Origin of the sequence: Streptomyces sp. NPDC051136, assembly GCF_044455745.1 — a bacterium.
In the GTDB taxonomy this organism is placed as follows: Bacteria; Actinomycetota; Actinomycetes; order Streptomycetales; family Streptomycetaceae; genus Streptomyces.
The window spans coordinates 163,919-277,510 of sequence record NZ_JBITFE010000005.1 but is presented as its reverse complement, the minus strand read 5'-3'; the positions used below and the strand labels follow the sequence as shown (position 1 = coordinate 277,510).

The 113,592-nt window shown below is 72.4% G+C and carries 102 protein-coding genes and 2 riboswitches (2 of these 104 only partly in view); of the genes, 33 read left to right on the top strand and 69 right to left on the bottom strand.

Annotation, left to right across the window (positions count from 1 at the left end):
* On the top strand, positions 1 to 245 hold the end of the coding sequence (locus ACIBCJ_RS16515; RefSeq protein ID WP_362102164.1) for a mechanosensitive ion channel domain-containing protein. Its footprint begins 904 nt before the window's first position; 245 of the gene's 1,149 nt are visible here — the last part of the coding sequence; the start codon falls outside the window, past its left edge; its stop codon occupies positions 243 to 245.
* 60 nt (positions 246 to 305) lie between these two features.
* Here ACIBCJ_RS16515 and ACIBCJ_RS16510 read toward each other — a convergent pair whose 3' ends face one another.
* From ACIBCJ_RS16510 to ACIBCJ_RS16490, 5 genes are all read right to left on the bottom strand, one after another.
* Positions 306 to 1,892, bottom strand: a complete 1,587-nt coding sequence (locus tag ACIBCJ_RS16510) for a Na+/H+ antiporter (protein WP_362102162.1) — start codon at positions 1,890 to 1,892, stop codon at positions 306 to 308.
* A gap of 104 nt (positions 1,893 to 1,996) precedes the next feature.
* On the bottom strand, positions 1,997 to 2,470 hold the full coding sequence (locus ACIBCJ_RS16505; RefSeq protein WP_365980177.1) for a GNAT family N-acetyltransferase: 474 nt from the start codon (positions 2,468 to 2,470) through the stop codon (positions 1,997 to 1,999).
* The gene (locus tag ACIBCJ_RS16500; protein WP_365980176.1) at positions 2,467 to 3,411 is read right to left on the bottom strand and encodes an RluA family pseudouridine synthase; all 945 of its coding nucleotides are present in this window, start codon (positions 3,409 to 3,411) and stop codon (positions 2,467 to 2,469) included. The genes ACIBCJ_RS16505 and ACIBCJ_RS16500 overlap by 4 nt, the downstream gene beginning before the upstream one ends.
* Positions 3,412 to 3,546: 135 nt before the next feature.
* Complete coding sequence (gene lspA / locus ACIBCJ_RS16495; protein ID WP_362102153.1) at positions 3,547 to 4,155, bottom strand: signal peptidase II; 609 nt, start codon at positions 4,153 to 4,155, stop codon at positions 3,547 to 3,549.
* A 79-nt stretch (positions 4,156 to 4,234) separates the two neighbouring features.
* Complete coding sequence (locus tag ACIBCJ_RS16490) at positions 4,235 to 4,963, bottom strand: TraR/DksA family transcriptional regulator (protein ID WP_365980175.1); 729 nt, start codon at positions 4,961 to 4,963, stop codon at positions 4,235 to 4,237.
* Positions 4,964 to 5,512: 549 nt separating this feature from the next.
* Here ACIBCJ_RS16490 and ileS point away from each other — a divergent pair.
* The gene (gene ileS / locus ACIBCJ_RS16485; protein ID WP_365980174.1) at positions 5,513 to 8,659 is read left to right on the top strand and encodes an isoleucine--tRNA ligase; all 3,147 of its coding nucleotides are present in this window, start codon (positions 5,513 to 5,515) and stop codon (positions 8,657 to 8,659) included.
* A gap of 339 nt (positions 8,660 to 8,998) precedes the next feature.
* Here the strand turns inward: ileS and divIVA are convergent, their stop codons facing one another.
* From divIVA to rsmH, 16 genes are all read right to left on the bottom strand, one after another.
* A complete protein-coding gene (divIVA, locus tag ACIBCJ_RS16480) occupies positions 8,999 to 10,180 on the bottom strand; it encodes an apical growth/hyphal branching protein DivIVA (RefSeq protein ID WP_362102144.1) in 1,182 nt (393 codons plus the stop codon).
* Between the two features lie 55 nt (positions 10,181 to 10,235).
* On the bottom strand, positions 10,236 to 10,520 hold the full coding sequence (locus ACIBCJ_RS16475) for a YggT family protein (RefSeq protein WP_007448661.1): 285 nt from the start codon (positions 10,518 to 10,520) through the stop codon (positions 10,236 to 10,238).
* Positions 10,521 to 10,601: 81 nt separating this feature from the next.
* Positions 10,602 to 11,243 carry a cell division protein SepF gene (locus ACIBCJ_RS16470; protein ID WP_007448662.1) on the bottom strand — a complete coding sequence of 214 codons (642 nt, stop codon included), beginning with the start codon at positions 11,241 to 11,243 and terminating at the stop codon, positions 10,602 to 10,604.
* A gap of 129 nt (positions 11,244 to 11,372) precedes the next feature.
* A complete protein-coding gene (locus ACIBCJ_RS16465) occupies positions 11,373 to 12,092 on the bottom strand; it encodes a YggS family pyridoxal phosphate-dependent enzyme (RefSeq protein WP_362102140.1) in 720 nt (239 codons plus the stop codon).
* A gap of 6 nt (positions 12,093 to 12,098) precedes the next feature.
* Positions 12,099 to 12,827, bottom strand: coding sequence for a peptidoglycan editing factor PgeF (pgeF, locus tag ACIBCJ_RS16460; RefSeq protein ID WP_365980172.1), 729 nt, complete (start codon positions 12,825 to 12,827; stop codon positions 12,099 to 12,101).
* Positions 12,824 to 14,026 (bottom strand): cell division protein FtsZ, encoded by a 1,203-nt coding sequence (gene ftsZ, locus ACIBCJ_RS16455; RefSeq protein WP_133888423.1) that lies wholly within the window; start codon positions 14,024 to 14,026, stop codon positions 12,824 to 12,826. Before ftsZ ends, pgeF begins: the two co-directional genes overlap by 4 nt.
* Before the next feature lie 288 nt (positions 14,027 to 14,314).
* Positions 14,315 to 15,109, bottom strand: coding sequence for a cell division protein FtsQ (gene ftsQ / locus ACIBCJ_RS16450; RefSeq protein ID WP_362505435.1), 795 nt, complete (start codon positions 15,107 to 15,109; stop codon positions 14,315 to 14,317).
* A 23-nt stretch (positions 15,110 to 15,132) separates the two neighbouring features.
* A complete protein-coding gene (murG, locus tag ACIBCJ_RS16445) occupies positions 15,133 to 16,227 on the bottom strand; it encodes an undecaprenyldiphospho-muramoylpentapeptide beta-N-acetylglucosaminyltransferase (protein ID WP_362102130.1) in 1,095 nt (364 codons plus the stop codon).
* Between the two features lie 6 nt (positions 16,228 to 16,233).
* Complete coding sequence (gene ftsW / locus ACIBCJ_RS16440; RefSeq protein ID WP_362102127.1) at positions 16,234 to 17,604, bottom strand: putative lipid II flippase FtsW; 1,371 nt, start codon at positions 17,602 to 17,604, stop codon at positions 16,234 to 16,236.
* 77 nt (positions 17,605 to 17,681) lie between these two features.
* On the bottom strand, positions 17,682 to 19,097 hold the full coding sequence (gene murD / locus ACIBCJ_RS16435; protein ID WP_365980170.1) for a UDP-N-acetylmuramoyl-L-alanine--D-glutamate ligase: 1,416 nt from the start codon (positions 19,095 to 19,097) through the stop codon (positions 17,682 to 17,684).
* 8 nt (positions 19,098 to 19,105) lie between these two features.
* Positions 19,106 to 20,197 carry a phospho-N-acetylmuramoyl-pentapeptide-transferase gene (gene mraY, locus ACIBCJ_RS16430; protein ID WP_133888562.1) on the bottom strand — a complete coding sequence of 364 codons (1,092 nt, stop codon included), beginning with the start codon at positions 20,195 to 20,197 and terminating at the stop codon, positions 19,106 to 19,108.
* Positions 20,197 to 21,612 (bottom strand): UDP-N-acetylmuramoyl-tripeptide--D-alanyl-D-alanine ligase, encoded by a 1,416-nt coding sequence (gene murF / locus ACIBCJ_RS16425; protein WP_365980169.1) that lies wholly within the window; start codon positions 21,610 to 21,612, stop codon positions 20,197 to 20,199. The genes mraY and murF overlap by 1 nt, the downstream gene beginning before the upstream one ends.
* Positions 21,613 to 21,661: 49 nt before the next feature.
* Positions 21,662 to 23,182, bottom strand: a complete 1,521-nt coding sequence (locus ACIBCJ_RS16420; protein WP_362102351.1) for a UDP-N-acetylmuramoyl-L-alanyl-D-glutamate--2,6-diaminopimelate ligase — start codon at positions 23,180 to 23,182, stop codon at positions 21,662 to 21,664.
* A 216-nt stretch (positions 23,183 to 23,398) separates the two neighbouring features.
* Positions 23,399 to 25,363, bottom strand: coding sequence for a cell division protein FtsI (gene ftsI / locus ACIBCJ_RS16415; protein ID WP_362102117.1), 1,965 nt, complete (start codon positions 25,361 to 25,363; stop codon positions 23,399 to 23,401).
* Positions 25,360 to 25,908 carry a septum formation initiator family protein gene (locus ACIBCJ_RS16410; protein WP_365980168.1) on the bottom strand — a complete coding sequence of 183 codons (549 nt, stop codon included), beginning with the start codon at positions 25,906 to 25,908 and terminating at the stop codon, positions 25,360 to 25,362. Before ACIBCJ_RS16410 ends, ftsI begins: the two co-directional genes overlap by 4 nt.
* 75 nt (positions 25,909 to 25,983) lie before the next feature.
* Entirely contained in the window at positions 25,984 to 26,940 is a 957-nt protein-coding gene (gene rsmH, locus ACIBCJ_RS16405; protein ID WP_362102111.1) for a 16S rRNA (cytosine(1402)-N(4))-methyltransferase RsmH, read from the bottom strand.
* 421 nt (positions 26,941 to 27,361) lie between these two features.
* On the opposite strand from rsmH, the gene ACIBCJ_RS16400 reads away from it, so the two are divergent.
* The 4 genes from ACIBCJ_RS16400 (at position 27,362) to ACIBCJ_RS16385 (ending at position 33,001) form a co-directional block, all read left to right on the top strand.
* Complete coding sequence (locus ACIBCJ_RS16400; protein WP_243860108.1) at positions 27,362 to 27,916, top strand: carbonic anhydrase; 555 nt, start codon at positions 27,362 to 27,364, stop codon at positions 27,914 to 27,916.
* Between the two features lie 257 nt (positions 27,917 to 28,173).
* Positions 28,174 to 29,247, top strand: a complete 1,074-nt coding sequence (locus tag ACIBCJ_RS16395; RefSeq protein WP_399282617.1) for an AAA family ATPase — start codon at positions 28,174 to 28,176, stop codon at positions 29,245 to 29,247.
* The gene (locus tag ACIBCJ_RS16390; RefSeq protein ID WP_365980167.1) at positions 29,247 to 30,611 is read left to right on the top strand and encodes a DUF58 domain-containing protein; all 1,365 of its coding nucleotides are present in this window, start codon (positions 29,247 to 29,249) and stop codon (positions 30,609 to 30,611) included. Before ACIBCJ_RS16395 ends, ACIBCJ_RS16390 begins: the two co-directional genes overlap by 1 nt.
* Positions 30,608 to 33,001 (top strand): DUF3488 and transglutaminase-like domain-containing protein, encoded by a 2,394-nt coding sequence (locus ACIBCJ_RS16385; RefSeq protein ID WP_365980166.1) that lies wholly within the window; start codon positions 30,608 to 30,610, stop codon positions 32,999 to 33,001. Before ACIBCJ_RS16390 ends, ACIBCJ_RS16385 begins: the two co-directional genes overlap by 4 nt.
* Positions 33,002 to 33,319: 318 nt before the next feature.
* Here the strand turns inward: ACIBCJ_RS16385 and ACIBCJ_RS16380 are convergent, their stop codons facing one another.
* The 3 genes from ACIBCJ_RS16380 to ACIBCJ_RS16370 all read right to left on the bottom strand — a co-directional run bounded on the left by ACIBCJ_RS16380 (position 33,320) and on the right by ACIBCJ_RS16370 (position 35,566).
* Entirely contained in the window at positions 33,320 to 33,727 is a 408-nt protein-coding gene (locus ACIBCJ_RS16380) for a spore wall synthesis complex protein (RefSeq protein WP_362102096.1), read from the bottom strand.
* Between the two features lie 276 nt (positions 33,728 to 34,003).
* Positions 34,004 to 34,831 (bottom strand): methyltransferase, encoded by an 828-nt coding sequence (locus ACIBCJ_RS16375; RefSeq protein WP_365980165.1) that lies wholly within the window; start codon positions 34,829 to 34,831, stop codon positions 34,004 to 34,006.
* Between the two features lie 147 nt (positions 34,832 to 34,978).
* Positions 34,979 to 35,566 carry an SAV_6107 family HEPN domain-containing protein gene (locus ACIBCJ_RS16370; RefSeq protein ID WP_362102091.1) on the bottom strand — a complete coding sequence of 196 codons (588 nt, stop codon included), beginning with the start codon at positions 35,564 to 35,566 and terminating at the stop codon, positions 34,979 to 34,981.
* A gap of 196 nt (positions 35,567 to 35,762) precedes the next feature.
* On the opposite strand from ACIBCJ_RS16370, the gene ACIBCJ_RS16365 reads away from it, so the two are divergent.
* Positions 35,763 to 36,392 carry a TetR/AcrR family transcriptional regulator gene (locus tag ACIBCJ_RS16365; protein WP_365980164.1) on the top strand — a complete coding sequence of 210 codons (630 nt, stop codon included), beginning with the start codon at positions 35,763 to 35,765 and terminating at the stop codon, positions 36,390 to 36,392.
* Positions 36,393 to 36,972: 580 nt separating this feature from the next.
* Positions 36,973 to 38,493, top strand: coding sequence for an NAD(P)/FAD-dependent oxidoreductase (locus tag ACIBCJ_RS16360; protein WP_365980162.1), 1,521 nt, complete (start codon positions 36,973 to 36,975; stop codon positions 38,491 to 38,493).
* A 49-nt stretch (positions 38,494 to 38,542) separates the two neighbouring features.
* Here the strand turns inward: ACIBCJ_RS16360 and ACIBCJ_RS16355 are convergent, their stop codons facing one another.
* From ACIBCJ_RS16355 to ACIBCJ_RS16330, 6 genes are all read right to left on the bottom strand, one after another.
* Positions 38,543 to 39,532 carry a hypothetical protein gene (locus ACIBCJ_RS16355; RefSeq protein ID WP_365980161.1) on the bottom strand — a complete coding sequence of 330 codons (990 nt, stop codon included), beginning with the start codon at positions 39,530 to 39,532 and terminating at the stop codon, positions 38,543 to 38,545.
* A gap of 56 nt (positions 39,533 to 39,588) precedes the next feature.
* Positions 39,589 to 40,512 carry a methylenetetrahydrofolate reductase [NAD(P)H] gene (gene metF / locus ACIBCJ_RS16350; RefSeq protein ID WP_133888406.1) on the bottom strand — a complete coding sequence of 308 codons (924 nt, stop codon included), beginning with the start codon at positions 40,510 to 40,512 and terminating at the stop codon, positions 39,589 to 39,591.
* 154 nt (positions 40,513 to 40,666) lie between these two features.
* A complete protein-coding gene (thiE, locus tag ACIBCJ_RS16345; RefSeq protein ID WP_365980160.1) occupies positions 40,667 to 41,341 on the bottom strand; it encodes a thiamine phosphate synthase in 675 nt (224 codons plus the stop codon).
* Positions 41,342 to 41,466: 125 nt separating this feature from the next.
* Positions 41,467 to 41,832: an Rv2175c family DNA-binding protein gene (locus ACIBCJ_RS16340; protein WP_133888404.1), complete on the bottom strand. Its 366-nt coding sequence runs from the start codon at positions 41,830 to 41,832 to the stop codon at positions 41,467 to 41,469.
* Positions 41,833 to 41,894: 62 nt separating this feature from the next.
* Complete coding sequence (locus ACIBCJ_RS16335; protein WP_362102074.1) at positions 41,895 to 43,172, bottom strand: FAD-dependent oxidoreductase; 1,278 nt, start codon at positions 43,170 to 43,172, stop codon at positions 41,895 to 41,897.
* Positions 43,173 to 43,203: 31 nt separating this feature from the next.
* Positions 43,204 to 43,554, bottom strand: coding sequence for a hypothetical protein (locus ACIBCJ_RS16330; protein ID WP_365980159.1), 351 nt, complete (start codon positions 43,552 to 43,554; stop codon positions 43,204 to 43,206).
* Between the two features lie 52 nt (positions 43,555 to 43,606).
* A riboswitch (TPP riboswitch) is annotated at positions 43,607 to 43,718 on the top strand.
* Here ACIBCJ_RS16330 and thiO point away from each other — a divergent pair.
* From thiO to ACIBCJ_RS16305, 5 genes are all read left to right on the top strand, one after another.
* Positions 43,716 to 44,942: a glycine oxidase ThiO gene (gene thiO / locus ACIBCJ_RS16325; RefSeq protein WP_365980158.1), complete on the top strand. Its 1,227-nt coding sequence runs from the start codon at positions 43,716 to 43,718 to the stop codon at positions 44,940 to 44,942. It overlaps the preceding riboswitch by 3 nt.
* Before the next feature lie 5 nt (positions 44,943 to 44,947).
* A complete protein-coding gene (thiS, locus tag ACIBCJ_RS16320) occupies positions 44,948 to 45,148 on the top strand; it encodes a sulfur carrier protein ThiS (RefSeq protein ID WP_362102348.1) in 201 nt (66 codons plus the stop codon).
* Between the two features lie 2 nt (positions 45,149 to 45,150).
* Positions 45,151 to 45,945 carry a thiazole synthase gene (locus ACIBCJ_RS16315; RefSeq protein ID WP_362505476.1) on the top strand — a complete coding sequence of 265 codons (795 nt, stop codon included), beginning with the start codon at positions 45,151 to 45,153 and terminating at the stop codon, positions 45,943 to 45,945.
* Positions 45,946 to 46,119: 174 nt separating this feature from the next.
* Positions 46,120 to 48,078 carry a Stk1 family PASTA domain-containing Ser/Thr kinase gene (gene pknB / locus ACIBCJ_RS16310; RefSeq protein WP_365980157.1) on the top strand — a complete coding sequence of 653 codons (1,959 nt, stop codon included), beginning with the start codon at positions 46,120 to 46,122 and terminating at the stop codon, positions 48,076 to 48,078.
* A 34-nt stretch (positions 48,079 to 48,112) separates the two neighbouring features.
* A complete protein-coding gene (locus ACIBCJ_RS16305) occupies positions 48,113 to 49,015 on the top strand; it encodes a deoxyribonuclease IV (protein ID WP_362102059.1) in 903 nt (300 codons plus the stop codon).
* Positions 49,016 to 49,036: 21 nt separating this feature from the next.
* On the opposite strand, the gene ACIBCJ_RS16300 is transcribed toward ACIBCJ_RS16305, so the two are convergent.
* On the bottom strand, positions 49,037 to 49,684 hold the full coding sequence (locus tag ACIBCJ_RS16300; RefSeq protein WP_365980156.1) for a sulfite oxidase-like oxidoreductase: 648 nt from the start codon (positions 49,682 to 49,684) through the stop codon (positions 49,037 to 49,039).
* 191 nt (positions 49,685 to 49,875) lie between these two features.
* On the opposite strand from ACIBCJ_RS16300, the gene bfr reads away from it, so the two are divergent.
* Complete coding sequence (gene bfr / locus ACIBCJ_RS16295) at positions 49,876 to 50,379, top strand: bacterioferritin (RefSeq protein ID WP_007448529.1); 504 nt, start codon at positions 49,876 to 49,878, stop codon at positions 50,377 to 50,379.
* 36 nt (positions 50,380 to 50,415) lie between these two features.
* Here the strand turns inward: bfr and ACIBCJ_RS16290 are convergent, their stop codons facing one another.
* Together ACIBCJ_RS16290 and ACIBCJ_RS16285 are read right to left on the bottom strand one after the other, a co-directional pair.
* On the bottom strand, positions 50,416 to 50,649 hold the full coding sequence (locus ACIBCJ_RS16290) for a bacterioferritin-associated ferredoxin (RefSeq protein ID WP_133888398.1): 234 nt from the start codon (positions 50,647 to 50,649) through the stop codon (positions 50,416 to 50,418).
* A gap of 165 nt (positions 50,650 to 50,814) precedes the next feature.
* Entirely contained in the window at positions 50,815 to 52,167 is a 1,353-nt protein-coding gene (locus ACIBCJ_RS16285; RefSeq protein WP_133888397.1) for a class II 3-deoxy-7-phosphoheptulonate synthase, read from the bottom strand.
* 187 nt (positions 52,168 to 52,354) lie between these two features.
* On the opposite strand from ACIBCJ_RS16285, the gene ACIBCJ_RS16280 reads away from it, so the two are divergent.
* The 3 genes from ACIBCJ_RS16280 (at position 52,355) to ACIBCJ_RS16270 (ending at position 57,363) form a co-directional block, all read left to right on the top strand.
* A complete protein-coding gene (locus ACIBCJ_RS16280) occupies positions 52,355 to 55,183 on the top strand; it encodes an N-acetylmuramoyl-L-alanine amidase (RefSeq protein WP_365980155.1) in 2,829 nt (942 codons plus the stop codon).
* A 101-nt stretch (positions 55,184 to 55,284) separates the two neighbouring features.
* Entirely contained in the window at positions 55,285 to 55,341 is a 57-nt protein-coding gene (locus tag ACIBCJ_RS16275) for a trp operon leader peptide (RefSeq protein WP_071528813.1), read from the top strand.
* A gap of 96 nt (positions 55,342 to 55,437) precedes the next feature.
* Complete coding sequence (locus tag ACIBCJ_RS16270; RefSeq protein ID WP_365980153.1) at positions 55,438 to 57,363, top strand: anthranilate synthase family protein; 1,926 nt, start codon at positions 55,438 to 55,440, stop codon at positions 57,361 to 57,363.
* Here ACIBCJ_RS16270 and ACIBCJ_RS16265 read toward each other — a convergent pair.
* The 5 genes from ACIBCJ_RS16265 to ACIBCJ_RS16245 all read right to left on the bottom strand — a co-directional run bounded on the left by ACIBCJ_RS16265 (position 57,321) and on the right by ACIBCJ_RS16245 (position 62,263).
* Complete coding sequence (locus ACIBCJ_RS16265) at positions 57,321 to 58,316, bottom strand: 2-hydroxyacid dehydrogenase (RefSeq protein ID WP_365980152.1); 996 nt, start codon at positions 58,314 to 58,316, stop codon at positions 57,321 to 57,323. The two genes, ACIBCJ_RS16270 and ACIBCJ_RS16265, sit on opposite strands and share 43 nt — an antisense overlap.
* An 82-nt stretch (positions 58,317 to 58,398) precedes the next feature.
* Complete coding sequence (locus ACIBCJ_RS16260; RefSeq protein ID WP_365980151.1) at positions 58,399 to 59,427, bottom strand: 6-phosphofructokinase; 1,029 nt, start codon at positions 59,425 to 59,427, stop codon at positions 58,399 to 58,401.
* Positions 59,428 to 59,478: 51 nt separating this feature from the next.
* A complete protein-coding gene (locus ACIBCJ_RS16255; protein WP_362102038.1) occupies positions 59,479 to 60,192 on the bottom strand; it encodes a response regulator transcription factor in 714 nt (237 codons plus the stop codon).
* Complete coding sequence (macS, locus tag ACIBCJ_RS16250; protein ID WP_365980150.1) at positions 60,185 to 61,438, bottom strand: MacS family sensor histidine kinase; 1,254 nt, start codon at positions 61,436 to 61,438, stop codon at positions 60,185 to 60,187. The genes ACIBCJ_RS16255 and macS overlap by 8 nt, the downstream gene beginning before the upstream one ends.
* A 72-nt stretch (positions 61,439 to 61,510) precedes the next feature.
* On the bottom strand, positions 61,511 to 62,263 hold the full coding sequence (locus ACIBCJ_RS16245) for a lysophospholipid acyltransferase family protein (protein WP_362102345.1): 753 nt from the start codon (positions 62,261 to 62,263) through the stop codon (positions 61,511 to 61,513).
* A 150-nt stretch (positions 62,264 to 62,413) separates the two neighbouring features.
* Between ACIBCJ_RS16245 and ACIBCJ_RS16240 the strand changes: the two genes are divergently transcribed.
* Positions 62,414 to 63,217, top strand: coding sequence for an alpha/beta fold hydrolase (locus ACIBCJ_RS16240; RefSeq protein WP_362505494.1), 804 nt, complete (start codon positions 62,414 to 62,416; stop codon positions 63,215 to 63,217).
* Positions 63,210 to 63,836 carry a hypothetical protein gene (locus tag ACIBCJ_RS16235; protein ID WP_365980149.1) on the top strand — a complete coding sequence of 209 codons (627 nt, stop codon included), beginning with the start codon at positions 63,210 to 63,212 and terminating at the stop codon, positions 63,834 to 63,836. The genes ACIBCJ_RS16240 and ACIBCJ_RS16235 overlap by 8 nt, the downstream gene beginning before the upstream one ends.
* A gap of 19 nt (positions 63,837 to 63,855) precedes the next feature.
* On the opposite strand, the gene ACIBCJ_RS16230 is transcribed toward ACIBCJ_RS16235, so the two are convergent.
* From ACIBCJ_RS16230 to ACIBCJ_RS16205, 6 genes are all read right to left on the bottom strand, one after another.
* The gene (locus ACIBCJ_RS16230; RefSeq protein ID WP_362505500.1) at positions 63,856 to 64,623 is read right to left on the bottom strand and encodes an endonuclease/exonuclease/phosphatase family protein; all 768 of its coding nucleotides are present in this window, start codon (positions 64,621 to 64,623) and stop codon (positions 63,856 to 63,858) included.
* Positions 64,624 to 64,718: 95 nt separating this feature from the next.
* On the bottom strand, positions 64,719 to 65,672 hold the full coding sequence (locus ACIBCJ_RS16225) for an ROK family glucokinase (protein WP_133888387.1): 954 nt from the start codon (positions 65,670 to 65,672) through the stop codon (positions 64,719 to 64,721).
* A 54-nt stretch (positions 65,673 to 65,726) separates the two neighbouring features.
* Positions 65,727 to 66,356 (bottom strand): DUF5304 domain-containing protein, encoded by a 630-nt coding sequence (locus tag ACIBCJ_RS16220; protein WP_365980147.1) that lies wholly within the window; start codon positions 66,354 to 66,356, stop codon positions 65,727 to 65,729.
* A gap of 72 nt (positions 66,357 to 66,428) precedes the next feature.
* Positions 66,429 to 67,601, bottom strand: coding sequence for an ArsA-related P-loop ATPase (locus tag ACIBCJ_RS16215; RefSeq protein WP_365980146.1), 1,173 nt, complete (start codon positions 67,599 to 67,601; stop codon positions 66,429 to 66,431).
* 270 nt (positions 67,602 to 67,871) lie between these two features.
* Positions 67,872 to 68,312, bottom strand: a complete 441-nt coding sequence (locus ACIBCJ_RS16210) for an SRPBCC family protein (protein WP_133888384.1) — start codon at positions 68,310 to 68,312, stop codon at positions 67,872 to 67,874.
* 137 nt (positions 68,313 to 68,449) lie between these two features.
* Positions 68,450 to 69,247 carry a metallophosphoesterase gene (locus ACIBCJ_RS16205; protein ID WP_133888383.1) on the bottom strand — a complete coding sequence of 266 codons (798 nt, stop codon included), beginning with the start codon at positions 69,245 to 69,247 and terminating at the stop codon, positions 68,450 to 68,452.
* A gap of 310 nt (positions 69,248 to 69,557) precedes the next feature.
* On the opposite strand from ACIBCJ_RS16205, the gene ACIBCJ_RS16200 reads away from it, so the two are divergent.
* Positions 69,558 to 71,354: an AMP-dependent synthetase/ligase gene (locus tag ACIBCJ_RS16200; RefSeq protein WP_365980145.1), complete on the top strand. Its 1,797-nt coding sequence runs from the start codon at positions 69,558 to 69,560 to the stop codon at positions 71,352 to 71,354.
* 121 nt (positions 71,355 to 71,475) lie between these two features.
* Here the strand turns inward: ACIBCJ_RS16200 and ACIBCJ_RS16195 are convergent, their stop codons facing one another.
* The gene (locus ACIBCJ_RS16195) at positions 71,476 to 72,618 is read right to left on the bottom strand and encodes a glycosyltransferase family 4 protein (RefSeq protein WP_362505512.1); all 1,143 of its coding nucleotides are present in this window, start codon (positions 72,616 to 72,618) and stop codon (positions 71,476 to 71,478) included.
* Positions 72,619 to 72,750: 132 nt separating this feature from the next.
* Here ACIBCJ_RS16195 and ACIBCJ_RS16190 point away from each other — a divergent pair, with 132 nt between their 5' ends.
* Positions 72,751 to 74,016 carry a glycosyltransferase family 87 protein gene (locus ACIBCJ_RS16190; RefSeq protein ID WP_365980144.1) on the top strand — a complete coding sequence of 422 codons (1,266 nt, stop codon included), beginning with the start codon at positions 72,751 to 72,753 and terminating at the stop codon, positions 74,014 to 74,016.
* On the opposite strand, the gene ACIBCJ_RS16185 is transcribed toward ACIBCJ_RS16190, so the two are convergent.
* The 5 genes from ACIBCJ_RS16185 to ACIBCJ_RS16165 all read right to left on the bottom strand — a co-directional run bounded on the left by ACIBCJ_RS16185 (position 73,973) and on the right by ACIBCJ_RS16165 (position 79,860).
* The gene (locus ACIBCJ_RS16185; protein WP_365980143.1) at positions 73,973 to 75,166 is read right to left on the bottom strand and encodes a hypothetical protein; all 1,194 of its coding nucleotides are present in this window, start codon (positions 75,164 to 75,166) and stop codon (positions 73,973 to 73,975) included. The two genes, ACIBCJ_RS16190 and ACIBCJ_RS16185, sit on opposite strands and share 44 nt — an antisense overlap.
* Before the next feature lie 474 nt (positions 75,167 to 75,640).
* Positions 75,641 to 76,657, bottom strand: a complete 1,017-nt coding sequence (locus ACIBCJ_RS16180) for a C40 family peptidase (protein WP_362102006.1) — start codon at positions 76,655 to 76,657, stop codon at positions 75,641 to 75,643.
* Between the two features lie 282 nt (positions 76,658 to 76,939).
* Positions 76,940 to 77,983 carry a C40 family peptidase gene (locus ACIBCJ_RS16175; RefSeq protein WP_133888378.1) on the bottom strand — a complete coding sequence of 348 codons (1,044 nt, stop codon included), beginning with the start codon at positions 77,981 to 77,983 and terminating at the stop codon, positions 76,940 to 76,942.
* A 231-nt stretch (positions 77,984 to 78,214) separates the two neighbouring features.
* Positions 78,215 to 79,558 (bottom strand): NYN domain-containing protein, encoded by a 1,344-nt coding sequence (locus ACIBCJ_RS16170; RefSeq protein WP_362102001.1) that lies wholly within the window; start codon positions 79,556 to 79,558, stop codon positions 78,215 to 78,217.
* A 62-nt stretch (positions 79,559 to 79,620) separates the two neighbouring features.
* On the bottom strand, positions 79,621 to 79,860 hold the full coding sequence (locus ACIBCJ_RS16165) for a hypothetical protein (protein ID WP_030402115.1): 240 nt from the start codon (positions 79,858 to 79,860) through the stop codon (positions 79,621 to 79,623).
* A 156-nt stretch (positions 79,861 to 80,016) separates the two neighbouring features.
* On the opposite strand from ACIBCJ_RS16165, the gene ACIBCJ_RS16160 reads away from it, so the two are divergent.
* Positions 80,017 to 80,787, top strand: a complete 771-nt coding sequence (locus ACIBCJ_RS16160; protein WP_365980141.1) for a rhomboid family intramembrane serine protease — start codon at positions 80,017 to 80,019, stop codon at positions 80,785 to 80,787.
* On the top strand, positions 80,784 to 81,065 hold the full coding sequence (locus tag ACIBCJ_RS16155; RefSeq protein ID WP_055416531.1) for an Lrp/AsnC family transcriptional regulator: 282 nt from the start codon (positions 80,784 to 80,786) through the stop codon (positions 81,063 to 81,065). Before ACIBCJ_RS16160 ends, ACIBCJ_RS16155 begins: the two co-directional genes overlap by 4 nt.
* 91 nt (positions 81,066 to 81,156) lie before the next feature.
* On the opposite strand, the gene ACIBCJ_RS16150 is transcribed toward ACIBCJ_RS16155, so the two are convergent.
* The 6 genes from ACIBCJ_RS16150 to ACIBCJ_RS16125 form a co-directional block, all read right to left on the bottom strand.
* Complete coding sequence (locus tag ACIBCJ_RS16150; RefSeq protein WP_365980140.1) at positions 81,157 to 82,533, bottom strand: aminotransferase class V-fold PLP-dependent enzyme; 1,377 nt, start codon at positions 82,531 to 82,533, stop codon at positions 81,157 to 81,159.
* 145 nt (positions 82,534 to 82,678) lie between these two features.
* Positions 82,679 to 82,795: riboswitch (SAM riboswitch) on the bottom strand.
* Between the two features lie 73 nt (positions 82,796 to 82,868).
* Entirely contained in the window at positions 82,869 to 83,933 is a 1,065-nt protein-coding gene (gene trpD, locus ACIBCJ_RS16145; protein ID WP_362101990.1) for an anthranilate phosphoribosyltransferase, read from the bottom strand.
* A gap of 140 nt (positions 83,934 to 84,073) precedes the next feature.
* Positions 84,074 to 85,711: a cytochrome bc complex cytochrome b subunit gene (locus ACIBCJ_RS16140; RefSeq protein ID WP_362505527.1), complete on the bottom strand. Its 1,638-nt coding sequence runs from the start codon at positions 85,709 to 85,711 to the stop codon at positions 84,074 to 84,076.
* Positions 85,708 to 86,763: a Rieske 2Fe-2S domain-containing protein gene (locus ACIBCJ_RS16135; protein ID WP_365980139.1), complete on the bottom strand. Its 1,056-nt coding sequence runs from the start codon at positions 86,761 to 86,763 to the stop codon at positions 85,708 to 85,710. The genes ACIBCJ_RS16140 and ACIBCJ_RS16135 overlap by 4 nt, the downstream gene beginning before the upstream one ends.
* On the bottom strand, positions 86,760 to 87,569 hold the full coding sequence (locus tag ACIBCJ_RS16130) for a c-type cytochrome (RefSeq protein WP_365980138.1): 810 nt from the start codon (positions 87,567 to 87,569) through the stop codon (positions 86,760 to 86,762). The genes ACIBCJ_RS16135 and ACIBCJ_RS16130 overlap by 4 nt, the downstream gene beginning before the upstream one ends.
* Positions 87,570 to 87,635: 66 nt before the next feature.
* Positions 87,636 to 88,256, bottom strand: coding sequence for a heme-copper oxidase subunit III (locus tag ACIBCJ_RS16125; protein ID WP_030186375.1), 621 nt, complete (start codon positions 88,254 to 88,256; stop codon positions 87,636 to 87,638).
* A gap of 207 nt (positions 88,257 to 88,463) precedes the next feature.
* On the opposite strand from ACIBCJ_RS16125, the gene ACIBCJ_RS16120 reads away from it, so the two are divergent.
* Positions 88,464 to 88,865, top strand: coding sequence for a hypothetical protein (locus ACIBCJ_RS16120; RefSeq protein ID WP_133888370.1), 402 nt, complete (start codon positions 88,464 to 88,466; stop codon positions 88,863 to 88,865).
* 67 nt (positions 88,866 to 88,932) lie between these two features.
* Here the strand turns inward: ACIBCJ_RS16120 and ACIBCJ_RS16115 are convergent, their stop codons facing one another.
* The 4 genes from ACIBCJ_RS16115 to coxB all read right to left on the bottom strand — a co-directional run bounded on the left by ACIBCJ_RS16115 (position 88,933) and on the right by coxB (position 93,424).
* Positions 88,933 to 90,207, bottom strand: coding sequence for an Ig-like domain-containing protein (locus ACIBCJ_RS16115; RefSeq protein ID WP_362101975.1), 1,275 nt, complete (start codon positions 90,205 to 90,207; stop codon positions 88,933 to 88,935).
* A 129-nt stretch (positions 90,208 to 90,336) separates the two neighbouring features.
* Complete coding sequence (locus ACIBCJ_RS16110) at positions 90,337 to 90,735, bottom strand: cytochrome c oxidase subunit 4 (RefSeq protein ID WP_362101972.1); 399 nt, start codon at positions 90,733 to 90,735, stop codon at positions 90,337 to 90,339.
* A complete protein-coding gene (ctaD, locus tag ACIBCJ_RS16105; protein ID WP_362101969.1) occupies positions 90,732 to 92,468 on the bottom strand; it encodes a cytochrome c oxidase subunit I in 1,737 nt (578 codons plus the stop codon). The genes ACIBCJ_RS16110 and ctaD overlap by 4 nt, the downstream gene beginning before the upstream one ends.
* Positions 92,465 to 93,424 carry a cytochrome c oxidase subunit II gene (coxB, locus tag ACIBCJ_RS16100; protein WP_362101966.1) on the bottom strand — a complete coding sequence of 320 codons (960 nt, stop codon included), beginning with the start codon at positions 93,422 to 93,424 and terminating at the stop codon, positions 92,465 to 92,467. The genes ctaD and coxB overlap by 4 nt, the downstream gene beginning before the upstream one ends.
* A gap of 329 nt (positions 93,425 to 93,753) precedes the next feature.
* On the opposite strand from coxB, the gene ACIBCJ_RS16095 reads away from it, so the two are divergent.
* Positions 93,754 to 95,136 (top strand): aminotransferase class V-fold PLP-dependent enzyme, encoded by a 1,383-nt coding sequence (locus ACIBCJ_RS16095; protein WP_365980137.1) that lies wholly within the window; start codon positions 93,754 to 93,756, stop codon positions 95,134 to 95,136.
* A 117-nt stretch (positions 95,137 to 95,253) separates the two neighbouring features.
* Here ACIBCJ_RS16095 and ACIBCJ_RS16090 read toward each other — a convergent pair whose 3' ends face one another.
* Positions 95,254 to 96,228: a carbohydrate kinase family protein gene (locus ACIBCJ_RS16090; RefSeq protein WP_362101960.1), complete on the bottom strand. Its 975-nt coding sequence runs from the start codon at positions 96,226 to 96,228 to the stop codon at positions 95,254 to 95,256.
* 132 nt (positions 96,229 to 96,360) lie between these two features.
* On the opposite strand from ACIBCJ_RS16090, the gene ACIBCJ_RS16085 reads away from it, so the two are divergent.
* Both ACIBCJ_RS16085 and ACIBCJ_RS16080 read left to right on the top strand, forming a co-directional pair.
* Positions 96,361 to 96,570 (top strand): hypothetical protein, encoded by a 210-nt coding sequence (locus ACIBCJ_RS16085; protein ID WP_362101957.1) that lies wholly within the window; start codon positions 96,361 to 96,363, stop codon positions 96,568 to 96,570.
* A gap of 112 nt (positions 96,571 to 96,682) precedes the next feature.
* Entirely contained in the window at positions 96,683 to 98,215 is a 1,533-nt protein-coding gene (locus ACIBCJ_RS16080) for a hypothetical protein (RefSeq protein WP_362505536.1), read from the top strand.
* A 98-nt stretch (positions 98,216 to 98,313) separates the two neighbouring features.
* Here the strand turns inward: ACIBCJ_RS16080 and ACIBCJ_RS16075 are convergent, their stop codons facing one another.
* Positions 98,314 to 98,670, bottom strand: a complete 357-nt coding sequence (locus ACIBCJ_RS16075; RefSeq protein WP_133888361.1) for an iron-sulfur cluster assembly accessory protein — start codon at positions 98,668 to 98,670, stop codon at positions 98,314 to 98,316.
* Positions 98,671 to 98,950: 280 nt separating this feature from the next.
* Here ACIBCJ_RS16075 and nadA point away from each other — a divergent pair, with 280 nt between their 5' ends.
* Both nadA and ACIBCJ_RS16065 read left to right on the top strand, forming a co-directional pair.
* Positions 98,951 to 100,135 (top strand): quinolinate synthase NadA, encoded by a 1,185-nt coding sequence (gene nadA / locus ACIBCJ_RS16070; protein WP_362101949.1) that lies wholly within the window; start codon positions 98,951 to 98,953, stop codon positions 100,133 to 100,135.
* Positions 100,136 to 100,268: 133 nt separating this feature from the next.
* Entirely contained in the window at positions 100,269 to 101,777 is a 1,509-nt protein-coding gene (locus ACIBCJ_RS16065) for a DUF4246 domain-containing protein (protein ID WP_399282594.1), read from the top strand.
* 87 nt (positions 101,778 to 101,864) lie between these two features.
* Here the strand turns inward: ACIBCJ_RS16065 and ACIBCJ_RS16060 are convergent, their stop codons facing one another.
* The 5 genes from ACIBCJ_RS16060 to ACIBCJ_RS16040 all read right to left on the bottom strand — a co-directional run bounded on the left by ACIBCJ_RS16060 (position 101,865) and on the right by ACIBCJ_RS16040 (position 108,394).
* Entirely contained in the window at positions 101,865 to 104,981 is a 3,117-nt protein-coding gene (locus ACIBCJ_RS16060) for an efflux RND transporter permease subunit (protein ID WP_365980135.1), read from the bottom strand.
* Between the two features lie 180 nt (positions 104,982 to 105,161).
* Positions 105,162 to 105,845, bottom strand: coding sequence for a response regulator transcription factor (locus ACIBCJ_RS16055; RefSeq protein ID WP_362101940.1), 684 nt, complete (start codon positions 105,843 to 105,845; stop codon positions 105,162 to 105,164).
* Positions 105,842 to 107,083, bottom strand: a complete 1,242-nt coding sequence (locus tag ACIBCJ_RS16050) for a histidine kinase (RefSeq protein ID WP_362101937.1) — start codon at positions 107,081 to 107,083, stop codon at positions 105,842 to 105,844. Before ACIBCJ_RS16050 ends, ACIBCJ_RS16055 begins: the two co-directional genes overlap by 4 nt.
* A 207-nt stretch (positions 107,084 to 107,290) precedes the next feature.
* Positions 107,291 to 107,575, bottom strand: a complete 285-nt coding sequence (locus tag ACIBCJ_RS16045; protein ID WP_133888354.1) for a hypothetical protein — start codon at positions 107,573 to 107,575, stop codon at positions 107,291 to 107,293.
* 21 nt (positions 107,576 to 107,596) lie between these two features.
* Positions 107,597 to 108,394, bottom strand: a complete 798-nt coding sequence (locus ACIBCJ_RS16040; RefSeq protein WP_258009197.1) for a PspA/IM30 family protein — start codon at positions 108,392 to 108,394, stop codon at positions 107,597 to 107,599.
* A 284-nt stretch (positions 108,395 to 108,678) separates the two neighbouring features.
* Between ACIBCJ_RS16040 and ACIBCJ_RS16035 the strand changes: the two genes are divergently transcribed.
* From ACIBCJ_RS16035 to ACIBCJ_RS16025, 3 genes are all read left to right on the top strand, one after another.
* On the top strand, positions 108,679 to 109,317 hold the full coding sequence (locus tag ACIBCJ_RS16035) for a DUF3043 domain-containing protein (RefSeq protein ID WP_362505575.1): 639 nt from the start codon (positions 108,679 to 108,681) through the stop codon (positions 109,315 to 109,317).
* Positions 109,318 to 109,400: 83 nt separating this feature from the next.
* Positions 109,401 to 110,102 (top strand): methyltransferase domain-containing protein, encoded by a 702-nt coding sequence (locus ACIBCJ_RS16030; RefSeq protein ID WP_362102339.1) that lies wholly within the window; start codon positions 109,401 to 109,403, stop codon positions 110,100 to 110,102.
* Positions 110,103 to 110,389: 287 nt separating this feature from the next.
* On the top strand, positions 110,390 to 111,478 hold the full coding sequence (locus ACIBCJ_RS16025) for a trypsin-like peptidase domain-containing protein (protein ID WP_365980134.1): 1,089 nt from the start codon (positions 110,390 to 110,392) through the stop codon (positions 111,476 to 111,478).
* Between the two features lie 88 nt (positions 111,479 to 111,566).
* Here the strand turns inward: ACIBCJ_RS16025 and ACIBCJ_RS16020 are convergent, their stop codons facing one another.
* Positions 111,567 to 111,815 carry a hypothetical protein gene (locus ACIBCJ_RS16020; RefSeq protein ID WP_362101929.1) on the bottom strand — a complete coding sequence of 83 codons (249 nt, stop codon included), beginning with the start codon at positions 111,813 to 111,815 and terminating at the stop codon, positions 111,567 to 111,569.
* Positions 111,816 to 112,059: 244 nt separating this feature from the next.
* On the opposite strand from ACIBCJ_RS16020, the gene ACIBCJ_RS16015 reads away from it, so the two are divergent.
* Positions 112,060 to 113,259, top strand: a complete 1,200-nt coding sequence (locus tag ACIBCJ_RS16015; protein ID WP_365980133.1) for a bifunctional adenosylcobinamide kinase/adenosylcobinamide-phosphate guanylyltransferase — start codon at positions 112,060 to 112,062, stop codon at positions 113,257 to 113,259.
* On the opposite strand, the gene ACIBCJ_RS16010 is transcribed toward ACIBCJ_RS16015, so the two are convergent.
* Positions 113,248 to 113,592, bottom strand: partial view of a class I SAM-dependent methyltransferase gene (locus tag ACIBCJ_RS16010; RefSeq protein WP_362101923.1) — the 3' end only. It continues 351 nt past the right edge of the window; the window shows 345 of its 696 coding nt (coding positions 352-696); its start codon lies beyond the right edge, outside the window; it ends in the stop codon at positions 113,248 to 113,250. The two genes, ACIBCJ_RS16015 and ACIBCJ_RS16010, sit on opposite strands and share 12 nt — an antisense overlap.

Sequence of the window (113,592 nt, the reverse complement as noted above, 5' to 3'; positions counted from 1 at the left end):
CCCTGGTGACGGCGAAGGACGCGGACGACATCTGGACGGTGCGGGTCGCGGTCCGCGAGGGGATGATCCGCTGGCTGGCCGACGAGCATCCGTACGCCCTGCCGCGGGTCAACACGGCGGGCGCGGCGCCGCGCCCCTCCCGCGACGGCTTCCCGCACGCCCGCCGCTCCCCCGACACCGGCCCGCGCCGCTCCCCGGACGGGGCCTCCCGCCACTTCACGGACCGGCCGACGAAGAGGGCGTGACGGCGCGGGCGCGCCCGCGGGCCGGCGGAAGACGGCGTCAACGCGGGGCGCGCCCGCGGGTCAGCGCAGGCTGCGCACGTCGAGGTGGCGCAGCACCCGGTCGACGATCTCCGGATCGGCGCCGGGTTCGCTGCGGGCGGCCAGCACCTCGTGCCGGGCGGCGCTGAGCATCTCGCCCTGGATGCGCCGGACCCGTTTGATCCGCCGCGCCCGCTGCTCGTGCGCCTCCCTTCGTTCCTCGTCCCCGAGGTCCGGGCTGATGCGTATGCCGATGTCGTAGGCGCGCCGCAGCATCTGCTCGGAGAGTTCTTCCGGCAGTTCCTCCACCGACTCGATCTCCTTGAGGCGCTGTTTGGCCGCCTTGGCGGCCCGCAGCGCCAGGTCCCGCTCGTAGTCCTGCTCCCGCTCGGTGTTCGCCCGTACCCCGAGCCGGCCGACCAGCCAGGGCAGCGTCAGGCCCTGCAACAGCAGCGTGCCCATGATCACGCCGAAGGCGATGAAGACGATCTCCTCCCGGTGCGGGAAGGCCGCCCCGTCGTCCGTCTCCAGCGGGATCGCCAGCGCCAGCGCGACCGAGGCCACGCCCCGCATCCCCGCCCACCACATGACCACCGTCTCCCGCCAGCTGGTCGGGATGTCCTCGTCCATGTCGCGCCGGGCGTGCAGCCGCTGGGTCAGCCAGGTGGCCGGCAGCAGGTACAGCAGCCGGACCAGGACGACGACGACCAGGATCGCCGCCGACCAGCCGAGCAGTTCCGTCCAGCGGCCGGAGGCGGTGCGCACGGCGTTGTGCAGTTCGAGCCCGATCAGGCCGAAGGCGACCCCGGTGACCAGGGTGTCGACCACGTCCCAGACGGTGTGCCCGCCGAGCCGGGTCATCACGTCGTCGGCGTCCGAGGCGTACTCGGCGAGGAACATGGCGGTGGTGAGTACGGCGAGCACGCCCGAGCCGTGCAGTTCGTCGGCGGCGACGTAGCTCACGAACGGCACCAGCAGGGTCAGGCCGATCTGCAGCGTGGGGTCGCCCAGCACGCTCATCAGCTTGTTGGAGCCCCAGCCCAGGGCGATGCCGACCGCGACGGCGACCACGGCGGACAGCACCAGGTCGAAACCGGCCCGCCACGGCGAGAAGGAGCCGCCGACCGCCGCGGCGATGGCCACGTGGTACAGGACGATGGCCGTCACGTCGTTGAAGAGCCCCTCGCCCTCCAGGATGGAGACCAGGCGCCGCGGCAGCCCCAGTTGCCCGGCGACGGCGGTCGCGGCGACCGGGTCCGGCGGCGCCACCAGCGCGCCCAGCGCGAAGGCCGCGGCGAGCGGCAGCCCCGGCACGATCGCGTGCGCCACGGAGGCCACGCAGACCATGGTGATGAAGACCAGCGCGACGGCCAGCAGGAAGATCGGCCGCTTGTTGGCCGCGAACTGCCGCCAGGACGTGCGCCGCACGGCCGCGTACAGCAGCGGCGGCAGCAGCGCGGGCAGGATCAGCTCGGGCGGGATGTCGACGTTGGGCACGAAGTCGAGCAGGGCCAGGACGATCCCGAGGAGCGTCATCAGCACCGGCGCGGGCAGCCCGAGCCGGGCACCGATCGGGACGCTCAGCAGGGCCCCGAGCAAGAGCATGAACAACAGGGCCAGCTGATCCACGGTCACCGCTCCGGTGGGGTCTGAGGGCTGCGGTCTGGGCGTTCACCCGGCGAAGCCCAAGCCTGCCACGCCACCGGCCCCACCAGCCGCTCCGGCGCCCTCTGCTAGAGGGGGCGCCGCATCGCGCGGTGGGGGATCCCGGCGTCGGGGAACTCGGGCCCGTACGCCTGGTACCCCAAACGTTCGTAAAATCCCAGCGCGTGGGTCTGCGCGTGCAGGTCCACGGCGGTGAGTCCGCGCGCGCGTGCCGCGTCCTCTATGGCCCGCACCAGCGCGGCCCCGACGCCGAGGCCGCGGGCCGCAGCGGTCACCGCGAGGCGCCCGAGGGAACCGACGGCCGGGTCTCCGTCGCCGTTCTTCGCCGCGGCGGCCGCGCCGTGCAGCAGCCGGCCGGTGCCGAGGGGCACGCCGTCCGCCCGGACCGCGAGGACGTGCACGGCGCCGGCGTCGTAGGCGTCGTACTCGATGTCCTCGGGGACCTTCTGCTCGGCGACGAAGACGTCCTTGCGCACCGCGAAGCAGGCCTCCCGGTCGGCGGGGTCCTCGGCGACGCGCACCGCGTATTCCGGGGCGCTCATCCGTAGGTCTCCTCGCGGACCTGGTCGAGGGCCTGCTGGAGGTCCTCCGGGTAGTCGCTGGCGAACTCGACCCAGTCGCCGGTGCCGGGGTGCTCGAACCCGAGCCGCACGGCGTGCAGCCACTGGCGGGTCAGCCGCAGCCGCTTGGCCAGGGTGGGGTCGGCGCCGTAGGTCAGGTCGCCGACGCAGGGGTGGCGGTGGGCGGCCATGTGCACGCGGATCTGGTGGGTGCGGCCGGTCTCCAGCTTCACGTCGAGCAGGGAGGCGGCGCGGAAGGCCTCGATGAGGTCGTAGTGCGTGACGGAGGGCTTGCCCTCCGCGGTGACCGCCCACTTGTAGTCGTGCTGCGGGTGGCGGCCGATGGGGGCGTCGATGGTGCCGCTGGTCGGGTCGGGGTGGCCCTGGACCAGCGTGTGGTAGCGCTTGTCGACCGTGCGCTCCTTGAACTGGCGCTTGAGCGAGGTGTACGCCCGCTCCGACTTGGCCACCGCCATCAGGCCGGAAGTGCCGACGTCGAGGCGGTGCACGATGCCCTGGCGCTCGGCGGCGCCGGAGGTGGAGACACGGTACCCGGCGGCGGCGAGGCCGCCGATGACGGTCGGGCCGCTCCAGCCCGGGGAGGGGTGGGCGGCGACACCGACCGGCTTGACGACGACGACCACGTCCTCGTCGTCGTGCACGATCTCCATGCCCTCGACGGGCTCGGCGACCACCTGCACGGGCGTCGGCGCCTGCGGCATCTCCACCTCGAGCCAGGCGCCGCCGTGGACGCGCTCGGACTTGCCGACCACCGACCCGTCGACCTGCACCTTGCCCGCCGCGGCGAGCTCCGCGGCCTTGGTACGGGAGAAGCCGAACATGCGGGAGATGGCGGCGTCGACGCGCTCGCCCTCCAGGCCGTCGGGCACGGGCAGGGTGCGGATCTCGGGAATCGTGCTCACCCGTCGAGTATGCCGGACGGCCCGGACAGTCCCGAACACGCGCTCAGTCCCCGTGGGCGGCGGGCTCCCGTCGGCTCGGTCCCCGTGGGTGCCCGGCCCTCGCCGGGTCGGTCCCTGTGGACGGTCCCGTCCGGGTCAGTCCTTGTGGACGGTCCCGTCCGGGTCCAGGCCCCGGAAGGAGAGGATCACGATCAGGATGCCGCCGCAGACGATCGCCGAGTCGGCGAGGTTGAAGACGGCGAAGTGCTTGGGCGCGATGAAGTCCACCACCGCGCCCTCGAAGACGCCGGGGGCGCGGAAGATCCGGTCGGTGAGGTTGCCGAGGGCGCCGCCGAGCAGCAGGCCCAGCGCGATCGCCCAGGGCAGGCTGCGCAGTTTGCGCGCGAGGCGGGCGATCACGACGATCACGGCCGCGGCGATCACCGTGAAGATGATCGTGAAGGCCTCGCCGAAGCCGAAGGCCGCGCCCGCGTTGCGGATCGCGGCGAACCTGAGCCAGTCACCGACGATCTCGATCGGCTCGTGGTGCTCCAGCTTGGCGACCACGATCATCTTGCTGACCAGGTCGACCAGGTACGCGAACACGGCGACGGCGAACAGGACGGCGACCCGGCGCTTGCCCCGAGGACGCTGCGGAGCCTGCTCCCGCTTCTGCTCCTGGCCGGCGTCGTCGGGCAGCTCCTGCCCGTCCCCCGCCGCGTCCGGGGTGTCCGGAGTACCGATGATGCGCTCCGCCTCTGCCACGTGAGTCCCTCAGCCTAGGTCCTTGACTGAGCACGAGGGTACGGCACGTCTCGCCTCCCGGCCGCGGACCGGTACCGGCTCAGTACCTGCGCTCCTGCTTCTGCTTGCACTCGACGCAGAGGGTGGCCCGCGGGAAGGCCTGCATCCGCGCCTTGCCGATCGGGTTGCCGCAGTTCTCGCACAGGCCGTAGGTGCCCGCGTCCAGACGGTCCAGGGCACGCTCGGTCTGGCTGAGCACCTCGCGCGCGGTGGCGGCCAGCGCCAGTTCGTGCTCGCGCGTGATGTTCTTGCTGCCGGTGTCCGCCTCGTCGTCGCCCGCGCCGTCGCCGGAGTCGCGCATCATGCCCTGCAGCGACCGCTCGGAGGAGTCGATCTCGGTGCGCAGCCGGTCGGCCTCGGACTGCAGCTCGCCGCGCGCCTCCTCGACCTCCTGCGGGGTCCAGGGGTCCTCGCCGGGGCGTACCGCGAGGTCGCCGGGGACCGCGGCCGTGCCGCGGGCCTTGGGAACAGCGGTCTTGGCCGCCGTGGCCGTGCCAGGAGTCTTCTTCGCAACCACCGTCGTGGCTCCCGTCTGCTCCGCGGCCTCGGCCGCGCCCGCTTTCTTGGCCGTGCTCTTCTTCGCCGTGCTCTTGGCCGTGCTCTTCTTCGCGGCGGACTTCGCCGCGGTCTTCTTCGCCCCGGTCTTCCCTGCCGGGCCCTCTCCCGCCGCCGCCTTCGGCACGGCCTCCTGCGCCGCGGGCTCCTGCGCCGCGGCACCCTCCTCGGCGGCGCTCCGCTTCGCGGCCGTCGTCTTCTTCTTCGCCACCATGGCCGCGGCCCCTTCACATATTGTGATCTTGCGCGCGAATCGTGCTGGGACGATAAATCGACTCCGGTCGCGCGGCAACGGGGCACGCCGCCCGACTCGCCCGCCCGTCGTGCGCCGCGCGGCGAGCATGCATGCGTTGTGCCCAGCTCCCCGCCCGGTAATCCGCCGGAACACCCCCGGCCGGACCGTCCGCGGGCCGGTCCCCGGACGACGGCATTCGGGTCACCCTAAATCCGGTCGGCCGCTGTCCGCCCGGCGCCGTACACTGGGCGCAGCGAAAAGCGTGGATGGGGACGAGTAGCGGCGTCAGCAGCCCAGAGCGACCCGGGGACGGTGTGAGCCCGGGGGCGAGCGCGACGTGAAGATCACCCCGGAGCCGCCGGAAGAAAGCCGTGGCAGACAGCCGCGGCGAGTAGACCCGGCTCGCGACCCCAATGAGGGGGCTCGCCGGAGCACACGACGCACCGGTCGGGCCAAGGAGGGTGGTACCGCGGGAGCACGGCTCTCGTCCCTCCGACGGAAGGCAGCACGTCCGCCGGAGGAAGCTCGTTGAATACGCAGCCGCAGTACCGCCAGGTGCCCGCCCAGGTCGACCTGCCCGCGCTCGAACACGCGGTGCTCGACTTCTGGCGTGAGCAGAAGATCTTCGCCAAGAGCCTGGAGCAGTCCGAGGGCCGCCCCGAGTGGGTGTTCTACGAGGGCCCGCCCACCGCCAACGGCATGCCCGGCGCCCACCACATCGAGGCCCGCGTCTTCAAGGACGTCTTCCCGCGCTTCCGCACCATGCGCGGCTACCACGTGGGCCGCAAGGCCGGCTGGGACTGCCACGGCCTCCCGGTGGAGCTGGCGGTCGAGAAGGAGCTGGGCTTCTCCGGCAAGCAGGACATCGAGGCGTACGGCATCGCCGAGTTCAACGCGAAGTGCCGCGAGTCGGTGACCCGCCACACCGACGCCTTCGAAGAGCTGACGACCCGCATGGGCTACTGGGCCGACCTCCAGGACCCGTACCGCACGATGGACCCGGAGTACATCGAGTCCGTCTGGTGGTCGCTGAAGGAGATCTTCGGCAAGGGCCTGCTGGTCCAGGACCACCGCGTCGCCCCCTGGTGCCCCCGCTGCGGCACCGGCCTGTCCGACCACGAGCTGGCCCAGGGCTACGAGACGGTCGTCGACCCGTCCGTCTACGTCCGCTTCCCGCTGACCTCGGGCCCGCTGGCCGGCGAGGCGGCGCTGGTCGTCTGGACCACGACGCCGTGGACCCTGGTCTCCAACACCGCGGTCGCCGCGCACCCCGAGGTGACCTACGTCGTCGCCACGAACGGCGAGGAGCGGCTGGTCGTCGCCGAGCCGCTGGTGGCCAAGGCCCTCGGCGAGGGCTGGGAGACCACCGGGCAGTCCTTCACCGGCGCCGAGATGGAGCGCTGGACGTACCGGCGCCCGTTCGAGCTGGTCGAGTTCCCGGAGCCGGCGCACTACGTCGTCAACGCCGACTACGTCACCACCGAGGACGGCACCGGCCTCGTCCACCAGTCCCCCGCCTTCGGTGAGGACGACCTCAAGGTCTGCCGTTCCTACGGCCTGCCGGTGGTCAACCCGGTCCGTCCGGACGGCACCTTCGAGGAGGACGTCCCGCTGGTCGGCGGCGTCTTCTTCAAGAAGGCCGACGAGAAGCTGACGGAGGACCTGGACGCCCGGGGCCTGCTCTTCAAGCACATCCCGTACGAGCACAGCTACCCGCACTGCTGGCGCTGCCACACCGCGCTGCTGTACTACGCGCAGCCGTCCTGGTACATCCGCACCACGGCCGTCAAGGACCGCCTCCTCCAGGAGAACGAGAGGACCAACTGGTTCCCTGAGGCGGTCAAGCACGGCCGGTACGGCGACTGGCTGAACAACAACATCGACTGGGCCCTGTCCCGCAACCGCTACTGGGGCACGCCGCTGCCGATCTGGCGCTGCGAGGAGGACCACCTCACGGTCGTCGGTTCCCGCGCGGAGCTGACCGAGCTGTCCGGCGCCGACCAGTCGGCCCTGGACCCGCACCGCCCGTTCATCGACGCCGTGACCTTCGCCTGCCCGCAGGACGGCTGCGGGCGGACCGCCACCCGCGTGCCCGAGGTCATCGACGCCTGGTACGACTCGGGCTCGATGCCCTTCGCCCAGTGGGGCTACCCGTACAAGAACAAGGAGCTGTTCGAGAGCCGCTACCCGGCGCAGTTCATCTCCGAGGCCATCGACCAGACCCGCGGCTGGTTCTACACGCTGATGGCGATCGGCACCCTGGTCTTCGACAAGTCGTCCTACGAGAACGTGGTCTGCCTCGGCCACATCCTCGCCGAGGACGGCCGCAAGATGTCCAAGCACCTGGGCAACATCCTGCAGCCGATCCCGCTGATGGACCAGCACGGCGCCGACGCGGTCCGCTGGTTCATGGCGGCCGGCGGCTCCCCGTGGGCGGCCCGCCGGGTGGGCCACGGCACCATCCAGGAGGTCGTCCGCAAGACGCTCCTCACGTACTGGAACACGGTCGCCTTCCAGGCCCTGTACGCCCGCACCACCGGCTGGTCGCCCAGCGAGGCCGACCCTGCCCCGGCCGACCGCCCGGTGCTGGACCGCTGGCTGCTCTCCGAGCTGCACGCGCTGACCGACCAGGTGACGCAGGCGCTGGACGCCTACGACACCCAGCGGGCCGGCAAGCTGCTGTCCGCGTTCGTCGACGACCTGTCCAACTGGTACGTGCGCCGCTCGCGCCGCCGCTTCTGGCAGGGCGACAAGGCCGCGCTGCGCACGCTGCACGAGGTCGTCGAGACGGTCACCAAGCTGATGGCGCCGCTGACCCCGTTCATCACCGAGCGGGTCTGGCAGGACCTGGTCGTGCCGGTCACCCCGGGCGCGCCCGAGTCGGTCCACCTGTCCTCGTGGCCGGAGGCCGACCTGGCGGCGATCGACCCGGAGCTGTCGAAGCAGATGACCCTGGTCCGCCGCCTGGTCGAGCTCGGCCGTGCCACCCGCGCGGAGTCGGGCGTCAAGACCCGGCAGCCGCTCAGCCGCGCGCTGATCGGCGTGACGGGCTTCGACGCCCTCTCCCCCGAGCTGCGCACGCAGATCACGGAGGAGCTGAACGTCGAGTCCCTCGCGTCGCTGAGCGAGGTCGGCGGCTCGCTCGTCGACACGACTGCGAAGGCCAACTTCCGCGCGTTGGGCAAGCGGTTCGGCAAGCGTGTCCAGGACGTGGCGAAGGCGGTCGCGGGCGCGGACGCCGCGGCTCTCTCCCTCGCCCTGCGCGAGGGCACGGCCTCGGTGGAGGTCGACGGCGAGACCGTCACCCTCGCTCCCGACGAGGTGATCATCACGGAGACGCCGCGCGAGGGCTGGTCGGTGGCCTCCGACTCGGGCGCGACGGTGGCGCTCGACCTGGAGATCACGGAGGAGCTGCGCCGGGCGGGCCTCGCCCGGGACGCGATCCGCCTGATCCAGGAGGCCCGCAAGAACAGCGGCCTCGACGTGGCCGACCGGATCGCCCTGCGCTGGACGGCCGCGGACGCGGCCACGGCCGCCGCACTGACCGGCCACGCCGGCCTGATCGCCGACGAGGTCCTGGCGACGGACTTCGCCCAGGGCGAGGCGGACGACACGTACGGCACCCCGTTCACGGACGAGGGCCTCTCCCTCACCTTCCGCCTGCGCAAGCAGTAACCGAACGAAGGCACCGAGGGCCCGCATCCCGACAGGGATGCGGGCCCTCTGCCGTCCCCCGAACTAGGAGCCCCCGTGTCCACGTAGCCGCGCGCAGTCGTGCCCGCATAGCCGCAGGCAGTCGTGCCCGCGTAGCTGCGGGCAGTCGTGCCGCTGGGGCGGCACGGGTGGGCGCAGCGGCACCCCGCAACGCCGGGCAACGCACCCCACCCCCACCGCACGGGCACCGGCACCCGCACACACCACAAGGGCGGGCCCCGGGTCAGAAAACCCGGGGCCCGCCCTGAACGCTGCCGTCGGCAACGCCGTACTACCTACCGGACGTCAGTCCGAAGCAGCTCAGTTGTCGTCCTCGTCGATCAGGAACCCCCGCATCGGCGAAGGCGCCTGCCCCATCGGCGACGGCCCCTGCGGCCGCACCGGCGCCATCGGCTGAGTCATCGCCGGCGACATCTGCTGCTGACCGCCGTACGACGGACCGGCCTGGCCCGGACCGCTGCCCATCGACTGGTTGCCGCCGTAGGACGGGGCACTCGCGCCGGCCGGTGCCATCGAGGGCGCCGGGGACGGCGGCAGAGAGGCCGTCGCGGGCGTACGCGGCGGGGCGAGCGAGTCGTCGGCCTGGGTCTCCAGCTGGCGCAGCTGCGACTCCAGGTACGACTTCAGCCGCGTGCGGTACTCGCGCTCGAAGCCGCGCAGGTCCTCGACCTTGCGCTCCAGCGTGGCGCGGGCGGACTCCAGGGAGCCCATCGCGACGCGGTGCTTCTCCTGCGCGTCCCGCTCCAGGGCGTCCGCCTTGGCACGGGCGTCCCGCTCCAGACCCTCGGCACGCGAACGCGCCTCGCCGACGATCTTGTTGGCCTCGGAACGCGCCTCGGCGATCGCCTGGTCGGCGGTCTGCTGGGCCAGCGAGAGGACACGGGCGGCGCTGTCGCCACCGGGGCCTCCCTGACCGGGCATGCCCGGGCCACCGGGGCCCTGCGGACCGCCCATGGGGCCGCCCATCGGACCGGGACCCATCTGGCCCTGCATCGGACCGGGGCCCTGGCCCATCGGACCCTGGCCCATCGGGCCGGGACCCTGCGGGCCACCCTGTCCGCCGGGGCCGGCGGGCAGCTGCGGGGCACCGCTCGGCAGCTGGGGCGGACCACCCATGGGGCCGCCCATCTGCTGCTGCGGCGGGCCCGATATGCCGGCGGGCACCGGAGCGCCGGGTCCTCGCATGCCCTGCTGCGGCATACCGCCCTGCTGCGGGTGCCCCTGCTGGTGCGGGGGCTGTCCCTGCGGCGACTGCTGGTCCTGCGGCGACTCCGGCGGCTTGCGCATGTTCTGCTGGTTCTGCGCGGCCGCGCGCGTCGCCGCGGCCAGCTTGGCGCGCAGGTCCTCGTTCTCGCGGAGCAGCCGGGTCAGTTCGGCTTCGACCTCGTCGAGGAAGGCATCGACCTCGTCCTCGTCATAGCCTTCTCGGAGGCGGACGGTCGTGAACTGCTTGTTCCGCACGTCCTCGGGGGTCAACGGCATCTCTTCACCTCAACGTTGTCGTCGGCATTCGGCAAGCCCGTATCTCTCTCATCGATCACAGCCGGCTCACGATCGAGATCAGGATGTAGACGATGATCATCAGTACGAAGAAGGACAGGTCGAGCGCCACGCCCCCGAGACGCAGCGGCGGGATGAACCGCCGCAGAAGCTTCAACGGTGGATCGGTGACAGTGTAGGTGGCCTCCAGAACGACCACCATCGCCTTGCCGGGTTGCCACGAGCGGGCGAACTGGAAGACGTAGTCCATGACCAACCGGAAGATGAGCACGATGAGGAAGCACATCAGCGCGATGTAGACGACATCCAGGACCACGCTCATGACCTGTGCTTCCCTCTCCCCTGAACCATCTCTCGGACCCCTCTTCGGATCCGTGTTCTTGCTCTGTACCGGTGGTGCGTCTCAGCTCTGGTTGAAGAACCCGCCCTCTGCGATGCGGGCCTTGTCCTCCGCCGTGACATCGACGTTAGCAGGAGACAGCAGGAACACCTTCTGCGTCACCCGCTCGATACTGCCGTGAAGACCAAACACCAAACCGGCCGCAAAGTCGACAAGTCGCTTCGCATCTGTGTCATCCATCTCAGTGAGATTCATGATCACCGGCGTGCCCTCACGGAAGTGTTCCCCGATGGTACGGGCCTCGTTGTAGGTCCGGGGGTGAAGTGTGGTGATCCGGTAGGGCTCTCGTTCGGACACGACCTTGGGCATGATGACCGGTGCGCTCTTTTCCAGGCTTGCGCGTTCTTGTGTGATGGACGCCACGGGCGCGATACGCGCCGGACGACTCGATTCCGCCGCGAGCGAAGCGGAACGGGGCATCGGCTCGCGCTGCGCGGGCGGTTGTACGACTCGTACCTCTTCGTCCCTTTGGGGCTGATGTGAACCATGTGACTGGTGCGCCGGTTCATGGCGCCGGTGATCCCGCTCGGGCTCCGGGTCCAGTTCGGGTTCGAAGTCGTCGTCGGGGTCGAACCCCCGGCCGTCGTACCCGTCGTCCTCCACGAGGCCGAGGTAGACCGCCATCTTGCGCATCGCGCCGGCCATTCTCTGAGTCCTCCGCTCTGTGGTGGATCTGCTGACGACTGCCAAGTGCCTGCGATCCACGAGGTCGTTGCGTCCGCCTTTCGGCGGTAATGACCATATTTTCTGCTGTGGTCCGACTTCTTGGCGACGTTACCCGAGCCCGGGTCGGACTCCGAGTACCGCAGTGCCGACGCGTACATGTGTCGCTCCGGCGGCCACGGCCTGTTCGAGGTCCGCACTCATTCCCGCGGAGACCATGTTCGCAGCCGGATGGGCTCGGCGCACGCAGGTCGACAAATCCATGAGGTGCTCGAACGCCGCCTGTTGGCGTCCCGCGTACTCGCCGGTGAGCGGCGCGACCGTCATCAGGCCGTCGAACCGCAGCCCGTCCGATCCGGCGACCAGGTCGGCCAACTCTTCGATTCCGGCGGGCGAGACCCCGCCGCGCTCCCCGCGCCCGCTCTCCCCCGCGTCGAGCGCGACCTGGAGCAGACAGCCCACCTCGCGACCGGCGCGTACGGCCTCCTTCGACAGGGCCGTGACCAGCCTGGCCCGGTCGACGGACTGCACGACGTCGGCGTAACCGACCACGGACCGCACCTTGTTGGTCTGCAACTGGCCGACGAAATGCCACGAAAGCGGCAGATCCGCACACGCGGCGGCCTTGGGCGCCGCGTCCTGGTCACGGTTCTCGGCGACGTGCCGCACCCCGAGTTCCGAGAGAACGCGCACGTCGTCCGCCGGGTAGGTCTTGGTGACCACGATGAGGGTCACGTCTTCGCGCGGGCGGCCCGCGGCGGCACAGGCGGCGGTGATGCGCTCTTCCACTCTCGCCAGGTTCGCGGCGAGTTCCTGCTTACGGTCCGTCATGCCCCATCAGTCCAGCCACACATAGCCCGCGAGCCGCCCGGTGGTGCGGTCGCGTCGGTACGAGAAGTGGTCCTCCGACTCCCGGGTGCACACCGGCGACTGCGCCCGGTCGCGCACCCCGAGGCGCTGGAGCTGCGCGTGCACCCCGGCGCTCACGTCGACGGCCGGCGTGCCCCAGGAGGTTTCGGCGTGCGCGGCCGGCTCGACGGCGGCCACCTCGGTGCGCATCTCCTCCGGCACCTCGTAGCACCGGCCGCACACGGCGGGTCCGGTGCGGGCGACGATCCGGCCGGGCTCCGCGCCGAGTTCGGTCATGGCCCGTACGGCGGCGGGGACGACCCCGGCGACCAGGCCGGGCCGGCCCGCGTGGGCCGCGGCGGCGACTCCCGCGACGGGGTCGGCGAGCAGCACGGGCACGCAGTCGGCGGTGAGGACGGCGAGCGCGAGACCGCGTTCGGCGGTGACGACGGCGTCGACCCGCGGGACCGGCCGGTCCCCCCAGGGCGCGTCGACCACGGCGACGTCGGCACCGTGCACCTGGTTCATCCAGACCACCCGGGCCGGGTCGACGCCCAGCGACTTGGCCGCCAGCTCCCGGTTGGCGGTGACGGCGCCGGGGTCGTCGCCGACCGCGCCGCCGAGATTGAGCTCCTCGTACGGAACGGCGCTCACTCCGCCCCACCGGTCGGTGAAGCCGAAGTGCGCGCCGCTCACGGTGTCGCGCTGTCCTATCACTTCAGGAAGTCCGGCACGTCCAGTTCCTCGGCCGCGCTGTCCGAGTAGGTCCGCGACGGCGGGACCGGCGGCGGGGAGACCGGCAGGTCGGCGACCGGCTCGGGGGCGGGCGCCTGCTCCGGCTCCTCCTTCGGCTTGACGCTGCCGAGCGAGCCGAAGGACGGGCGGCTCTCGGACGAGGGCCGGGCCGGGGTGGGCTCCTCGCGCTTGGCCGAGGACGACCCGAGGACGTTGTCCCGCTTGGAGGGCGGCTGGCCCCCGTCGAAGCCGGCCGCGATCACGGTGACCCGCACCTCGTCGCCGAGGGCGTCGTCGATGACCGCGCCGAAGATGATGTTGGCCTCGGGGTGGGCGGCCTCGCTGACCAGCTGGGCGGCCTCGTTGATCTCGAACAGGCCGAGGTCGGAGCCGCCGGAGATGGAGAGCAGGACGCCGCGGGCGCCGTCGATGGACGCCTCGAGCAGCGGCGAGGAGATCGCCATCTCGGCGGCGGCCACCGCGCGGTCGTCGCCGCGGGCCGAGCCGATGCCCATGAGGGCGGAACCGGCCTCGGACATGACCGACTTGACGTCGGCGAAGTCCAGGTTGATCAGGCCGGGCGTGGTGATGAGGTCGGTGATGCCCTGCACACCGGACAGCAGCACCTGGTCGGCCGACTTGAAGGCGTCGAGCACCGAGACCTGGCGGTCGGAGATGGACAGCAGCCGGTCGTTGGGGATGACGATGAGGGTGTCGACCTCTTCGCGGAGCTCCGCGATGCCGTCCTCGGCCTGGTTGGCCCGGCGCCGTCCCTCGAAGGTGAACGGGCGGGTGACCACGCCGATGGTGAGGGCGCCGAGCGAGCGGGCGATGTTGGCCACGACGGGCGCGCCGCCGGTGCCGGTGCCGCCGCCTTCACCGGCGGTCACGAAGACCATGTCGGCCCCCTTGAGGACCTCCTCGATCTCCTCGCGGTGGTCCTCGGCGGCCTTGCGGCCGACGGCCGGGTTGGCTCCGGCGCCGAGTCCGCGGGTGAGTTCGCGGCCGACGTCGAGCTTGACGTCGGCGTCGCTCATCAACAGCGCCTGCGCGTCGGTGTTGATGGCGATGAACTCGACGCCCTTGAGACCGACCTCGATCATCCGGTTGATGGCATTGACACCACCGCCGCCGACACCGATGACTTTGATGACTGCGAGGTAGTTCTGCGGTGCTGCCACGTCGAAGGCCTCTCGCCTCGAGTTACGTGTCGTCCGACCGCCGAAGCACTGATGCCCCCGCGACCCGACGACTGATGCCGATTGGGACGGTCCGTAGCGCCGACCCGAACCCTAACGCTGAAGTTTAGGGTTACCAGTGTGTCTGTTCCTTGGACTCTTCCGAACAGGACACTAAGTCGACAAGTGGCGCACGTTCAACGAACACGCCGAACCTCCCGTTTTTCTTTTCACCCTATGTGATCAGCCGTAGCGCTGCCCAACCAGGGTGCTGGCCTGCACATATACCCGTCAACTCTCCGATGACGCGGGGGCGGTGGGAACACTCACGTCGAAGTGCCGCGCATCGGGCGTCGCTTTCATGAGCGCGGTGAGCGCGCGGGCCTTGCCTGCGCCCCGCTCACCGCTCCCCCAGGACACGGTCCTCCCGCCGCTCAGCTCCAGCGAGATGTCGTCGTAGGAACGGACCTTGACGAGCCGTGTGTCCCGGGCGACCTTGCCGGGGATCCGGCCGGCCACCCGCACCGCCTCGCGCACCAGGCGGTCGTCGTCGAAGCGGCGCAGGCTCGCCGCGGCGGATCCGGAACGGGCGAGTTCCAATTCCAGCGCGGGCACGCCTTTCGGGGCCTTGGAAACCGTGGCGAACCGGACGCCTTCGTCGTCCACTTCCACGAACTTCCGACCCTTTTGCACCACCAGAACCGGAGTGCGCTCCGTCACTTTCAGTCCGATTCCGTGCGGCCAGGAACGCTCCACCGCGACCTCGTCGATGCGGGGCAGTTTCCTGCGCAACCGCGCCTCGACCGCCGCGGTGTCGACCGAGACCAGCGGGTCCCCGATCGGCACGTCGGCGGCCTCGCGCACCTGCGCGGGCGTCAGAACGCGCGTCCCCGAGACGGACACGTCTTCGAGGCGCGTCCAGTTCGAGCCGTAGAGCACCCATACGGTGCCGCCCGCGGCGAGCACGAGCGCGGCGGCGAGGATGATGATCGTACGAAGACGAGGCGGGCGGAAGCGGCGCGCGCGGGGCGGGCCGGACGACTCCTGCTGGCGTGCACCGCGCTCGGCGGTGGTCGGTCCGGCCACGCTCCCCTGCCTTCCGTCAGTGTCTAGCGGTGCGCACGGGCGGCGATCGCCTCGTACACCATGCCGACGAGGAGGTCGTCGGCGTCCCGGCGGCCGAACTCGGCGGCGGCGCGGGACATCTCGTACAGCCGGTGCGGGTCGGCGAGCACGGGCAGGACGTTCTGCTGGATCCACTCGGGCGTGAGTTCCGCGTCGTCGACCAGCAGGCCGCCGCCGGCCTTGACCACCGGCTGGGCGTTGAGCCGCTGTTCGCCGTTGCCGATGGGCAGCGGGACGTAGGCGGCCGGGAGCCCGACGGCGGAGAGTTCGGCGACGGTCATCGCGCCCGCGCGGCAGAGCATCATGTCGGCGGCGGCGTACGCGAGGTCCATCCGGTCCAGATAACTTACCGGGATGTACGGGGGCATCCCCGGCATCTGGTGGACCTGCGGCAGTTCGTTCTTGGGACCGACCGCGTGCAGGATCTGGATGCCGGCCTGCTGGAGCCAGGGCGCGACCTGCTGGATCACCTCGTTGAGGCGGCGGGCGCCCTGCGAGCCGCCGGTGACCAGCAGCGTGGGCAGGTTGGGGTCGAGCCCGAACATCGCGCGGGCCTCGGGGCGGGCGGCGGCCCGGTCGAGGGTGGCGATGGAGCGGCGCAGCGGGATGCCGATGTAGCGGGAGTTGCGCAGCTTGCTGTCGGGGGTGGAGACGGCGACCTGGGCGGCGTAGCGCGAGCCGATCTTGTTGGCCAGGCCGGGGCGGGCGTTGGCCTCGTGGACGACGATCGGCACGCCGAGCCGCTTGGCCGCGAGGTAGGCGGGCAGCGCCACGTAACCGCCGAAGCCCGCCACGGCGTCCGCCTTGGTGCGCTCCAGGATCTGCTCGGTCGCCTTGATGGTGCCGCGCAGCCGGCCCGGGACGGTGATCAGCTCGGGGGTGGGCTTGCGCGGCAGCGGCACGGCCGGAATCAGCGCCAGCTCGTAACCCCGCTCGGGCACCAGGCGGGTCTCCAGGCCCCGTTCCGTGCCCAGGGCCGTGATCCCCACGGTCGGATCCTGCCTGCGCAGGGCGTCCGCGAGGGCGAGCGCGGGCTCGATGTGGCCCGCGGTTCCTCCGCCGGCGAGTACGACATGCACCGAATTTCACCGCTCTCCGGACGAGCGCGCCGCCGAGGCGCGCCGTCGCATCGTGTTCCAACTCCCGGGGCTCCGCTTGACCGCGGGTCCCCCGGCTCCCCGCTTTCTACCAAAGCGAGGTTGCCGCAATGCAAGCGCCGCCCGCGCACCGGGTTCGTCACGCGCGAAGGCGATCAGCAGACCGATGGCGAACATGGTCGGCAACAGGGCCGAACCCCCGTAGGAGAACAGCGGGAGCGGGACACCGGCGATCGGCAGCAGTCCGAGGACCGCACCGATGTTGATCACGGCCTGCGCCGTGATCCAGGTGGTCACGCCTCCCGCGGCATACCTGACGAAGGGGTCCTCCGTGCGTCCGGCCACGCGGATACCCGCATAGCCTAGAGCCGCGAACAGGGCGAGCACCGACAGCGTCCCCGCCAGGCCCAGTTCCTCGCCGGTGACGGCGAAGATGAAGTCGGTGTGCGCTTCGGGGAGTTGGCCCCATTTCTCCACGCTGGCACCGAGCCCGGAACCGAACAGCCCGCCCGAGGCGAGGGCGTAGATGCCGTGCACGGCCTGCCAGCACGAGTCCCCGGGGCCCGGGTCGGTGGCGCCGAGGCAGTTGAGGCGGGCCATGCGGTTGGGGCTGGTCTTGATGAGGATGAAGCCGAGCACCAGGGCGATCGACAGCACGCCCGCGAAGAGCCGGGTGGGCGCGCCGGCCAGCCACAGCAGACCGAACAGGATCGCCGTGAGGATGATCGCGGTCCCCATGTCGCCGCCGATCATGATGAGCCCGAGCAGCATGAACGCGGCCGGCACCAACGGCACCAGCATGTGCTTCCACTGCGTCAGCAGCTTCTTGTCGTGCTTGCGGGCGAGCAGGTCCGCGCCCCACAGCACCAGGGCCAGCTTGCCGAACTCGCTGGGCTGGATCTGGAAGGAGCCGCCCAGTGAGATCCAGTTCTGGTTGCCGTTGACCGCGACTCCTATCCCCGGCACCTGGACCAGGATCATCAGGCAGACGGCCCCGGCGAGGATGGGGTAGGCCAGCGCCCGGTGCAGCTTCACCGGCATCTTCATCGCGACGAGCAGGAGCACGGCGCCGATCAGTGCCGCCGCGGCCTGTTTGCGGAAGAAGAACGAGCCCGGCAGCGACAGCTGGAGCGCGGTGATCTGCGACGCCGAGTAGACCATCACCAGGCCGAGCACGGTGATCAGCGCGCTGCCGCCGCAGATCAGGTAGTACGCGGTCAGCGGCCGGTCCCAGGCGCGGCGCAGCCTCAGGTACAGGCGGAGCACCGGGTTCTCGTGCGGCGGCCCCGGCGGAGCGGGCCGCTTGACGCTGCGCTGCACGGGCGGTCGTCCGGTGCGGCTCTGGGGACTACCGGGCATCGCTGCCTCCGCTGTACGTCGGCATGGACCGTCCCACGCGTCCTCCCGAGTTCACCCGGCGCGGGAGCGCGGCCGGGTCAGGCGCCGAGTTCGCGAACGGCCTGCGCGAACGCGTCACCGCGCTGGTTGTAGTTGGTGAACATGTCCATGGAGGCACAGGCCGGGGCCAGGAGCACCGTGTCGCCGGGCCGGGCGAGCCGCCGCGCCTCCTGGACGGCCTGGAGCATCGCACCAGTGTCGGTCCGGTCGAGGTCGACCACGGGTACTTCCGGGGCGTGTCGCGCCAGGGCTTCGCGGATCAGGGCGCGGTCGGCGCCGATGAGGACGGCGCCGCGCAGCCGCTTCGCCGCGCCCGCGACCAGTTCGTCGAAGGTGGCGCCCTTCGCCAGCCCGCCGGCGATCCACACGATCGACTCGTACGCCGCCAAGGAGGCCTCGGTGGCGTGGGTGTTGGTGGCCTTGGAGTCGTCCACGTAGGCCACGCCGTCCACGTCGGCGACGTGCGCGATGCGGTGGGCGTCCGGCGTGAAGGCGCGCAGTCCGTCCCGTACGGCGGCGGCGGAGACGCCGAAGGCGCGGGCGAGGCCCGCGGCGGCAAGGGCGTTGGCGATGTTGTGCGGGGCCGGCGGGTTGACGTCCGAGACCTCGGCGAGTTCCTGGGCGTTCTTGTGCCGGTCCTCGACGAAGGCGCGGTCGACCAGCAGGCCCTCCACCACGCCGAGTTGGGAGGGCCCGGGGGTGCCGAGGGTGAAGCCGACCGCCCGGCAGCCCTCCTCGACGTCGGCGGCGCGGACCAGGTCCTCGGTCGCCTTGTCGGCGACGTTGTACACGCAGGCGACGCGATTGCCCTCGTAGATGCGGCCCTTGTCGGCGGCGTACGCCTCCATCGAGCCGTGCCAGTCGAGGTGGTCCGGGGCCAGGTTGAGCACGGCCGCGGAGTGGGCGCGCAGGGAGGGCGCCCAGTGCAGCTGGTAGCTGGACAGCTCCACGGCGAGGACGTCGTACTCCTCCTCGCCGGTGACCGCGTCCAGCAGGGAGACGCCGATGTTGCCGACGGCGGCGGTGCGCAGACCGGCCGCCTTCAGGATCGAGGCGAGCATCTGGACCGTGGTGGTCTTGCCGTTGGTGCCGGTGACGGCCAGCCACGGCGCGGGCTCCCTGCCGTCCAGGCCGCGCAGCCGCCAGGCCAGCTCCACGTCGCCCCAGACCGGGACACCGGCCTGTCCGGCCGCAGTGAACAGGGGCTTGGTGGGCTTCCAGCCGGGCGCGGTGACGATCAGCTCGGTGCCCTCGGGGAGCGAGTCCCCGTCGCCGAGGCGGACGGTGACGCCGAGCGCCTCCAGCTCCGCCGCCTGCGTCCGGGCGCGCTCGTCGTCGCCGTCGTTGACGACGGTCACCCGCGCGCCGAGTCCGTGCAGGACCTTGGCCGCCGGGACGCCGGAGACGCCGAGTCCGGCGACGGTGACGTGCTTGCCGGTGAATTCCGAAGGCACCGAGGAGGTCACTTGTCCGCTGCCCATCCCGCGTAGAAGAGGCCGAGTCCGACGATCACGCAGATGCCCTGGATGATCCAGAAGCGGACCACGACGAGGACCTCGGACCAGCCTTTGAGTTCGAAGTGGTGCTGGAGCGGCGCCATCCGGAAGACCCGCTTGCCGGTGAGGCGGAAGGAGCCGACCTGGATGACCACCGACATGGTGATCAGGACGAACAGGCCGCCGAGGATGGCCATCAGCAGTTCGGTGCGCGAGCAGATCGCCAGGCCCGCGAGCACACCGCCGAGCGCGAGCGAACCGGTGTCACCCATGAAGATCTTGGCCGGGGAGGTGTTCCACCACAGGAAGCCGAGGCAGGCGCCCATCAGCGCGGACGCGACCACGGCGAGGTCCAGCGGGTCTCTCACCTCGTAGCAGGCGCCGGGGTTGGTCAGGGTCAGCGCGTTGGCGCAGGACTCCTGGAACTGCCAGACGCCGATGAAGGTGTAGGCGCCGAAGACCAGGACGGAGGCGCCGGTGGCCAGGCCGTCCAGGCCGTCGGTGAGGTTCACGCCGTTCGACATGGCGAGGATCATGAACAGCGCCCAGACGACGAACAGCACCGGGCCGATGGTCCAGCCGAAGTCGGTGATGAACGACAGCTTCGTGGACGCCGGGGTGTTGCCCCGGTTGTCCGCGAACTGAAGCGACAGCACGGCGAAGCCGATGCCGACGATCAACTGGCCGGCCATCTTCGCCTTGGCCCGAAGACCCAGCGAACGCCGCTTGACGATCTTGATGTAGTCGTCGAGGAAGCCGACCAGGCCCATGCCCACCATCAGGCCGAGCACCAGCAGGCCGGAGAAGGTCGGCCCCGCGTCGATGTCCGGGTCCAGATAGCCGGTGATGCCCTTGGCCAGGAAGTACGCGGCGACCGTCGCCAGGATGAAGGCGATACCACCCATGGTCGGCGTACCGCGCTTGCTGGCGTGCTCGCGCGGTCCGTCGTCGCGGATGTACTGGCCGTACCCCTTGCGGGCCAGGAGCTTGATCAGCAGCGGGGTGCCGACCAGCGTCAGGAAGAGGCCAATGACTCCCGCGAACAGGATCTGCTTCATCATCGGGCGGCAACCTCACCCTCGGCGCCGGTCTCGAGCAGCGCCGTGGCGACGCTCTCCAGACCCACCGAACGGGACGCCTTCACGAGCACGACGTCCCCCGGGCGCAACTCGCTGCGCAACAGGTCGACCGCCGCCTGTGCGTCGGACACGTGCACCGACTCCTCACCCCACGAACCCTCGTTATATGCGCCCAGTTGCAGCCATCGGGCTTCCCTGCCCCCGACCGCGACGAGCTTGCTGACGTTGAGCCGGACGGCGAGCCGTCCGACCGCGTCGTGCTCGGCGAGCGCCTCGTCCCCGAGCTCGGCCATCTTGCCGAGCACCGCCCACGTCCGGCGTCCCTTGCCCATGGCGGCCAGTGCACGCAGCGCGGCCTTCATGGACTCGGGGTTCGCGTTGTAGGCGTCGTTGACGACCGTCACGCCGTCCGGGCGCTCGGTGACCTCCATCCGCCAGCGGGAGAGGGAGCCCGCCTCGGAGAGCGCGGTGGCGATCTCGTCTGCGGACATGCCCAACTCGTGGGCGACGGCGGCCGCGGCGAGCGCGTTCGACACGTGGTGCTCACCGTACAGGCGCATGGTCACATCGCTTGCACCGGAGGGTGTGTGAAGCCTGAACGAAGGCTGTCCGGTGTCCGTGAGTCGCACGTTCTCGGCAGAGACGTCCGCTTCGTCGGACTCTCCGAAAAGGAGCACCTTCGCCTTCGTTCGGGAGGCCATGGCCCGTACGAGGGGGTCGTCCGCGTTGAGGACCGCGACGCCGCCCTCCTCGGCCGGCGGCAGCGCCTCGACGAGCTCGCCCTTGGCCTGGGCGATCTGCTCCCGGCCGCCGAACTCGCCGATGTGCGCGGAGCCGACGTTGAGGACGAGACCGATCCTCGGCGGGGTGAGTTCGCACAGGTACCGGATGTGGCCGATGCCGCGGGCGCCCATCTCCAGGACGAGGAACCTCGTCTCCTCGGTGGCGGTGAGCGCGGTCAGCGGCAGCCCGACCTCGTTGTTCATGGAACCGGGTGTGAACACCGTGGGGGCCTTGCGGCGCAGGACCTGGGCGATCAGGTCCTTGGTGCTGGTCTTGCCGGCCGACCCGGTGAGGGCCACGAGGGTGGTGCCGAGGCGCCGTACGACGTGCCGGGCGAGGGCGCCCAGGGCGGCCTGGACGTCCTCCACGACGATCGCGGGCACGCCGACGGGGCGGGAGCCGAGGACGGCCACCGCGCCCGCTTCGACGACCTGCGCGGCGAAGTCGTGGCCGTCCGCCCGTTCGCCCACGAAGGCGACGAAGAGGCTGCCCGGCCCGGCTTCCCGGGAGTCCCGGACGACCGGCCCGGTGACCTCGGCGGACGCGTCCGGTATGTCGTGCATCCGCCCGCCGACGACTTCTGCGATCTCGGCGAGTGAGAGGGTGATCACAAGTTCGTCCCCTGGATCAGGATCAGGATCGGCTGGATCATGCGGGATCTCATCCCTGGGCTTTCTTGATGGCTTCGCGCAGCACCTCGCGGTCGTCGAAGGGACGGACCACTCCGGCGATGTCCTGGCCCTGCTCGTGGCCCTTGCCGGCCACCAGCACGGTGTCGCCGGGCTCGGCCCGGGCGACGGCGGCGGCGATCGCGGCGGCCCGGTCCTCGAAGACCTGGACCTCGCCGCGCTCGTGGGCGGGCACGGAGGCCGCGCCCTGGAGCATGGTGGCGAGGATCGCGAGGGGGTCCTCGGAGCGGGGGTTGTCGGAGGTCAGCACGGCGGTGTCGGCGAACCGGGCCACGGCGGCGCCCATCGGCTCCCGCTTGGTGGTGTCCCGGTCGCCGCCGCAGCCGAGGACGGCGTGCAGCCTGCCCTCGGTGACCTTGCGCAGGGCCCGCAGCACCGACTCGACGGCGTCGGTCTTGTGGGCGTAGTCGACCACCGCGAAGTAGGGCTGGCCCTCGTCCACGCGCTCCAGGCGGCCCGGCACGCCCGGCACCGCGGCGACGCCGTCGGCGGCCTCCTGCGGGTCCAGGCCGGCGGCGGCGAGGGCGACGATCGCGGCGAGGGTGTTCGCCACGTTGAAGGGGCCGGCCAGCGGCGACTTCGCGGCGATCCGCTCGCCCTTCGGGCCGAGCACGGTGAACGTCGAGTCCAGCGGGCCGACCTCGACGCCTTCGGCGCGCCAGTCGGCGTCCGGGTGGCCCTCGGCGGAGTAGGTGACGACCGGGACGGTGGCCTCGTCGGCGAGGCGGCGCCCGTACTCGTCGTCGACGTTGACCACGCCGAGCCTGCTGCGCTTCGGGGTGAAGAGCTGCGCCTTGGCCTGGAAGTAGTCCTCCATGCCGGAGTGGAACTCCATGTGCTCCGGGCTGAGGTTGGTGAAGACGGCGATGTCGAAGACGCAGGCGTCCACCCGGCCGAGCACCAGGGCGTGGCTGGAGACCTCCATGGCGACCGCCTCGGTGCCGCGCTCGCGCATCACCGCGAACAGGGCCTGGAGGTCGGTGGCCTCGGGCGTGGTCCGCTCGGACTTGATGCGCTCGTCGCCGATGCGCATCTCGACCGTGCCGATCAGCCCGGTGGACTTCGCCGTGCGCAGGCCGCCCTCGACGAGGTAGGCGGTGGTGGTCTTGCCCGAGGTGCCGGTGATGCCGATCTGGAGCAGGTCGCGGCCGGGGTGGCCGTAGATCGTGGCCGCCAGTTCGCCCATCCGCGCGCGCGGGTCGTCGACGACGAGCGCCGGCAGGCCGGCCGCCGCGGCACGCTCGGCGCCGGCCGGGTCGGTCAGCACCGCCGCGGCGCCGAGGCCGGCGGCCTGGGTGACGAAGTCGGCGCCGTGCAGGCGGGCTCCGGGCAGGGCGGCGTACAGGTCACCGGGGCGGACGGCGCGCGAGTCGTGGGTGATGCCCGTGACCTCGGCGGAGCCGTCCGGCGCGGCGGTACCCAGCTGATCGGCGAGTTCCGCGAGTGAGGTGGCGGAGATCCGCACCGGCCGGGGCGGTCCCGGATATGTCACGGGGTGGCCCTTCTGGGTGGTTTGGGACTGATCGGGGTGTGGCACGGCGGTGAGCGTACCGGCAGTACCCGCCTCCCGGCGAAGCGAGGTGCGGGGGCTGTCCTGGTTCCCGGGGTCGGGGGTGATCGTTGTCACGGGTGGTTCCTGGTGGCTCGGTACTGAATCGACGCTGGCTCGGTACGGGCTCGGTGCCTGTGGGGACGGGGGCGGTGTGGCTCAGGGCTTGAAGGCGACCGGGAGCCTCGCGGGGGCGGCGCCGGTCGGGGGCACCTGAAGGGTCTTCAGGGCGAACTCCATGACCTGCTTGTAGATGGGGCCGCAGATCTGTCCGCCGAAGTAGCTGCCCTGGGTGGCGTTCTGGATGGCGCAGTAGACGGTGACGCGGGGCTTGTCGGCGGGGGCGAACCCGGCGAACGACGAGGTGTAGCCGTGGTACTTGCCGGTGGCCGGATCCACCCGGTTGGCCGTGCCCGTCTTGCCCGCCACACGGTAGCCGGGGATGCGGGCCTTGGTTCCGGTGCCCTCCTCGTCGTCGACGACGGACTCCAGCATCTGCGCGAGGGTCTTCGCGGTCTTCTCACTGGTCACCCGCCTCTTCTCGGGCTCGGGCGCCGGTGTGAAGCGGCCGTCGGCGCCCTTGGTCCCGCGGACGAGCGTGGGTTCGACGCGTACGCCGCCGTTGGCGATGGTCGAGTAGACGGAGGCCGCCTGGAGCGCGTTCACGGAGACGCCCTGGCCGAAAGGGATCGTGTACTGCTGCGAGGTCGACCACTGGCCGGGCGGCGCCAGGATGCCCTTGGTCTCACCGGGGAAGCCGAGGCCGCTGTAGTCGCCGAGGCCGAACTTGCGCAGGTAGGAGTAGAGCACCTTGTTGGCCTCCGCCTGGGTCCTGCCCAGCTCGCCGGTGGCCATGATGGTGCCGATGTTGCTGGACTTGGCCAGCACGCCGTTGAGCGTGAGGTACCAGGTCGGGTGGTCGATGTCGTCCTTGAAGAGCCGGTCGCCGCGCTTGAGGCGGTTCGGCACGGTGATGTGGGTGCCCGGAGTGGCGGCGTTCTCCTCCAGCACGGCCGCCATCGACAGCACCTTGGCGGTGGAGCCGGGTTCGAAGGCGTCCTGGAGGGAGGCGTTGCCCAGCGCCTCGGGGTCGGCGTGCGCGAGGTCGCCGGGCTCGAAGCCGGGAGCGTTGGCCATGGCGAGGATCTCGCCGGTGGCCGTGTCCTGGACGATGACGTAGCCGCCGTCCGCCTTGGACTTCTCCACCTGCTCGCTGATGGCGTTCTGCGCGGCCCACTGGATGTCGCGGTCGATGGTGAGCTCGACGTCGCTGCCGGGCACCGCGGGCGTCTCGGTGGAACCGGCGGTGGGCACCTGGCGCCCGCCGGACTGCGCGTAGCGGATCTTGCCGTCCTCGCCGGCCAGGGTCTTGTCCAGCTTCCGCTCCAGGCCGCCGCCGCCCTTGCCGTCGGCGCCCACCCAGCCGAGGACGCCGGCGGCGAGGTCGCCGCCCGGGTACACGCGCTTGCTGCTGGGGTCGGCGAAGACACCCGCGAGCACGTTGACCGCGGCCGTGTCGGTCTCCGTCTTGGCGGTGAGCGCGGTCTTCAGGTCCTTGATCTGGTTCCAGACCTGGGGCGTCTGCCGGCGCGCGAGGCGGACGTAGCGCAGCTGCTTGTTCTTCGGGCGGAGCACCTCGGCCAGCTCCTCCTGGTCCTGGCCCAGGATGGGCGCGAGGAGCGCCGCCGCCTGCTCGGGACCGTCGTCGACCTTCAGCTGCTCGCGGGTGAACATCGTGGGGTCGGCGGTGATGTCGTAGGAGTCCACGGTGGCCGCGAGGGCCACGCCGTTGCGGTCGGTGATCCCGCCGCGCTCGGCGGGCAGGGTGTGCACGACGTAGCGGTTCTGCTCGGCCTTCGCGGAGTACGTGCCGGCGTCGACGGCCTGCACCTGGAGGAGCCGTACGACGAAGGCGGACAGCACCAGGGTCAGCGCCAGGCCGATCATGCGGAGGCGAGGGCGCGGGCTGCCGAGCCGGAAGGCGCGGGGGGCCGGCCGGGACGGGCCCGGCCTGCGGGCCGGCCGGGCGCCGGGCCCCGGGCGGCGCCCGCCACCGGGGCGGACGGGCCTGGCGGGTCCGGGCACACGGCGGCGCGGCGGTTCCCTGTCGGACACTTCCGTCACCTGCCGGGAGTCGGGGTCGGGGTGGGCGTCGCCGCTGCGGTGGGGGTGGCGGCCGTGCTGGAGGACGCGGGTGCCGGGCCGGACGGTTCGGCGTACGGGGCCGGGGTGCCCGCGGCCGGGCCGCCGGTCGTCGCGGTCAGCGCCTCGGGGGCGAGCACGAGCGGGGTGGCCGCGGCGGGCGCGGGGCTGGGCGAGCCCTTGACGGTGCCGTCGGGGTCGAGGAAGGCCGGGTCGCCGCCGGGCACCATGCCCAGCTCGCGGGCGCGGCGCTGGAGGGCCTGGGGGGCGGAGTAGGCGTCGATGTCCCGCTGCAGCGCCTGTTCCTCGTCGGTCAGCTCCTTGGTCTGCTGCTTCAGGTCGTCCAGCTGGAAGGAGCCCTCGCTCAGGGTGGAGTTCAGCACCAGGAGCCCGATGAGCCCGCCGCCGAGGAGGACGACGACCAGGAGGACGAACGGGGCCCGGGCCGCCTGGCCGCGGGTGCCACCCGAGGGCAGGAGCCGGGCGAGGCGGGCCGCCCTGCCCTTCAGTTCGGGTTTCCTGCTCACTCGCCCTCCCCTGGGGGACGTCGTTCGGATCTTGCCGGGTCTGCCTCGTTCGCTCCACCGCCCGAGGGACTCCCCTCAGCCGAGGGACTCCCGGATGCGCTCGGCGCCGCGCAGCCGTGCCGGTGCCGCCCGCCGGTTCTCGGCGATCTCCTCCTCGGTGGGAAGTTCGGCACCGCGCGTGAGCAGCTTGAGCCGCGGCGCGTAGCGTTCGGGGACGACGGGCAGACCGGGCGGCGCGGTGTTGGCGGCGCCGGCCGCGAACACCTGCTTCACCAGCCGGTCCTCCAGCGAGTGGTACGACAGCACGGCGATCCGTCCGCCGACGGCGATCGACTCGACGGCCGCCGGGATCGCCCGTTCCAGCACGGACAGTTCGCCGTTGACCTCGATGCGCAGGGCCTGGAAGGTCCGCTTGGCCGGGTTGCCGCCGGTGCGCTTGGCGGCCTGCGGCAGCGCCGCGCGGATCAGCTCCACGAGGCGGGCGCTGTTGCTGAACGGCTCCTTCTCGCGCTCGCGCACGACGGCCGACACGATCCGCTTGGCCTGCTTCTCCTCGCCGTACGCCCGCAGGATGCGGACGAGTTCGCCGGGCGGGTAGCTGTTGAGGACCTCGGCGGCACTCATGCCGGTCGTCTGGTCCATCCGCATGTCGAGCGGGGCGTCCTGGGCGTAGGCGAAGCCGCGGTCGGCCTCGTCGAGCTGCATGGAGGAGACGCCGAGGTCGAACAGCACGCCTTGGACGCGGGGCACGCCGAGCCGGTCGAGCACGTCGGGCAGCTCGTCGTAGACGGCGTGCACGAGGGTGGCGCGCTCGCCGTAGGGGGCCAGCCGCTCCCCGGACAGGCGCAGGGCCTCCTTGTCCCGGTCGAGGGCGACGAGCCGGGCCTCGGGGAAGCGTTCGAGGAGCGCCTCGCTGTGGCCGCCGAGTCCCAGCGTGCAGTCGACGACCACGGCTCCCGGCTCCTGGAGGGCGGGCGCCAGCAGGTCCAGACACCGCTGGAGCATCACCGGGACGTGTCGACTCTGGCTCAAGTGGGGCGGCCTCTCAGGTCCGGCACGGCGTCACGCACTGCCGGGTCCCCTCCCGCTCGCATCTGAAGGGGAGGCCTGCCGGCGCCAAAAGCGTCGGCCGGCCGGGAGCGGGAGGAGGCCGAGCCGTACGTACGCGCCGCGCACGTGGGGAGATCTGGCGGGGCGTCGCCCAGGTCTCCGGGGATTCCAGTCCAGCAGGGAGACCCTCGCCTCCCGCTTCGCGTCACTTTAGTCCACCGTGTCGCCCGGTCAATCAACCGGCCTGCGCGTCGCGGGCGCCGGCGTCCGCAAACCGGTGCCGGACGCCTTCTCACTCGTACGGCGGCATCGCACCGCCCTGTGGAGTGGCTCACAACAAGCCGCGATGATGTTCTTTGTCCCCCTTCACAGCGGGCCACCGGCAGGGACGGCCGTTAACGTCATGGATATGACGACTTCTGCATCGGTACCCGCAGGCTCCGAATCCCCCATAGAGGACGGCTCGTCCGCCATCGGCCGGTTCGTCGAGGCGAACACCCGTTACGCCGCCGAGTTCGCCGACGCCGAACTGGCGGGCCGCCCCGCGCTCCAGGCGGCCGTGGTGGCCTGCATGGACGCGCGTCTGGACGTGACCGCGGCGCTGGGCCTGCGCAACGGCGACTGCCACGTCATCCGCAACGCGGGCGGGGTGGTCACCGACGACGTGATCCGCTCCCTCACCATCAGCCAGCGCGCCCTGGGCACGCGCAGCGTGATGCTCGTCCATCACACGGCGTGCGGCATGGAGACCCTCACCGAGGACTTCCGGCACGACCTGGAGCGGGAGGTCGGCCAGCGTCCGGCCTGGGCGGTGGAGTCCTTCCAGGACGCGGAGCAGGACGTGCGCCAGTCGCTCGAGCGGGTGCGCACCTCGCCCTTCCTGCCGCACACGGACGACGTGCGCGGCTTCGTCTACGACGTGAAGACGGGTCTGCTGCGCGAGGTCGACCCCGCCTGACCCGGTGGCCCACCCCGTCGATCCCGCCGGGCAAGCGCCGCAAAGGCCGTAAGGGCCGACATATCGCGGTCAGTTGTCCACAGGCGAGTGACACGAATCGGTAACGGCGGCAAGAATGCGGGAAGTGGTGTCGCGCGGAACTTTTTCCGGGCGGCGTCCGTGATTCGGGGTGGGCCGGTCCGCGCAGCGGGACCGGCCCGGCAAGCTGGGGTACCTCCGCTTCCCGGGAAGCGCGGGGAAAGGCCGAGGAGGGCCGGGTGACGACCTATGACGATCAGGCGAGCCGTGGGGGCACCGCCGCGCGAGCGTACGGGAGCGTGGGGGAAGATCTGACCGCTGTGGTCGAGCGGGTCCGTGCCTCGGTGGAGGGCGTGATCGAGGGCAAGCCGGAGGTCGTCCGGCTCTCGCTGACCGTGCTGCTGGCCGAGGGGCACCTGCTGATCGAGGATGTCCCGGGGGTCGGCAAGACGATGCTGGCCAAGGCGCTGGCCCGGTCCATCGACTGCTCCGTGCGCCGGATCCAGTTCACGCCCGACCTGCTGCCCTCGGACATCACCGGCGTGTCCATCTGGGACCAGCAGCGCAGGGACTTCGAGTTCAAGCCCGGCGCGATCTTCGCGCAGGTGGTGATCGGCGACGAGATCAACCGCGCGTCGCCGAAGACCCAGTCGGCGTTGCTGGAGTCGATGGAGGAGCGCCAGGTCACCATCGACGGCCAGACCTACGAGCTGCCCAGCCCGTTCATGGTGGTGGCGACGCAGAATCCGGTCGAGATGGAGGGCACCTATCCGCTGCCGGAGGCCCAGCGGGACCGTTTCATGGCCCGGGTGTCCATCGGCTATCCGAGTCCGGAGGCCGAGCTGCAGATGCTCGACGTGCACGGCGGGGTCAATCCGCTGGACGATCTCCAGCCGGTGGCGCACGCGCACGAGATCCTGAAGCTGATCGAGGCGGTCCGCGGCGTCCATGTGGCCGACCCGGTCCGGCGGTACGCGGTGGACCTGGTCGCCGCCACCCGAGCCCACCCGGACCTCAGACTCGGCGCCTCGCCGCGCGCCACGCTGCACCTGCTGCGCGCGGCGAAGGCGTCCGCCGCCCTGAGCGGCCGGGACTACGCGCTGCCGGACGACGTGCAGGCCCTCGCGGTCGCCGTCCTGGCCCACCGGCTGCTGCCGACCGCGCAGGCCCAACTGGGGCGCCGCACCGCCGAGCAGGTCGTCCAGGAGATCCTGCAGCGCACCCCGGTGCCCGCGCAGCCACAGCAGCAGACGGGCCTCGGCCTGGGCCGCGGCACGTCGGCGTACGGTCAGCAACCGCCGCGGAGGCTGTGATGGACGCCGGGGGGACGGCCGGGGACGCGGAGGGCCGCGGCGAGGGCGGCGGGGTCCGCACCGCGCTGGCCGGTCTGACCACCCGCGGACGCTCCTTCCTGGCCGCCGGCATCGCCGCCGCGGTCTGCGCCTACGTGCTCGGACAGAGCGATCTGCTGCGCGTCGGGCTGCTCCTGGGCGTGCTGCCCCTCGTGTGCGCGGCCGTCCTGCACCGCACCCGCTACCGGGTCGCGGGCAGTCGCCGGCTCTCCCCCGGGCGGGTGCCGGCGGGCAGCGAGGCCCGGGTCCATTTGCGCGTCGACAACGTCTCCCGGCTGCCCACCGGTCTGCTGATGCTCCAGGACCGGGTGCCCTACGTGCTCGGCCCGCGCCCCCGTTTCGTCCTCGACCGGGTGGAGCAGGGCGGCCGCCGCGAGGTGTCCTACCGGGTCCGTTCGGACCTGCGCGGCCGCTATCCGCTGGGTCCGTTGCAGCTGCGCCTGACCGACCCGTTCGGCCTGTGCGAGCTGACCCGCTCCTTCTCGTCGTACGACACCCTGACGGTCGTCCCGCGCGTGGAGGCGCTGCCCCCGGTGCGGCTGAGCGGCGAGGCGAAGGGGTACGGCGAGGGCCGGCAGCGCTCGCTCGCCCTGGCCGGCGACGACGACGTGATCCCGCGCGGGTACCGCTACGGCGACGACCTGCGCCGCGTGCACTGGCGTTCCACCGCCCGCTACGGCGAGTTGATGGTGCGCCGCGAGGAGCAGCCGCAGCGGGCCCGCTGCACGGTGCTCCTGGACACCCGGGTCGTGGCCTTCGAGGGCGCGGGCCCCGACTCGGCCTTCGAGTGGGCGGTGTCGGGCGCGGCGTCCGTGCTGGTGCACATGCTGGAGCGGGGCTTCTCCGTCCGGCTGCTCACCGACGCGGGCGACTCGGTGCCGGGCGAGGGCGCCGACGGGTTCGCGGGCGCGAGCCAGGGAACGGCCGACGCGGCCGGCCTGATGCTGGACACCCTCGCGGTGATCGACCACTCCGACGGCACCAGCCTGTCCTCGGCGTACGACACGCTGCGCGGCGGGAACGAGGGGCTGCTGGTGGCGTTCTTCGGGGACCTGGACGAGGAGCAGGCCGCGATCGCCGCGAAGATGCGGCAGCGCAGCGGCGGCGCCCTGGCCTTCGTCCTGGACAGCGAGACCTGGTCCCGGGAACCGTCGGAGGTGCCCGGCCCGTCGGACGGGAGCCGGGAGCGGCTGCGCATGCTGCGCGAGTCGGGCTGGACCGCCGTGGCCGTCCCCCGGGGCGCGGCGGTCGAGGAGATGTGGCGCGCGGCCGACCACGAGCGCACCACCCTGACCACCCCGACCGGCGGGAGGGCGACGCGATGAGCGGGCGGACCCGGCTGACGGTGTGTGCCTGGGCGGCCACGGTGATGGCGGCGTGTGCGTTGCTGCCCCTGGTCGATCCGGCCACCTGGATCCTGCAGGCGGCGGTCCTGCTGGCGGTGCAGTCCGGTGTGGGCGCGGTGACGCGGCGGGTGCCGCTGGCACGGCCGCTGACCATCGCCGCCCAGGCCCTGGTCACGCTGCTGCTGCTGACCCTGGTCTTCGCCCGGCAGCAGGCGGTCGGCGGGGTGCTCCCCGGCCCGCAGGCGTTCCAGCACTTCGCCGACCTGCTCCAGCAGGGCGGCGACGACATCGCCCGGTACGCGATCCCGGCGCCGCTGGAGTCCGAGGGCATCCGGCTGATGCTCGTCGGCGGTGTGCTGGTGATCGGGCTGCTGGTGGACACCCTCGCGGTGACCTTCCGCAGTGCCGCTCCGGCGGGTCTGCCGCTGCTCGCGCTGTACTCGGTGGCCGCGGGGCTGTCCGAGGGCGGCGCCGACTGGCTGTGGTTCCTGGTCGCGGCGGCCGGTTATCTGATGCTGCTCCTGGCCGAGGGGCGGGACCGGCTCTCGCAGTGGGGCCGGGTCTTCGGCGGCTCGCCGCGCACTCCGGGCGCGGTGGACCAGGGGCGCGCGCTCGCCCCGGTCCGCACCGGACGGCGCATCGGCGCCTTCGCCCTGGGCATCGCCCTCGTGGTGCCGCTCGCCCTGCCCGCGATGGACGGCGGGCTGCTGGACGGCGCCCGCGGCGGCGTGGGCTCCGGGACCGGGGGCGGCGGCACGATCTCCGCGGTGAACCCGCTGGTCTCCCTGCGGGACAGTCTGAACGTCGACGAGAACCGCGAGGTCCTCAGCGTCCAGACGGACTCCGAGGACCTGTCGGACCTCTATCTGCGCATCGTCTCCCTGGACGACTTCGACGGCTCCACCTGGAAGCCGTCCAAGCGGCACATCACCGGTGTGCCGGACGGCACGTTCCCCACCCCGGCCGGGCTCGGCCCCGACATCAGGCGCACGGAGATCCGGACCATGGTCGCGGCCGCCGACTGGTACGCCCAGACCTGGCTGCCCATGCCCTACCCGCCCAGCGGCGTGCGCGTCGCGGGCAACTGGCGCTACGAGCCCGTCGGCATGACCCTGGTCGGCGACCACGGCCAGAGCACCCGCGGGCTGACGTACGAGGTGCGGAGCCTGAGCGTGCAGCCGACGGCCCAGCAGCTCGCCGCGGCGCCGCAGCCGCCGATGGCGCTCCTGCGCGAGTACACGGCGCTGCCGGACTCCCTGCCCGAGGTGGTCTCCCGCACCGCGCGCGAGGTCACCGCCGGTGCCGCGAACCCCTACGAGCAGGCGGTCGCCCTCCAGGAGTACTTCGCGGTCGACGGCGGCTTCGAGTACGACACCCAGGTCAAGGTCGGCAGCGGCTCGGACGCGATCGCCACGTTCCTGAAGGACAAGGAGGGCTTCTGCGTCCACTTCTCCTTCGCCATGGCTGCGATGGCCCGCTCCCTGGGCATTCCGGCCAGGGTCGCGGTCGGCTTCGCACCGGGGGCACCGCAGGCGGACGGCTCGGTGTCGGTGGGGCTGCGGGACGCCCACGCGTGGCCCGAGGTGTACTTCGAGGGCGTGGGCTGGACCCGCTTCGAGCCGACGCCGACGCGTGGCTCGGTCCCGCCGTACACCGTCGCGGACCGGCCGGGCAGCTCGGTGCCGGATCCCGCCCTGCCGTCCCGGAGCACGCAGGCGGAGCCGTCGGCGGCGCCCTCGGAGAGCGCGGGCTGCTCCCCGCAGGACAAGAAGCTGGGCGCCTGCGCCACCGAGTCCGCGGCGGCCGTGCCCGTCAGCGGCGGCGACGGGCCGAAGTGGTACGCGCTGCTGGCCTGGGCCCTGGCCGGACTGGTGGTGCTGCTGGTCCCGCTCGCACCGATGCTGTGGCGGCTGCGTGCCAGGGCGGCGCGGCTCGGGGCGCACGGTCGCGCCGAGGCCGATGCCGGCCCGCACACCCTCGTGGTCTGGCAGGAGCTGACCGACACCGCGTGGGACCTGGGGATCCTGCCGGAGGAGTCGCAGACCACCCGCAAGGCGGCGGCCCGCATCGTCCGGCTGGGCGGGCTCGAACCGGCGGCCGCCGCGGCTTTGCACCGGGTGGCGGACGCCGTGGAGCAGGTCCTCTACGCGCCCCGCCCCCGTCCGACGGCGGGGCTGACGCAGGACGTCCGGCTGGCAACCGCCGGTCTGCGTGCCGCGGCCGGCCGCGGCACGCGGTCGCGCGCACTGCTCGCCCCGCGTTCGGCCGTTCGGGTGACCTGGGCGGTGTCGGCCCGGTGGGCGGCTCTGAAACGGCGGGCGACGGCCACCCGGCCGGTGTGGCGCAGGACGTCGGACCAGCAGGGCTGAACGGGGTGCGGAGCCGTCCCGGGACACCCGCCGCCCGTCCCGGGGCCCCCACCCGTCCTTGGGCGCCCGAGTCGCGGGGCGGGGGCCATCAGCGGGGGGACGGGCATAGCGGGGTCTGTGCCCCTGTCCATCCGCGCGACGGGCGCTCGGACCTCCCGCGGCGAGCGATGGAGGATCCGCGTGGCGGGCGCCGGGCACTTCCCGGCGGGCGCTCCGGCTCGCTCCGGCGCTCGCTCACGGCGCACGCGTGAGGGGGTGACCACCGGGCGGTGGTCACCCCCTCACGCGGGATGCTCTGGTGAGCGGCGGCTCAGGGCGCTACTGGCCGCCCTGCTGCTCGTCTCTGCGGCGCTGCCAGCGCTCGTCGATCCGGTCCATCATGGAGCGTTTCTGTCGTACTTGGCGGCGCGCTGTCTGGGGGCCGGTCCCGGCCGCCTGCTGCTGCTCGCCCGGCTTGGGGGCCTTGCGCCAGCCGGTCACGGCGAGCACCGCGCAGCCCAGCATGACGAGGAAGCCCACCACACTGAGCCACACCTGCTGGGCGACCATACCGGCCATCAGGAGCGCAATACCCACGAGGAAGCCCGCGACCGCCTGGTAGACCCGTCGCCGGGTGTACGTACGCAGCCCGCTTCCCTCGAGCGCTGTCGCGAACTTGGGATCTTCGGCGTACAGCGCTCGCTCCATCTGCTCGAGCATGCGCTGCTCGTGCTCCGAGAGCGGCACGGAGTCCTCCTCATCGTGCAGTCGCCGGGGCGACCCGGGGGGTCCCTTCAGGATAGGCAGGGAATCGCCCCCGTGAAACCCGCCCCTCTGCGCCAATTGACCAACCGGACTCCGTCATGGCCGTGCCGGCTCGCTGAAGTTCCCATTCCCCAGCGGCCGACCCGTCATGCCGGGCCGTCTCCCTCGATCATACGGCGACTGCCCCTCGTTCGGGGGGCCTGTGGCGTACTCCATCTGCAGTCGCGCCGCTGATCAGCGCCTTACCCCACCGGGCGCTCAGGCCTCGTCGGCACCGCGGGTCTCACCGAGCACATGCAGCTGGGTGGCGACGGAGTGGAACGCGGCGAGTTCGGCCGCCGCGGCCTCCAGCTTCAGCAGGGCGTCCATCGCGCCCGGCTCGGTGTCGACCAGCCCGCCGGGCACGAGGTCGGCGAAGACCCGGACGCCGTGCACGGCGCCGATCCGGAGCCCGGCGCCCTCGACCAGACCGGTGAGCTGCTCGGCGGTGAACCGGCGCGGCACGGGGTCGCCGGTGCCCCAGCGGCCGTCCGGGTCGGACAGGGCCTGGCGGGCCTCCGTGAAGTGGCCGGCGAGGGCACGCGCGAGCACGGCGCCGCCCAGGCCCGCGGCGAGCAGGCTGAGGACGCCCTCGGCGCGCAGGGCCGCCACCGCGTTGCGGACGCCCTCCGCGGGGTCGTCGACGTACTCCAGGACGCCGTGGCACAGCACCGCGTCGTAGCCGCCGCGCTCGACCACCTCGAAGAGGCCGCCGGCGTCCCCCTGGACGCCCCGCACCCGGTCGGCGACGTCGGCCTCGGCGGCGCGGCGCTCCAGGGCGAACAGCGCGTTGGGGCTCGGGTCCACGACGGTGACGCGGTGGCCGAGCCCGGCCACGGGCACCGCGAAGTTGCCGCTGCCGCCGCCGGTGTCCAGGACGTCCAGTGCCTGCCGGCCCGTGGCCTTGACCCGGCGGTCCAGGGCGTCCTGGAGGACGTCCCACACCACGGCGGTGCGCAGGGCCGCCCGGGAGCGGGAGGGCTCGGTGCGCGGCGACGCCGTCTGCGGTCGGGGGTGGGAGGCGGGCGGGCGCATCGGGTCCGACACGGCAGTTGTCTCCTCGGCGCGGCACCGCCTCGGGCACGGGCGGAGCGAACGGGCTGCCGCCCCCGCCCGGTGCGGGGAGGGGAGGCTTCAGGCGCCTCCCACCCTATTGCCTCCGTCGGGCCCGCCGGTCACCCGCTCACGACCCGGTCATCCCGCGTCGGACAGGTCCCGGCCCGGGTGGCCCGACCCGGGGCGGTCGGGGTGCTCCGGGCCCGGTGGGTCCGCGTCCGGGCGCGGCTGGGGCAGCACCGGCTGGAGGACCAGCATCCGCTCCACCAGCCGCAGGAACATCGCCACGTCGCGTATCAGGTCGTCGGCGTCCCTGCGGCCCGCAGCGCCCTGGATGCCCGCCTCGGCCCGGGCCCGGCGGCTCGCGCCGGAGGCGAACAGGGCGCTCCAGTCGGACAGCTCGGGCGCGATCTCGGGCAGCACCTCCCAGGCGCTGCGGATGCGGGCCCGGGCCCGCGGGCTGGTCTCCGGGCGGCCCCGGGCGGCCAGCACCGCCGCGGCGGTGCGCAGGGCGGCGAGATGGGCCGTCGCGTAACGCTCGTTCGGCGTTTCGAGGACGGCTGCCTCGTCCAGTCCGGCCCGGGCCTGGGCGAGCAGGTCGAGGGCGGCGGGCGGGGCCGTCGTCCGGCGGAGCACGGGGTGCACGTCGCTCGCCGGTCCGGTCAGTGAGGGTGCAGGGCCGGCTGCGCGGCGCCGCCGGGCGGCGGCTGCGGACGAGTGGGCCATGACGATCCTCCTGTCGTCTCCGTGACGGCACGTCCTGGCAGGAGGTGCCGTATGTGCCCATCGTGAGGTATGGCACTGACAATCCGTTCTGACCTGGGCTTTCCGTTCGATCGGCCGTTCGGTTCGGCGGACCGGGCCGCCCGGGGCCCGGGGCCTGCGGTGACACCCGCGCGCGGGGTGCTGTGAGAATCGGACCATGGAAAGCAGCAACACCGCGTCGCAGAGCGGCAGCCGTCGCGAGGCCACCCGGCAGAGGCTCTACGAGGCGGCGGTCACCCTGATCGCCGAGCAGGGCTTCTCCGCCACCACCGTGGACGAGATCGCCGAGCGGGCCGGGGTCGCGAAGGGCACGGTCTACTACAACTTCGCCAGCAAGTCCGTCCTCTTCGAGGAGCTGCTGCGGCACGGTGTCGGCCTGCTGACCGCCTCGCTGCGCGAGGCCGCGGAGCGGACGGCCCGGGAGGGCCGCGGCCGGGTCGACGCCCTGGACGCGATGATCCGCGCGGGGCTCGTCTTCATCGACCGCTATCCCGCCTTCACCCAGCTGTACGTGGCCGAGCTGTGGCGCACCAACCGGGCCTGGCAGTCGACGCTCCTGGTAGTCAGGCAGGAGGCCGTGGCGGTGGTGGAGGGCGTGCTGCGCGAGGGCGTGGCGAGCGGGGAGTTCAGCGAGGAGATCGACGTGCCGCTGACCGCCGCCGCACTGGTCGGCATGGTCCTGGTGGCCGCGCTGGACTGGAAGGCGTTCCAGGCGGAGCGCTCCCTCGACGACGTGCACGCCGCGCTGTCGCGGCTGCTCCAGGGACGCGTGAGCGGCCGGGGCTGACCGACCCGGACCGACCGGCCCGAACCGAGCGCCCGGAGCCGAGCGCCCGGCGGGACCGGACGCGGGCCAGGCAGGGTCGACACGGGCCGAGCGGGACCGGACGCGGGCCAGGCGGGGCCGGGCGCGGGCACGGGCCGGGCGCGGGCCGGGCGCGGGCCGGGTACGAAGAACGCCGGTCCGTGGTGGCCGCGTCCCCCGCGGGCCGCCGTCGGACCGGCGCCTTCTCCTGCTCCCCCGTACGTCCCCCCGACGGAACTCCCGTCACCGGTCGTCCCTCCGGGCTCCCCCGTCTCGCTCCCGCCGACCGCGGCCGGCGGAAGGAGCGGATCGCGGGCCCGGCTCCGTTCCGGCGCCCCGTGCCGCCGGTTCCGGAGCCGTGCCCCTCTCCGTGTCTCCACTCTCTCGTTCCCGCAGGTCGCGGCCCATCCGCGCGCGTACTCATCCGGCGGACTAGGTACACCTACTCACGGCTGCGCATCCCGCCTCACGGCGCGGCCCCGCCGACCGGTCACGGGGACGTCCGTCGCGGTGCTCAGCCCGCGCACGGGCGGTGCCGGCGGCGGCGGCTAAAGTCCCTGGCATGGCACGGATTGCGGTGATCGGCGCCGGGATGGGCGCGATGGCGGCGGCCGCCCGGCTCGCCGTCGCGGGCCACCGGGTGGTGGTGTACGAGCGGACGACGGCCTACGGCGGAGCCCTGGGCCGCTTCGAGCGGGACGGGTTCGCCTTCGACACCGGCCCCGGTCTGCTCCCGCTGCCCGCCGTCTGGCGCGACCTGTTCGTGAAGACCGGCAAGGAGCCGCTGGAGTCGTGCGTCGAGCTGGTCCAGGTCGACCCGTCGTCCCGGCACGTCTTCGCGGACGGTACGGAGGTCTCGCTGCCGAACGCCTCGCGGGCGGGTGTGGTCGCCGCCCTGGACGCGGCGCTCGGTGCGGGCGCGGGGCAGCGCTGGAGCGACTTCCTGGTGCGGGCCAGGGAGACCTGGGACCGCACGCGCCGCCCCCTGCTGGAGGAGCCGCTGTGGCCGAACTGGCGGGTGCTGGCCGAGCGGGAACCCTATCCGGCGGTCCCGCACAAGCGGCTGCTGCGCACCCGCCGGGCCGGCACGCTCGCCGAGATCGGCGCCTGGGAGCTGCGCGATCCCCGGCTCGCCGCCCTGCTGGAGAGCCACGCGCTCGCGTACGGTCTGGATCCCCGCACCGCCCCGGCGAACACCGCCGTGCTGCCGTACATGGAGTACGCGTTCGGCACGTGGTACGTGCGCGGCGGCGGCCTGCGGGAGCTGGCGCGGGCGGTGTACGAGCGGTGCCTGGCCCGCCGGGTCGAGTTCCGCTTCGGGACCGAGGTCACCCGGATCGTCGAGAAGGACGGCCGGGTGGTGGGCGTGGAGTCGGCCGAAGGGGCCCTGGAGGAAGCCGGGTTCGTGGTGGCCGGTGTCGCGCCGGAGGTGCTGGACCGCCTCCGCGGCGGTTCGCCGGCAAGGGGCGCGGACGAGGTGCCGGCGCAGCGCGGCGGTGCGAGCCGGCTGACGGTGCTGCTGGCGCTGCGGGGCGGGCGCCCCGAGGGCACCGTGCACCGGACGACGGTGCACGCGGCGGACCGTGCGGCCGAGCTGGACCGTCTGTTCGGCGCCGCTCCCGGGTCGGCCGCGCGGCCGACCGTCACCGTCCTGCGGCCCGACGACCCGGCCCTGGTGCCGGACGCGGACCACGAGGCGGTCACGCTCTCCGCGACGGTGCCCGCTCTGAGCGGTGGTCAGGAACCGGACGCGGCCGAGGCGTTCGGCCGCGGCGCCGAGCAGTTGATCGACGCCGCCGAGCGGGCGGTGCCCGGTCTGCGCGACCGGCTCCTGTGGCACGAGGTGCGCACCCCGGCCGAGGTGGCGGCGGACACCGGCGTCACGGACGGCGCGATTCCGGTGCCGGCGTTCGCGGGCGCCGCCGGGCGTCTGCTGCACCCGGCCAACGCGACGCGCACGGAGGGTCTGTTCACGGTCGGCGGCTGGTCGCACCCCGGCGGGGGCCTGCCGCACGCGGGCATGTCGGGCGCGCTGGTCGCCGGACTGATCGTCGAGGGGCCGGAGTTCCGCGGCTCGCAGTGAACGGCCGGGGAGGCGGGCCCGTGGCCGCCGCCCGGCGCCCGCGTGCTCCTCAGAAGCGGTACTGCTCGTCGTAGCCCTGGTTCCGGCCCTGCGCCCGGTCGTCGCCCTGGTAGGGGTAGGACTGCTGCTCGGGCGGGAGTTCACCGCCGTAGGGGTCGTCGGTGCTGCGCTGCTGCGGCACCCACACGCCGCCGGCCGGGGTTTCGCCGCCGTAACCGCCGGGCGCGCCGGTGGCGTACGGGTCCTGCCCGTAGCCCTGCTGCCCGTACTGCTGCTGCGCGCCGGTCGCGTCGTAGCCGCCGGTGTCGTACGCACCGCCGCCGTACTGGTGGGTGCCGATGTACGGGTCGGAGTACGCGGCGTACTGCTGCTGGGCCCCGGGGTCGTAGCCGTAGCCCTGCTGCTGCCCGTAGCCCGAGTAGTCGTAGGCGTAGGCCTGGTCGGCGCCCGGCGCGGCCGCCGCCTGCTGCTGGCCGGTGCCGTAGCCGGAGTCGGCGTACACGCCGTAGGAGCCGGTGTCGTCCGGCATCGGCTGCGGCTCGTAGACGGCGGTGGTCTCCGCGGCGGAGGGGGCGGCGGCGGGGCGCGCCGGGGTGAAGACGTCGTCGCGGTCGTAGTCGTCGGGCCCGTACGGCGGGCCGTCCTGAGCCGGGACGTGGCCCTGGGCGTGCTCGTCGTAGCCGTCGTGGTCCCGGCCGCCCTCGGTGGGCCCGGCCGCGGGGGCCTCGGGCACCGGCTCGCGGCGCCCGCGTTCGGGACGCGCGCGCTTGCCGACGAGGCTCACCGGGGCGTTGACCGCCCAGCCCGCCTCGAAGCCGCGGCGGAACGAGAGGGTGACGTAGGTCTGGCCGACCGCGAAGGCCGCGGCGCCGAGACCGATGACGAGCACGTTCGACATCAGCACACCGGCCACCACGCCGACGAAGCCGCCGAAGGCCAGCAGCCGCCAGCGCAGCCGCGCCTTGTACTGCAGCAGCACCTCGCCGAGCAGCCACAGCGCGACGACGCCGAACGCGATGTAGAGGACCGTCCAGCCCATGTACGCCCCTCTCCCAGTGGCCGTTACGCAGTGTGTCGCAAATACGTGCGGCCGGTCTAGGCCCGCGGGGGATGGTGCAGGCCCAGGTTCTCGTAGATTTCCAGCGTCGCGGTGGAGTTGTTCAGCGTGATGAAGTGCAGTCCGGGCACACCCTCTGCCAGCAGTCGCGCGCAGAACTCCGTGGCGAACTCGATACCGATCGAGCGTACCGCCGCCGGATCGTCCTTGACCGCGAGGATCCGCTCTTTCAGCTCCGCCGGGAACGAGGCGTTGCTGAGTTTCGGCAGTCTCTCCAGCATCTTCACACTGGTCACCGGCATGACCTCGGGGATCACCGGGGTCGCGCAGCCGGCCGCGGCGACCCGGTCGCGCAGCCGGAGGTAGGACTCGGCCTGGAAGAACATCTGGGTGATCGCGTAGTCGGCGCCGGCCCGGCACTTGTCGACGAAGTGCGCCACGTCCGTGTCCCAGTCGGCGGAGCGCGGGTGCATCTCGGGGAAGGCCGCCACGCCGACGCAGAAGTCGCCCGACTCCTTGATGAGCCTGACCAGCTCGGCGGCGTAGGTCAGGCCCTCGGGGTGGGCGATCCAGTCGGCGCCCGGGTCGCCGGGCGGGTCGCCGCGCACGGCCAGCATGTTGCGGATCCCGGCGTCGGCGTACTGGCCGATGATGTTCCGCAGCTCGGCGACGGAGTGGTCGACCGCGGTCAGGTGGGCCACCGGGGTCAGCGTGGTGTCGGCGACGATCTGCTGGGTCTCGCGGACCGTGCCCGCGCGGGTGGAACCGCCGGCGCCGTAGGTCACGGAGACGAAGTCCGGGGCCACGGCCTCGACCCGGCGGAGCGCGCTCCACAGGTTCTTCTCGCCCTTGGGCGTCTTCGGCGCCGAGAACTCGAACGAGTACGTCGTCTTGCCGGTGGCGAGGATGTCACGCACCGTGCGGGCGCGGTCAGTCCTCGTGCTTGCGGTTCCGAGGGCCATACCGGCAGGTTAGCCAGGGTGTGACGGTCACCCAACCGGATGCGGGATATTTGTCCCTATTGTCGAGTTGTTGTCCATCTTTTGGACACTCGGCCCGCCCTCGGCTCCGTGCGACCCCGGGCGGCTGCGTGCCGCTCCGCGCGGTCGTGTCCGGCTACTTCCCGGCCGGCGCCGCCTCCCGCAGCCGCTTCGCGAACTCGGCCGCCGCCGCGCCCGGGTCCTCGGCCGCGGTGATCGCGCGGACGACGACCGCGCGCCGGGCGCCCGCGGCCAGCACCTCGTCGAGGTTGCCGAGGTCGATGCCGCCGATGGCGAACCAGGGGCGGTCGGTGCCCAGGCCGGCCGTGTACCGGACCAGGTCGAGGCCGGGGGCGTGGCGGCCGGGCTTGGTGGGGGTGGGCCAGCACGGACCGGTGCAGAAGTAGTCCACGCCCTCCTGGGCGGCGGCAGCGGCGGCCTCGGACTCGGCGTGCGTGGAGCGGCCGACGAGGACGTCGGCGCCGAGGATCGCCCGGGCGGCGGGCACCGGCAGGTCGCCCTGACCGAGGTGCAGCACGTCGGCGCGGGCGGCGTGGGCGACGTCCGCGCGGTCGTTGACCGCGAGGAGCTTGCCGTGGCGGGCGCAGGCGTCGGCGAAGACCGCCAGGTGCTCCAGCTCCTCGGCCGCCTCCATGCCCTTGTCCCGCAGCTGCACGATGTCGACGCCGCCGGCCAGCACGGCGTCCAGGAACTCGGGCAGGTCACCCTGGTCGCGGCGGGCGTCCGTGCAGAGGTAGAGCCGGGCGTCGGCGAGCCGGGCGCGGGCGGTGGTCGGGGCGGTGTCGGGCATGCGGGTGTCCCCCCGGGGTCGGTGGCGTGGGCCCACGACGGGCCGCGCGATTCTGGCACACGGCCGCGGACCCGGCCTCTCCCGGGCCCCGGTCCGCGGCTCGTGTGCCGGGGCGGTGCGCCGGGTCAGACGGCGAGCGCCTGGGCGCGGCGCTTGACCTCCGTACCGCGGTTCTCACTCAGCGCCTGGGCGGGGGTGCCGGGCAGGCTCGGGTCGGGCGTGAAGAGCCATTCCAGCATCTCCTCGGCCGTGAAGCCGTCGTCCCGCAGCAGCGTCAGGGTCCCGACCAGGCCCTTGACGACCTTGTCCTCGTCGATGAAGGCCTCGGGGATGTGCAGCGCGCGGTTCTCACCGCGGCGTACGGCGATGAGCTGGCCTTCCTTGATCAGCTGGCGTACCCGGGTCACCTCGACGCCGAGCTTCTCGGCGATGTCGGGAACGGTGAGCCAGGCAGGCACGAGAGCATCGATCTTTGCGTCAATCTCGGTCACGCCCCCCAGACTGCCACCTGGCACTGACAGTCGGAAACCGGGCCGCGCCCGACCGCGCCCGGTTACGCCGTCGCGGCCGCCGTCTTCAGCGGTCTGGCCGGATCGGCCAGCAGCCCGGGGTCCATCGTGGTGCCCGCCTGGATCAGCCGTCTGCCCTGTGCCAGGTCCCGGGGGCGCCCCACCGCCAGCAGGGCCACCAGGCGGCCCGCGCGCAGCCAGCAGACCGTCCACGCGGGGCTCGCGGGGTCGCCGCGCCACAGCGTGGTGTCGGCGGCCGTGTGGTGACCGGCGTACTGCACGAAGCGGCCGAACTGCTCGGACCAGAAGTACGGCACCGGGTCGTAGGCGGGCGGGGCCTCGCCGCCCGGGGCGCCGACGATGTCGGCGGCGACCGTGCGCGGGCCCTGGAGGGCGTTGTCCCAGTGGTGCACCAGCAGCCGCTCGCCGTAGCGGGCGGAGGGGAAGGACGCGCAGTCGCCCACCGCGTGCACGTCCGCCGCGGAGGTGCGCAGGCGGTCGTCGGCCAGGACCTCGCCGTGCGCGCCGAGGGCGATGCCGGAGCCGGCGAGCCAGCCGGTGGCCGGGCGGGCCCCGATGCCGACGACGACCGCGCCGGCGGGCAGCCGGGTGCCGTCGTCGAGGACGACGCGGGCCGGCTCGCCGGGGCCGCCGGGTTCGACGCGCTCCACGCGCGCGCGGGTGCGCAGTTCTGCCCCGGCGTCGGCGTACCAGTCGGTCATCGGCGCGGCGACCTCGGCGGGCAGCGCGTCGGCCAGCGGCCGGTCGGCGGCTTCCACCACGGTCACCGCGCAGCCCGCCTCGCGCGCCGCGGTGGCGAACTCGGCGCCGATCCAGCCCGCGCCGACGACCACGACGTCGTGCTGCCGGGCGAGCACCGGGCGCAGCCGTTCGGCGTCGTCCAGGGTGCGCAGCAGGTGGACGCCGGGCACGTCCTCGGTGCCGGGGAGCCGGACCGGTTCGGCGCCGGTCGCCAGGACGAGGGCGTCGTAGCGGACGGGGCCCTCGGAGGTGTCCAGGACGTGGTCGCCGGGGCGGACGCCCAGGGCCTCGCAGCCCAGCCGCAGGGTGATGCCGAGCGCCTCGAAGTCGACGTCGAAGGCGGAGCCCTCGGCGGTGCCGAGCAGGACGGCCTTGGACAGCGGGGGACGGTCGTACGGCTGGTGGGGCTCCGCGCCGATCAGGATCACCGGGCCGGTGAAGCCCTGCTCCCGCAGGGCGACCGCGGTCTGCACGCCCGCCATCCCGGCGCCCACTACGACCACACGGCGCTCCGCGTCCGCCACCGGTTCCCGCCCCCGCTCGTTCGTCTGCTCGCTCACCCGATCACCATAGTTACCCGCGAAACGCCGGTCAGTGCCCCTGCGCGGTGATCTGCTCCACGACGCTCGTGCCGCTGCCCGCCTGCGACTCCCACTCCCAGGTCTCCTCCAGGCGCACGCGTCCGTCCGGCAGCTCCACGACGGTCGAGGCGCAGTGGCCCGACGAGGTGCTGCCGTCGGTCTTCAGCTGCACGTACCGGAAGTCGAGGCGGTCGCCCTCCCTGGTGCCCACCAGACGGCCGCGCACGACGTCACCGCCGGCGTACTCGGCCCACACGGCGCCGTCCTGCTCGTGGTAGGTGAACCGGGTGCGGGTGCCCACCTGGCCGGGCGCCTGGTCGGCGACCGGCGCGAGGACGAGACCGTCGAGCGAACGGGTCATGGACACGGGCTCCCTTACGAGTGCGATGCCCTGCGGGCTAGGGTGGCCAACGTAAAGCACTCGCGGGAGCCCGGACGCACCGGGCTGAGAGGGAGGCTGGCGGCCTCCGACCGTACGAACCTGATCCGGGTCATGCCGGCGAAGGGAGGGGCTGGACGCCCATGTCGTCTCCACCGAACGCATCTCGTCCTCCTGGTACGTCTCGTGCGCCCGACGTCCTGGTCGTCGGCGGCGGGGTCGTCGGGCTGGTCACGGCCTGGCGGGCCGCGCAGCGCGGGCTGGCCACGGGCCTCGTCGACCCCGAGCCGGGCGGCGGGGCGGCCCAGGTGGCGGCCGGGATGCTGGCCGCCGTCACGGAGCTGCACTACGGCGAGGGGACGCTGCTCGCCCTGAACCTCGCCTCGGCCCGCCGGTACCCCGCGTTCGCGGCCGAGCTGGCCGACCTCACGGGTCACGACCTCGGGTACCGCCGCTGCGGCACGCTCGCCGTCGCGCTGGACGCCGACGACCGCGCCCACCTGCGCGAACTGCACGCGCTCCAGCAGCGCTCCGGCCTGGAGTCGGAGTGGCTGTCGGGGCGCGAGTGCCGACGTCTTGAGCCGATGCTCGCGCCGGGCGTGCGCGGGGGGCTGCGGGTGGACGGCGACCACCAGATCGACCCCCGGCGCCTGGCCGGCGCACTGCTGGCAGCCTGCGAGCACGCGGGCGTGGTCTTCCAGCGGACGTGGGCGGAGCGGCTCACCGTCGGGCGCGGGGACCGCGCCACCGGTGTCGTCACCTCCGACGGCACCGCGCTGGAGGCCGGACAGGTGGTGCTGGCCGGGGGCAGTCTGAGCGGGCGGCTGACGGGCGTGCCGGAGGCCGTGCTGCCGCCGGTGCGGCCGGTGAAGGGCCAGGTGCTGCGGCTGACGATGTCCAGGGCGCGGCCGCTGCTGCACCGGACGGTGCGCGCCGTGGTGCGCGGCAACTCCGTCTATCTGGTGCCCCGCGAGAGCGGTGAGCTGGTCGTCGGCGCCACCAGCGAGGAGCTGGGCTGGGACACGACGGTCACCGCGGGCGGCGTCTACGAGCTGCTGCGCGACGCCCACGAGCTGGTTCCCGGCATCACGGAGCTGCCCCTGACGGAGACCCGCGCGGGCCTGCGCCCGGGCTCCCCGGACAACGCCCCGCTGCTCGGCCCGACCGCTCTGGACGGCCTGTCGCTGGCCACCGGGCACTACCGCAACGGCGTCCTGCTCACCCCGGTCACCGGCGACGTCATGGCGGATGTCCTGACCACCGGGGAGCTGCCCGAGGAGGCCCGCGCCTTCACCCCGCGGCGCTTCAGCACCGACCCCGCCCTACCCCGGCCTTCGACCCCCTCGGAACGGACGGAGCAGACCGTATGACTCCCGTGACCATCTCCGTCAACGGCGAGCCCCGCGAGGTGGCTCCCGGCACGGCCCTGGACGCGCTGGTGGGCACCCTCACCGCGGCACCGTCCGGCGTGGCCGCCGCCCTGAACGAGACCGTCGTCCCGCGCGCGCAGTGGTCCGCCACCGCCCTGGCCGACGGCGACCGCGTCGAGGTCCTCACCGCTGTGCAAGGAGGCTGACCATGGCCGACGATCCCTTCGTCCTCGGCGGTACGACGTACGGCTCCCGCCTGATCATGGGCACGGGCGGGGCGCCCAGCCTCGACGTGCTGGAGCGCGCCCTGGTGGCCTCCGGTACGGAGCTGACGACCGTCGCGATGCGGCGGGTGAACGCCTCGGTGCACGGGTCGGTGCTGTCCGTCCTCGACCGGCTCGGCATCCGCGTCCTGCCCAACACGGCCGGCTGCTTCACCGCCGGGGAGGCCGTCCTGACCGCGCGGCTGGCGCGCGAGGCGCTGGGCACGGACCTGGTCAAGCTGGAGGTCATCGCCGACGAGCGCACCCTGCTGCCGGACCCGGTCGAGCTGCTGGACGCGGCGGAGACGCTGGTCGACGACGGGTTCACGGTGCTGCCGTACACCAACGACGACCCGGTGCTCGCGCGGAAGCTGGAGGACGCCGGGTGCGCGGCGATCATGCCGCTGGGCTCGCCGATCGGGTCCGGGCTCGGCATCCGCAACCCGCACAACTTCCAGCTGATCGTGGAGCACGCGCGCGTACCGGTGATTCTCGACGCGGGAGCCGGTACGGCGTCGGACGTAGCGCTGGCGATGGAGCTGGGGTGCGCGGGTGTGATGCTGGCCTCGGCGGTGACCCGGGCGCAGGAACCCGTCCTGATGGCCGAGGGGATGCGGTACGCGGTGGAGGCGGGGCGGCTGGCCCGGCGGGCGGGGCGGATCCCGCGCCGGCACTTCGCCGAGGCGTCGTCTCCGGCGGAGGGCCTCGCCGTGCTGGATCCGGAGCGGCCCGCCTTCTAGGGGTGACCCGCGCAAGATCCGGACGACGTCCCCTGGGTCCTGTCGGCAGCCGGGGCGGGAGCGCGGCCCGGCGGTCGCGGCGGCGCGGACGCCTACGTCACAGGTGCGCTGCAGTCGTGGTGCGATTCCGGGCGGCGGCGCGGGGTGTCCGTGGTGGCTCGTAGACTCCCCTGCGTGGACACGACCCTTCAGGACCCTCTCGTCGGGCAGGTGCTCGACGGCCGGTACCGCGTCGAGGCGCGGATCGCGGTGGGCGGGATGGCCACGGTCTACCGGGCCGTGGACACCCGCCTGGACCGCGTGCTCGCGCTGAAGGTGATGCACCCGACGCTCGCGACCGACGCCACCTTCGTCGAGCGGTTCATCCGCGAGGCCAAGTCGGTGGCCCGGCTCGACCACCCCAACGTGGTCCAGGTCTTCGACCAGGGGGCCGAGGGGGCGTACGTCTACCTGGCGATGGAGTACATCGCGGGCTGCACCCTGCGGGACGTGCTGCGCGAGCGCGGGGCGCTCAGGCCGCGGGCCGCGCTGGACATCCTGGAGCCGGTGCTGGCCGCGCTCGGCGCCGCGCACCGCGCGGGGTTCGTGCACCGGGACATGAAGCCGGAGAACGTGCTGATAGGCGACGACGGCCGGGTCAAGGTCGCCGACTTCGGTCTGGTCCGGGCCGTGGACACCGTCACCAGCACCACCGGCTCCGTCCTCGGCACCGTCTCCTATCTGGCGCCCGAACAGATCGAGAACGGCACCGCCGATCCCAGGGTCGACGTCTACGCGTGCGGTGTCGTGCTGTACGAGATGCTGACCGGCGCCAAGCCGCACGACGGGGATTCGCCCGCCGTCGTGCTCTACAAGCACCTGCACGAGGACGTGCCGCCGCCGTCAGCCGCCGTGCCGGAGATGGCGTACGAGCTGGACGAGCTGGTCGCCGCGGCCACCGCCCGCAATCCGGAGATCCGGCCGCACGACGCCGTGGCGCTGCTCGCGCGGACCCGTGAGACGCGGGAGGCGCTGAGCGCGGACCAGCTGGACGCGGTACCGCCGCAGGCGCTGGCCGCCGAGCACGACGGCGCCGAGGACCGTACGAGCGTGATCCCGCGCGCACTGACCATGCCCCGGCCGCTGCCCGTCGACGAGGACGAGGGCGGGGACAGCCGCCCGGCCGGGGCGTTCGCCTCGGACGGGATCGACCGCACCAGCCGGCTGGCGGCTCCCCCGCCGGCCCCGCCCCGCTCCCGCCTGTCCCGGCCGCGACGCGGTCCGCTGGCGATCGTCGTGGCCGTCCTGCTGCTGCTCGGCGTCGGCACGGGCGTCTGGTACATCAACTCCGGGCAGTTCACCAAGGTGCCGCCGCTGCTGTCCAAGTCCGAGGCGCAGGCCAGGGACCGGCTGGACGACGCCGGGCTGGACGTCGGCAAGGTGAAGCACGCCTACAGCGACACCGTGGAGCGCGGCAAGGTCATCAGCACCGACCCCGGGGTGGGCGACCGCATCCGCAAGAACGACTCCGTGTCGCTCACGGTCTCCGACGGCCCCGACACCGTGAAGCTGCCGGACGTGTCCGGCTACCGGCTGGACCGGGCCCGGAGCCTGCTGGAGGACGAGGGTCTGGAGCCCGGCATGGTGACGCGGGAGTTCAGCGACGAGGCGGCCGAGGGCTTCGTGATCTCCACCGAGCCCGGGTCGGGCACCACGGTGCGCGCGGGCTCCGCGGTCGCCCTGGTCGTCAGCAAGGGCAGCCCGGTCGACGTCCCGGACGTCACCGGTGACGACCTGGACGACGCGAAGGCCGAGCTGACGGACGCCGGCCTGAAGGTGGAGGTCGCCGACGAGCAGGTCGAGTCGGAGTACGACAGCGGCCAAGTGGCCCGGCAGACACCGGAGCCGGGCGGCCGGGCCGCCGAGGGCGACACGGTGACCCTCACGGTGTCCAAGGGCCCCCGGATGATCGAGGTCCCGGACGTGGTCGGCGACAGCGTGGACGACGCCAGGCAAACGCTTGAGGACGCGGGCTTCGAGGTGGACGAGGACCGAGGGCTGCTCGGGCTCTTCGGCGACACCGTCAAGGAGCAGTCCGTGGACGGCGGGGACACCGCTCCCGAGGGGTCCACCATCAAGATCACCATCAGGTGACGGGGCGCCGTCCGCCGCATGACACCCTGGACGGGTGAAGAGTCAACAGCCCGCCCTCTCGGCCACCGCCTCCGCCGCCCTCCCCCGCAACCCCGTCGGCGGCCACGTCCCGGTGGCCGGCGGACTGCACTCCGTCGGGCTGTCCTACGCCCGTGAGCTGCGGGCGGAGACCGTGCAGGTCTTCGTCGCCAACCCGCGCGGCTGGGCCACCCCGGCCGGCCGCCCCGAGCAGGACGAGGCCTTCCGGGAGGCCTGCGCGGCCGGGTCGATCCCCGCGTACGTGCACGCCCCGTACCTGATCAACTTCGGCTCGCACACCGAGGCGACGGTGGAGCGGTCGGTCGAGTCGCTGCGCCACTCGCTGCGGCGCGGGCGCGCGATCGGGGCGCTCGGCGTGGTCGTGCACACCGGCAGCGCGACCGGCGGCCGGGACCGCGGGGTGGCGCTGAAGCAGGTGCGGGAGCACATGCTGCCGCTGCTGGACGAGCTGACCCACGACGACGACCCGTACCTGCTGCTGGAGTCGACCGCGGGGCAGGGCGCCTCCCTGTGCTCGCGGACCTGGGACTTCGGGCCGTACTTCGAGGCGCTGGACGCCCATCCGAAGCTGGGCGTGTGCCTGGACACCTGCCACATCTTCGCGGCCGGCCACGACCTGACCGGGCCGTCCGGCATGCACCAGACCCTCGACCTGCTGGTGGACACCGTCGGCGAGGGCAGGCTGAAGCTGATCCACGCCAACGACTCCAAGGACGTGGCGGGCGCACACAAGGACAGGCACGAGAACATCGGCGCCGGTCACATCGGCGAGGACCCGTTCCGCGCGCTGATGACGCACCCCGCGACCGAGGGGGTGCCGCTGGTCATCGAGACGCCCGGCGGCAAGGAGGGGCACGCGGCGGACGTGGAGCGGCTGAAGAAGCTGCGCGACGGCTGACCCCGGGGAGGCCGCGCGGGGTCACGCCTCGGGGCCGTCCCCGGGCTCCTCCTGGTAGGAGTAGCGCTGCTCCCGCCACGGGTCGCCGATGTTGTGGTAGCCGCGCTCCTCCCAGAAGCCGCGCCGGTCGGCGGTCATGTACTCGATGCCGCGGACCCACTTCGGGCCCTTCCAGGCGTACAGGTGCGGGACGATCAGCCGCAGCGGGAAGCCGTGCTCGGCGGTGAGCAGCTCGCCGTCCTTGTGGGTGGCGAAGAGGGTGTGCTCGGCGGCGAAGTCGGACAGCCTGAGGTTGGAGCTGAAGCCGTACTCCGCCCACACCATCACGTGGGTGACGGCGGGCGCGGGCGGGGCGAGGTCGAGGATCGCGGCGGCCGGGACGCCGCCCCACTCGGCGCCGAGCATGCTGAACTTCGTGACGCAGTGCAGGTCGGCGACGACGGTGGTGTAGGGCAGGGCCGTGAACTCGTCGTGGGTCCAGCCGTGCTTCTCGTCGTCGGTGGTGGCGCCGAAGACCCGGAACTCCCAGCGTTCGGGACGGAACTTGGGGACCGGTCCGTAGTGCGTGACGGGCCAGCCGCGCTGCAGTCGCTGCCCGGGCGGGAGCTCGAACCGCGACGCTCCTTGCGAACCGTCTTCTCCCGATCCGTGTTCCACCGGCTGACCCATGTCTCCATCCTGACAGACCCGGACCGATGCCCCTGACCCACCCCGCTTACATTCGGGCAAAGAGCAACAAACGCGACGAAGACGACTAAGCCTGTCCTTACTTACTAAGTCAAGACTTACTGGACGATCTTCGACGGCGGTGCAATCATGCCGCGCAACACGCCTGTTCCCGTTCGAAGGAGCGTCAAGCGATGCAGGGCGACCCGGAAGTCATCGAGTTCCTCAATGAGCAGCTGACCGCCGAGCTCACGGCCATCAACCAGTACTTCCTGCACGCGAAACTGCAGGACCACAAGGGCTGGACCAAGCTCGCGAAGTACACGCGCGCGGAGTCCTTCGACGAGATGCGCCACGCCGAGGTGCTCACCGACCGCATCCTGCTCCTGGACGGCCTGCCGAATTACCAGCGGCTCTTCCACGTGCGGGTCGGCCAGAGCGTGACCGAGATGTTCCAGGCCGACCGGGAGATCGAGCTGGAGGCGATCGACCGGCTGCGCCGGGGCATCGAGGTGATGCGGGCCAAGCACGACATCACGTCGGCCAACGTCTTCGAGGCGATCCTCGCCGACGAGGAGCACCACATCGACTACCTGGAGACCCAGCTCGACCTGATCGAGAAGCTGGGCGAGTCGCTGTACCTGTCGACGGTCATCGAGCAGACCCAGCCGGACCCGTCGGGGCCCGGGTCGCTCTAGGTCCCGTCGTCCGTACCCGGCGGGCGGGCGCCGGGCTCAGGCCGCCTCGGGAAGCTCCGCGAGGACCGGCGCGCCCTGATCGGCCAGCTCCCGGCGGGGGCACGCGCCCCGGCCGAGCAGGGCCTGGATCCGGCGTACGCAGCCGCCGCAGTCGGTGCCCGCCTTGCAGGCGGAGGCGATCTGCCGGGGCGTGCACGCGCCGGCCTCCGCGTGGCTCTTCACCTGTTCCTCGGTGACACCGAAGCAGCTGCAGACGAACACGCGGTTCACCTCCCGGACGGGTACAAGGTCGTGCCGTACCGACGACGACCGGGGGCCCGACTGACGGTGAGGCAAACCTAACCTTACCCATCGCGCCAGGCCGGCAAAAGTGGAAGGGGCGCGGATCCCGTGTGACCCGCGCCCCATTTCACCCGCCCCTCGCGAGGCGGACCGTCACTGGTCCCGGTACATCTCCGCCACCAGGAACGCCAGGTCGAGCGACTGGCTGCGGTTCAGCCGGGGGTCGCAGGCCGTCTCGTAGCGCTGGTGCAGGTCGTCGACGAAGATCTCGTCGCCGCCGCCCACGCACTCGGTGACGTCGTCACCGGTCAGCTCCACGTGGATGCCGCCCGGGTGGGTGCCGAGCGACTTGTGGACCTCGAAGAAGCCCTTGACCTCGTCGAGCACGTCGTCGAAGCGGCGGGTCTTGTGCCCGGAGGCCGCCTCGTAGGTGTTGCCGTGCATCGGGTCGGTGATCCAGGCGACGGTGGCGCCGGACGCGGTGACCTTCTCCACCAGCTCGGGGAGCTTGTCGCGGATCTTGTCCGCGCCCATCCGGACGATGAAGGTCAGCCGGCCGGGCTCGCGGTCGGGGTCCAGGCGCTCGATGTACTGCAGCGCCTCCTCGGCCGTGGTGGACGGGCCGAGCTTGATGCCGATCGGGTTGCGGATGCGCGAGGCGAACTCGATGTGCGCGTGGTCCAGCTGCCGGGTGCGCTCACCGATCCACACCATGTGCCCGGAGACGTCGTACAGCTGCCCGGTGCGCGAGTCGACGCGGGTGAGGGCCGACTCGTAGTCCAGCAGCAGCGCCTCGTGCGAGGAGAAGAACTCGACGGTCTGGAACTCGGCCGGGTCCGTCCCGCAGGCCCGCATGAAGTTCAGCGCGTTGTCGATCTCCCGGGCCAGCTGCTCGTAGCGCTGGCCGGAGGGGGAGGACTTCACGAAGTCCTGGTTCCAGGCGTGCACCTGGCGCAGGTCGGCGTAGCCGCCGGTGGTGAAGGCGCGCACCAGGTTCAGCGTGGACGCCGACGCGTGGTACATGCGCTTGAGCCGCTCGGGGTCCGGGATCCGGGCCGCCTCGGTGAAGTCGAAGCCGTTGACGGAGTCGCCGCGGTAGGTCGGCAGGGTCACGCCGTCGCGGGTCTCGGTGGGCTTGGAGCGCGGCTTGGAGTACTGACCGGCGATCCGGCCGACCTTCACCACGGGCACGGACGCGGCGTAGGTGAGGACGGCGCCCATCTGGAGCAGCGTCTTCAGCTTGTTGCGGATGTGGTCCGCGGACACCGCGTCGAAGGCCTCGGCGCAGTCGCCGCCCTGGAGGAGGAACGCCTCTCCCTTGGCGACGGCCGCCATCCGGGCGCGCAGCTGGTCGCACTCGCCCGCGAAGACGAGCGGCGGATACGACTCGAGGTCCGCGATCACTGCGCGCAGAGCCTCGGTGTCGGGGTACTCGGGCTGCTGCGCCGCGGGCAGGTCTCGCCAGGTGTTGCCAGCGCTCGGGCTGGTCTTAGCGTTCACGGTCACCCCTCAACACTAAGGGGTCACGCCACGCGCTTTTCGCCGTGGCTCGACAGATGAGACGGGCCCCCGGCGCGGGCGGCGGCCGACGGGTTGGTAACCTCACGCGTTTCCTGGGATCGCGTCCCAGGCATCGCAGACATCGCAGCTGCACACATACATGTTCATACCGAGCGCATACCGGGGTGGGGTTTTGAGCGCTGAGCATCGAAGAGACCGCAAGAAGAAGAGGCTGCTGGTCTACGGCGTCGCCACGGCGGTGGCCGTCGCCGCCACGGCCGGCACTCTTGCCCTGGCCTCGCCCGGCCTCCTCGGCTCGGACGCCGCCGAGGCGGCCGTACCGGCGGGAGCACGGCTGCAGACGGAGTTCGAGCAGGCCGCCGAGGAGTTCGACGTCCCGCAGAGCGTGCTGATGGCGGTCTCGTACCGGCAGACGCGCTGGGAGGACCACGACGGGCTGCCGAGCACCACCGGCGCGTACAACGTGATGGGGCTCACGGACGTCGACGCGGACAGCCTGGAGAACGGCGGCGCCGCCGAGGAGCGCGAGCACCGGCTCGAGCACATGAACCGCAGCGGTGACCCGGTCGTCGAGAAGCACTTCGACGCCGACAAGGCGCTGGAGAGCCTCGACGAGGAGCCGGTCGACACCGACGACCCGCGGCTGCACACCCTGGACGAGGCGGCCGGCCTCATCGACACCTCCGCCGAGAAGGTGCGCAGCGACACCGGCGAGAGCATCCGGGCGGGCGCCGCGCTGCTGGCCAAGTACCAGAAGGACGCCACCGGTTCGCTGCCCGAGGACCCCGGCGCCTGGTACCCGGCCGTGGCCCGGGCCAGCCAGGCCCCGGACACCAAGGGCGCGCAGCTCTTCGCGCAGCGCGTGTTCGACACGGTCAGGAGCGGTGAGCAGCGCGTCACCGCCGACGGCCAGACCCTCAGCCTCCCCGCCGACCCGGCCGTGAAGCCGCGGCAGACGACGGACCTGGAGCTGGCCGCGGGCTCCGCCGCCCCGGCCCCCGAGTGCCCGTCCGGTCTGCGCTGCGACTTCCGTCCCGCCGCCTACAAGCAGAACGGCGCCATCGACGACTGGGGCAACTACAACGTCGCGAGCCGCCCCACGGCCGGCCACGAGATCACCTCGATCGTGATCCACGACACCGAGGGCAGCTACAGCAGCGCGCTGGGCGTCTTCCAGAACTCCCTGTCGTACGCCAGCACCCACTACCTGGTCCGCGCCTCCGACGGTCTGGTCACCCAGCTGGTCGAGACGAAGAACGAGGCGTGGCACGCGGCCAACAAGACCCTCAACATGCACTCGATCGGTATCGAGCACGAGGGTTACGCGATCAAGAACGGCAGCTGGTACACCGAGCCGCAGTACGAGTCGTCGGCCGCCCTGGTGAAGTACCTGGCCGGCAGGTTCGGCATCCCGCTGGACCGTGAGCACATCATCGGCCACGACGAGATCCCGGGCGTCCTGGACGGCAACGTGAAGTCCCAGCACTGGGACCCGGGCCCGTTCTGGGACTGGAACCACTACATGGGCCTGCTGGGCGCCCCCACCGGCGCCGAGGGACCGGGCGGCCCGTACAAGGCCGGCCAGGTGGTCCGCGTCGTCCCGCCGTTCACCACGGCCAACCAGCCGAAGATCACCAACAACGGCTCCTCGGTCCCCGCGCAGCCGGCGAACTTCGCGTACCTGTACTCCTCGCCGTCCACCTCGTCGGCCACCCTCACCGACCCCTACCTGGGCAGCCAGACCTGGAGCGAGGGCTGGAACTGGGGCAACAAGGTCCTGGCCGGCGGTGAGTACGTGGTCGCCGAGGCACGGCAGGACTGGACGGCCGTCTGGTACGGCGGCAAGAAGGCCTGGTTCTACAACCGGGGCGGCCAGTTCGCCACGGCCGCCGGCACGCCGGACGTGATCACGCCCAAGGCGGGCGCGAGCTCGGTCCCCGTGTACGGGCGGGCCTACCCCGAGGACAGCGCGTACGCGGGCACCGGGGTGCCGGTCCAGAGCAAGAACAACGAGTCGCTGACCAAGTACGGCGTCCTCGCCGGGCAGAAGTACACCCTCGCCGGTGGCGCCCTGAAGGGCTCCTACTACAACAGCGGCAACATGGACGGGTCGGGCGCGGGCTCGCGCACTGTGGTCGTGGGCGACACCACGTACTACCCGATCCGCTTCAACCACCGCGTCGGTTACGTCCGCACGGCCGACGTCCAGCTGGTCAAGGGCGCCGCGCCCGACCCGGGCACCAACCGGTACGACATCCTCGGCCGGGACGCCTCGGGCGTGCTGTGGCAGTACCAGGGCACCGGCACCGCGTCCTCGCCGTTCTTCGCCCGCTTCCGCGTCGGCGGCGGCTGGAACACCTACAACGCGGTGACGACGCTGACGGCGCTGCGCGCCGACGGCACCGGCGACATGGTGGCCCGCGACAAGAGCGGCGTGCTCTGGTACTACAAGGGCAGCGGCGACCTGACGGAGCCGTTCGCCGCGCGCACCCGGGTCGGCGGCGGCTGGTCCGTCTACGACACGATCACCGGCGCCCGCGACCTCACGGGCGACGGCAAGCCGGACCTGGTGGCCCGCGACAAGAGCGGCGTGCTGTGGCTCTACAAGGGCACCGGCACGACCTCCGCGCCCTTCGAGAGCAAGGCCAGGATCGGCGGCGGCTGGAACATGTACAACGCGCTCGCCGACACCGGTGACCTCACGGGCGACGGCAAGCCGGACCTGGTCGCCCGCGACAAGAGCGGCGTGCTCTGGCTCTACAAGGGCACCGGCAAGGCGTCGGCCGTGTTCGAGTCCCGCACCCAGATCGGCCGCGGCTGGTCCGTCTACGACGCGCTGCTCGGCCCCAGCGACCTGAACCGGGACGGTGTGCCCGACCTCGTCGCCCGGGACAAGGACGGCGTGCTCTGGTTCTACCAGGGCACCGGCAGCGCCTCGGCACCGTTCAAGGCCCGCACCAAGGTCGGCGGCGGCTGGAACACCTACGGCATGCTCATGTGAGACACCCGCCGGTGACCCGGCACACCGTCCGCGGCGTCGCTGCCGTCCCGCATCGCGGGACGTGCCGCGGCGCCGCGCCCGGATGCGCTAGGGTCGGCGGCATGTTCGCGCACTCGACCCAGAACTGGTGGTGGACCGCTCATCCGGCGGCCCACTGACAACGCGCGACGCACGACTTCGCGAAGGCCGCCCGAGGGGCGGCCTTCGGTGTTTCCGCGGCCGGGACCGTCCCTTACCGACAGAGGGACACCACCATGACACCGCACCCCGCACCCCGCACGAGTCCGCTCGACGGCCTGCCGGCCGACTCCCGCCCGTTCGCCCTGCTCCGCCGCCGCGCCCCCGGTCACGACCACGACGTGGTCGAGCTGCTGGTCGGCCCGGTCGCGCAGCACGACAGACTCGCCGACCTGCCCGACGAGGGGCTGGCGCTGGTCCCCTTCCGGCAGATCCGCGAGCGCGGCTTCGACGTCCGCGACGACGGCACGCCCCTGCTGATGCTCACCCCCGAGGAGCGGTACGACATCCCGCTCGCCGAGGCGCTGGCGCAGTTGCCCGCGCACGAGGTCCGGGTCGAGGGCGGCGGCTTCGACGTCGGCGACGAGGAGTACGCGCGGATCGTCGGGCGGGTCCTCGACGAGGAGATCGGGCGGGGCGAGGGCGCCAACTTCGTGATCCGGCGGACGTACGAGGGCCGCGTCCCGGGGTTCGGGCGGGCCGACGCGCTGGCCCTGTTCCGGCGGCTGCTGGTCGGCGAGCGGGGCGCGTACTGGACGTTCGTGGTGCACACCGGGGACCGCACGCTGGTGGGCGCGAGCCCCGAGGTGCACGTGCGGATGTCCGGCGGCACGGTCGTCATGAACCCGATCAGCGGCACGTACCGCTATCCCGCCGAGGGGCCGACGCCGGAGCACCTGCTGGACTTCCTCGCCGACGGCAAGGAGATCGAGGAGCTGTCGATGGTCGTCGACGAGGAGCTCAAGATGATGTGCACCGTCGGCGACATGGGCGGGGTGGTCGTCGGCCCGCGGCTGAAGGAGATGGCGCACCTCGCGCACACCGAGTACGAGCTGCGCGGGAAGTCCTCCCTGGACGTGCGGGAGGTGCTGCGGGAGACCATGTTCGCGGCGACGGTCACCGGCTCGCCGGTGCAGAACGCCTGCCGGGTCATCGAGCGGCACGAGGCCGGCGGGCGCGGCTACTACGCGGGCGCGCTGGCACTGCTCGGCCGGGACGCCGGGGACGGGCCGGGGCGGCCGGGCGGTCACCCGACCCTCGACTCCCCCATCCTGATCCGCACCGCCGACATCGACGCCGACGGGCGGCTGCGGGTGCCGGTCGGCGCCACGCTGGTGCGCGGTTCGGACCCGGCGGGCGAGGTCGCCGAGACCCACGCCAAGGCGGCCGGGGTGCTGGCGGCGCTCGGCGTGGGTCCGTCCCGGCCGCGTGCGGAGGCCGGGCGGCCCCGGCTGGCCGACGATCCCCGGGTGCGGGCGGCGCTGGACGGGCGCCGCGCCTCGCTGGCCCCGTTCTGGCTGCGGATGCAGGAGCCGTCGGCCGCGCTGAGCGGACACGCCCTGGTCGTCGACGCGGAGGACACCTTCACGGCGATGCTCGCGCACCTGCTGCGTTCCTCGGGGCTCGCGGTGAGCGTACGGCGCTACGACGAGCCGGGGCTGCGCGAGGCGGCGCTCGGGCACGAGGGCGGGCCGGTGGTGCTGGGGCCGGGCCCCGGCGACCCCGGTGACCCGGCCGACCCGAAGATGCGCTTCCTGCGGTCCCTGACCGCCGAGCTGCTCGCGGCGAACCGGCACGGCGTCCTCGGGGTCTGCCTCGGGCACGAGCTGATCGCGGCGGAGCTGGGCCTCGCCGTCGTACGCAAGGCGGTGCCGTACCAGGGGGCGCAGACGGAGATCGACCTGTTCGGGCGGCCGGAGACGGTCGGCTTCTACAACAGCTTCACCGCGCGCTGCGACGACGCGGCGGCCGTTGCGCTGGCCGCGCGGGGCGTCGAGGTGAGCCGTTCGGCGGGCGGCGAGGTGCACGCGCTGCGGGGTGCGGGTTTCGCCGGGGTGCAGTTCCATCCCGAGTCGGTGCTGACGCTGAACGGCACGGCCGTCGTGCGGGAGCTGACCGGTCAGCTGCGCGGGACGAGCACGTTCTCGGAGCGGCGGCCCTGACGGTAGTCGAGGACGTTGCGCGCCGTCGTGTCGACGATCTGACCGACGGCGTCCTCGGTGTAGTACGCCTGGTGCGAGGTGACCAGGACGTTCGGGAAGGTGACGAGGCGGGCCAGGGTGTCGTCCCCGACGGCCTCCAGGGACTTGTCGAGGAAGAACAGGCCCGCCTCCGCCTCGTACACGTCCAGGCCCACGCCCGTGAAGCGGCCCGCGCGCAGCTCGCCGACGAGGGCCGCGGTGTCGACCAGGCCGCCCCGGCTGGAGTTGATCAGGATGGCGTCGTCCCGCATCGACTTCAGGGCGGCCGCGTCGATCAGGTGCCGGGTGTCGGGCATCAGCGGGACGTGCAGCGTGATCAGGTCGGAGCGGGCCAGCAGCTCGTCCTTCGGGACGTACCGCATGCCCAGCTCCGCGCAGGCCGGGTTCTCGGCGACGTCCCAGCCGAGCAGCCGCATGCCGAAGCCGTGGGCGATGCGGGCGAAGGCCTCGCCGATCTTGCCGGTGCCGAGGATCCCGGCGGTGCGGCCGTGCAGGTCGCGGCCCATCAGGCCGTGCAGGCGGAAGTCGAAGTCGCGGGTGCGGGTGGAGGCGCGCACGATCCGCCGGTTGACGGCCATGGCGAGGGTCCAGGCGAACTCGGCGACCGAGTAGGGCGAGTAGGACGACACCCGGGCCACGGTGATGCCGAGCCGCTCGGCGGTGTCCAGGTCGACGTTGTTGAAGCCGGTGGAGCGCTGGGCCACCATCCGGGTGCCGCCGGCCGCGAGGATCTCCAGGACGTCCGCGCCGAGGTCGGCGTTGACGGACGTGGAGACGATCTCGTGGCCGGCCGCGATGGGCGCGGTGTCCTCGTTGAGGAAGACGTCCAGGCAGCGGACGTCCTCGTGGTCGCGGAAGGCCCGCTCGATCAGGGGCTTCTCGTCGGCCTGGACGCCGAAGGCAAGGATCTCCATGACCGCTCCCGTTCCGGTGGGCTCCGGGCCGAATATACGGCCCCCGGCCCGCCGTCGCCGGTCAGCGGTCGTCCGCCGGGGGTCAGCCGAAGAAGACGCCGACCTCCTCGTACAGCGCCGGGTCGACGGTCTTCAGCCGGGCGGTGGCCTCGGCGATGGGGACGCGGACGATGTCCGTGCCGCGCAGGGCGACCATCTTCCCGAAGTCCCCGTCGCGCACGCAGTCGATGGCGTGCAGTCCGAAACGGGTGGCGAGCCAGCGGTCGAAGGCGCTGGGGGTGCCGCCGCGCTGGACGTGGCCGAGGACGGTGGTGCGGGCCTCCTTGCCGGTGCGTTTCTCGATCTGCTTGGCCAGCCACTCGCCGACCCCGGACAGCCGGACGTGCCCGTAGGAGTCCAGCGACTCGTCCTTGAGCACCAGGTCGCCGTCGCGGGGCATCGCCCCCTCGGCGACGACCACGATCGGGGCGTAGGACGCCCGGAACCGGGAGGTCACCCAGGTGCACACCTGCTCGACGTCGAAGCGCTGTTCGGGGATGAGGATGACGTTGGCGCCGCCGGCCAGGCCCGAGTGCAGGGCGATCCAGCCGGCGTGCCGGCCCATGACCTCGACGACCAGGACGCGCATGTGGGACTCGGCCGTGGTGTGCAGCCGGTCGATGGCCTCCGTGGCGATGCCGACGGCGGTGTCGAACCCGAAGGTGTAGTCGGTGGCGGACAGGTCGTTGTCGATGGTCTTGGGGACGCCGACGCAGGGCACGGCGTACTCGTCCGCGAGGCGGGTGGCGACGCCGAGGGTGTCCTCGCCGCCGATGGTGATGAGTGCGTCGACGCCGAGCGCGGCGAGGTTGTCCTTGATGCGCCGGATGCCGTCCTGCTGCTGGAGCGGATTGGTGCGCGAGGAGCCGAGGACGGTGCCGCCGCGGGGCAGGATGCCGCGGACGGCCGGGATGTCGAGCGGGACGGTGTCGCCCTCCAGGGGGCCGCGCCAGCCGTCCCGGAAGCCGGTGAAGTCGTAGCCGTACTCCTGGACGCCCTTGCGGACGACGGCCCGGATGACGGCGTTGAGCCCGGGGCAGTCGCCGCCTCCGGTCAGTACTCCGACCTTCATCGCACAACCCCTTTGCCAGGGTGGGTGGTTGAGGCCACTGTCCCGCGTGGGTCAGGCGTCGTCCAGACCGCGTTCTATCGCGTACCGCACCAGTTCCACCCGGTTGTGCAGCTGGAGCTTGCCGAGGGTGTTCTGGACGTGGTTCTGCACGGTGCGGTGGGAGATGACGAGGCGTTCGGCGATCTGCTTGTAGCTCAGGCCCTTGGCGACCAGGCGCAGCACCTCGGTCTCCCGGTCGGTGAGCCGGGGCGCGCCGGGATCGTCGGTGCCGGCGGCAGGGGCGGGTTCGGAGGCGAGGCGGCGGTATTCGCCGAGGACGAGCCCGGCGAGCCCCGGGGTGAAGACCGGGTCACCGGCGGCCGTACGGCGCACCGCGTCCCGCAGCTCCTCCGTGGAGGCCGACTTCAGCAGGTATCCGGTCGCGCCGGACTTCACCGCCTCCAGCACGTCGGCGTGCTCCCCGCTCGCCGAGAGCACCAGCACGCGCAGCGTGGGGTCGGCGCCGAGGACCTCCTTGCAGACCTGGACGCCGGGCTTGCCGGGCAGGTTGAGGTCGAGGACGAGGACGTCCGGAGCGACGGCCGCGGCCCGGCGCACCGCCTGGTCGCCGTCGCCCGCGGTGGCGACCACGTCGAAGCCCGACTCGGCCAGGTCCCGGGCGACGGCGTCGCGCCACATCGGGTGGTCGTCGACCACCATGACCCTGACCGGGCCCTCCCGTTCCGGGCCGCGCCGTTCACCCGGCATCCGCTGTCGTTCACTCATGGTCCACTGCCTTCCCCCGTGCGGTGGTACCCCTGCCGGTACCGACGGTCTTCTTCGGTGCCTTCAGCTCGACCTCCGTGCCCTGTCCGGGCACCGAGATCAGTTCGGCCGTGCCTCCGAGGTCGCGCAGCCGGCCGCGGATCGACAGGGCCACGCCGAGCCGTCCCTCGCCCTCGGCCTCGGCGAGCCGGCCCTCGGCGATGCCCGGCCCCTCGTCGCGGACGGTGACGATCACCTCGTCCGGTTCGTCCTCGACCAGGATCCAGGCGCGCGCCCGCTCCCCGACGTGTGTCCGGACGTTGTCCAGGGCGGCGCCCACGGCGGCCGCCAGTTCCCGCGCCGCCCGGGGGGCGAGCAGGACGGGGGCGCCCGGCTCGGCGAGGTTCACCAGCGAGCCGGCGTACGGGGCGAGCAGGGCCCGCAGGTCGACGGGGGCGTCCGGGTCCGCACCCTCCGGTTCGTCGACCACCCGGACGACCGCGCCGTCGGCTGCGTCCTCCGAGACGCGGGAGACGGGTACCAGGCCGCCGGAGACCAGGGTGCGCAGGGCCACCTCCTGCTCCCCGGCCAGCCGGCCCAGCTCGGCCGCCTCGCCGCCGATGACGGCGCCCCTGCGCTGCACCATCGCCAGCACCTGGAGGACGCTGTCGTGGATGTCCCGGGCGAGCCGCTCGCGTTCCCTGGTCGCGGCCTCGATCTCCAGGGCGCGGGCGAGGGTGCGCTCGGAGGCACGGGCGACCTCGACGACGTAGCCGATGGCGATGGAGGCGACCCAGACGAGGATGACGTTGTGGACGGTGTCGCGGGCCGGGGTGCCGCGTTCGGCCAGGTTGGCGACGGCGACCAGGGTGGAGGCCACGGCCGCCCAGCGCCAGCCGCCCTTGATCGCGAAGGCCAGTACGGAACCGGCGGTCCATATCGACGGCAGCGTCGGACCGCCGTCCATGACGCGCTCGTGGGCGTCGGCGAGGGGGGTGAGCAGGATGCCGGTCAGGGCGACGGCGAGGTCGGCGGCGAGGAACCGGCTGGTGCAGCTCGCCGCGTTCGTGACCTTGGGGAGGGTGGCCAGGGTCCAGACGAAGAGGACGGCGTAGTAGGCGACGGCCAGCCAGGGGCGGACGAAGCCGGACCAGGCGGTGGCGAAGAAGCCGATCGCGTACAGCATGGTGAGCACGCGGTAGCCGGCGAGCGCGCGCCACAGCGGCAGCTCGACCGACATCCTCATGACTCTCTCGCGCCTGGCCATGTCCCCCCTCTCCCGACCACGGTGCCCGGTCGTCCCGTCCCCGGTGCCGCCGTGCCCGGGCCCCTGCCCGGACTAGGTCCCGGTCCCGGTCCCGCTCTTCTCGGCCTTGGCCGTCCTGGCCGCCTTCTCGGCCTTCGCCGCCTTCTCGGCCTTCGTCGCCTCCGCGAGCTGTCGTTTCATGGCGGTCGCGTACATGTCGACGTACTCCTGGCCGGAGAGCCTCATGATCTCGTACATGACCTCGTCGGTCACCGCGCGCAGCACGAAGCGGTCGTGCTCCATGCCCTGGTAGCGGGAGAAGTCGAGCGGCTTGCCGATGCGGATGCCGGGCCGCATCAGCTTCGGCATCACCTGGCCGGGCGGCTGGATCTTCTCGGTGTCGATCATGGCGACCGGGATGACGGGCGCGCCGGTGGCCAGGGCCACCCGGGCGAGGCCGCCCGGCTTGCCCCGGTACAGGCGGCCGTCCGGGGAACGCGTGCCCTCGGGGTAGATGCCGAACAGCTCGCCGCGCTCCAGGACCTCTATGCCGCTCTTGATGGCGGCCTCGCCCGCGCCGCGCGCGCCGGAACGGTCCACCGGGAGCTGGCCCACGCCCTTGAAGAACGCCGCGGTCAGCCTGCCCTTGAGCCCGGGGGTGTTGAAGTACTCGGCCTTGGCGATGAAGGTCACCTTGCGGTCGAGGACGGCGGGCAGGAAGAACGAGTCGGAGAACGACAGGTGGTTGCTCGCCAGGATGGCGGGGCCGTCGGCCGGGATGTGCTCCAGCCCTTCCACCCAGGGCCGGAAGGCGAGCTTCAGCGACCCCCCGATGGTGACCTTCATCGTGCCGTACAGCAACCCAGTGCCTCCCGTGTCCGAAGTTCAGACCTTATCCCGCGGCACCGTCAATGGCGCCGACGGCCCTGGTCGGTGTCCGTGCGGTCGCGTACGGTGAAAGCCCCGCGAGTCCCCCTGACGACAGGAGACCGAGACGTGTCGGTCCTGCCCGGAGCCGAGCCGTTCCGCCACGAGGGCGGGGAGGCCGGCGTCCTCCTCTGTCACGGTTTCACCGGTTCCCCGCAGTCGCTGCGCCCCTGGGGCCGGTACCTGGCCGCGCGCGGCCTGACGGTCTCGCTGCCGCTGCTGCCCGGGCACGGCACCCGGTGGCAGGACATGCAGGTCACCGGGTGGCAGGACTGGTACGCGGAGGTGGACCGCGAGCTGCGCGCCCTGCGCGAGCGCTGCACGCGGGTCTTCGTGGCCGGCCTGTCCATGGGCGGCGCGCTGGCACTGCGGCTCGCCGCCAAGCACGGGGAGGCGGTGCAGGGCGTCGTCGTGGTGAACCCGGCGAACCGGATGCACGGGGTGGCCCAGCACGCCCTGCCGGTCCTGCGCCACCTGGTGCCGGCGACGAAGGGCATCGCCAGTGACATCGCCAAGCCGCGCAGCACGGAGCTGGGGTACGACCGGGTGCCGCTGCACTCGGCGCACTCGCTGCGCGCGTTCTTCCGTCTCGCCGACGGCGACCTGCCGCAGGTGACCCAGCCGCTGCTGTTGCTGCGCAGCCCGCAGGACCACGTGGTGCCGCCGGCCGACTCGGCGCGCATCCTGGGCCGGGTCTCGTCGACGGACGTGACCGAGATCCTGCTGGAACAGAGCTACCACGTGGCGACGTTGGACCACGATGCGGACCGGATCTTCGCGGAGAGCGTCGCGTTCATCGGCCGGCTCGCGCCCGGTTCCGTCACGGAACCGGATTCCGGTCTCGGCAAGGAAGGGACGGCCGCAGGTGGCTGAGCACGACTCCGACCGCGAGGACCGCGAGGACCGCGAGGAGCGGGACCTGGAGCGGGAGCACCGCGAGGGACGGGAGCGCGCGGCGGACGGCGGTCCCGGGGCGCAGGGGACGCCCTTCGACGAGGACGCGGCCTGGGACGCGATCGTCGCCGGGTACGGGGACGAGCCGCCGGACCCGCCGGGCGCGAAGCCCTTCAAGTCGATCGAGGACCTGGCCCTGCTGGAGCCGGAGGTGAACGACGAGAAGCCCGCGGCGGACCGGCCGTCCTCGGAGCGGCCGCTGGGCAGCTCCGTGGCCTTCGCTCCCGGCATCGGCCCCCGCGACCACACCCCCGCCGAACCGTCCGACGACGACTTCGACGCGGACGACGAGGGTCACTTCGTGCCGCCCGAGCCGCCGCCGCTGCCCGACGCCGACCCCACCGCGAAGTTCGCCTGGCTGGGCGTGCTCGGCGGCCCGGTGCTGCTCCTGCTGGCGGTGGTGCTCGGCTGGGAGATGACCTGGTGGCTGACGACCCTGAGCATCGGCGGCTTCCTCGGGGGCTTCGCCACCCTGGTCGTGCGGATGCGGACGGGTGAAGAGGACGACGACGATCCGGGGCGGGGCGCGGTGGTGTAGCCGGCCCGGGAGCGGCGCGTCAGGTGCGCGCCGCGGGTACGCGGAGGGCGGTCAGGACCGGCAGGTGGTCGGTGGCCGCCCTCAGGTCGTGCTCGGCCACCCCGGGCAGTCCCGACGGCACCCCGCAGCCGAGCACCTCGACGCCCTCGGTGACGAAGACCGCGTCGATACGGCGGTCCGGCGCGCCGGCCGGGAAGGTGTACTCCCCGCCCCAGGGTGCGGCCGTCCAGCAGTCGCGCAGTCCGTCCCCGAGCCGCCGGAAGGTGCGGCCGCCGGGGCGCTCGTTCAGGTCGCCGCCCGCCACGGCGTGCGTCACGCCGAGGGCGGCCAGGTGGTCGAGGAGCAGACCGGCCTGCTCGTGGCGTTCGTCCGCCCGCAGCGACAGGTGCGTGCTGAGCACGCCGAGACGGGCTCCGCCGATCCTGACCACGGCGGTGGCCAGGCCCCTGCGGTGCTGACCGGGGGTGAGCGGGAGCAGCGCGTCCTCGGTGCGCTCCACGGTGGCCCGCAGGGAGCACAGCAGGGCGGGCCCGGCCGCGGTGCCGCCGCCGGAGAGGAGGACCAGGTCGCACGCCGCGGCGAGCCGGGTGATCTTCTTGCGCCAGCGGAAGAGGCGGGGGGCCTCCTGGAGGAGGACGAGGTCGGGTGCGCAGGCCCGGATGACGCGGGCGAGGGCGTCGGTGTCGTCGCGCATCGAGCGGATGTTGTAGCTCAGGACCCGGACGACCGCGGAACCGTCGGGTTCGGTATGGGAGTTGGGAAGAGGAGGAAGCGAGGACGTTGCCATGTGGATCAAGATACGACGCGGCCCGTCGTCCCCGGACGGGGCTCGACGGGCTCGGTCGTCCACGAGGCCCCGCGCGTACGCGGGCCCCGCGAGTCCTACATGATCGGGTCGGGTTCCCTCGCCAGGTCGGCCGCGCCCACGAGGCCCGCCTTGTTGCCGAGCTTGGCGGCGATCACGTCGGCGACCGGACGCCAGTTGCCGCCGACCAGCCAGCGCTTGTACGACTTGCGGATCGGGTCGAGGACCAGGTCGCCCTCGTCCGAGAGACCGCCGCCGACGATGAAGGCGGACGGGTCGAAGAGCGAGGCCAGGTCGGCGAGACCGGCACCGGCCCAGCGGGCCAGCTCCCGGTAGGAGTCGACGGCGACCGGGCAGCCCTGGCGGGCGGCGACCGAGATGTGCTTGCCCTCGATGCCGTCGGGGGTGCCGTCGCCGAGCGCGAGCAGCACCTCGGCGCGCTCGGGGGTGGCGTTGGCGCGCTGCTTGGCGTACCGCACCAGGGCCCGGCCCGACGCGTACTGCTCCCAGCAGCCCTGCGAACCGCAGCCGCACAGCAGGCCGTCGGGCACCATGCGGATGTGGCCGAACTCGGCGGCCACGCCGAAGTGACCGCGGCGCAGCTTGTTGCCGATGATGATGCCGCCGCCCAGGCCGGTGCCGAGGGTGATGCAGATGACGTTGCGGTGGCCCTTGCCGCCGCCGAACCTGTACTCGCCCCAGGCCGCGGCGTTGGCGTCGTTCTCCACGACGACGGGGAGACCGACGCGGGCCTGCACCTTCTCCTTGAGCGGTTCCTGGCGCCAGTCGATGTTGGGCGCGAAGTAGACCGTCGAACGCTGGCGGTTGACGTAGCCGGCGGCACCGATACCGACGCCGACGATCTCGTGCCCCACGCGCGCGCCCTCCACCGCGGAGGCGATGGCGTCCACGATGGCCTCGGGCGTGGTGGGGGTCGGCACCTTGTGGGTCGAGAGGATGTTGCCTTCCTCGTCGACCACGCCGGCCGCGATCTTCGTGCCGCCGATGTCGACGCCGATGGTGAGTCCCATGAATCCCTCAGTTCGGTCGAGCCCCGCTAAGGGCAACCGTACCCGAGGCGGGGCTCAGTCCAGGTCGATGCGCTGCCCCGGGCCGGTGCCCCCGTCGTCCTCGTCGCGGCCGTCGGTGCCGCTTTCGTCCAGGTCACGGGGGTCGCCCGGGTCCTTCGGGGCGGTGTCGCCCGTGGTCCAGCGGCGTTCCTGGTTCTGGACGGCGGAGCGGTAGGCGGCGAGGAGTTCACCGCCCGCTGCGGCGAGGTGGTCGAACACCCCCGGGTTGCGCTCGATGACCGGTTCGACGGCGGCCTTCGCCTGCTGCACGACCTGCCGGACCACCTGCTGGGCGGCGGGTCCGGCGACCTGGCCGAGCAGCGGGGACTGGAGGGCGGACAGCTTGTCGGCGACGGTGTCGACCAGCCGGCGCAGCTCCTCGGCGGCCGAGCCGGGCGGCGGCCCGTACGCGGCGCGGCGGCGGGCCTGCTCCGACTCCAGGTCCTCGGCGCACGCCGTCGCCCAGGCGTCGGCGTCGGTCGCGGCACGGGGCTCGTCCGTCGCACGGGTCCCGTCGGTCGCGCGGGTCCCGTCGGTCGCGCGGGTCCCGTCCGTGGCTCGGGTCTCCCCGGTCACACGCGTCTCGTCGACCGCGTCGGCCTCGTCGGGGCGAGGGGCCTCGGACGGGGGGAGCTCTTCGCTCATCACGGACTCCTGACTACGGTTCGTCCTTACGACGTTACCCGAACGGGCCGCGGTCCCGCCGGGTTCCGCCGGTCAGCGCTCCCGCGGCCACTGCCCCGGGTCCGGAGCGAACCGGACGGCGAGTGTGCCGTCCCGCAGCGCGGCCCCGTCCACGGAGCAGCGGCGCAGCGCGGAGGGCAGCGGGAGCGTGCGGCGGAACGGCCCGGCGGCGACGACCAGTTCGTCACCGCGGCGGACCAGGTCGAGCTGCTCGCGCACGGCGCCGGGCAGCGGGATGTGCCAGACCAGCACGCCGTCCCCGGCCAGCTGGTCGGTGACGGGCCACTCGACCGGGGAGGCGGCCGGGTCGACGCCCGGCACGTCCAGGGCCGTCAGGTCGTCCGTACCCCGGGGGTCCCGGCCGAGATGGGCGACGGCGTGGACGTCGTGCGTTTCCCGCCACCCTTCCAGGGTCTTGCGCTGCTGAGCGAGGAGGCCGCCGAGCCGGCTGTCCGCCGGAACGTCCTCGGGCAGGACGCGGTTCGCGACCAGCAGGTCGGTGCGCAGGCCGCGCAGGGCGAGGCCGAGGGTGGTGACGAGGACGGCGTCGGCGCCGGCCGGTCCGGGCTCGGCGACCAGCCGTACGGTGGTGTTCCGGTCGGCCAGCACGGCCTCGGTGGCGGCGAGTTCCAGGTCCCAGCGGGCCGCGGCCTCGTACAGCGCCTCGGTGGGCATGGGGACGCCGGCGAGCCGGCCGAGGACGGGGCGCAGGGCCCGGGCCGCCTGCCGTTCGGGCGGGAGCAGACGGCGCAGGCTGCGGCGCAGTTCCTCGGGTGCGGCGAGCAGGGCGAGGGCACGCGGGGCGGGCGGGAGGTCCACGACGAGGAGGTCGTGCGCCTCGGCGAGGGCGGCCTCGCGCAGGGCGCGCAGCAGGGCGAGGTCGTCGGCGCCGGGCAGCGGGGTGAGTTCCTCGGTTTCGAGGCGGGAGGCGCCGAGCAGGTCGAGGGCGGAGGCCGCGCGGTCCTGGAGGGCGGCGAGGGTTTCCCGGAAGCTCTGGGCGGCGTCGGGGCGCCAGGCGGTGAGGCCGGGTTCGACGGTGGTCGGCGCGGGGCCGGTGCGCACGCCGAGCACGGCGCCGAGGGTGTCGTCGCGGTCGGTGCCGAGGAGGAGGGTGCGGGTGCCCTGGCGGGCGGCCTTGAGCGCGGTGGCGGCGGCGAGCGTGGTACGGCCGGTGCCGCCGGGGCCCGTGATCAGGAGGGTGCGCATGGGGGTGAACGGTACCGGTGCCTTGGCGGCGCCGGGGGCGGGTGCCTTGGCGACGCCGGGTAAGGGTGCGCCGGGGTGCCGGGGGGCGCGGCCCGGCGTTGCGGGGTGCCGCTGCGCCCACCCGTGCCGCCCCAGCGGCACGACTGCCCGCAGCGGGGGGGGTGGCGGCTGCCCGCAGCCGGGGGGCGCGGCACGGTGGCTGCCCGCAGCGGGGGGGGCGTGGCGGCTGCCCGCAGCGGGGGCGGGGGCGGCACGGTGGCTGCCGCGCGGCTAGGGGCGGTTCGACTCCACTCGCTTCTTCAGGCCTGCCAAGGCCCGGTCGATGATGACCTTTTCCGCCTTGCGCTTGATCATGCCGAGCATGGGGATCTTGACGTCCACCGTGAGCCGGTAGGTGACCTCCGTGCCCGTGCCCGCCGGGCGGAGCAGGTAGGAGCCGTCGAGGGAGCGCAGCATCTGCGACTTCACCAGCGTCCAGGAGACCTCGTGCTCGCCGGTCCAGGTGTAGCCCAGCGTCTGGTCGTCCTTGATCGCCCCGGCGTCCATGACGAGTCGGACCTGCTCGGCACGCCCCTGCGCGTCGGTCGCCAGGACCTGCGCCTCCTTCACCTCGCCGGTCCAGTCCGGGTAGCGGGCGAAGTCGGCGATCACCGCCATGACGTCGGCCGGTGCCGCCTCGATGGTGATGCTCGAGCTGGTGTGTTCCGCCATCGCCGTGGCTCCTCCGGATGCGGGCCGCTACTGAGGTGGTCGTGCGCCCGTCGCGCGCACGTGTGTGCCGCGTGCAGGCTATCGCGCACGGGGGCGGGGCATGTCACCACCCACCTGCGCGGGTCCGCCGCCCCCGGTCACCACTCCAGCGCCCAGGGCCGTCCCGTCGACGCGAAGTGGCCGACGTTGACGCACTCGGTCGCCCCGACGCGCATCCGCCGGGTCAGCGGCTGGTGGACGTGGCCGAACAGGGCGTAGCGGGGCCGGGTGCGGCGGATGGCGTCCAGCAGCGCGCGGCTGCCCCGCTCGAAGCGTCGGGCCACCGTGTCGTAGAGCAGTTCCGGGACGTCCGGCGGGATGTGGGTGCACAGCACGTCCACCTCGCCGACGGCCTCGATCTTCGCCGCGTACGCCTCGTCGCTGATCTCGTACGGCGTGTTCATCGGGGTCCGCAGGCCGCCGCCGACGAAGCCGAAGACGCGGCCGCCGATCTCCACCCGCTCCCCGTCGAGCACGGTGGTGCCGGGCCCGGCGAACTCCGGCCACAGCGGCGGCACGTCGACGTTGCCGTAGGTGGCGTACGTCGGAGTCGGGAAGGCGGCGAAGAGTTCGGCGTACTGCCTGCGCACCGCCCGCTCGATCAGCTCGCGCGGGTCCCCGCCGGTCTCGGCCCACAGCCGCCTGCCGAAGTCCCTGGCCTCGTCGAAGCGGCGGGCGGTGCGCAGCGCCACGATGCGGTCGGCGTTCGCGACGCCGAACAGGTCGGGGAAGATGCCGCGCGAGTGGTCGGCGTAGTCGAGGAAGAGGACCAGGTCCCCGAGACAGATCAGGGCGTCGGCGCCCTCGCCGGCCCTGGCCAGGTCGCGGGCGTTGCCGTGGACGTCGCTGACCACGTGGACGCGCGTGCTCGTGTTACGAGGCGGTGTGGGTGCCATGGCGATCAAGCGTAAGCAGCGCGTGCCTGATGTGAACAGTGGCGGTCGGACCTGCGGTTACTGGCTGGTCGGTTGATCCGTCGACTACTGTGCGCAAAGCAAACCCCATCCGTGTGACGCGGCGAACATCTCGCGGGGACCCCCTGTCGGAGAACGCATACCGACGGGTAACGTCCGGGCCGTCCAGTCGTGCTCTGGATTTCAACATGTGAATCGCGCATGAGTTCTCCGGAGCACTTGCCCGACCCTTGGACCGCACCGTCGCATCACACAGTGTCGTGGCGCCGGCGCCCTATGAGGAGCAGCAGTCTTGCGCGAGTTCAGCCTTCCGGCCTTGTACGAGGTCCCCACGGACGGAAACCTGACCGACATCGTCAGGAGGAACGCCGCGCAGCATCCTGACGTCGCCGTCATCGCCCGCAAGGTGGGCGGCGCCTGGCAGGACGTGACCGCGCGCGACTTCCTCGCCGAGGTGCACTCCGCGGCCAAGGGCCTCATCGCCTCCGGTGTCCAGCCGGGCGACCGGGTCGGCCTGATGTCCCGTACCCGGTACGAGTGGACGCTGCTGGACTTCGCGATCTGGAGCGCCGGCGCGATCACCGTGCCGGTGTACGAGACCAGCTCCGCCGAGCAGGTGCAGTGGATCCTCAGCGACTCGGGGGCCACGGCGTGCGTCGTGGAGTCGGCCGGGCACGCCGCGGCCGTGGAGTCGGTGCGCGAGCAGCTGCCCGCCCTCAAGAACCTCTGGCAGATCGACGCCGGGGCGGTGGACGAGCTGGGGCGCCTCGGACAGGACGTCACCGACCGTGCCGTCGAGGAGCGCGGCTCGATCGCGAAGGCGGACGACCCCGCCACCATCGTCTACACCTCCGGCACCACCGGCCGCCCCAAGGGCTGCGTGCTCACCCACCGCAGCTTCTTCGCCGAGTGCGGCAACGTCGTCGAGCGGCTGCGTCCGCTCTTCCGCACCGGTGAGTGTTCGGTCCTGCTCTTCCTCCCCCTCGCCCACGTCTTCGGGCGGCTGGTCCAGGTCGCGCCGATGATCGCGCCGATCAAGCTGGGCAACGTCCCCGACATCAAGAACCTCACCGACGAACTGGCCGCGTTCCGGCCCACGCTGATCCTGGGCGTGCCGCGCGTCTTCGAGAAGGTCTACAACTCGGCGCGGGCCAAGGCGCAGGCCGACGGCAAGGGCAAGATCTTCGACAAGGCCGCCGACACCGCCATCGCGTACAGCAAGGCGCTGGACACCCCGTCGGGCCCGGCCGTCGGTCTGAAGATCAAGCACAAGGTCTTCGACAAGCTCGTCTACAGCAAGCTCCGTACGGTCCTCGGCGGCCGCGGCGAGTACGCGATCTCCGGCGGCGCCCCGCTCGGCGAGCGGCTCGGCCACTTCTTCCGCGGCATCGGCTTCACCGTCCTGGAGGGCTACGGCCTGACCGAGTCCTGCGCGGCCACCGCCTTCAACCCCTGGGACCGGCAGAAGATCGGCACGGTCGGCCAGCCGCTGCCCGGCTCCGTGGTGCGCATCGCGGACGACGGCGAGGTGCTGCTGCACGGCGAGCACCTGTTCAAGGAGTACTGGAACAACCCGGCCGCGACCGCTCAGGCGCTGGCCGACGGCTGGTTCCACACCGGCGACATCGGCACCCTCGACGAGGACGGCTACCTGCGGATCACCGGCCGCAAGAAGGAGATCATCGTCACGGCCGGCGGCAAGAACGTCGCCCCGGCCGTCATAGAGGACCGCATCCGGGCGCACGCGCTGGTCGCCGAGTGCATGGTGGTCGGCGACGGGCGGCCCTTCGTGGGCGCGCTGGTCACCCTCGACGAGGAGTTCCTGGGCCGCTGGTGCGAGGAGCACGGGAAGCCGGCCGGGTCGAGCGCGGTGTCGCTGCGGGACGACGCGGATCTGCTCGCGGCGATCCAGGACGCGGTCGACGACGGGAACGCGGCGGTGTCGAAGGCGGAGTCGGTGCGGAAGTTCCGGGTGCTGGGGGCTCAGTTCACCGAGGACTCGGGGCACTTGACGCCTTCGCTGAAGCTGAAGCGGAACGTCGTGGCGAAGGACTACGCGGACGAGATCGAGGCGATCTACGCCAAGTAGGGGCGCCCATGGGGTGCCGGGTGCGGTTCGTTGGCGGCATCCCGTCCGACGGGGCTGGTCGCGCAGTTCCCCGCGCCCCTGAGGTCAGTGCGACTCCCCCGTGCCGACAAGGCACCCCGCGTTACAGCAGCGCCTTCAGGTGTTCCGCCAGCAGGTCCCAGCGCCACTTCTCCTCGACCCACGAGCGGCCCCGCTCGCCCATTCTGCGGCGCAGTTCCGGGTCGGCGAGGAGGGTGATGACGCGGTCGGCGGACTCGTCCGGGTCGGCGCCGCGGACCACCCAGCCCGTCTCGCCGTCGAGCACCGCGTCGGGGGCGCCGCCCGAGTCGCCGGCGACGACGGGCAGACCGGTCGCGGACGCCTCCAGGTAGACGATGCCGAGGCCCTCCACGTCGAGGCCGCCCCGGCGGGTGCGGCAGGGCATCGCGAAGACGTCCCCGGCGCCGTAGTGGGCGGGCAGCTCGGACCAGGGCACGGGGCCGGTGAAGTGGACGGAGCCGGCCACGCCCGTCTCGGCGGCGAGGCGGCGCAGGTCCTTCTCGTAGGGGCCGCCGCCGACGATCAGCAGGACGGCGTCCGGCTCGGCGGCGAGGACGCGGGGCATCGCGCGGATCAGGGTGTCCTGGCCCTTGCGCGGGACCAGGCGGGAGACGCAGACGACGACGGGCCGGTCGGTGAGGCCCAGGCGGGCGCGCACCTCGTCGCCGCCGCTGCCCGGGTGGAAGGTCTTCTCGTCGACACCGGGCGGCAGTTGCACCATCCGGGCGGCGGCCTCCGGCGTGAGCGCGCCCGCGATGCGGGAGCGGGTGTACTCGCCGAGGTAGGTGATCGTGTCGGTCGACTCGCCGATCCGGCGCAGCAGTTGGCGGGCCGCGGGCAGCTGGGCCCAGCCCGCCTCGTGGCCGTGGGTGGTGGCGACGAGGCGCTCGGCGCCCGCCTTCCGCAGGGCCGGGGCCATCAGGCCGAGGGGCGCGGCGGCCCCGAACCACACCGAGGTGCAGCCGTGCTCCCGCAGCAGGCCCACCGCACGCCGGGTGGCGCCGGGCGTCGGCAGCAGCATCGTCGTACGGTCCCGTACGACGGTGAAGGGCTGCTCGGCGTCGAAGGCGGCGGTGGCCTCGATGCCCTCGCGGCTCCGCTTCCAGGTGGAGGCGTAGACGACCAGCCGCTCGGGGTCCAGGCGCAGCGCCATGTTGTGCAGGAAGGCCTGGATGCCACCCGGACGGGGCGGGAAGTCGTTCGTCACGATCAAGGTCTTGCGCACGTCGCCGACCCTACCGAACCGGCCGCCGGGTGCGGACCGGGCCGCCTCCTGTGGCACACGTACAGGTGTCCGGGTCATCATGTCCGCACCGGAAGGCAGCAGCGGCCGGCAGGACGGACGGGCAGGGAGCACGTGGAGACGAAGGACGCGAGGCGGTCACCGGTGTGGCTGCTGTCGACCTGGGGCGCCTCGCGGCTGGTGCTGCTGCTGTTCGTGCTGAAGGTGCTGGTCTTCCCCGGCCCGGACGTCACGAGCGACGTGTCCGTGATCTACCGGGGCTGGTCCGACGTCCTGCGCACCGGAACGTTTCCGCTGGCGGACGTCACCTGGCAGTACCCGCCGGCCGCGGCCCTCCCGATCGTCTCCCCCGGCCTGCTGCCCTTCCTGGAGTACGCGACGGCGTTCTTCGTCCTCGTCTGCGTCACGGACGCCGCCGTCCTGGCGCTGCTGTGGCACGCGGGCCGGGGGCCGGGCCGCTCGCCGCGCGGTGCGTGGGTGTGGGTGGTGGGCGTGCCGCTGCTCGGCCCGACGGTGTACGCCCGCTACGACGTGATGGTCACCGCCGTCGCGGTGGCCGCGCTGCTCGCCGCGGGCCGGCATCCCCGCGTGGCCGGCGGCCTGGCGGCGCTCGGGGCGCTGCTGAAGGTGTGGCCCGCGATGGTGCTCCTCGGGATGCGGGGACGGGCGCCGTGGCTCGCCGCCGTGCTGAGCGGCGCGGGGCTCACCGCGTTGTTCGCCGTGTCGATGCCGGGGGCGTTCGCGTTCCTGACGTTCCAGCGTGAGCGGGGCGTCGAGGTGGAGTCGCTGGGCTCGCTGGTCTTCCACGTCGCGCGGCACTTCGGCTGGGAGGGCGGGGTGCTGCTGAACTACGGCTCCATGGAGTTCCTGGGCCCGCACGTCGGCACGGTGGGCACGGTCTCGATGGCGCTCAGCGGGGTGGCGTTCGGCTGGCTGGTGCTGTGGCGGCTGCTGGCCGCGCGGTCGGGGGGCCCGGGGTTCGCGGCGCACACGGCGGCGGACGCGGCCTTCGTGGCGGTGCTGATGTTCACGGTGACGAGCCGGGTGATCAGTCCGCAGTACCTGGTGTGGCTGATCGGCGTCGGTGCCGTCTGCCGGTGCTTCCGGGAGAGCCGGATGCGGGTGCCGGTCACCCTGGTGCTGGTGGCGAGCCTGGTGACGCTGCTGGAGTTCCCGCTCCTGTTCGGCGACGTCGTCACGAGCACCCCGCTCGGCATCACGCTCCTGGCCGTCCGCAACGTCCTGCTGGTGGCCGCCACGCTCGTCGGCGCCCGCGCCCTGTGGCGGGACACGGTGCCGCCCGGGCGCCCGGGCGGCGCCGGAGAGCCCGGCGGGCTCAGCCGAGCCGCGTCCGCAGATACTCCCGCCAGCGCGCCGTGAAGTCCTCCTGGGTCGTCCCGAGCACCTTCCTCGTCGCGTCCTCGACGGCGCCCGCGCGCTCGCCGTGCGCGCCCACGGCGCGGTAGAAGGCGTCCAGCCGGTCCTCGTCCCACTGCTCGGCGATCATCCGGCAGGCCAGCCAGCCGCCCTCGTAGGCCCGGGCCAGTTCCTGCGCGTCGGCGGTGAAGCCGAAGTCCTCGTCCGTCGGCAGCCGCGCCGGCACCTCGCCCTGGGCGACCGCCTCGGCCAGCTCGGGGGCGGCCTCGGCGGCGGCGCGCGCGCTGTCGCGGTAGCCGACCCAGTCGGCGTAGCCCTCGGAGAGCCACAGCGGCGTGGCGGAGGTGGTGTCGGCGCGGGTGGCGACGTGGGTCGTCTCGTGGGTGAGGACGACCTGCCGGCCGAGGTCGCCGAGGAGTCCGTACGCGTCGGGGTTGACGATGATCCGGTCCGCCGGGGCGTGCTCCCGGCCGCCCGTCTCCCCGGTGGTGACCGCGGCGATGCCCCGGTAGGAGGAGGCCGGCGAGCCGAGCAGGCCCGCCATGCCCTCCAGCGACCGGGGGACGACCACGACCACCCGGCGGGCCCAGTCGCCGTCCCAGGCGTCGGCGACGGCGGGCACCGCCCGGTCGGCAAGGCCGGCGAAGCGGCGCAGGGTTCCGGTGGGCTGCCCGACGCCGAGGACCAGGCTGTGCGTCCCGCGGACGACCTCGACCTCGCCCTGGTCCCAGGGCTGCTGGCCGGACTTCTTCGCGGGCCGGTCGGAGTCGACGGACCACCGTCCGCCGGCGCCCTCCCGGCTCAGCCGCAGCGTGCGGCCGGTGGCCACGGCACCCCGGTCGTAGCCCTCGACGCGATAGCGCAGCTCGACGTCGGCGGTGGCGGTGTCGCCGCTGCGGTCCAGGTCCCGCACCCGGTACGACCAGGCGGCCAGCGGGATCGCGCTCAGGTCGCCGAAGCGGGCACCGGCGCCGGTGCGCGCGTAGGCGGCCGCGTCGTGGGCGAGGACGGCCGCGGCCCGCCGGTCGAGGACCCCCTGGACCTCGGCCCGGGCGGGATCGGCCACGCTCCCGCCACCGCAGCCCACGAGCCCGACGAGCAGCAGGCACAGCACCCCCGCCGACCACCCCGGCACCCGCGTTCGACCAGCCACGTTCCCGATCGTACGGGCGCGGGACCGGGGACGGCACCGGACCGGGGCCCCCGGGAGCCGTGACCCGGCAGCCCGCGAGCACCGGCACGTCAGGCCCGTGGGGCCGGCACGGGTGCCACCCCCGTGTGACGCACGGGCACCCGGGACCCGGCAGGCCACGGACACCGGCTCCGTCGGACCCGTGAACCCCGCACCGGCATCGCATCCAAGTCGAGCGCCCGACGCCGGGAACCAGCAGGCCCCAGGCCCCTGGCCCCAGGCACCGGCCGCGTCCAGCTCGTGAGCCCGCACCGGCATCGCACACCCCGGCGACGGCGCCGCGGGCGCCGAGGGCCCCGACCCGGCAGGCCCCAGGCACCAGCTCCCCTCAAGCCCGCAAGCCCCGCACCGGCATCACACCCCCGCGAGGAGCGGGAGCCGGGCCGCGGCAGGCACGAGCACCGGCCGGGCCGGGCCCGGGGACCCTCGCCGGTGTCACACCCGCGTGATGGACGAGATCGGCATCATGCCGACCGGGTCGTAGCGCACCGGCGCTCCGGGGTAGGGGGCGTGGATCACCTGGCCGTTGCCGGCGTACATGCCGATGTGGCTGGCGTCGCTGCGGTAGGCGACCAGGTCGCCGGGGCGTGCCTCGGACAGGGAGACCCGGCGCCCGGTGCCGGACTGCGCCTGGGAGGTGCGCGGGATGCCGACGCCGGCCTGCGCGTAGGCCCACTGGGTCAGGCCCGAACAGTCGAAGCCGGAGGGGCCGTTGGCACCCCAGACGTAGGGCTTGCCGAGGGCGGAGCGGGCGGCGGCGAAGGCGGCGGAGGCGCGGCCGGAGGCGGGAGCGGCGGCGCCGGCCAGGGCGGTCAGGTCCTCGCGGCCGGAGCGGGAGCCGCGCCCGTAGGCGGCGCGTTCGTCGTCCGGCAGGGCGGCGAGCAGCGCACGGGCCTTGGCGAGCTTGCGCTCCACGGTCTTCTTGTGGGCGGCGACGGCCTTGCGGCCCCGTTCCAGCTCGGCGAGCTTGGCGGCCGCCTCGGCGCGGTCCTGCGCGAGGTCGCGCATCGCCTGCTGGAGCTCTCTCAGCTCGCCCGCCTGACGGGTGGTGATCCGGTCGAGCACGGAGGCCCGGTCGAGGTAGTCGTCCGGTTCGGCGGACAGCAGCAGCGCCAGCGACGGGTCGATGCCGCCGGAGCGGTACTGGGCCCCGGCCAGCGAACCGAGCGCGTCGCGCAGTGTGTTGACGTGCTGCTGCCGGCGGGCGATGAGGTCCTGCGCGGTGGAGACCTCCTCGCGCAGCCGGTCGGTGCGCGCGTCGGCCTTGTTGTACGCCTCGGTCGCCTGCTCCGCCTCGGTGTGCAGGCGGTCCACCTCCGCCCGCCGGTCGTCGTGCGGCGCGGCCGTGGCCGGTACGGCGCCCAGGAGCGCGGCGGCGACGGAGAGCAGGCCCACGGCGGCGGTGGAGCCGCGGTCGAACCCGGATGGTGCAAGGCGGCGATGGGACCCCACGGGAAGCCGCACTCCTTCCGCTGGCGGACGGGGAAACGCGGCAGACAGTAACCCCGCGGCGGGGCACCGGCCAACGACCTCCGGGGCCGCGCAACACGACGCCCCGCCGCTGACGCAGGTCACCGGCGGGGCGGGGGGTCACACGACCCGGACGTGATTCGCCCGAACGGGCGGTACGGCGGGACTGGTTCCGGGTGGCGCGGCGGCACCTGGCCGGGCCTCCGCACCGGGCACGGTCAGAGGCACACGCCGGGCACCTTCAGAGGCACACGCCGACCGCGGTCAGACGCGCACGCCGAACATGAACGGGCCGCCGATCGTGCTCATCGACTCGTAGCGGACGTTGGTGCCGGTGCGCGGCGCGTGCAGGACCTGGCCGTTGCCGGCGTAGAGGCCGACGTGGTGCAGGTCGCTGAAGAAGAAGACCAGGTCGCCCACCTGCAGCTGGCTCATCGAGGAGATGCGGGTGCCGTAGTTGGCCTGTGCCTGGGAGGTGCGCGGGATGCCGACGCCGGCCTGCGCGTACGCCCAGGAGGTCAGGCCCGAGCAGTCGAAGGAGGACGGACCGGTGGCGCCGTAGACGTACGGCGTGCCTATCTTGCCCTGGGCCGCGGCGAAGGCGGCGCCCGCGCGGCCGGAGGCCGGGGTGGACTTGCCGCCGGTGAGCACCTGGCGCTCGCTGGCGCGGTTGGAGCGCTGCTCCTCCTCCTGGAGGGCCGACCGCTCCTGCGCGGTGAGCGTGTTGAGCAGCTTCTGCGCGGACGAGAGCTTGCCCTGGACCTGCTTCTTCTTCTTGCCCAGCTCGGTGCGGGTTGCGGAGAGGTCCTTGAGCTTCTCGGAGGCCTCGGACCGCTGCTGGGCGAGGTCGCGCTGCTTGACCTGGATCTTCTTCAGCGCCTCGACCTGCTGGCCGCTGAGCTGGTCGAGGGTGGAGGCCTTGTCCAGGTAGTTGTCCGGGTCGGCGGACAGGAAGAGCTGGAGGGAGGGGTCGATGCCCCCGGAGCGGTACTGGGCGCTGGCCATCGAACCGAGGCCGTCGCGCAGCTCGTTGAGCTCCTCCTGGCCGCGGGCGACGTTGTCCTGGATGGTGGAGATCTCCTTCTGGAGCTTCTCCTGCTTCTCCTTGGCGCCGTTGTACTTCTCGGTGGCCTGCTCGGCCTCCTCGTAGAGCTTGTCGACCTTGGCCTTGACCTCGTCCTTGCTCGGCTTCTCGCTCGGGGCGGCGTTGGCGGCCTGGGAGCTGAGAGCGACAGCGGCGGCGGCAGCGGTGGTGAGCACGGTCACGCGCGTGCGGCTCGGCTGCTTGGGACGACGGTGGGACGCCACGGAGACGAGCTCCTTCTTGAGAGGGATCACCCGTTCGAGGGTTCGAAGGGTGACCCTAGTGACCCACTCGTGATCAGTTCAAATCCTCCGCCGAAAAATCACGGTTACGCACCGCGTTTTTCGCCACAACTCACCTGCAGTGACGTCGACCTGACACTACGTTGCGTCACGGTTCCGTCAATTCGGGCATAGGGCGCCTACGTTGCGGTTGGTACGGAAGTGAATCAGGGGCTAGGAAAGCCGCTTGAGGAGCACCACGGACGCCACCGGGCGTGCGCCGGCGCGCGCCACACCGTCGGCCACCTCGCGGTCGGTGGAGACGACGATGACCGGCCGGCCCGGCGGCTCGGACCGCACCAGCTGCCGGATCAGCTCGTCGGCGGTGACGCCGGGCTTGGAGAAGAGCACCCGCACCCCGCGCGGCGGCGCGAGCAGCACGGGCGCCGCCAGTTCGGCCCCGTCGAAGACGCAGGTCATCTCGGCGCCGGTCTGCGCGGCGAGCTGCGAGAGCTGGCCGAGCAGCCGCAGGCGCTGCTTCTCCAGCGGCATCTGGGGATAGCCGGTCTTGGTGACGTTGTAGCCGTCGACGACCAGGTGCGCCTGGGGCAGCGCCAGCAACTGGTCGAGGACGGCCGGGTCGTTCTCGGACAGGGCCCGGTTGGCGATGTCCTTCGGCGTCATCCGGCCCGGCTCGACCGCGTCCACGGTCTCGGCGGGCCGCACGGACACCGGGGGCAGCGCCAGCTCGCGGCGCAGCCCCTGGGTGGCGTCGAGAAGGGTGTCGAGCAGCAGCCGCACGCGCATGTCCTCGACGCTGCGGCCCTCGCGGGCGGCCTTGCGGCTGGCCTCCAGGGCGGCCTCCGCCTCCCCGAGGCGGGCCTTGAGCCGCCGGGCCTCGCTCTCGGCGGCGGACACCTGGGTGTGCGCCTCGGCGCGGGCCGCGTCCGTCTCGGCCCGGAGCTTGCGCAGCGCGGCCTCGCCGCGTTTGACGTCGCTGAGGGCGGAGCGCAGCTTGCGGTGCAGCGACTCGCTCTCCCGCTTCGCCGTGTCCAGCTCGGCGCGCAGCCGCTCGGTCTCGGCCTTGGTGTGCTCCCGGGCCCGGGCCAGCTCCTCGTGCAGCCGCTCCAGCTCGGCGCGGCTCTCCTCGTCGGCGCGCTCGGCGTCCGCGCGCTGCGCCTCCTCGCCGGCGGCGGTCACCAGCTTCACCCAGCCGTGCGGGCGCAGGACGTAGGCGGCGGCGGCCACGTCCAGCGGGTCGGCGGCCGGGAGGGCGGACCCGGCGTCGAGGGCACCGGCCAGTTCCGGCTGGGCGTCGCGGAACTTCTCGCCGACGCGCTGGCGGAAGAGCGGGTCCGTCTCCACGGCGGCGGCCATGGCGTTGCCGGCGAACTTGGCCCTGCGGTTGGGGGCGAACCTGGCGTACTGCCTCAGCTGGGCGGGCAGCTCACCGAGGGTGAGCGAGCCGAAGCCGTCGGACACGATCTGCACGACCCGGCGGCGCACGCCGTCGGGCAGCGGGCGGTCGAGCACCTCAGCGGCGCCGTCGCCCGGCCCCCCGCCGTGTGTCTCCACCATCCGTCACCCCAATGTCTCAGGGCGATCCCGCGCCGGAATCGCCTGGTGCGGGGCCGCTCCACTCAGGAGGCGGCATCCGGCCTGTCGACGAGTTCCACCTGGTCCACGGCGTTGCACCAGCGGCACCGCACCGACTCGATGGTCTCACTGAGCACCTCGCGCTCCTCCACCGTCGGCTCACCGGCCAGGTCGAGGTGCACGTACTCGACGACCTTCGAGGCCCGGGTCACGTCGAAGCGGGTGAGGTTGCCGCAGAGGGTGCAGCGCCACCGCGTCGTGTCGGTCGGCAGGGGAACCGTCATCGTGGCTGTTCGCTCTCTTCCAGTGTCGGTGACGCGCCGGGCCTCCCCGGTGCGTGTGGCTCGTAACCCTACGGCCTGGCGGGTACCCGACGCCCGCGTGTCCACGGCGGCGAGGCGCTATGGACCCTCGCGTCCGTTACGTCATGCTCTGTATCCATGATCCGCAACTGGAGCAGGACGGCCCGCAGGACGGTCGGGGCGGCCAGGAAGCTCGTCCCGGCCCGCCCGCCCGGGGGCCGGGCGGCGCCGGTGACCTACACGCTGATCACGCTGTGCTGCCTGCTGTTCCTGGTCAGCCCGGCGGCGGGGCTGAACCCGCTGTACGGCACCGGGGAGGAGCAGCTGGCGGCGCAGCGCGCCCACTTCCGGCGCTGGGGCGTGATCCCCGCAGAACTGTTCGAGGACTCCCCCGGCTCGGCGCTCACCCCGGCCACCGCGCTGTTCGTCCACGGCAGCTGGGTGCACCTGCTGGGCAACATGCTCTTCCTCTACGTCTTCGGCGCGATGACCGAACAACGGATGGGTAGGCTCCAGTTCACCCTGTTCTACCTCGGCTGCGGCTACCTGGCCCTGCTCGGCTACGCGGGCGCCAACGCCCACTCCCAGGAGTCCCTGGTCGGCGCCTCGGGGGCGATCTCCGCGATCCTGGGCGCGTTCCTGTTCCTCTTCCCCCGGGCCCGCGTGACCAGCCTTCTGCCCTTCCTCTTCTTCCTGCCGCTGCGCTTCCCGGCCTGGCTCGTGCTGCCGTTCTGGGCGGCCCTGCAGTGGATGGCGGCGGGCCGGGCCGGTGACGGGCCGGGGGTGGCGTACCTCGCGCACCTGGTGGGCTTCGGTCTCGGCTTCCTCTTCGCCTGGGCCCGGTTCGGGCGTACGACTAGAGTTGGGGGCGTTCCAGTGACGGCGCCCGAGGGAGAGAACCAGCCGTGATCAGCGCGATCGTCCTCATCAAGACCAGCGTGGACCGGATTCCCGAGATCGCGGAGCAGATCGCCGCGCTGGAGAACGTCAGCGAGGTCTTCTCCGTCACCGGCACCTACGACCTGATCGCCATGGTGCGGGTGAACGAGCACGAGGACCTGGCCGAGGTCATCCCCGGCCGGATCAGCAAGATCCCCGGCGTGGAGGGCACGGACACGCACGTCGCGTTCCGGACGTACTCGCAGCACGACCTGGAGGCGGCGTTCGCCATCGGGCTGGACAACTGATCGACCCGGGCCGGGCGCGCCCCGAAGGGGCGCGTGACCGTACCGCCGCGCCGCTCCCCCGACCCGGGGCCGGCCTCCTCCCCCGGGCCGCTCAGGCGTCGGCGGCCGAGGTGGTGTCGGGCACGCAACGGCCGTCCTCGGTGCGGTACTTCCACCGGGCGCCGTCGCTCACCAGCTCCTTGACGGCCTTCACGAACCGCTCGACGTGCTCGTCCGGGGTGCCCGCGCCGAAGCTCACCCGGACGGCGTTGAGGGACTTCTCGCCGGGCACCGCCTCGGGTGCGCCGCACTCGCCCTGCGCCTGCGGGTCGCTGCCGAGCAGGGTGCGCAGCAGCGGGTGGGCGCAGAAGAGGCCGTCGCGCACCCCGATGCCGTACTCGGCGGAGAGGGCCGCGGCGAAGTGGGAGCTGTTCCAGCCCTCGACGACGAAGGAGAGCACCCCGACGCGCGGCGCGTCGTCGCCGAAGAGGGAGAGGATCCGCACTTCGGGAACCCCGGCGAGGCCCTCCCGCACCCTGCGGATCAGCTCTTCCTCGCGGGCGACCAGCGTGTCGAACCCGGCCTCGGTGAGCGCCTTGCAGGCGGACGCGATGGCGTAGGCGCCGATGACGTTGGGCGACCCGGCCTCGTGCCGGGCGGCGCTGTCGTGCCACTGGACGTCCACGCCGCCGTCGGCGCGCCGGCTGACCCGGCGGCTGGCGCCGCCACCGGCGAGGTACGGCTCTGCCTCGCGCAGCCAGTCGGCCCGTCCGGCCAGCACGCCCGAGCCGAAGGGGGCGTACAGCTTGTGCCCGGAGAAGGCGACCCAGTCGACGTCCAGGTCGGTCACGGAGACGGGGTGGTGCGGGGCGAGCTGGGCGGCGTCCAGCACGATGCGGGCACCGTGCGCGTGTGCGGCGGCGGCCAGTTCACGTACCGGCCACAGCTCGCCGGTGACGTTGGAGGCGCCGGTCACGCAGACCAGGGCGGGCCCGTACGGCTCGCGGGCGGCGAGGGCGCGCTCCAGGGTCTGAACGGCCTGCGCGGGGGTGCGCGGGGCGTCGAGGTAGGTCACGTCGGCGTCCCGCCAGGGCAGCAGCGAGGCGTGGTGCTCCGTCTCGAAGACGAAGACCCTGCTCCCGGCGGGCAGCGCGGCGGCGAGCAGGTTCAGGGAGTCGGTGGTGGAGCGGGTGAAGACCACCTGGTCGTCGTCCCGGCAGCCGAGGAAGGCGGCGACCGTGGCGCGGGCGTTCTCGAACAGGTCGGTCGACAGCTGCGACAGGTAGCCGGCGCCGCGGTGCACGCTGCCGTAGTACGGCGCGTAGGCGGCCACGTCGTCCCAGACCCGCTGGAGCGCGGGCGCGCTGGCGGCGTAGTCGAGCGCGGCGTAGGTGACTTCACCGCCGGTGACGAGCGGCACGGTGACGTCCCGGCCGAGGACGGGCAGCGGGGCGGCGACGGCGGTGGCGGCAGGGGTGGGTACGGACATGGCGGACTCCCGTGAGGAACCAGCGCGAGAAGCGCGCTGCGAAAGGTGAAGGAAGAGGTGCGGAGGCGGGGCTCTGCGGCCCTATCGCATTCGCTGGTTCACGGGAGACTCCCTCGGACGACCCAGGACCCCTGGTTCCGCGAGGGGTCCGCGCTTGCCGTGGACCTTGCTGTCCACGGCCTGGTCTTCACCCGGGGCACCCCGCCACGGACGGAGGGTTGCCGGACAGTCGGCCGGGGCCTCATGACTGTCACTCATGACCTGTCGAAAAACTTATGGGAAGTGATCGGCGTCCCGCAACCCGGGTCCGGATCGCGGGACGCACGTCACATGCGTCAGGCGTGGCTGGCCGCCACCCAGCGGTCGAGGACGCGCTTGGCGGCGCCCGAGTCGATCGCCTCGGCCGCCCGGTCCATCCCGGCCCGCAGCTGCTCCGCCAGCGGCGCCCCGCCCGGCTCCAGGGCCACCAGGGCCGCCGCCGAGTTCAGCAGCACCGCGTCCCGTACGGGTCCCGGCTCGCCGGCCAGCAGGCGGCGGGCGACGTCGGCGTTGTAGGAGGCGTCGGCGCCGCGCAGCGCCTCGACCGGCACCAGGTCGAGCCCGACGTCCCGGGGGTCGAAGGCCTCCTCGGTCACCCGGCCGTCCCGCACGACCCAGACCCGGGAGGTGGCGGTCGTGGTCAGCTCGTCCAGACCGTCGTCGCCCCGGAAGACCAGGGAGGAGTGGCCGCGCTCGGCGAAGACACCGGCGATGATCGGTGCCATCCGGGCATGGGCGACCCCGATGGCCTGTGCCTTCACCCGGGCGGGGTTGGTCAGCGGGCCCAGGAAGTTGAACACCGTGCGGATGCCGAGCTGGCCGCGGGCCGCCGCGACGTGGCGCAGGGCCGGGTGGAACTTCACCGCGAAGCAGAACGTGATGCCGGCCTCCTCGGCGACCTCCGCCACCCGCTTCGGCGTCAGCTCCAGGTTGACCCCGAGCTTCTCCAGGACGTCGGAGGCGCCGGACGCCGAGGAGGCGGCCCGGTTGCCGTGCTTGACGACCTTCGCGCCCGTGCCGGCCACCACGATCGCGGACATGGTGGAGATGTTCACCGTCTTGGCGCCGTCACCGCCGGTGCCGACGATGTCGACGGTCCTGCCCGGCACCTCGATCACGTTGGCGTGGTCGTACATGGTGCGGACGAGCCCGGAGATCTCCTCGACCGTCTCCCCCTTGAACCGCAGTCCCACCGCGAAGGCGGCGATCTGCGCGTCGGTCGCCTCGCCGCGCATGATCACGTCCAGCGCCCAGGCGGTCTCGTCCGCGGACAGGTCACGGCCGTCCAGCAGGCCGTTCAGCAGGGCGGGCCAGGAGTGGCCCGCCGCGATGTCGCCTCCAGCGGGGGTCACAGCGCTCATGAGCCGCTCCTGAATCGTGTGTGTGGGGTGTGTCGTGGAAGGGAGGTGCGGTTCCACCCTATCCAGCCCGGACACGGCCGAAGGGCCCCGTCCGCGGAACGGACGGGGCCCTTCGACCGTGGTGTGGCGACGCTGGAGGGTCAGTGGTGGCCGTGGCCGCTCGTGATCTCCTTGTACTCGTCGACGGTCGGCTTCGGAATCTGCGACTCCTCGCCGTAGTAGGCCTCGCTGAGCTTGGCGCGGAGCTTCTCGGAGCCCTTCACCTTGCGCTCGACGCCGTTCTCGTCGACCGTCGGGCCGATCTCGGCCGGCTTGTACTGCTCGTGCGCCGTGAGCGTGTGCAGCTGCTCCTGGCTGAGCGGCTCGTGCACCTCGATGAACTCACCGTGCGGCAGGCGCTTGATGATGCCCGACTCGCGGCCGTGCAGCACCTTGTCCTTGTCCCGGCGCTGGAGACCGAGGCAGATCCGCTTGGTGATGACGAACGCGATGACCGGTCCGACGAAGAACCCGATCCGCACGAACCAGGTGACCGAGTTGATCGACAGGTGGAAGTGGGTCGCGACGATGTCGTTGCCACCACCGATCAGCATGATCATGTACGCGGTGACCCAGGCGACGCCGAAGGCCGTACGGGTCGGGGCGTTGCGCGGCCGGTCCAGGATGTGGTGCTCGCGCTTGTCCCCGGTCACCCACGACTCGATGAACGGGTAGAGGGCGATGACCGCGAGGAAGATACCGAAGATCACCAGCGGGATGAACACACCGAGGACCAGGGTGTGACCCCAGAAGTTGATCTCCCAGCCCGGCATGGCGCGGACCAGACCCTCGGCGAAGCCCATGTACCAGTCCGGCTGGGCGCCCGTGGACACCTGGTCGGGCCGGTAGGGGCCGATGCTCCAGATCGGGTTGACCGAGGCGATGCCGGCGATGACCGCGATGACACCGAAGACCAGGAAGAAGAAGCCTCCGGCCTTCGCCATGTACACCGGCAGCAGCGGCATGCCGACGACGTTCTTGTTGGTCTTGCCGGGACCCGCGAACTGCGTGTGCTTGTGGTAGAAGACCAGGATCAGGTGGCCGACCACGAGCCCGAGCATGATGCCCGGCAGCAGCAGGATGTGGATCGAGTAGAACCGGGCGACGAAGTCGGTCCCGGGGAACTCCCCGCCGAACAGGAACATCGAGATGTACGTGCCGATGATCGGCGTGGACAGGATCGCGCCCTGGGTGAAGCGGACACCGGTGCCGGAGAGCAGGTCGTCCGGGAGCGAGTAGCCGGTGAAACCGGTGAACATGCCGAGGACGAACAGCAGGAAGCCGAACAGCCAGTTGATCTCACGCGGCTTGCGGAACGCGCCGGTGAAGAAGACGCGCATCATGTGCACGAACATGCCGGCGAGGAAGATGATCGCCGCCCAGTGGTGGATCTGCCGGATCAGCAGACCGCCGCGCACGTCGAAGCTGATGTCGAGCGTCGACTTGTACGCCTCGCTCATCAGCTGTCCCTGCATGGGGACGTACGAGCCGTGGTACGTGACCTCGTTCATCGACGGGTGGAAGAACAGCGTCAGGTACACACCCGTGAGGATGATGATGATGAAGCTGTAGAGGCAGACCTCACCCAGCATGAACGACCAGTGGTCGGGGAAGATCTTGCGCATGTTGGCCTTGGCCAGGGAGTAGATCCCGAGCCGGCCGTCGGCCCAGTCGGCGACGCGCTCGCCGGCCGGTGCCTTCCCGCGCGAGCGGGGTGCGTCGTTGGCTGCAGTACTCATCCGCGCTCCCAGAATGCAGGACCGACGGGCTCCTCGAAGTCGCTGAGCGCCTCGAGATAGCCCTCGTCGTTCACACCGATGCGCAGCTGCGGCAGCGGGTGACCGGCGGGACCGAAGATGACCCGGGCGCCGTCGGAAAGGTCGAAGGTGGACTGGTGGCAGGGGCAGAGCGCGTGGTGCGTCTGCTGCTCGTACAGGGAGATCGGGCAACCGACGTGGGTGCAGATCTTCGAGTAGGCCACGATGCCCTCGTGCGACCACTCGAGCTCGCGCTTGTCCTTGATGCTGTCCGGCTCCAGCCGGATGATCATCAGGGCCGCCTTGGCGATCTCGTTCTGGAAGTCGTGGTTGTCCTCCTCCAGGCCCTCGGGCTTGGCGAAGGTGAGGGAACCGACCCCGATGTCGGACGGGCGCATGGGCTCGTTCGTGTTCATGTTGACGAGCAGCTTGCCCTTGGACCACAGCGTGTGGCGGAGCTTCGTCCCGGGCAGCGGGCCGAGGTCGCGCAGCAGGACGACGCCGGAGAGCGGCACCAGCGTGAGCGCGCCCAGCATCGTGTTGCGGATCAGCTTGCGCCGGCCGATCACCGACTCCTTGGCGCCCTGCTTGAAGTCCGCGTGGACCTTCGCGCGGGTCTCGGAGTCGGCCTCGATCGGGTGGCGCTCGTCGGCGACCTCTTCGTCGGACATCAGGGTGCGCGCCCAGTGGACGGCGCCCGCGCCGATGGTGAACAGCGCCACGCCCAGGGTCAGGCCCAGCGCGAAGTTCATCGCGTTGATGTGACCGAGGGGGAAGACGAAGATCGACTTGTCGTGCGGGATCGCGACGAACGAGGCGATGAAGCCGATGGTGGCCAGCATCGACACCGTGAACAGCAGGGCGACCACGCGCTCGGACCGCTTGGCGGCCCGCTCGTCGACGTCCTGGATCCGGTGCTCGTGGGGCGGCAGCCCCGGGTCCGCGAACGGGTTCTTGTCGTCCGCGGGCTTCGGCACGTGCGTGCCGCCCTGCTCAGCCGGCAGGTTCTCTTCTGGAATGTCTTGGCTACTCATGACTTCTTGGCCTTTGCGGTCCGAGCGGCGACCCACACGGCGACGGCGATGCAGGCACCCAGGCCGAAGATCCAGCCGAACAGGCCTTCGCTGACCGGCCCGAGGCCGCCGAGCGAAAGACCGCCCGGGTCCACGGTCTCGTCACCGTTGACCGCGTCCAGGTAGGCGATGATGTCCTTCTTGTTCTGTTCCGACAGGGCGGTGTCGGGGAAGGAGGGCATGTTCTGCGGGCCGGTCTGCATGGCCTCGTAGATGTGCTTCGGGCTGACACCCTCGAGGCTCGGCGCGTACTTGCCGTGCGTCAGGGCGCCGCCCTTGCCGGTGAAGTTGTGGCACTGCGCGCAGTTGGTGCGGAACAGCTCGCCGCCCTTGGCGATGTCCGCGCCCTCGGGGCCGTACTTCTCCTCGGAGGGGACGGCCGGACCGGCACCCAGCGACGCGATGTAGGCCGCGAGCTGGTCGATCTCCGCCTGGGAGTAGATGTTCGGCTTGTCCGGGATCTGCGCGCCGGGCTGCTGGGCCGGCATGCGGCCGGTGCTGACCTGGAAGTCGACGGCCGCGGCGCCCACGCCGACCAGGCTCGGACCGTCGCTGGTGCCCTGACCACCGGTGCCGTGGCAACTGGCACAGCCGACGGCGTAGAGCTTCTTGCCCTCGTCGATGGCGAGGGACTGGGCGCTTTCATCGGCCTGCGCCTTGCTCGCGGGTGCGAACGCGGCGTACAGCCCCCCTGTGCATGCCAGCGCGAGGAGTAGGACGACGAGTGCCGCCAGCGGATGGCGTCGTCGTGCGGAGAGCTTTTTCACGGATTACCCCGGTGTCAGGATCTTCTGCGTCGATGCTTCTGGTATTGCGCGGGTGCGGTGCCGCGACTACTTGATCAGGTAGATCGTGGCGAACAGGCCGATCCAGACCACATCGACGAAGTGCCAGTAGTAGGACACGACGATGGCGGCGGTCGCCTGCTCGTGGGTGAACCTCCGGGCCGCGTAGGTGCGGCCGAGGACCAGCAGGAAGGCGATCAGGCCGCCCGTCACGTGCAGTCCGTGGAAGCCGGTGGTCAGGTAGAACGCCGAGCCGTACGGGTCGGAGGACAGGGAGATCCCGTCCTTCTTGACCAGTTCGGTGTACTCGAACACCTGACCGCCGATGAAGATCGCACCCATCACGAAGGTGACGATGAACCACATCCGGAGCTTCTTCACGTCACCGCGCTCGGCCGCGAACACGCCGAGCTGGCAGGTGAGGGAGGAGAGCACCAGGATCGTGGTGTTCGTCGCGGAGAACGGGACGTTCAGCGCGTGAGCCTTCTCGGACCAGAAGTCCGGGCCCGTCACCGATCGCAGGGTGAAGTACATCGCGAAGAGGGCCGCGAAGAACATCAGCTCGGAACTCAACCAGATGATGGTTCCGACGCTGGTGAGGTTCGGCCGGTTGACCGACGGGTGCGCGTGCCCGGTTTCTACTGTCGTTGCTGTCGCCACGACCGACATTATGTCGGTCGCTTATCCCGCCCTCACCCCGGGGGGTGCCGTTCGGAGTGTCCGCCCCGTCTGTACTGCCCGGATGGCCCATCGAACGGCCCGTCGAAGCCGTGTCCGAACCCGTGCTGACGGGGCGTTCGAGGGAGTAGCATCCGGCCCAACGGGCTACGACAGCCTCACGGGCTCCATCGGTCTTCACCGCGTATCGGAGGAAGCATGCAGGCGACCGCCACGGTGCTGGTCTACAGCGACGACTCCAACACCCGCGAACAGGTGCGGCTCGCGACCGGCCGCCGGCCGGCCCCGGACGTGCCGGTGGTCGAGTTCGTGGAGTGCGCGACTCCGGCCGCCGTGCTCAAGGAGCTGGACCGGGGCGGGATCGACGTCTGCGTCCTGGACGGCGAGGCCGTGCCGATGGGCGGCATGGGCATGTGCCGCCAGATCAAGGACGAGATCTTCCAGTGCCCGCCGGTGCTGCTGCTCATCGCGCGGCCGCAGGACGCCTGGCTGGCGACCTGGAGCCGGGCGGAGGCGGCGGTGACGCTGCCGGTGGAGCCGGTGGAGTTCGCGGGCGCGCTGGCCTCGCTGCTGCGCGAGAAGAGGCTGCAGGGCGTCTAGGGCGCCTTCCGGCCGGGGGCGCGGTGGCACGCCCCGCGCCCCTGTCACCTGCTCCCTGAGGGCCTCCTCAGACGCTCTCCGGCCTCAGCCTGGCCTGCTCACCCGTGCCGGCGGCACTGCCGGCGCCGCCGGTCAGGGCGCTGCCCGTGCGCCACTTCGCCCAGTCCATGTTCCAGTCGCCGAAGCCGTTGCCGAAGGGCTCCATCGTCTCGCCGCCGGAGTTGACGACCTCGACGAGGTCGCCCTCCTGGACCTCGTTGAAGAACCACTCCGCGTTGTCGGTGCTCATGCCGACGCAGCCGTGGCTGACGTTGGCGATGCCCTGGGAGCCGACGGACCAGGGGGCGGCGTGCACGTACTCGCCGCTCCAGGTCACCCGGGTGGCCCAGTGGACCGGCAGGTCGTACGACTCCGAGGAGCCCTCGGCGATGCCGACGGTGGTGCTGCGCATGCGTACGAAGGATTCCTTGCCGAGGACGACCTTGACGCCGTTGCGGGTCTCGAAGCCGGGCTTGCCGGTGGTGACCGGGAGCTGGCGGACCTCCTCGCCGTCCTTGAAGACCGTGAGGGTGTGCGCGGCGGCGTCGGTGACGGCGACGACGCGGTCCTCGGTGGTGATCTTCAGGGGTTTGGCCTTGCCGCCCCACATCCGGTCGCCGATCTTGATGCCGTCCAGGGTGCTGTGCACCTTGATGGTGGCGTGGGCGGGCCAGTAGTCCTGCGGCCGGTAGTGGAGCTTCTTGTCGTCCACCCAGTACCAGGCGCCCTGCACGGCCGGCGTGGACTGCACCTTCAGGGCGCGCTCCACTATGGCCCGCTGGGCCGGGTCCCGGACCGGCTGGCTCAGTTCCGCGGTGACGGGCTGGCCGACGCCGTACGCGCCCGCCTTGGGCCCGAAGACGACGTCCAGGGCCTTCTTGGCGCCGGGCTTGCCGGTCTCGAAGGTGAGCACCTTGCGGCCGGGTGCCCCGTCCCCGTCCTCGGTGCTGACGCGCACCGTGTAGCTGGCGTTGGCGGCCAGCGGCGAGGTGCTGTGCCAGCGCGCGCCGTCGGCGGACAGTTCGCCCGCGACGTAGCGCCCGGCCGCGTCCATGGCCGTGACGTCCGTGATGCGCCCGTCGGCGCCCTCGGCCACCACCTCCAGGGGTTTGTCCGGGTCGGCCTTCTTCCCGGCCTCCGTGGGGCCGTTGAAGGAGATCTGGCCCGCCGCGTCGTAGGGCGTGGCGGACAGCGGATTGTCGTCGCCCGTGCAGGCGGTGACGCTCGCGCCGAGGGCGATCACCAGCAGGGTGCAGCCGACGACCGTACGCCCCCGCGCCTGGAAGTGAACCGGGATGCTCATGACCTCACGCTAGGGAGGACCGTCGGAGGCGGCACGGTGGATGAGCCGGAGGAGTGAGAGGCCGTACGGCAGACGAAGGGCCCGGACGCTCCTGACGGAGTGTCCGGGCCCTTCGGTGCTCGGTGCGTGCTACTGGGTGCGGTTCTCGCCGCGGTAGTACTCGAAGACCCAGCCGAACAGGCCGATCAACAGGATCGGTGCCGAGAAGTACAGCAGCCACCAGCCGATGGCCACGCCCATGAAGGCGAAGGCACCACCGATGCCGAGCGCCAGCGGCTGCCAGCTGTGCGGGCTGAAGAACCCGACCTCACCGGCGTCGTCCGCGACGTCCGCCTCCGTGTTGTCCTGCGCGCCCACGTCGACCCGCCGCGCCGTGAAGGCGAGGTAGAAGCCGATCATGATGGCCAGGCCGAAGGCCAGGAAGAGGGCCGTGGTACCGGCCGGCTCCTTGGACCAGTAGCCGTAGACGACCGCCACGGCGAGGATGAAGACGCTCAACCAGATGAACATCTTGCCCTGGATTTTCACTTCCCGGCCTCCTTGCCGCCGGCGAGGGCCTTCTCACCGTGGCCGACGTTCTCCAGCTGATCGATCGCGGAGATCTCGGGGTAGTGCAGGTCGAAGGCGGGGGATTCACTGCGGATGCGCGGCAGCGTGAGGAAGTTGTGCCGCGGCGGCGGGCAGGAGGTCGCCCACTCCAGCGAACGGCCGTAGCCCCACGGGTCGTCCACCTCGATCTTCTTGCCGTACTTGGCGGTCTTCCAGATGTTGTAGAAGAACGGCAGGAGCGACATGCCGAGCAGGAACGAGCTGATCGTCGAGATCGTGTTCAGGGCGGTGAAGCCGTCCGCCGCCAGGTAGTCGGCGTAGCGGCGCGGCATGCCCTCGGCACCCAGCCAGTGCTGGACCAGGAAGGTGCCGTGGAAGCCGACGAACAGCGTCCAGAAGGTGATCTTGCCCAGGCGCTCGTCCAGCATCTTGCCGGTGAACTTCGGCCACCAGAAGTGGAAGCCGGCGAACATCGCGAACACCACGGTGCCGAACACCACGTAGTGGAAGTGCGCCACCACGAAGTACGAGTCGGACACGTGGAAGTCCAGCGGCGGCGAGGCCAGGATGACACCGGTCAGGCCACCGAAGAGGAAGGTGACCAGGAAGCCGGTGGACCAGAGCATCGGTGTCTCGAAGGACAGCGATCCCTTCCACATGGTGCCGATCCAGTTGAAGAACTTCACACCGGTCGGGACCGCGATCAGGAAGGTCATGAAGGAGAAGAACGGCAGGAGCACGCCGCCCGTCACGTACATGTGGTGGGCCCACACCGTCACCGACAGGCCCGCGATCGCGATGGTCGCGCCGATCAGACCCATGTAGCCGAAGATCGGCTTGCGGGAGAAGACCGGGATGATCTCACTGACGATGCCGAAGAACGGCAGCGCGATGATGTACACCTCTGGATGCCCGAAGAACCAGAACAGGTGTTGCCACAGCAGCGCTCCGCCGTTGGAGGAGTCGAAGATGTGGGCACCGAACTTGCGGTCGGCCTCCAGCGCGAACAGGGCCGCGGCCAGCACCGGGAAGGCCAGCAGGACCAGCACACCGGTCAGCAGCACGTTCCAGGTGAAGATCGGCATGCGGAACATGGTCATGCCGGGCGCGCGCATGCAGATGATCGTGGTGATGAAGTTGACCGAGCCGAGGATGGTGCCGAAGCCGGAGAAGGCCAGACCCATGATCCACAGGTCACCGCCGATCCCGGGCGAGTGCACCGCGTCGGACAGCGGCGAGTAGGCGAACCAGCCGAAGTCGGCCGCGCCCTGCGGGGTGAGGAACCCGCCCACCGCGATGGACGAGCCGAACAGGTACAGCCAGTAGGCGAACATGTTCAGCCGCGGGAAGGCGACGTCCGGCGCGCCGATCTGCAGCGGCATGATCCAGTTCGCGAAGCCCGCGAACAGCGGCGTCGCGAACATCAGCAGCATGATCGTGCCGTGCATCGTGAACGCCTGGTTGAACTGCTCGTTCGACATGATCTGAAGACCGGGCCGGGCGAGCTCGGCGCGCATGAAGAGCGCCATGACGCCGCCGATCACGAAGAACGCGAACGACGTCACCAGGTACATGGTGCCGATGGTCTTGTGGTCAGTGGTCGTGAGCCACTTGACCACGACGTTGCCGGGCTGCTTGCGCCGTACCGGCAGCTCGTTCTCGTACGAGTCCTCCGCTGCCGAGGCACCCTGGGGTTCGTTGAGGATGCTCACAGGTTGTTCGTCTCCCGGTTCTTCTCGTGGCTCGTCTGAGCGATGCCCGCGGGAACGTAACCGGTCTGCCCCTTCTTCGCGAGGTCCTGGAGGTGCTGCTCGTAGCGCTCCGGGGAGACGACCTTGACGTTGAACAGCATCCGGGAGTGGTCCACGCCGCACAGTTCGGCGCACTTGCCCAGGAAGGTCCCCTCCTTGTTGGGGGTCACCTCGAAGGCGTTGGTGTGGCCCGGAATCACGTCCTGCTTCATGAGGAACGGCACCACCCAGAAGGAGTGGATGACGTCACGCGAGGTCAGGACGAAGCGGACCGTCTTGCCCTTGGGGAGCCAGAGGGTCGGCCCGGGGTTGCCGGTCTGCGGGTTCTCCGTGCCGGGGGTACCGCAGTCGTAGACGCCGCCGGCCTTCGCCGGGAAGTCGTCGATGAACCGGTCCGGAATGCCGGCCAGTTCCTTCGAGGTCTTGGCGTCGCCGGTGGAGCCCGGGACGTCCTCGATGTGGTTGAAGCACCAGCTCCACTGGAAGCCGACCACGTTGACCGTGAGGTCGGGCTTCTTCTTGAGGCTCATGAGATCGGACTCGTCACGCGCGGTGAAGTAGAACAGCACCGAGACGATGACGAGCGGAACCATGGTGTACAGCGCCTCGATGGGCAGGTTGTACCTGGTCTGCGGAGGGACCTCGACCTTGGTGCGGCTGCGCCGGTGGAAGAAGACACTCCACAGGATCAGGCCCCACACCAGCACGCCGGTGGCCAGCGCGGCGGCCCAGGAGCCCTGCCACAGGGAGAGGATCCGCGGAGCCTCTTCCGTGGTTGGGGTGGGCATGCCGAGGCGGGGGAAGTCCTCGTATGTGCAACCGGTGGCGGTCGCCAGGACCAGGCCCGCGGTCAGTGCCTGCAGCAGCTTCCGCCGCATCGGGCGCCGCGGCGAGCGGTCGGAGCCGTTGGGACTCACGTAGCGCCTTCCCGAGAGTCTCGCCCGCGCGGTTGGCTGCGGCCTGCCTTCTCGCTGGTCGGTCGCCGCCCTGCGTCGGGCAGGGGTTTGATGTTTATGCGGACCAAACCCTAGCCGACGCCCTCCGGGGGGTCGCGGGGAGGGTGGCATACGCGCCGGGGGTCACTCTTTAAGGGTGGGGCGGGGCGCCCACGGGGGGTGGAGGGCTCGGGTTGTCCGGCGGCTGACGGTCCGTTGCGGCTTGTCGCGCCCGCGCGGCGGAGCCGCACATGTCCCAGCCCCGCGCCCCTGACGGGGCGCTGCGGCCCCCGGCGTTCTAGCGTTGCCCCGTGGCCTACTTCGATGCTGCTTCCGCTGTTCCCCTCCATCCCGTCGCCCGGCAGGCGCTGTTGGCGTCGCTCGACGAGGGGTGGGCCGATCCCGCGCGGCTGTACCGGGAGGGGCGGCGGGCGCGTTTGCTGCTGGACGCCGCCCGGGAGGCGGCGGCCGAGGCCGTGGGGTGCCGGGCGGACGAGTTGGTGTTCACCCCTTCGGGGACCCGGGCGGTGCATGCGGGGGTGGCGGGGGCGCTGGCCGGGAGGCGGCGCGTCGGGACTCACCTGATCGTGTCAGCGGTCGAACACTCCTCCGTACTGCATGCGGCCGAGGTGCACGAGGCCGGCGGCGGGAGCGTCACGCAGGTGCCCGTCGACCGGACGGGGGCGGTCGGTCCCGCGGCGTACGCGGCCGCCCTGCGCGTGGACACGGCGCTGGCGTGTCTCCAGTCGGCCAACCACGAGGTGGGCACCGAGCAGCCGGTGGCGGAGGTGGCCGAGGCCTGCCGGGCCGCCGGGGTGCCCCTGCTGGTGGACGCGGCCCAGTCGCTGGGCTGGGGGTGCGTCGAGGGCGACTGGTCGTTGCTGTCGGGCAGCGCCCACAAGTGGGGCGGGCCCTCGGGGGTGGGGCTGCTCGTCGTGCGCAAGGGGGTCCGCTTCGCGCCGCAAGGGCCCGGGGACGAGCGGGAGTCGGGGCGGGCGCCCGGTTTCGAGAACCTGCCGGCGATCGTGGCCGCCGCGGCGTCGCTGCGGGCGGTGCGGGCCGAGGCGGCGGCGGAGGCGGCCCGGCTGCGGGAGCTGACGGAGCGGATCCGGACGCGGGTGCCGTCCCTGGTCCCGGACGTGGAGGTGGTCGGCGACCCGGTGCGCCGGCTGCCCGGGGTCGTCACCTTCTCGTGTCTCTATGTCGACGGAGAGACCTTGCTGCACGAGCTGGACCGCGCCGGTTTCTCCGTGTCGTCCGGATCGTCCTGCACGAGCAGCACCCTGACGCCGAGCCACGTCCTGCGGGCGATGGGGGTGCTCAGCGAGGGCAACGTCCGGGTGTCGCTGCCGCCGGGGACCCCGGCCGAGGACGTCGAGCGGTTCCTGGAGGTGCTGCCGGGGACGGTGGCCGCGGTGCGCGAGAAGCTGGGGGCGCCGGCCGCGACGGAGACCGTCCGCGCGGCCGGCCCCGACCTCGTGGTGGACGCGCTGGGCCGGCGCTGCCCCGTGCCGGTGATCGAACTGGCCAAGGTCATCGGCGACGTCCCCGTCGGCGGCACCGTCCGGGTCCTCTCGGACGACGAGGCGGCCCGCCTGGACATCCCGGCCTGGTGCGAGATGCGGGGACAGGAGTACGTGGGCGAGGAACCGGCGGAGAAGGGCACCGCGTACGTGATCCGCCGGACCGGCTGACGCCGGGAAGGGGCGCGGGGCGGTGTGCGGCTCCGCCGCGTGGGCGCGACCGGCCCCCGCGCACCCGCACACGCCACCGCGCCTCGAAGGGCTCCCCCCTGGTCGCGGCCCCGCGCGTCAGCCCAGGTGCGCCTGGACCTCCTCCGCCGCCTCGTCGCCGTACGCCTTCGTGAACCGCTCCATGAAGTGCCCGCGCCGCAGCTGGTACTCCTGCGTCCCCACCGTCTCGATGACGAGGGTCGCCAGCATGCAGCCCACCTGCGCCGCCCGCTCCAGCGTCACGCCCCACGCCAGTCCCGACAGGAAGCCCGCGCGGAAGGCGTCGCCGACGCCCGTGGGGTCGGCCTTGCGCTCCTCGTCGGGGACGCCCACCTCCAGGGTGGCCTCGCCGGCCCGCTCGATGCGCACGCCCCGGGCGCCGAGGGTGGTGACGCGGTGGCCGACGCGGTCGAGGATCTCGGCGTCGCTCCAGCCGGTCTTGGTCTCGATGAGCCCCTTCTCGTACTCGTTGGAGAAGAGGTAGGTCGCCCCGTCCAGCAGTATCCGGATCTCGTCGCCGTTCATCCGGGCGATCTGCTGGGAGAAGTCGGCGGCGAAGGGGATGGACCGCGCGCGGCACTCCTCGGTGTGCCGGAGCATCGCCTCCGGGTCGTCGGCGCCGATGGAGACCAGGTCGAGGCCGCCCACGCGGTCGGCGACGGTCTTCAGCTCGATGAGGCGGGCCTCGCTCATCGCACCCGTGTAGAAGGAGCCGATCTGGTTGTGGTCGGCGTCGGTGGTGCAGACGAAACGGGCGGTGTGCAGGGTCTCCGAGATGCGCACCGAGTCGGTGTCGACGCCGTGCCGGTCCAGCCAGGCGCGGTAGTCGTCGAAGTCGGAGCCCGCGGCGCCGACCAGGATCGGCCGGGTGCCGAGCTGGCCCATGCCGAAGGCGATGTTCGCCGCGACGCCGCCCCGGCGCACGTCCAGCTGGTCGACCAGGAAGGAGAGCGAGACCGTGTGCAGTTGGTCCGCTACGAGCTGGTCGGAGAAGCGGCCGGGGAAGGTCATGAGGTGGTCGGTGGCGATGGAGCCGGTGACTGCGATGCGCACGGCGTGGACTCTCTCCTGAGGGGAGGCGGGTTGACGGTTCACGCTACCCGGGACGGACGCCCCACCGAAGGAGGCGAAACTACCCGGTAGTACAACTTTCCTCGCGATACGGGACGTGCCTACGGTTCTGTCATGACGAATCTGCGGACCGCCGACCCCGCCCCGGCCGACCTCGACGGCGATCTGGAGTCGCTGCGCGGTGACTGCGCCCGGATGACCCCGCGCTGGTCGCCGCCGCCCCACGTCCTCGCCCGGCCGGTGCCGCTCGCCCTCATCCACGGCGTCCGGGTGCCGCCGGCCTCGGCCCGGTTGCTGGAGGCGATGTCGGACTACGGCGACTGAGCGCCCCGGCCGGCCCGGGGGCCGTTCGGGCGATCCGCGCCGGTACCGGGAACCGGATCCCGGTCCACCGCGTCCCATCGCTGTCCTCAGCACCAGCCGAAGGAGCGATGCGGTGAACACCGAGCGACCCGACAACGACGACGCCGACGCCGCCCCCGAGGCCGGCACCGGGCGTCCCGCGCGGCGGCGTCCCCGGGCGGTCGCGGTCGCGTCGGTGGCCGCCGCGGTGCTGCTGGTGGGAGCCGGCGGCGCCTACCTGGCCACGTCCGCCACCGGCGACGACCCGGACGGCGGTACGACGTCCGGGGCCGCGGGCGACGACACTCCCCCGCCGCTCCCCCTCGACGACCACGGGACGTCGTCCCCCGAGGGCGGCTCGAACGGCATCGCGCCCGGCGAACCCGACCCGTACGGCGTCACCTACCGCGCCGACGGCCCGCTCCCCGAGGGTCCCGGCTCGGCGCCCGTGTACCGGGCGAGGGGCGACGTCACCGAGGCCGAGGTGACCCGGCTGGCCGAGGCGCTGGGCATCGAGGGCGCCCCCCGCGCCCGGGGCGGGGCGTGGCAGGCCGGCAACGCCGCGGACGGTTCCGGTCCGCTGCTCACGGTGGACCGGCGGGCGCCGGGCACCTGGACCTTCCACCGCTACGCGCCCGGCACCGACGACTGCAAGAAGGGCGCCGCCTGCAAGGCCCCCTCGGCCGGCGGGGACCCGGTGGGCGAGGCGGCCGCCGAGAAGGCGGCGGCGCCCGTGCTGAAGGCGCTGGGCCAGGACGACGCCAAGCTGGACGCGAGCCGGGTCATGGGAGCCCGGCGGGCCGTGAACGCGGCGCCCGAGGTGGGCGGGATGCCCACGTACGGCTGGACCACCGGGATCGTCGTCGGCGCGCGGGGCGAGGTGGTCGGCGGCAACGGCCAGGTGAAGACGCCGGTCAAGGGGGACACGTATCCCGTCCTGGACGCCGGGCGGACGCTGGCGCTGCTGAACGAGCCGGGGGCGGGCGCCGGATCCGTCGGGGGCGTCGGCGGGTGCACCGGGTCCGCGCCGCGCCAGGACCCGGCCGACGTGCCGTGCACGCCGCCGACCGGCCCGTCGGAGCAGCCCGGGGCGGGGAAGAAGCGGACCGCGACCGTCGAGGACGCGGTGTTCGGGCTGGCCGCGCATCCGGTGCGGGGGCGGCAGACGCTGGTGCCGTCCTGGCTGTTCGAGGTGCGGACGCCGGGCGCGGACGGCACCGTCACGGTCACCCATCCGGCGGTCGACCCGAAGTACCTGACGACGGCGGCCCCCGCCTCACCCCCCTCGCCCTCCCCGTCCGGCGAACCGACGTCGAAGCCCGGGAAGCCGCGGGACGTGCGGGTGAGCGGTTACACGGCCGCCGACGGCGAGCTGACCGTGCACTTCACGGGCGGGGTGTGCTCCGACTACGACGCGAAGGCCGAGGAGAGCGGCGGGAAGGTGACCGTCACGGTGACCGAGACCCCGCATCCGGACAAGGTCTGCGTCCTGATCGCCGAGGAGTACGAGCGGACGGTGCCGCTGGACGAGCCGCTCGGCGCCCGGGCGGTCGTGGGCTCGGACGGCGAGGACGTCCCGGTGCACAAGCCGGGCGCGCGGCTGCCGGCTCCGTCCCGGGGCCGGTGACACCGCACCCTTCACACGACGGAAGGGCGGCGGCCCGGGAGGGGAATCCCGGGCCGCCGCCCTTCGCGCGTTCCGCCGCCTCGCGGCGGACCGGCCGGTCAGCTGAACGAGTCGCCGCAGGCGCAGGAGCCCGTCGCGTTCGGGTTGTCGATCGTGAAGCCCTGCTTCTCGATCGTGTCCACGAAGTCGATGGTGGCACCGCCGAGGTACGGGGCGCTCATGCGGTCGGTGGTGACCTTGACGCCGCCGAAGTCCTTCACCACGTCACCGTCGAGCGAGCGCTCGTCGAAGAAGAGCTGGTAACGCAGGCCGGAGCAGCCGCCGGGCTGGACGGCGACGCGCAGCGCCAGGTCCTCGCGGCCTTCCTGGTCGAGCAGGGCCTTGACCTTGGCCGCGGCGGCGTCGGTCAGGATGATGCCGTCGGTGACGGTGGTGGTCTCGTCCGATACGGACATCTACATCTCTCCCGGGTTGTACGGAGACTGCTTGCCGACGGTTTCAACCGACGGAGCCGCGGATTCATTCCGGGCGGGACCGAGTCTTTGTCCTCGGCGCCCCCTTAATGCTCGCACACGCCTCCGCCGGCGGTCAGCGGCTGTGGACGGACGACGGATCGGACACCGGGATTCACGTCACACCGACACTATGGCCATCGTCAAAGTGACGTGAACCGGTTATGATATATAGCGTCAGTTCGACGAAAAGGGTCGACGAAAAAGAGAAAGGGTGCGTGTCGTGACCACCGCCCAAACCCAGGAGCTCGACGTACAGCCGACGCCCCTCGCCCTGCTGCTCCTCGGCCGTGAGGCCGACCCGAGGAGCGAGCGCGGCGTGGAGTGCCCCGGCGACCTGCCCTCGCCCTCCGACCCGGACCTGGTGGCGCGCGCCCGTGCGGCCAAGGAGAAGCTCGGCGACAAGGTCTTCGTGCTCGGTCACCACTACCAGCGCGACGAGGTCATCCAGTTCGCCGACGTCACGGGCGACTCCTTCAAGCTGGCCAAGGACGCGGCGGCGCGCCCGGAGGCGGAGTACATCGTCTTCTGCGGTGTGCACTTCATGGCGGAGTCGGCCGACATCCTGACCTCGGACGACCAGAAGGTGGTCCTGCCCGACCTGGCGGCCGGCTGCTCCATGGCCGACATGGCCACCGCCGAGCAGGTCGCCGAGTGCTGGGACGTGCTGACCGAGGCCGGGGTCGCCGGGCAGGTCGTGCCGGTGTCGTACATGAACTCGTCCGCGGACATCAAGGCGTTCACCGGCAAGCACGGTGGCACCATCTGCACCTCCTCCAACGCCGAGCGCGCCCTGAACTGGGCGTTCGAGCAGGGTGAGAAGGTCCTCTTCCTGCCCGACCAGCACCTCGGCCGCAACACGGCGGTGCGCGACCTCGGCATGTCCCTGGAGGACTGCGTCGTCTACAACCCGCACCGGCCGAACGGCGGGCTGACCGCGGAGGAACTGCGCGCCGCGAAGATGATCCTGTGGCGGGGACACTGCTCGGTGCACGGCCGCTTCAGCCTGGATTCGGTCAACGACGTGCGCGAGCGCATCCCGGGCGTGAACGTCCTGGTGCACCCCGAGTGCAAGCACGAGGTCGTCGCGGCGGCGGACTACGTCGGCTCGACCGAGTACATCATCAAGGCCCTGGAGGCGGCCCCGGCCGGCTCCAAGTGGGCCATCGGCACGGAGCTGAACCTGGTCCGCCGCCTGGCGAACCGTTTCGCTGCCGAGGACAAGGAGATCGTCTTCCTCGACAAGACGGTCTGCTTCTGCTCGACCATGAACCGCATCGACCTGCCGCACCTGGTCTGGACCCTGGAGTCGCTGGCCGAGGGCACCCTGGTCAACCGCATCGAGGTCGACCGGGAGACGGAGGCGTTCGCGAAGCTGGCACTGGAGCGGATGCTGGCGCTGCCGTAGCCGCCGGTCCCGGTCGGGACGCGGGGCCGCCGCGGAGGGCTTCCTCCGGGCGGCCCCGCGCCGTCTCCCCTCTCGGGTGTCGGTGCGTTGCCGTAGGCTTCCCGCCGCCTACACCGACTGGGAGGACCCGGAGTTGACCGGCCTGTCTGCTTTTCCGCTGCCCTTTCACGCTTCCCGCTCCATACCCTTCGCGACGCCCCGGACCCTGCGGGAACTGCAGATGATGCGGTGCAGCGCCCACCTCCGGGCGAAGCCGGGGTGGTTCGAGAAGATGAACGACCCCGAGATCGTCGCCAGGTGGACCCGGGAAGCCGTCGACCAGGGTCTCACCGAGGCCCAGGTCCGCTACGTGCTCGCCGAACTGGCGCACTACGCCGCGCTGCGCGACGCGCGCACCGGCGTCGAGGTGTCCGCCGTCGACGGGGTGTGGCAGTCCGACACCCTGGTCGACGACGCGCTGCGGACCCGGCTGCGCGAGGCGGTCCGGGTGCTGGAGGAGGTCCCCGAAGCGGAGCGGGACTGGCATCCCGGGTCCGGCGGCCAGGTGCTCGACCTGGTGCATCCCTCACTGTTCTGCCTGGTGAAGGACGTGAGCGGCGCGCCCGAGCGGGCCTGGCACAACCCGACGGACCGGTATTCCCGGCACGAGTTCTCGGAGCGGTTCCAGTGGCTGCCCACCGACGTCGACGTCCACAAGGACGGCGCCGTCACCTTCCGTTCGTACGTCAACAACGTCCACCCCGAGACCCATCGCGCACTGGCCTCCGTCCTGCCGGACGTCTTCGCGCGCATGCGCCCACTGCTGGAGAACGTGCTCACCGACCTGCGCCGTCCGCGGCCGCCGCGGATCGAGGCCGACCCCTACGGCTGGTACGACTCGGAGCCGGAGGACCCGGACAGGGCCTCCTTCGACGACGACGAGGCCTACAAGGCCGCCCTCCTCGCCGCGGAGAAGGCGCAGGACGACTGGTGGGAGAACCGCCGCCCGGTCGTCCCGGACGCCCCGGACTTCACCCCGCCCGAGGTGCCCGACGCGTCCGCCCGCGTCGACCTGCGCGGCCGCCGTCTCCAGGTGATCGTCAAGCTCGCCACCGTCCACCTCACCCCGGACCGGCCCGAGTACGCGGGCGGCTCCTGGCATGTCGAGGGGATGCTGAACGAGCGGATCGTCTCGACCGGCATCTACTACTGGGACAGCGAGAACATCACCGAGAGCCGGCTGGGATTCCGGACGGCGCTCGACGATCCCGACTACGAGCAGAACGACGACAACGGACTGCGTGAGGTCTACGGCCTGGAGGACGAGGATGCGCTGAACCAGGTGCTGGGATCGGCGTCGACCCCGGCGGGCCGCTGCCTGGCGTTCCCGAACGTCTTGCAGCACCGCGTCGACTCGTTCCGCCTCGCGGACCCCACCCGGCCCGGGCACCGCAAGATCCTCGCGTTCTTCCTGGTCGACCCCTCGCAGACGATCGTCTCGACCTCCGACGTGCCGCCGCAGCAGCCCTGGTCCGACACCTCGACGATGACGCTGGAACAGGCCAGGGCCTTCCGCGAAGAGCTGATGCGGGAACGCAAGTTCTTCGTCGACGAGCACAACGAACAGCTCTACGAGCGCGAGTTCTCGTTGTGCGAGCACTGAGCACTGAGCGGGCGAACGCGGGCGCCCCCGTGGAGAGTCCACGGGGGCGCCCTTCGTCGTACCGGCGGATTCGCCGTGCCGGGGGTCTCAGACCTGGGCCGGCTCCGGCTCCTGCGAGGGCTGCGACTGCTCGGGCAGGCCCTTCTTCGCCGCCCGCTTCTTCGCGCGCCGCTCCTTGCGCAGCTCCAGCATGGCGTAGAGCGTCGGCACCAGGAGCAGGGTCAGCAGCGTCGACGTGATCAGACCGCCGATCACCACCACCGCGAGCGGCTGGGCGATGAAACCGCCCTCACCGGTGACACCGAGCGCCATCGGGAGGAGGGCGAAGATCGTCGCCAGTGCCGTCATGAGGATCGGGCGCAGCCGGTGGCGGCCGCCCTCGATCACGGCCTCGACGACGCCGTAGCCCTGCTTGCGGTACTGGTTGATCAGGTCGATCAACACGATGGCGTTGGTGACCACGATGCCGATCAGCATCAGCATGCCGATCATCGCCGGGACGCCCATCGGGGTGCCGGTGGCGATCAGCAGGCCGATCGCGCCGGTCGCCGCGAACGGGATGGACACCAGCAGGATCAGCGGCTGGGCCAGCGACCGGAAGGTGCCGACCAGCAGCATGAACACGATGGCGATCGCGGCGAGCATGGCGAGGCCCAGGTTGACGAAGGCCTCGTCCTGGTCGGCGGTGACGCCGCCGATCTCGGCCGTGGCGCCGGTCGGCAGGTCCAGGCCGTCGATCTTCGACTGGAGGTCCGCGCTGACCGCGCCGGTGTTGTCGCCGGTCGGCTTGGCGGTGACGGTCGCCGCGCGCTGCCCGTCGATCCGGGTCATCGAGACCGGGCCGTCCACCAGCTGCACGGTGGCGATGTCACCGAGCTTGACCGGGCCCAGGTTCAGCGCCTTCAGCTCGGCCATCGTCCGGGCGGGCTGCGCCGACCTGATGACGACGTCGCGCTCCGTGTCGTCCAGGGTCGCCTTGGCCGCCGGGGTGCCGCGCACCGCCTGGGCGACGGCGGCACCGAGGGTCTGGTCGGTGAAACCGGCCCCGGCCGCCTTCGCGTTGGCCTTGACCGAGATGCGCGGGACGCTCTGCGCCAGGTCGCTGGTGACGTCGGTGACGTCGTCGAGCCCGGCGACCGCCTTGCGGACCTGCTCGGCGGCGTCGCGCAGCACCTGCCCGTCGGCGGCCTTGACCACGACGCTCAGGTCCTGGCTGCCGAAGCCGTCACCGGCGGCGAGCGTGGTGGTGCCGATGCCGTCGCCGAGCTTCGCCAGCCCGTCCTCGATGTGGTCCTGGACGGCCTCGGAGGACGCCGAGTCCTCCAGCATGATCTGGTAAGAGGCCTGGTTGGTGTCCGTGCCGCCGCCGAAGGCGGCCATGAAGCCGGACGAGCCGATGGTGACCTGGTAGTCCTTGACGCCCTCGGTGCCGCCGAGCAGCTTCTCGACCTTCTCGACCTGCTCGTCGGTCGCGCCGAGGCTGGTGCCGGGCTTCAGCTCCTGCTTGACGCTGAGGACCTCCTGCTCGCCCTGGTCGAAGAAGTTCGTCTTCAGCAGCGGCGCCATGCCGAAGGTGCCGACCAGCACGACGACCGCGATGGCCACACTGGTCAGCCGGCGGCGGGTGGCGAAGCGCAGGACGGGGACGTAGAAGCGCTGGAGGCGGCTCTTGGCCTCCTTCTCCTCCGCGAGGCGGCGGGCCTCGGCCGCGTCCTCCGGCGTGTTCTTCGGGGGCCGCAGGAACCAGTACGACAGCACCGGTACGACCGTCAGCGACACCAGCAGGGACGCCAGCAGCGCGGCGGTGACGGTGAGGCTGAAGGAGCCGAACAGCTCGCCGACCATGCCGCCGACCAGACCGATCGGCAGGAACACGGCGACCGTGGTGAGGGTGGACGAGGTGACCGCTCCGGCGACCTCGCGGACGGCGCCCAGGATGGCGTCCTTGCGCTCCTCGCCGTAGCCGAGGTGCCGCTTGATGTTCTCCAGGACCACGATCGAGTCGTCGACGACGCGGCCGATGGCGATGGTCAGCGCGCCCAGCGTCAGCATGTTGAGCGACAGGTCGCGCGTCCACAGGACGATCAGCGCCAGCACCACCGACAGCGGGATGGAGACCGCGGTGACCAGGGTGGAGCGGATCGACGCCAGGAAGACCAGGATGACCAGGACGGCGAAGAGCAGACCGAGCCCGCCCTCGGTGGTCAGACCGGAGATGGCCTTGGAGACCGCCGGGCCCTGGTCGCTGACGACGGTGAGGGTCGCGCCGGAGCCGAGCTGCTCGCGCAGGTCGGGGAGCTTGTCCTCGACGGCGTTCGAGATGGAGACCGCGCTGCCGTCGTGGTCCATCGTCACGGCGACCGCGAGGGACGGCTTGCCGTTGGTGCGGGTCAGGGAGTCGGCCTTGGCCTCCTCCTCCTTGACGGTGGCGACGTCGCCGAGGCGGACCGGCTTGTCGACGCCCTCACCGGTGACCATGAGGTCCTGGATCTGCTTCAGCGAGGTGAAGCCGCCGCCGACCTGGACGGTGCGGTTGGCGCCCGCCTCGTCGAAGGAGCCGGCCGGGACGGTCGCGCCGCCCGCCTGGAGGGACTGGGCGAGCGTCTGCGGGCTCACCTTGGCCGCGGCCAGCTTCGCCGGGTCCGGCGTCACGGTGACCTGGACGTCGCGGACGCCGTCGACGACGACCTGGGCGACGCCGTCGATGTCCTTCAGCTCGGTGACGACCGTCTTGTCGAGCTGGTCGGCCAGCGCCTGCTGGTCCTTGTCCGAGGTGACGGCGAGGACGACGGTCGGGATGTCGTCCGTCGAGCCGGAGATGACCTGCGGGTCCACGTCCTCGGGGAGCTGGGCGCGGGCCCGGTTCACGGCCTGCTGGACGTCGGCGACCAGCTGCTGGGTGTCCGGGCCGTAGTCGAAGGACGCCATGATGACGGCGTTGCCCTCACTGGCCGTGGAGGTGACGCCCGAGATCCCGTCGACCGCTTCGAGGCTGTCCTCGATCGGCTCGACGACCTGCTTCTCGACCACGTCCGGCGAGGCACCCTGGTACGGGGCCAGCACCGACACCATGGGCAGTTCGATGGTGGGCAGCAGCTGCTGCTTGAGCTGGGGGATCGCGATCGCCCCGAAGACGAGCGCGACGATCGACATCAGCCCTATCAGGGCCCGTTGCGCGAGGCTGAATCTCGACAGCCAGGACATGGATCAGGGTCTCTCTTCTGTGGCCGAGCGGGGGACGGGGCACATGGCAGCGCCGGGCGCGGGCGACACAGGTGAGCGCCCACCCCAACACCCTGAGCCATGGACGGCCCCGCATCCCTAGGCCCCAGGTCCATTTCCTTATCCCGCGCCTACTCCCTCCGCAGTACACGGAGGCGTAGGTCACTCCACCCTCGGACGTACCAGCCCGGACTCGTACGCGATGACGACCAGCTGGGCACGGTCGCGGGCGCCGAGCTTGGCCATGGCCCGGTTGACGTGTGTCTTCACGGTGAGCGGGCTGACCTCCAGGCGCTCGGCGATCTCGTCGTTGGAGTGCCCGCCGGCCACCTGGACCAGCACCTCCCGCTCCCGCACGGTCAGCGACTCCAGCCGCTCGGCGCGGGCCGGGTCGCGGTCCCCGTCGTCGGTGCCCTGCTGGGCGAGGAAGCGGGCGATCAGGCCCTTGGTGGCGGTCGGCGACAGCAGCGCCTCGCCGCCGGCCGCGACGCGGATCGCGCTGAGCAGCTCCTCGGGCTCCGAGCCCTTGCCGAGGAAGCCGGAGGCGCCGGCGCGCAGCGACTGCACCACGTAGTCGTCCACCTCGAAGGTGGTCAGTATGACCACGCGGACGTGGGCGAGGGACGGGTCGGCGCTGATCATGCGGGTGGCGGCGAGACCGTCCGTGCCGGGCATCCGGATGTCCATCAGCACCACGTCGGCCCGCCGCTCGGCGGCCAGCCGGGCCGCCTCCGCCCCGTCGGACGCCTCCCCCACCACCTCCATGTCGGGCTCGGAGTCGACGAGCACCCGGAAGGCGCTGCGCAGCAGCGCCTGGTCGTCGGCGAGCAGGACACGGATCGTCATACGGGGTCCTCGATGGCGTCGGTGGCGGCGTCGGTGCGGTTCCTGACCGGAAGGATCGCATGCACGCGGAACCCGCCTCCGTAGCGGGGACCGGTGGTGAGGGTGCCGCGCACCGCCGTGACGCGCTCGCGCATCCCGAGCAGACCGTGCCCGCCGCCCTCGGCGGGGGCGTCGGCGGCGTCGCCCTCGGTGGTGCCGTCGTCGAGCACGGTCACCTCGATGTTCGGCCCCACCCGTACGACGCTGACCTCGGCCTTCGCCTGTCGCCCCGCGTGCTTCTGCACATTGGTCAGCGCCTCCTGGATGATGCGGTAGGCGGCCAGGTCGACGGCGGCGGGCAGCTCGGTGTTCTGGTCGGTGCGGGCCAGCTCGACCCGCAGTCCGGCGTGGTGGAAGGTGCCCACGAGTTCGTCGAGGCGGGCCAGGCCGGGGGCGGGCTCGGTCGGTGCCTCCGGGTCGCCCGTCTGGCGGAGCAGCCCGACGGTGGCCCGCAGTTCGTCCAGTGCGCTGCGGCTGGCCTCCCGTACGTGGGCGAGGGCCTCCTTGGCCTGGTCGGGCCGCTTGTCCATGACGTGCGACGCGACCCCGGCCTGCACGTTGACCAGGGCGATGTGGTGCGCGACGACGTCGTGCAGGTCGCGGGCGATCCGCAGGCGTTCCTCGGCGACGCGGCGACGGGCCTCCTCCTCGCGGGTGCGCTCGGCCTTCTCCGCCCGGTCGCGGATGGCCTGCACGAAGGCGCGGCGGCTGCGGACGGCGTCCCCGGCGGTGGCGCCGATGCCGGTCCAGGCGAAGACGGCGAGGTTCTCCTGCGCGTACCAGGGCAGGGGCCCGGCCAGCATGGCGGCGCCGGTGAGCACGGTCATGGTGAGCAGGCCGACCCGCCAGGTGGTGGGCCGGTCGGTGGAGGCGGCGACGGTGTAGAGGGCGATGACGGCCGCCATGACGACGGGGGCCCGCGGGTCGCCGGTGACGCTCTCGACGACGGAGGCTCCGCCGGTGACGGCGAGGACCGCCATCGGCCTTCGGCGCCGGAAGGCGAGCGCGGCGGCGCCTGCGGTCATCAGGGCGAGGCTGAGGACGTCGGGGGTGCGCAGGCTCCAGCTGACGCCCTTCGGGCCGTGCGGGTCCACGAAGGAGCCGGCGACCATGCACAGCAGGACGGCCGCGGCCAGGGTGGCGTCCAGGGCGGAGGGGTGGGCGCCGATGGTGCAGCGGGCGCGGGCGAGGGTGCTCACGGGTTTTTACGGTAGCCGGAGTGGGCGTGTCTTTTGAGGGGCCGGTGTTCAGTGGGCGTTGGCCGGGGGCTGCGCCCCCGGACCCCCGCTTCGGCCCTGAACGGGCCTCGTCCTCGAACTCCCCCAGAGGGGTGCCCCCAGACGGGCCCGCCATATTGACCGGCGTCAGTGCGGCACCGCACCGGCTGGAGTGCCTGGCCGGGGTTCTCAGGCGCTTCCCGGGATGAGGCCGTCGTCGCTCAGCAACTCGCGGACCTCCTCCAGGGTGGCGTCCGGGGAGGGGAGGATGAGGTCGGACGGCTCCAGGGTGTCGTCCGGGAGGGGCTCGCCCAGTTCGCGGACCTTGGCCAGGAGGGCCTGGAGGGTCGCCCGGAAGCCGGGACCGTCGCCGTTCTCCATCTCGGCGAGGAGTTCGTCGTCCAGCTCGTTCAGCTGGGTGAGCCGGCCGTCGGCCAGCTTCAGCTGTCCCTCCCCCATGATCCGTACGATCATGTCGGCCCTCCTAGGCGTGGGCTACTGCTTGTCGAAGCGCGGGGTGTCCTGCGGCTGCTGCTGGGACTGCGACGGGGCCTGGCCCTGACCCTGGCCGCCCTCGATGGCCTGACGGTCGGCGGTGGAGCCCCCGGCCAGCTCGGCCTTCATGCGCTGCAGTTCCAGCTCTACATCCGTACCACCGGAGAGCCGGTCCAGCTCGGCCTGGATGTCGTCCTTGTGCATGCCGGACTGGTCGTCGAGGGCGCCGGAGGCGAGCAGCTCGTCGATGGCGCCGGCCCGGGCCTGGAGCTGGGCGGTCTTGTCCTCGGCCCGCTGGATGGCCAGGCCGACGTCGCCCATCTCCTCGGAGATGCCGGAGAACGCCTCGCCGATGCGGGTCTGCGCCTGGGCCGCCGTGTAGGTGGCCTTGATGGTCTCCTTCTTCGTGCGGAAGGCGTCCACCTTGGCCTGGAGGCGTTGGGCCGCGAGGGTGAGCTTCTCCTCCTCGCCCTGCAGCGTGGCGTGCTGCGTCTCCAGGTCGGTGACCTGCTGCTGGAGGGCGGCGCGCCGGGAGAGGGCCTCGCGGGCCAGGTCCTCGCGGCCCAGCGCCAGCGCCTTGCGGCCCTGGTCCTCCAGCTTGCCCGACTGGGACTGGAGCTGGTTGAGCTGAAGCTCCAGGCGCTTGCGGCTGGTGGCCACGTCGGCGACGCCGCGGCGCACCTTCTGCAGCAGCTCCAGCTGTTTCTGGTACGAGTAATCGAGGGTCTCGCGCGGGTCCTCGGCCCGGTCAAGGGCCTTGTTGGCCTTCGCGCGGAAGATCATCCCCATACGCTTCATGACACCGCTCATGGGCTTCGCGCGCCCCCTTCTGACCGACTCCAGCTCCAGCGACTGCAACAGAACCCACAGTACGGGCCCTGCATCCATTACCGCACTGTTCGGGGACGGATGCGCTCATCCCCAAGGACGACTGCGCACGCTCCCCGTCCGGCCCAGGGAGTAGGTGCTCCCCGCGGTTGTCCGGAAAGTTCCGGTGTCCGGGACTGTGCGCACCATCCGCTCCGTACTTCCGCTCTGTCCCCTTACAGACGTCCGGCGTTGCCGGATCGTTCCCCACCGGACTGGGGTCCACACCCCGGCACCCCGTACCCTTGGGTTTTGTGTTCCGTAGCCGTGCCAAGGATGAGAAGGCCCCGAGCGCCGTCAGCGCGCAGGTGACCGACTCCAAGCAGCCCCGTGACCCGCAGGCCCCCAAGGGAAGGCCGACGCCCAAGCGCAGTGCGGCCCAGTCCCAGCGCCGCAGCGTCGCCCACACGCCGACCACGCGCAAGGACGCCGCCAAGCGGCAGCGCGAGGAGCGGCGCACCGCGATGGCCCGGCAGCGCGAGGCGCTGGCGAAGGGCGACGAGCGGTACCTGCCGGCCCGGGACAAGGGCCCGGTCCGCAAGTTCGCGCGCGACTTCATCGACTCGCGGTTCAACATCGCCGAGTACTTCCTGCCGATGGCCGTGATCATCCTCGTGCTGAGCATGGTCCGGGTGGCCTCGTTGCAGAACATCGCGCTGCTGCTGTGGCTCGTCGTCATCGTCCTGATCGTGCTGGACTCGATCGTCAGCGGCTTCCGGCTGAAGAAGCGGCTCGCCGAGCGCTTCCCGGACGAGCGCAGGCGCGGCGCGGTCGCCTACGCGCTGATGCGCTCGCTCCAGATGCGTCGGCTCCGGCTGCCGAAGCCCCAGGTCAAGCGCGGGGAGCGGCCCTGAGCACCACACCGTTCGCCGGGGGCGCGGCCGAGGCCTGGACAGCGGGACTGTCCGGGCTTCGCAACGTCGTACGGCAGGAGATGGTGGCCCGGCAGCTGGACGAGCAGATAGCCGGGCGCTTCGCCGTGGGCAGGCGGCTGCGCGTGCTCGACGTCGGCATGGGCCAGGGCACCCAGGCGCTGCGGCTGGCTCGGGCCGGGCACCAGGTGACTGGCGTGGAGCGGGACCCCACGATGATCGCCACCGCGCGCGACGCCCTGGCCGGGCAGCCGGAGGGCATCAGGGAGCGGATGCGCATCGTCGAGGGGGACGGCCGGGACACCGGCGTGCACTTCCTGCCGGGCAGCTTCGACGTCGTGCTGTGCCACGGCGTGCTCATGTACGTCGAGGAGCCCGATCCGCTGCTCGCGGGGCTGGCCCGGATGCTCGCGCCCGGCGGCCTGCTGTCGCTCGTGGTGCGCAACGGCGACGCGCTGGCGATGCGCCCCGGCCTGCACGGCGACTGGGCGGGCTCGCTGGCCTCCTTCGACACCACGAACTACCGCAACCGCCTGGGCCTGGACGTCCGCGCGGACCGGCTGGCGACGCTGACGGCGAAGCTCGCGGGCATCGGCGCCCCGCTGCACACCTGGTACGGCGTCCGGGTCTTCACGGACACGGCACCCGACGGCGCCCCGGCCCCGGACGACCTGGAGACCCTGCTGGCCGCCGAGGAACGGGCCGGCCGGACCGACCCGTACCGCGCGGTCGCGGCCCTGCTGCACCTGTGCGGGGTACGGGGCTAGGAAGCCGGCCTGAGCCGACCCCAGCGGGGTCCGGTGCGTGCGGGGTCCGGTGCGTGCGGAACCGCCCGGCCCTTCCCGGCGTCGCCCGCGGGCGGAGAGCAGCCGGCACGGCGCTGCGGGCCTTCGCCGGCTTCGTCCGTGCACTCGGGCCGCAGACCCTTCCGTGACCCGGCCGCTGCCCTGACCGACCGCGCGCGGTCCGCTCCCCGTTCCGTCCGGTTCCGTCCCGGCGCCCGTTCGGGGGTTCACCGGGGGCCGGGGGCCCGGGGCGCGGTGAGACTCGGGCCATGGACACTTCCCGCGCCCGTCTGTCCCGGCTGCTCGCCCCGATCGCCGTCCTGGCCTGCCTCCTGCCGCTGTCGGCCGGGTGTTCCGGCACCGGGGCGGGGACCGACCGGGGTGCGGGGAGCGCACGGGAGGGTGACACGGCGCAGGCCGCGGTGCCGCGCGCCGCCAATGACCTTCAGGCCGACTACGAGCGGGTGATCAAGGACGTACTGCCGTCGGTCGTGCAGATCCAGGCGGGCGACTCGCTGGGGTCGGGGGTCGTGTACGACGACAAGGGTCACGTCGTCACCAACGCGCACGTCGTCGGGGACGAGAAGTCCTTCCGGGTGACGACCGCCCGCGACGAGGGCGCGCTGGGCGCGAAGCTCGTCTCGTCCTACCCGGAGCAGGACCTGGCGGTCATCAAGCTCGACAGGGTGCCCGAGGGGACGAAGGCGGCCCGCTTCGGGGACTCCGCGAAGGTCGCGGTCGGGCAGATCGTGCTGGCGATGGGCTCGCCGCTCGGCCTGTCCTCCAGCGTGACGCAGGGCATCGTGTCGGCGACCGGGCGGACCGTCACGGAGGGCAGCAGCGGGGGCGGCACGGGCGCGACCATCGCCAACATGGTGCAGACGTCGGCGGCCATCAACCCGGGCAACAGCGGAGGCGCCCTGGTGAACCTGGACGGTCAGGTGATCGGCATCCCGACGCTGGCGGCGACCGACCCGGGCCTCGGGGACAGCGCGGCGCCCGGCATCGGGTTCGCGATCCCGGCGTCGATGGTGACGACGGTGGCCGGGCAGATCATCGAGAGCGGCAAGGTCACCGACTCGGGCCGGGCCGCGCTGGGCATCACCGCCCGCACGGTCGTCGACGGCTCCTACCGGCCGGCCGGGGCGGCCGTCGTCGAGGTGAGCGACGGCGGGGCCGCGGACGCGGCGGGGCTGCGGTCGGGGGACGTCATCGTCAGGCTCGGGGACACGGACATCACCACCATCACCTCGCTGTCCGAGGCGCTGGCGTCGATGCGGCCGGGCGACCGGACCAAGGTCACGTACACCCGGGACGGCGCGGAGCACACCGCCGAGGTGACGCTGGGCGAGCAGTGACGGGGCGGGTCGGGCAGGGGTCGGGGTGAGCACCGACGGGGGCGAGCGCCGGCGGGGGCGAAGCCGCCCCCGCCCGCACCCTGACCACTCAGGCCCCGGACTCGGCTTCGGCCTCCGCCTCGGCCTCCGCCTCCTCGGCGTGCAGGCTCATCGGGCCGTAGATCTCGGTGGAGTCCTCGAAGAGCCGCACCTGGTCGGTGCCGCCCTCCTGAAGGTCCTTCCAGTGCTCCCCGATCCAGGACTCGGCGTCCCCTTGCGTGGTGAACTCCTCGGGCTGCACCGCGGGCTGGACCTCCGTCCCGTCGGCCGTCTCGAACCGCCACGTCCATGCCGCCATGTACGCCTCCAAGATGTGAGCACATGCAGAGCGGAAGCCGGATCTTGGTCCGGCCCCCGCCCGCAGCCTATGCGCTGAGCCGGGCGCACCGTGGAAGACCCTGGGACAAGCCGGGCCCGGTCCGGGGCCGAGGGGCGCGGAGACCGGCCCGGACACGGCTTCCGGTGACGGCGGTCGGGGCCCGCCGCGCGCCCTCGGGGGACTCGGGCGCGCACGTCGCCGGGCGACCGGTGAAAATCGGTGCGTGGACGTCACTCTGCTCGGCACCGGTGCCCCGGCGGGACTGCCCCGCCCCGACTGCCCCTGCGCGGCCTGTGCCGCGGCGCAGGGCGAGCACGCGCGCGCGGCGACCGCGCTGCTGGTGGACGGTGCGCTGCTGCTCGACCTGACGCCCGGTGCCGCGTTCGCCGCGGCCCGGGCCGGGCACTCCCTGGCCGGCGTACGGCAGGTGCTCCTCTCGCACCCGCACGACGGCCCCGCCGTGGAGGTCCCGGCCGGGCTGCCGCAGCCGGGCCGGGTGCCGGACGGGCGGGAGCTGGCGCTGCTGACCGGGCACCGGGTGCGGGCGGTGGCACTGGACGCGCCGGGCACCGGCTACGCGGTGACGGGACCGGACGGCGGGCGGTTCCTGTACGTGCCCCCGGGCGGCGCTCCGGCGGGTCTGGAGGCGCCGGCGGAACCGTACGACCTCGTCCTCGCGGACGTCGTGGGGCGGCCGGACGCGCTCGCGAGGCTGCGCGCGGTGGGCGCGGTGGGCCCGACGACGGACGTAGTCGCCGTCCACCTGGACCACGATGCGCCGCCGGGCCCCGAGCTGACGCGGCGGCTGGCGGCGGCCGGCGCGCGGGCGGTACCGGACGGCACGACGCTGGCGGTGGGCTCGTACGAGGACGTGCCCGACGTACCGCGGCGCACCCTCGTCCTGGGCGGCGCCCGGTCGGGCAAGTCGGTGGAGGCCGAGCGCCGGCTGGAGTCCTTCCCGGACGTCGTCTACGTGGCCACCGGCGGCACGCGGGGCGGCGACACCGAGTGGGCGGCCCGGGTCGGCGCGCACCGGGAGCGGCGCCCGGGGTCGTGGCGCACCGTCGAGACGTGCGACCTGGTGCCGCTGCTGAAGGACGAGGGGCCGCCCCTCCTCGTCGACTGCCTGTCGCTCTGGCTGACGGACGCGATGGACGCGGTCGGCGCGTGGGACGACGCGGAGTGGGCCGGCGGCGGCGAACGGGCGCTCAGGGACCGGGTGCGGGAGCTGACGGAGGCGGTCCGCGCCACCCGGCGCACCGTGGTGGCGGTGTCGAACGAGGTGGGCTCGGGCATCGTCCCGGCCACGGCGTCCGGCCGCCGCTACCGCGACGAACTGGGCCGTCTGAACGCCGCGTTCGCGGGCGAGTGCGAGCAGGTGCTCCTCGTGGTGGCGGGCCAGGCGCTGGTGCTACGCGGCTGAGGCGTCCTTGCGCGCGATGACGCGCCGGGCGCGGGCGCCGGTGAGGACCGTGCAGCCCCGGGCGACGAGTTCGGCGTTCAGGCCGAACGGGTGCACGGGCAGCAGGCGGCGCGGGTCGGCCACGTCGACGAGCAGGTGTCCGCCGGGCCGCAGCACCCCCAGTGCGGCCCGCAGCTCCGCCCGGGGGTCCGGAACGCGTTCCAGGTACTGGAAGAGGCTGACGACGTCGTAGCGCTCCCGCAGCCGGGCCGCGATGTGGCGGTCCGTCAGGCGCCCGACGAACGCCTCCTCCACCCGCTCCAGGGCCCGGGCCCGCAGCACGCGATGGGTGGG

Bases quoted from the DNA above. Each gene is read 5' to 3' on its own strand.
- ACIBCJ_RS16505 (WP_365980177.1), bottom strand. From the start codon at position 2,470: ATGAGCGCCCCGGAATACGCGGTGCGCGTCGCCGAGGACCCCGCCGAC.
- ACIBCJ_RS16490 (WP_365980175.1), bottom strand. From the start codon at position 4,963: ATGGTGGCGAAGAAGAAGACGACGGCCGCGAAGCGGAGCGCCGCCGAG.
- divIVA (WP_362102144.1), bottom strand. From the start codon at position 10,180: ATGCCGTTGACCCCCGAGGACGTGCGGAACAAGCAGTTCACGACCGTC.
- ACIBCJ_RS16475 (WP_007448661.1), bottom strand. From the start codon at position 10,520: ATGAGCGTGGTCCTGGATGTCGTCTACATCGCGCTGATGTGCTTCCTC.
- ACIBCJ_RS16470 (WP_007448662.1), bottom strand. From the start codon at position 11,243: ATGGCCGGCGCGATGCGCAAGATGGCGGTCTACCTCGGCCTCGTGGAG.
- ACIBCJ_RS16465 (WP_362102140.1), bottom strand. From the start codon at position 12,092: ATGACGGACCGTAAGCAGGAACTCGCCGCGAACCTGGCGAGAGTGGAA.
- ftsW (WP_362102127.1), bottom strand. From the start codon at position 17,604: ATGCCCGGTAGTCCCCAGAGCCGCACCGGACGACCGCCCGTGCAGCGC.
- mraY (WP_133888562.1), bottom strand. From the start codon at position 20,197: ATGAAGCAGATCCTGTTCGCGGGAGTCATTGGCCTCTTCCTGACGCTG.
- ACIBCJ_RS16400 (WP_243860108.1), top strand. From the start codon at position 27,362: ATGGATATGACGACTTCTGCATCGGTACCCGCAGGCTCCGAATCCCCC.
- ACIBCJ_RS16390 (WP_365980167.1), top strand. From the start codon at position 29,247: ATGGACGCCGGGGGGACGGCCGGGGACGCGGAGGGCCGCGGCGAGGGC.
- ACIBCJ_RS16385 (WP_365980166.1), top strand. From the start codon at position 30,608: ATGAGCGGGCGGACCCGGCTGACGGTGTGTGCCTGGGCGGCCACGGTG.
- ACIBCJ_RS16370 (WP_362102091.1), bottom strand. From the start codon at position 35,566: ATGGCCCACTCGTCCGCAGCCGCCGCCCGGCGGCGCCGCGCAGCCGGC.
- ACIBCJ_RS16365 (WP_365980164.1), top strand. From the start codon at position 35,763: ATGGAAAGCAGCAACACCGCGTCGCAGAGCGGCAGCCGTCGCGAGGCC.
- ACIBCJ_RS16360 (WP_365980162.1), top strand. From the start codon at position 36,973: ATGGCACGGATTGCGGTGATCGGCGCCGGGATGGGCGCGATGGCGGCG.
- ACIBCJ_RS16355 (WP_365980161.1), bottom strand. From the start codon at position 39,532: ATGGGCTGGACGGTCCTCTACATCGCGTTCGGCGTCGTCGCGCTGTGG.
- metF (WP_133888406.1), bottom strand. From the start codon at position 40,512: ATGGCCCTCGGAACCGCAAGCACGAGGACTGACCGCGCCCGCACGGTG.
- thiE (WP_365980160.1), bottom strand. From the start codon at position 41,341: ATGCCCGACACCGCCCCGACCACCGCCCGCGCCCGGCTCGCCGACGCC.
- ACIBCJ_RS16330 (WP_365980159.1), bottom strand. From the start codon at position 43,554: ATGACCCGTTCGCTCGACGGTCTCGTCCTCGCGCCGGTCGCCGACCAG.
- thiO (WP_365980158.1), top strand. From the start codon at position 43,716: ATGTCGTCTCCACCGAACGCATCTCGTCCTCCTGGTACGTCTCGTGCG.
- ACIBCJ_RS16315 (WP_362505476.1), top strand. From the start codon at position 45,151: ATGGCCGACGATCCCTTCGTCCTCGGCGGTACGACGTACGGCTCCCGC.
- ACIBCJ_RS16300 (WP_365980156.1), bottom strand. From the start codon at position 49,684: ATGGGTCAGCCGGTGGAACACGGATCGGGAGAAGACGGTTCGCAAGGA.
- bfr (WP_007448529.1), top strand. From the start codon at position 49,876: ATGCAGGGCGACCCGGAAGTCATCGAGTTCCTCAATGAGCAGCTGACC.
- ACIBCJ_RS16270 (WP_365980153.1), top strand. From the start codon at position 55,438: ATGACACCGCACCCCGCACCCCGCACGAGTCCGCTCGACGGCCTGCCG.
- ACIBCJ_RS16265 (WP_365980152.1), bottom strand. From the start codon at position 58,316: ATGGAGATCCTTGCCTTCGGCGTCCAGGCCGACGAGAAGCCCCTGATC.
- ACIBCJ_RS16260 (WP_365980151.1), bottom strand. From the start codon at position 59,427: ATGAAGGTCGGAGTACTGACCGGAGGCGGCGACTGCCCCGGGCTCAAC.
- ACIBCJ_RS16255 (WP_362102038.1), bottom strand. From the start codon at position 60,192: ATGAGTGAACGACAGCGGATGCCGGGTGAACGGCGCGGCCCGGAACGG.
- macS (WP_365980150.1), bottom strand. From the start codon at position 61,438: ATGGCCAGGCGCGAGAGAGTCATGAGGATGTCGGTCGAGCTGCCGCTG.
- ACIBCJ_RS16245 (WP_362102345.1), bottom strand. From the start codon at position 62,263: ATGAAGGTCACCATCGGGGGGTCGCTGAAGCTCGCCTTCCGGCCCTGG.
- ACIBCJ_RS16230 (WP_362505500.1), bottom strand. From the start codon at position 64,623: ATGGCAACGTCCTCGCTTCCTCCTCTTCCCAACTCCCATACCGAACCC.
- ACIBCJ_RS16225 (WP_133888387.1), bottom strand. From the start codon at position 65,672: ATGGGACTCACCATCGGCGTCGACATCGGCGGCACGAAGATCGCGGCC.
- ACIBCJ_RS16220 (WP_365980147.1), bottom strand. From the start codon at position 66,356: ATGAGCGAAGAGCTCCCCCCGTCCGAGGCCCCTCGCCCCGACGAGGCC.
- ACIBCJ_RS16215 (WP_365980146.1), bottom strand. From the start codon at position 67,601: ATGCGCACCCTCCTGATCACGGGCCCCGGCGGCACCGGCCGTACCACG.
- ACIBCJ_RS16210 (WP_133888384.1), bottom strand. From the start codon at position 68,312: ATGGCGGAACACACCAGCTCGAGCATCACCATCGAGGCGGCACCGGCC.
- ACIBCJ_RS16205 (WP_133888383.1), bottom strand. From the start codon at position 69,247: ATGGCACCCACACCGCCTCGTAACACGAGCACGCGCGTCCACGTGGTC.
- ACIBCJ_RS16170 (WP_362102001.1), bottom strand. From the start codon at position 79,558: ATGGTGGAGACACACGGCGGGGGGCCGGGCGACGGCGCCGCTGAGGTG.
- ACIBCJ_RS16165 (WP_030402115.1), bottom strand. From the start codon at position 79,860: ATGACGGTTCCCCTGCCGACCGACACGACGCGGTGGCGCTGCACCCTC.
- ACIBCJ_RS16160 (WP_365980141.1), top strand. From the start codon at position 80,017: ATGATCCGCAACTGGAGCAGGACGGCCCGCAGGACGGTCGGGGCGGCC.
- ACIBCJ_RS16150 (WP_365980140.1), bottom strand. From the start codon at position 82,533: ATGTCCGTACCCACCCCTGCCGCCACCGCCGTCGCCGCCCCGCTGCCC.
- trpD (WP_362101990.1), bottom strand. From the start codon at position 83,933: ATGAGCGCTGTGACCCCCGCTGGAGGCGACATCGCGGCGGGCCACTCC.
- ACIBCJ_RS16140 (WP_362505527.1), bottom strand. From the start codon at position 85,711: ATGAGTACTGCAGCCAACGACGCACCCCGCTCGCGCGGGAAGGCACCG.
- ACIBCJ_RS16135 (WP_365980139.1), bottom strand. From the start codon at position 86,763: ATGAGTAGCCAAGACATTCCAGAAGAGAACCTGCCGGCTGAGCAGGGC.
- ACIBCJ_RS16125 (WP_030186375.1), bottom strand. From the start codon at position 88,256: ATGTCGGTCGTGGCGACAGCAACGACAGTAGAAACCGGGCACGCGCAC.
- ACIBCJ_RS16120 (WP_133888370.1), top strand. From the start codon at position 88,464: ATGCAGGCGACCGCCACGGTGCTGGTCTACAGCGACGACTCCAACACC.
- ACIBCJ_RS16115 (WP_362101975.1), bottom strand. From the start codon at position 90,207: ATGAGCATCCCGGTTCACTTCCAGGCGCGGGGGCGTACGGTCGTCGGC.
- ACIBCJ_RS16085 (WP_362101957.1), top strand. From the start codon at position 96,361: ATGACGAATCTGCGGACCGCCGACCCCGCCCCGGCCGACCTCGACGGC.
- ACIBCJ_RS16075 (WP_133888361.1), bottom strand. From the start codon at position 98,670: ATGTCCGTATCGGACGAGACCACCACCGTCACCGACGGCATCATCCTG.
- ACIBCJ_RS16060 (WP_365980135.1), bottom strand. From the start codon at position 104,981: ATGTCCTGGCTGTCGAGATTCAGCCTCGCGCAACGGGCCCTGATAGGG.
- ACIBCJ_RS16055 (WP_362101940.1), bottom strand. From the start codon at position 105,845: ATGACGATCCGTGTCCTGCTCGCCGACGACCAGGCGCTGCTGCGCAGC.
- ACIBCJ_RS16045 (WP_133888354.1), bottom strand. From the start codon at position 107,575: ATGATCGTACGGATCATGGGGGAGGGACAGCTGAAGCTGGCCGACGGC.
- ACIBCJ_RS16040 (WP_258009197.1), bottom strand. From the start codon at position 108,394: ATGAAGCGTATGGGGATGATCTTCCGCGCGAAGGCCAACAAGGCCCTT.
- ACIBCJ_RS16025 (WP_365980134.1), top strand. From the start codon at position 110,390: ATGGACACTTCCCGCGCCCGTCTGTCCCGGCTGCTCGCCCCGATCGCC.
- ACIBCJ_RS16020 (WP_362101929.1), bottom strand. From the start codon at position 111,815: ATGGCGGCATGGACGTGGCGGTTCGAGACGGCCGACGGGACGGAGGTC.